General features: G+C 71.5%; 80 protein-coding genes and 3 pseudogenes (1 of these 83 running past the window's edge). 44 read left to right on the top strand and 39 right to left on the bottom strand.

Going from position 1 to position 92,664, the window contains the following annotated elements; translation table 11 throughout:
• Positions 1–99: 99 nt before the first annotated feature.
• Together AB0H64_RS26270 and AB0H64_RS26265 are read right to left on the bottom strand one after the other, a co-directional pair.
• The gene (locus AB0H64_RS26270) at positions 100–1,230 is read right to left on the bottom strand and encodes a glycosyltransferase (RefSeq protein WP_357629371.1); all 1,131 of its coding nucleotides are present in this window, start codon (positions 1,228–1,230) and stop codon (positions 100–102) included.
• Positions 1,227–2,201 carry a glucosyl-3-phosphoglycerate synthase gene (locus tag AB0H64_RS26265; protein ID WP_357629369.1) on the bottom strand — a complete coding sequence of 325 codons (975 nt, stop codon included), beginning with the start codon at positions 2,199–2,201 and terminating at the stop codon, positions 1,227–1,229. Before AB0H64_RS26265 ends, AB0H64_RS26270 begins: the two co-directional genes overlap by 4 nt.
• A gap of 42 nt (positions 2,202–2,243) precedes the next feature.
• Between AB0H64_RS26265 and AB0H64_RS26260 the strand changes: the two genes are divergently transcribed.
• Both AB0H64_RS26260 and AB0H64_RS26255 read left to right on the top strand, forming a co-directional pair.
• On the top strand, positions 2,244–3,296 hold the full coding sequence (locus AB0H64_RS26260) for a Gfo/Idh/MocA family oxidoreductase (protein WP_357629366.1): 1,053 nt from the start codon (positions 2,244–2,246) through the stop codon (positions 3,294–3,296).
• The gene (locus tag AB0H64_RS26255) at positions 3,289–4,449 is read left to right on the top strand and encodes a zinc-binding dehydrogenase (protein ID WP_357629364.1); all 1,161 of its coding nucleotides are present in this window, start codon (positions 3,289–3,291) and stop codon (positions 4,447–4,449) included. The genes AB0H64_RS26260 and AB0H64_RS26255 overlap by 8 nt, the downstream gene beginning before the upstream one ends.
• A 1,184-nt stretch (positions 4,450–5,633) precedes the next feature.
• Here the strand turns inward: AB0H64_RS26255 and AB0H64_RS26250 are convergent.
• Positions 5,634–6,419, bottom strand: coding sequence for a sugar phosphate isomerase/epimerase family protein (locus AB0H64_RS26250; protein WP_357629361.1), 786 nt, complete (start codon positions 6,417–6,419; stop codon positions 5,634–5,636).
• Between the two features lie 5 nt (positions 6,420–6,424).
• Entirely contained in the window at positions 6,425–7,453 is a 1,029-nt protein-coding gene (locus AB0H64_RS26245) for a zinc-binding dehydrogenase (RefSeq protein WP_357629358.1), read from the bottom strand.
• Between the two features lie 112 nt (positions 7,454–7,565).
• Between AB0H64_RS26245 and AB0H64_RS26240 the strand changes: the two genes are divergently transcribed.
• From AB0H64_RS26240 to AB0H64_RS26220, 5 genes are read left to right on the top strand one after another with little or no spacing between them, the layout of a single operon-like run.
• Positions 7,566–8,453 carry a sugar phosphate isomerase/epimerase gene (locus tag AB0H64_RS26240; protein ID WP_357629356.1) on the top strand — a complete coding sequence of 296 codons (888 nt, stop codon included), beginning with the start codon at positions 7,566–7,568 and terminating at the stop codon, positions 8,451–8,453.
• A gap of 33 nt (positions 8,454–8,486) precedes the next feature.
• On the top strand, positions 8,487–9,848 hold the full coding sequence (locus AB0H64_RS26235; RefSeq protein WP_357629354.1) for an extracellular solute-binding protein: 1,362 nt from the start codon (positions 8,487–8,489) through the stop codon (positions 9,846–9,848).
• Positions 9,845–10,756 carry a sugar ABC transporter permease gene (locus AB0H64_RS26230; RefSeq protein ID WP_357629352.1) on the top strand — a complete coding sequence of 304 codons (912 nt, stop codon included), beginning with the start codon at positions 9,845–9,847 and terminating at the stop codon, positions 10,754–10,756. Before AB0H64_RS26235 ends, AB0H64_RS26230 begins: the two co-directional genes overlap by 4 nt.
• A complete protein-coding gene (locus tag AB0H64_RS26225; RefSeq protein WP_357629349.1) occupies positions 10,740–11,636 on the top strand; it encodes a carbohydrate ABC transporter permease in 897 nt (298 codons plus the stop codon). Before AB0H64_RS26230 ends, AB0H64_RS26225 begins: the two co-directional genes overlap by 17 nt.
• 3 nt (positions 11,637–11,639) lie before the next feature.
• Positions 11,640–12,806 (top strand): ROK family transcriptional regulator, encoded by a 1,167-nt coding sequence (locus AB0H64_RS26220; RefSeq protein WP_357629346.1) that lies wholly within the window; start codon positions 11,640–11,642, stop codon positions 12,804–12,806.
• Between the two features lie 16 nt (positions 12,807–12,822).
• On the opposite strand, the gene AB0H64_RS26215 is transcribed toward AB0H64_RS26220, so the two are convergent.
• On the bottom strand, positions 12,823–13,584 hold the full coding sequence (locus tag AB0H64_RS26215) for a helical backbone metal receptor (protein ID WP_357629343.1): 762 nt from the start codon (positions 13,582–13,584) through the stop codon (positions 12,823–12,825).
• Between the two features lie 172 nt (positions 13,585–13,756).
• Between AB0H64_RS26215 and AB0H64_RS26210 the strand changes: the two genes are divergently transcribed.
• Positions 13,757–14,560 carry an SAM-dependent methyltransferase gene (locus tag AB0H64_RS26210; protein WP_357629340.1) on the top strand — a complete coding sequence of 268 codons (804 nt, stop codon included), beginning with the start codon at positions 13,757–13,759 and terminating at the stop codon, positions 14,558–14,560.
• Between the two features lie 55 nt (positions 14,561–14,615).
• Here the strand turns inward: AB0H64_RS26210 and tpx are convergent, their stop codons facing one another.
• Both tpx and icmF read right to left on the bottom strand, forming a co-directional pair.
• Positions 14,616–15,116, bottom strand: a complete 501-nt coding sequence (tpx, locus tag AB0H64_RS26205; RefSeq protein WP_357629337.1) for a thiol peroxidase — start codon at positions 15,114–15,116, stop codon at positions 14,616–14,618.
• Between the two features lie 99 nt (positions 15,117–15,215).
• Positions 15,216–18,440 (bottom strand): fused isobutyryl-CoA mutase/GTPase IcmF, encoded by a 3,225-nt coding sequence (gene icmF, locus AB0H64_RS26200; protein ID WP_357629335.1) that lies wholly within the window; start codon positions 18,438–18,440, stop codon positions 15,216–15,218.
• 86 nt (positions 18,441–18,526) lie between these two features.
• Here icmF and AB0H64_RS26195 point away from each other — a divergent pair, with 86 nt between their 5' ends.
• Positions 18,527–19,579, top strand: coding sequence for a glucose 1-dehydrogenase (locus AB0H64_RS26195; protein WP_357629332.1), 1,053 nt, complete (start codon positions 18,527–18,529; stop codon positions 19,577–19,579).
• A 27-nt stretch (positions 19,580–19,606) separates the two neighbouring features.
• Here the strand turns inward: AB0H64_RS26195 and AB0H64_RS26190 are convergent, their stop codons facing one another.
• Positions 19,607–20,380 (bottom strand): CHAP domain-containing protein, encoded by a 774-nt coding sequence (locus tag AB0H64_RS26190; protein ID WP_357629382.1) that lies wholly within the window; start codon positions 20,378–20,380, stop codon positions 19,607–19,609.
• A gap of 201 nt (positions 20,381–20,581) precedes the next feature.
• Positions 20,582–21,352 carry a PP2C family serine/threonine-protein phosphatase gene (locus AB0H64_RS26185; protein WP_357629329.1) on the bottom strand — a complete coding sequence of 257 codons (771 nt, stop codon included), beginning with the start codon at positions 21,350–21,352 and terminating at the stop codon, positions 20,582–20,584.
• A gap of 75 nt (positions 21,353–21,427) precedes the next feature.
• Between AB0H64_RS26185 and AB0H64_RS26180 the strand changes: the two genes are divergently transcribed.
• Both AB0H64_RS26180 and AB0H64_RS26175 read left to right on the top strand, forming a co-directional pair.
• Positions 21,428–23,425 carry an N-6 DNA methylase gene (locus AB0H64_RS26180; protein WP_357629327.1) on the top strand — a complete coding sequence of 666 codons (1,998 nt, stop codon included), beginning with the start codon at positions 21,428–21,430 and terminating at the stop codon, positions 23,423–23,425.
• Positions 23,426–23,571: 146 nt separating this feature from the next.
• On the top strand, positions 23,572–24,462 hold the full coding sequence (locus AB0H64_RS26175) for a serine/threonine-protein kinase (protein ID WP_357629324.1): 891 nt from the start codon (positions 23,572–23,574) through the stop codon (positions 24,460–24,462).
• Between the two features lie 19 nt (positions 24,463–24,481).
• On the opposite strand, the gene AB0H64_RS26170 is transcribed toward AB0H64_RS26175, so the two are convergent.
• Positions 24,482–25,189 carry a GntR family transcriptional regulator gene (locus AB0H64_RS26170; RefSeq protein ID WP_357629322.1) on the bottom strand — a complete coding sequence of 236 codons (708 nt, stop codon included), beginning with the start codon at positions 25,187–25,189 and terminating at the stop codon, positions 24,482–24,484.
• Between the two features lie 111 nt (positions 25,190–25,300).
• Here AB0H64_RS26170 and AB0H64_RS26165 point away from each other — a divergent pair, with 111 nt between their 5' ends.
• Complete coding sequence (locus AB0H64_RS26165; RefSeq protein WP_357629319.1) at positions 25,301–26,407, top strand: RNA-guided endonuclease TnpB family protein; 1,107 nt, start codon at positions 25,301–25,303, stop codon at positions 26,405–26,407.
• Positions 26,408–26,528: 121 nt separating this feature from the next.
• On the opposite strand, the gene AB0H64_RS26160 is transcribed toward AB0H64_RS26165, so the two are convergent.
• A complete protein-coding gene (locus AB0H64_RS26160) occupies positions 26,529–27,716 on the bottom strand; it encodes a CoA transferase (protein ID WP_357629317.1) in 1,188 nt (395 codons plus the stop codon).
• Positions 27,713–29,158, bottom strand: coding sequence for an aldehyde dehydrogenase family protein (locus tag AB0H64_RS26155; RefSeq protein WP_357629314.1), 1,446 nt, complete (start codon positions 29,156–29,158; stop codon positions 27,713–27,715). Before AB0H64_RS26155 ends, AB0H64_RS26160 begins: the two co-directional genes overlap by 4 nt.
• A gap of 65 nt (positions 29,159–29,223) precedes the next feature.
• Here AB0H64_RS26155 and AB0H64_RS26150 point away from each other — a divergent pair, with 65 nt between their 5' ends.
• Positions 29,224–30,384, top strand: a complete 1,161-nt coding sequence (locus AB0H64_RS26150) for an acyl-CoA dehydrogenase family protein (RefSeq protein WP_357629311.1) — start codon at positions 29,224–29,226, stop codon at positions 30,382–30,384.
• Positions 30,385–30,393: 9 nt separating this feature from the next.
• Here AB0H64_RS26150 and AB0H64_RS26145 read toward each other — a convergent pair whose 3' ends face one another.
• Genes AB0H64_RS26145 through AB0H64_RS26105 form a run of 9 tightly spaced genes read right to left on the bottom strand, consistent with a single transcriptional unit; the run spans position 30,394 to position 40,076 of the window.
• On the bottom strand, positions 30,394–31,455 hold the full coding sequence (locus tag AB0H64_RS26145) for a C45 family peptidase (protein WP_357629309.1): 1,062 nt from the start codon (positions 31,453–31,455) through the stop codon (positions 30,394–30,396).
• Positions 31,452–32,060, bottom strand: a complete 609-nt coding sequence (locus AB0H64_RS26140; RefSeq protein WP_357629306.1) for an FMN-binding negative transcriptional regulator — start codon at positions 32,058–32,060, stop codon at positions 31,452–31,454. Before AB0H64_RS26140 ends, AB0H64_RS26145 begins: the two co-directional genes overlap by 4 nt.
• A gap of 5 nt (positions 32,061–32,065) precedes the next feature.
• Positions 32,066–33,034 (bottom strand): P1 family peptidase, encoded by a 969-nt coding sequence (locus AB0H64_RS26135; protein ID WP_357629303.1) that lies wholly within the window; start codon positions 33,032–33,034, stop codon positions 32,066–32,068.
• On the bottom strand, positions 33,031–33,768 hold the full coding sequence (locus AB0H64_RS26130) for an ATP-binding cassette domain-containing protein (protein WP_357629301.1): 738 nt from the start codon (positions 33,766–33,768) through the stop codon (positions 33,031–33,033). The genes AB0H64_RS26135 and AB0H64_RS26130 overlap by 4 nt, the downstream gene beginning before the upstream one ends.
• The gene (locus AB0H64_RS26125; protein WP_357629299.1) at positions 33,765–34,718 is read right to left on the bottom strand and encodes an ABC transporter ATP-binding protein; all 954 of its coding nucleotides are present in this window, start codon (positions 34,716–34,718) and stop codon (positions 33,765–33,767) included. Before AB0H64_RS26125 ends, AB0H64_RS26130 begins: the two co-directional genes overlap by 4 nt.
• Positions 34,715–35,569, bottom strand: coding sequence for an ABC transporter permease (locus AB0H64_RS26120; RefSeq protein ID WP_357629296.1), 855 nt, complete (start codon positions 35,567–35,569; stop codon positions 34,715–34,717). The genes AB0H64_RS26125 and AB0H64_RS26120 overlap by 4 nt, the downstream gene beginning before the upstream one ends.
• Complete coding sequence (locus AB0H64_RS26115; protein WP_357629293.1) at positions 35,566–36,474, bottom strand: ABC transporter permease; 909 nt, start codon at positions 36,472–36,474, stop codon at positions 35,566–35,568. Before AB0H64_RS26115 ends, AB0H64_RS26120 begins: the two co-directional genes overlap by 4 nt.
• Positions 36,475–36,479: 5 nt before the next feature.
• Entirely contained in the window at positions 36,480–38,102 is a 1,623-nt protein-coding gene (locus AB0H64_RS26110; RefSeq protein ID WP_357629290.1) for an ABC transporter substrate-binding protein, read from the bottom strand.
• A 12-nt stretch (positions 38,103–38,114) separates the two neighbouring features.
• Entirely contained in the window at positions 38,115–40,076 is a 1,962-nt protein-coding gene (locus AB0H64_RS26105; protein WP_357629288.1) for a primary-amine oxidase, read from the bottom strand.
• Positions 40,077–40,280: 204 nt separating this feature from the next.
• Here AB0H64_RS26105 and AB0H64_RS26100 point away from each other — a divergent pair, with 204 nt between their 5' ends.
• The 6 genes from AB0H64_RS26100 (at position 40,281) to AB0H64_RS26075 (ending at position 46,879) form a co-directional block, all read left to right on the top strand.
• Positions 40,281–41,264 carry a LacI family DNA-binding transcriptional regulator gene (locus AB0H64_RS26100; RefSeq protein ID WP_357629286.1) on the top strand — a complete coding sequence of 328 codons (984 nt, stop codon included), beginning with the start codon at positions 40,281–40,283 and terminating at the stop codon, positions 41,262–41,264.
• A 174-nt stretch (positions 41,265–41,438) separates the two neighbouring features.
• Positions 41,439–42,728 carry an extracellular solute-binding protein gene (locus tag AB0H64_RS26095; RefSeq protein WP_357629284.1) on the top strand — a complete coding sequence of 430 codons (1,290 nt, stop codon included), beginning with the start codon at positions 41,439–41,441 and terminating at the stop codon, positions 42,726–42,728.
• Positions 42,725–43,681 (top strand): sugar ABC transporter permease, encoded by a 957-nt coding sequence (locus AB0H64_RS26090; protein ID WP_357629281.1) that lies wholly within the window; start codon positions 42,725–42,727, stop codon positions 43,679–43,681. Before AB0H64_RS26095 ends, AB0H64_RS26090 begins: the two co-directional genes overlap by 4 nt.
• Positions 43,678–44,481, top strand: a complete 804-nt coding sequence (locus AB0H64_RS26085) for a carbohydrate ABC transporter permease (protein ID WP_357629279.1) — start codon at positions 43,678–43,680, stop codon at positions 44,479–44,481. The genes AB0H64_RS26090 and AB0H64_RS26085 overlap by 4 nt, the downstream gene beginning before the upstream one ends.
• The gene (locus AB0H64_RS26080) at positions 44,478–45,848 is read left to right on the top strand and encodes a GH1 family beta-glucosidase (RefSeq protein ID WP_357629276.1); all 1,371 of its coding nucleotides are present in this window, start codon (positions 44,478–44,480) and stop codon (positions 45,846–45,848) included. Before AB0H64_RS26085 ends, AB0H64_RS26080 begins: the two co-directional genes overlap by 4 nt.
• A 35-nt stretch (positions 45,849–45,883) precedes the next feature.
• A complete protein-coding gene (locus AB0H64_RS26075; protein WP_357629273.1) occupies positions 45,884–46,879 on the top strand; it encodes a LacI family DNA-binding transcriptional regulator in 996 nt (331 codons plus the stop codon).
• A 2-nt stretch (positions 46,880–46,881) separates the two neighbouring features.
• On the opposite strand, the gene AB0H64_RS26070 is transcribed toward AB0H64_RS26075, so the two are convergent.
• Positions 46,882–47,241: a DUF1622 domain-containing protein gene (locus AB0H64_RS26070; RefSeq protein WP_357629270.1), complete on the bottom strand. Its 360-nt coding sequence runs from the start codon at positions 47,239–47,241 to the stop codon at positions 46,882–46,884.
• A gap of 134 nt (positions 47,242–47,375) precedes the next feature.
• Between AB0H64_RS26070 and AB0H64_RS26065 the strand changes: the two genes are divergently transcribed.
• Positions 47,376–48,251, top strand: coding sequence for a hypothetical protein (locus AB0H64_RS26065; protein WP_357629268.1), 876 nt, complete (start codon positions 47,376–47,378; stop codon positions 48,249–48,251).
• A gap of 39 nt (positions 48,252–48,290) precedes the next feature.
• On the opposite strand, the gene AB0H64_RS26060 is transcribed toward AB0H64_RS26065, so the two are convergent.
• Positions 48,291–51,041: an AAA family ATPase gene (locus AB0H64_RS26060; RefSeq protein WP_357629265.1), complete on the bottom strand. Its 2,751-nt coding sequence runs from the start codon at positions 51,039–51,041 to the stop codon at positions 48,291–48,293.
• 96 nt (positions 51,042–51,137) lie between these two features.
• Here AB0H64_RS26060 and AB0H64_RS26055 point away from each other — a divergent pair, with 96 nt between their 5' ends.
• From AB0H64_RS26055 to AB0H64_RS26045, 3 genes are read left to right on the top strand one after another with little or no spacing between them, the layout of a single operon-like run.
• Positions 51,138–52,385 carry a M24 family metallopeptidase gene (locus AB0H64_RS26055; protein WP_357629262.1) on the top strand — a complete coding sequence of 416 codons (1,248 nt, stop codon included), beginning with the start codon at positions 51,138–51,140 and terminating at the stop codon, positions 52,383–52,385.
• Positions 52,382–52,978 (top strand): hypothetical protein, encoded by a 597-nt coding sequence (locus AB0H64_RS26050; RefSeq protein WP_357629260.1) that lies wholly within the window; start codon positions 52,382–52,384, stop codon positions 52,976–52,978. Before AB0H64_RS26055 ends, AB0H64_RS26050 begins: the two co-directional genes overlap by 4 nt.
• Positions 52,979–53,027: 49 nt before the next feature.
• Positions 53,028–54,023 carry an MBL fold metallo-hydrolase gene (locus AB0H64_RS26045; protein WP_357629257.1) on the top strand — a complete coding sequence of 332 codons (996 nt, stop codon included), beginning with the start codon at positions 53,028–53,030 and terminating at the stop codon, positions 54,021–54,023.
• A gap of 21 nt (positions 54,024–54,044) precedes the next feature.
• On the opposite strand, the gene AB0H64_RS26040 is transcribed toward AB0H64_RS26045, so the two are convergent.
• Complete coding sequence (locus AB0H64_RS26040) at positions 54,045–54,917, bottom strand: sugar kinase (protein WP_357629254.1); 873 nt, start codon at positions 54,915–54,917, stop codon at positions 54,045–54,047.
• 185 nt (positions 54,918–55,102) lie between these two features.
• Here AB0H64_RS26040 and AB0H64_RS26035 point away from each other — a divergent pair, with 185 nt between their 5' ends.
• The 3 genes from AB0H64_RS26035 (at position 55,103) to AB0H64_RS26025 (ending at position 56,922) form a co-directional block, all read left to right on the top strand.
• Positions 55,103–55,825: a hypothetical protein gene (locus AB0H64_RS26035; RefSeq protein ID WP_357629251.1), complete on the top strand. Its 723-nt coding sequence runs from the start codon at positions 55,103–55,105 to the stop codon at positions 55,823–55,825.
• Positions 55,826–55,960: 135 nt separating this feature from the next.
• Positions 55,961–56,665: a maleylpyruvate isomerase family mycothiol-dependent enzyme gene (locus tag AB0H64_RS26030; RefSeq protein ID WP_357629249.1), complete on the top strand. Its 705-nt coding sequence runs from the start codon at positions 55,961–55,963 to the stop codon at positions 56,663–56,665.
• 26 nt (positions 56,666–56,691) lie between these two features.
• Positions 56,692–56,922, top strand: a complete 231-nt coding sequence (locus AB0H64_RS26025; RefSeq protein ID WP_357629247.1) for a DUF6343 family protein — start codon at positions 56,692–56,694, stop codon at positions 56,920–56,922.
• Positions 56,923–57,048: 126 nt separating this feature from the next.
• Here the strand turns inward: AB0H64_RS26025 and AB0H64_RS26020 are convergent, their stop codons facing one another.
• From AB0H64_RS26020 to AB0H64_RS26010, 3 genes are all read right to left on the bottom strand, one after another.
• The gene (locus AB0H64_RS26020) at positions 57,049–57,288 is read right to left on the bottom strand and encodes a DUF3040 domain-containing protein (protein ID WP_357629244.1); all 240 of its coding nucleotides are present in this window, start codon (positions 57,286–57,288) and stop codon (positions 57,049–57,051) included.
• Positions 57,289–57,388: 100 nt separating this feature from the next.
• Positions 57,389–57,634 (bottom strand): type B 50S ribosomal protein L31, encoded by a 246-nt coding sequence (locus AB0H64_RS26015; RefSeq protein ID WP_357629241.1) that lies wholly within the window; start codon positions 57,632–57,634, stop codon positions 57,389–57,391.
• Between the two features lie 28 nt (positions 57,635–57,662).
• Positions 57,663–57,869, bottom strand: coding sequence for a hypothetical protein (locus tag AB0H64_RS26010; RefSeq protein WP_357629238.1), 207 nt, complete (start codon positions 57,867–57,869; stop codon positions 57,663–57,665).
• A gap of 116 nt (positions 57,870–57,985) precedes the next feature.
• On the opposite strand from AB0H64_RS26010, the gene recQ reads away from it, so the two are divergent.
• The 3 genes from recQ to AB0H64_RS25995 all read left to right on the top strand — a co-directional run bounded on the left by recQ (position 57,986) and on the right by AB0H64_RS25995 (position 61,352).
• The gene (recQ, locus tag AB0H64_RS26005) at positions 57,986–59,791 is read left to right on the top strand and encodes a DNA helicase RecQ (protein WP_357629235.1); all 1,806 of its coding nucleotides are present in this window, start codon (positions 57,986–57,988) and stop codon (positions 59,789–59,791) included.
• 244 nt (positions 59,792–60,035) lie between these two features.
• Positions 60,036–60,374 (top strand): hypothetical protein, encoded by a 339-nt coding sequence (locus AB0H64_RS26000; protein ID WP_357629232.1) that lies wholly within the window; start codon positions 60,036–60,038, stop codon positions 60,372–60,374.
• A gap of 636 nt (positions 60,375–61,010) precedes the next feature.
• The gene (locus tag AB0H64_RS25995; RefSeq protein WP_357629230.1) at positions 61,011–61,352 is read left to right on the top strand and encodes a hypothetical protein; all 342 of its coding nucleotides are present in this window, start codon (positions 61,011–61,013) and stop codon (positions 61,350–61,352) included.
• 262 nt (positions 61,353–61,614) lie between these two features.
• Here the strand turns inward: AB0H64_RS25995 and AB0H64_RS25990 are convergent, their stop codons facing one another.
• The 6 genes and pseudogenes from AB0H64_RS25990 to AB0H64_RS25965 all read right to left on the bottom strand — a co-directional run bounded on the left by AB0H64_RS25990 (position 61,615) and on the right by AB0H64_RS25965 (position 69,720).
• Positions 61,615–62,124: an SUKH-3 domain-containing protein gene (locus AB0H64_RS25990; protein WP_357629227.1), complete on the bottom strand. Its 510-nt coding sequence runs from the start codon at positions 62,122–62,124 to the stop codon at positions 61,615–61,617.
• A 7-nt stretch (positions 62,125–62,131) separates the two neighbouring features.
• Positions 62,132–63,460 (bottom strand): Hint domain-containing protein, encoded by a 1,329-nt coding sequence (locus AB0H64_RS25985; RefSeq protein WP_357629225.1) that lies wholly within the window; start codon positions 63,458–63,460, stop codon positions 62,132–62,134.
• Positions 63,420–65,492, bottom strand: a complete 2,073-nt coding sequence (locus tag AB0H64_RS25980) for an RHS repeat-associated core domain-containing protein (protein WP_357629222.1) — start codon at positions 65,490–65,492, stop codon at positions 63,420–63,422. The genes AB0H64_RS25985 and AB0H64_RS25980 overlap by 41 nt, the downstream gene beginning before the upstream one ends.
• A 267-nt stretch (positions 65,493–65,759) precedes the next feature.
• Positions 65,760–65,903: pseudogene (locus tag AB0H64_RS25975) on the bottom strand (hypothetical protein); the annotation flags it as partial.
• Between the two features lie 383 nt (positions 65,904–66,286).
• Positions 66,287–67,615: pseudogene (locus AB0H64_RS25970) on the bottom strand (hypothetical protein); the annotation flags it as partial.
• Positions 67,615–69,720, bottom strand: coding sequence for a DUF6531 domain-containing protein (locus AB0H64_RS25965; protein WP_357629219.1), 2,106 nt, complete (start codon positions 69,718–69,720; stop codon positions 67,615–67,617). The pseudogene AB0H64_RS25970 and the gene AB0H64_RS25965, both read right to left, overlap by 1 nt.
• A 351-nt stretch (positions 69,721–70,071) precedes the next feature.
• Between AB0H64_RS25965 and AB0H64_RS25960 the strand changes: the two genes are divergently transcribed.
• Both AB0H64_RS25960 and AB0H64_RS25955 read left to right on the top strand, forming a co-directional pair.
• Positions 70,072–70,530, top strand: coding sequence for a hypothetical protein (locus tag AB0H64_RS25960; RefSeq protein ID WP_357629217.1), 459 nt, complete (start codon positions 70,072–70,074; stop codon positions 70,528–70,530).
• A gap of 91 nt (positions 70,531–70,621) precedes the next feature.
• Positions 70,622–71,077, top strand: a complete 456-nt coding sequence (locus tag AB0H64_RS25955; RefSeq protein WP_357629214.1) for an SRPBCC domain-containing protein — start codon at positions 70,622–70,624, stop codon at positions 71,075–71,077.
• Positions 71,078–71,152: 75 nt separating this feature from the next.
• Here AB0H64_RS25955 and AB0H64_RS25950 read toward each other — a convergent pair whose 3' ends face one another.
• The 3 genes from AB0H64_RS25950 to AB0H64_RS25940 all read right to left on the bottom strand — a co-directional run bounded on the left by AB0H64_RS25950 (position 71,153) and on the right by AB0H64_RS25940 (position 75,340).
• Positions 71,153–74,359, bottom strand: coding sequence for a BTAD domain-containing putative transcriptional regulator (locus tag AB0H64_RS25950; RefSeq protein ID WP_357629211.1), 3,207 nt, complete (start codon positions 74,357–74,359; stop codon positions 71,153–71,155).
• A 112-nt stretch (positions 74,360–74,471) separates the two neighbouring features.
• Positions 74,472–74,828 carry a nucleotide pyrophosphohydrolase gene (locus tag AB0H64_RS25945; protein WP_357629210.1) on the bottom strand — a complete coding sequence of 119 codons (357 nt, stop codon included), beginning with the start codon at positions 74,826–74,828 and terminating at the stop codon, positions 74,472–74,474.
• Positions 74,829–74,875: 47 nt separating this feature from the next.
• Positions 74,876–75,340, bottom strand: coding sequence for a DUF6789 family protein (locus AB0H64_RS25940; protein ID WP_357629207.1), 465 nt, complete (start codon positions 75,338–75,340; stop codon positions 74,876–74,878).
• Positions 75,341–75,410: 70 nt separating this feature from the next.
• Here AB0H64_RS25940 and AB0H64_RS25935 point away from each other — a divergent pair, with 70 nt between their 5' ends.
• Together AB0H64_RS25935 and AB0H64_RS25930 are read left to right on the top strand one after the other, a co-directional pair.
• Complete coding sequence (locus tag AB0H64_RS25935) at positions 75,411–76,067, top strand: serine/threonine-protein kinase (protein WP_357629204.1); 657 nt, start codon at positions 75,411–75,413, stop codon at positions 76,065–76,067.
• A 774-nt stretch (positions 76,068–76,841) separates the two neighbouring features.
• Positions 76,842–77,135 (top strand): hypothetical protein, encoded by a 294-nt coding sequence (locus AB0H64_RS25930; RefSeq protein WP_357629202.1) that lies wholly within the window; start codon positions 76,842–76,844, stop codon positions 77,133–77,135.
• A 31-nt stretch (positions 77,136–77,166) separates the two neighbouring features.
• Here the strand turns inward: AB0H64_RS25930 and AB0H64_RS25925 are convergent, their stop codons facing one another.
• The gene (locus AB0H64_RS25925) at positions 77,167–78,180 is read right to left on the bottom strand and encodes a LacI family DNA-binding transcriptional regulator (protein WP_357629199.1); all 1,014 of its coding nucleotides are present in this window, start codon (positions 78,178–78,180) and stop codon (positions 77,167–77,169) included.
• Between the two features lie 140 nt (positions 78,181–78,320).
• Between AB0H64_RS25925 and AB0H64_RS25920 the strand changes: the two genes are divergently transcribed.
• From AB0H64_RS25920 to AB0H64_RS25905, 4 genes are all read left to right on the top strand, one after another.
• Positions 78,321–79,604, top strand: a complete 1,284-nt coding sequence (locus AB0H64_RS25920) for an extracellular solute-binding protein (RefSeq protein ID WP_357629197.1) — start codon at positions 78,321–78,323, stop codon at positions 79,602–79,604.
• A gap of 83 nt (positions 79,605–79,687) precedes the next feature.
• Positions 79,688–80,563, top strand: coding sequence for a sugar ABC transporter permease (locus AB0H64_RS25915; protein ID WP_357629195.1), 876 nt, complete (start codon positions 79,688–79,690; stop codon positions 80,561–80,563).
• A complete protein-coding gene (locus tag AB0H64_RS25910) occupies positions 80,560–81,378 on the top strand; it encodes a carbohydrate ABC transporter permease (protein ID WP_357629192.1) in 819 nt (272 codons plus the stop codon). The genes AB0H64_RS25915 and AB0H64_RS25910 overlap by 4 nt, the downstream gene beginning before the upstream one ends.
• A gap of 2 nt (positions 81,379–81,380) precedes the next feature.
• A complete protein-coding gene (locus AB0H64_RS25905) occupies positions 81,381–82,745 on the top strand; it encodes a cellulase family glycosylhydrolase (RefSeq protein WP_357629189.1) in 1,365 nt (454 codons plus the stop codon).
• Here AB0H64_RS25905 and AB0H64_RS25900 read toward each other — a convergent pair.
• Positions 82,742–83,377 (bottom strand): helix-turn-helix domain-containing protein, encoded by a 636-nt coding sequence (locus AB0H64_RS25900; protein ID WP_357629186.1) that lies wholly within the window; start codon positions 83,375–83,377, stop codon positions 82,742–82,744. The two genes, AB0H64_RS25905 and AB0H64_RS25900, sit on opposite strands and share 4 nt — an antisense overlap.
• Positions 83,378–83,441: 64 nt before the next feature.
• On the opposite strand from AB0H64_RS25900, the gene AB0H64_RS25895 reads away from it, so the two are divergent.
• Positions 83,442–84,881, top strand: a complete 1,440-nt coding sequence (locus AB0H64_RS25895) for an MFS transporter (protein WP_357629184.1) — start codon at positions 83,442–83,444, stop codon at positions 84,879–84,881.
• 20 nt (positions 84,882–84,901) lie between these two features.
• Positions 84,902–85,504: a rhomboid family intramembrane serine protease gene (locus AB0H64_RS25890; protein WP_357629181.1), complete on the top strand. Its 603-nt coding sequence runs from the start codon at positions 84,902–84,904 to the stop codon at positions 85,502–85,504.
• Here AB0H64_RS25890 and AB0H64_RS25885 read toward each other — a convergent pair.
• Positions 85,473–87,902, bottom strand: a complete 2,430-nt coding sequence (locus tag AB0H64_RS25885; RefSeq protein WP_357629178.1) for a lantibiotic dehydratase — start codon at positions 87,900–87,902, stop codon at positions 85,473–85,475. The two genes, AB0H64_RS25890 and AB0H64_RS25885, sit on opposite strands and share 32 nt — an antisense overlap.
• Positions 87,903–88,140: 238 nt before the next feature.
• Between AB0H64_RS25885 and efeU the strand changes: the two genes are divergently transcribed.
• The 5 genes and pseudogenes from efeU to AB0H64_RS25860 all read left to right on the top strand — a co-directional run.
• On the top strand, positions 88,141–88,992 hold the full coding sequence (efeU, locus tag AB0H64_RS25880; RefSeq protein ID WP_357629175.1) for an iron uptake transporter permease EfeU: 852 nt from the start codon (positions 88,141–88,143) through the stop codon (positions 88,990–88,992).
• Positions 88,993–89,007: 15 nt separating this feature from the next.
• The gene (gene efeO, locus AB0H64_RS25875) at positions 89,008–90,165 is read left to right on the top strand and encodes an iron uptake system protein EfeO (protein WP_357629173.1); all 1,158 of its coding nucleotides are present in this window, start codon (positions 89,008–89,010) and stop codon (positions 90,163–90,165) included.
• 23 nt (positions 90,166–90,188) lie between these two features.
• Positions 90,189–91,460: an iron uptake transporter deferrochelatase/peroxidase subunit gene (gene efeB / locus AB0H64_RS25870; RefSeq protein ID WP_357629170.1), complete on the top strand. Its 1,272-nt coding sequence runs from the start codon at positions 90,189–90,191 to the stop codon at positions 91,458–91,460.
• Positions 91,461–91,894: 434 nt separating this feature from the next.
• Positions 91,895–92,011 (top strand): annotated as a pseudogene (locus AB0H64_RS25865) (twin-arginine translocation signal domain-containing protein); the annotation flags it as partial.
• A gap of 27 nt (positions 92,012–92,038) precedes the next feature.
• Positions 92,039–92,664, top strand: partial view of an aspartyl protease family protein gene (locus tag AB0H64_RS25860; RefSeq protein WP_357629379.1) — the 5' portion only. The gene runs 565 nt beyond the window's last position; the window shows 626 of its 1,191 coding nt (coding positions 1–626); it begins with the start codon at positions 92,039–92,041; its stop codon lies beyond the right edge, outside the window.

The following is a 92,664-nucleotide window of genomic DNA, read 5'->3' as shown; positions in this document are numbered from 1 at the left end:
GCTCGCCGCCACCGCCCTGCCGGCCCGGCTGGCGCTCGGGCGGCGCCCCGCGGTCCGCTGAAGGACGCCGCCCGTGCCCGGCGGGCGTTGCGCAGGGGATCAGGAGCCGGCTCGCCGCCTCCTGATCGTGGCCTCGTACAGCTCCAGGTAGCGGTCCGCCATGACGCCCGGCGAGAAGCGGCGGACGGCCTCCGCCCGGCAGTCCTCGGGGTCGATCTCGTCCACCCGCAGGACGTACTCGGCCAGCTCCTCCTCGGTGTCGGCGAGCCATCCGGTGCGGCCGTGGTCGATCAGCTCCGGCAGGCAGCCCCGGCGCAGCCCCACGGCCGGCACGCCGAGGGCGAGCGCCTCGACCACGGCGGTGCCTCCCGGCTCGTCCCACTGGACGGGGAACAGGGCGGCCCGCGCCGAGCCGTACAGCTCGTCGCGCCGCCGCCCCGTGACGGCCCCCTCCCAGCGGACCAGGTCGCCGTCGAGGTAGGGGCCGACCGCCTCCAGGTGGTAGCGGACGTCCGGGTGGCCGTGCAAGGGGTGGTACGGGTCCTGGACGACGGCGTCCAGCTCGGCCGGCGTGTCGAGGCCGCTGACCGGTCCGGCGAGCGCCAGCGGCAGCCCCAGCTTCTGGCAGATGCGGGCCGCGACGTGCTGGCCCTTGAGCCGGCAGATCCGTCCCATGACCACCAGGTGCTCGCCGCGTTCCACCCTGGGCGCGGCGCCGGCGAGCGGGGTGGCCAGGTGGACCGCGCCGAGCGCGGCCTCGCGCAGGGCGGGCGGCGCGGTGCGGAGCTGCGACTCCGACACGCCGTTGGCGGCGACCGATTCGGGGAAGGCGCCGTAGAACGCGGCGTGCTTGCGCAGGTCCCAGTGCAGGGTGTGCAGCACGGGCGGCCCGTCGAGGACGGAGAGCACGGCCGGGCCGACGACCTCCAGATGGTCGTGGACGAGGTCCACGTCGTCGCGGCGGCGCAGCTCGCGCGCCACCATCGCCTGGTGGGCGTGCGCCAGCCCCATGACCTGGTTGTACGGTTTCTGCAGCTCCGCGAACTGGCCGGAGTCGTAGACGCTGAGCAGCTCGTCCACCTCCAGCGTGCTCGACCCCACGGAGGCGAGGACGACCCGCACCCCGCGCTCCCGCAGCGGGGGCACGAGCGTGGCCACGACGTTCTCGATGCCGCCGTAGCCGGAGGGCGGGACCTGGAGCCAGGGTCCCGTGTTGATCAGCACGTTCATGCGACGTCCTCCTCGGCGAGCAGTGCGGCGAGCGGAGGACGCTCGGCCACGACGACGTTCATGAGCGAGGCCTGCCCGTCGAGCCCGAACTGCAGGAGCGTGCGGGCGGGCGGCTGGGCGGCCATGACCCGTCCCTGGCGTTCGAGACGGGTCCAGGCGGTGTGCAGGATCTGCCCGGCCATCCGGCCGAGTGCCGCGGTGGACTGGTGGGAGTGGACACGGACGCCCAGGTCGACCTGGGCCATGGCGTCGAGGCCGACCAGCTCCAGCAGGTCGACCAGGAGCCCGAGCTCGACGCCGTACTCGGTGACGAACGGCACCTGCTCCAGGGTCTCGCGCCGGCCGGCGTACTCGCCGCCGAGCGGCTGCTGGAACCCGGCCAGCTCGGGCCAGAACATGTTGATGAGCGGGCGTGCCACCAGCTCGGTGACCCGCCCGCCGCCTCCTCGCCGCCGCACCCCGTCGGCGCCGGTGAACGGCCGCTCGCAGGCGCCCTTGACGAACTGGATGCCGGGGTCGGTCAGCAACGGCCCGAGGAGGCCGATGACGAAGTGCGCGCCGAAGTCGCGCAGGTCGGCGTCGACGAAGACGACGATGTCCCCGCTGGAGGCCGCCAAGCCCTTCCACAGGGCCTCACCCTTGCCGGTGAGGGGCGGCAGGTGGGAGAGCACCGCGTTCTGTGCCACGACGCGTGCTCCCGCGGCGGCGGCCCTCTCGGCCGTCGCGTCGGTCGAGTTGGAGTCGACGACGAGGATCTCGTCCACGAGCGGAACCCGCTCGACGAGCTCGCGGCGGATCACGGTGACGATGTCGCCGACCGTCGACTCCTCGTTGCGAGCCGGCAGGACGACGCTCACCGTGGTCGTTCCCTTGGCGAGGAGCAGGGCCTCGGGGGCCCACTCGGTCGCGGTGCTCGAGTGGGGACCGTACCATTCCCGAGCCCTGGCCAAGGCCCGCAGTTCTGTCTCCATGCACTCAGCCCCGTTCTGTTTTAGGGGTTCACGGTCGCGCATATGTTCCCTATGGCCGCACGTTTGAACGTGTTGTTTGATTTTGCGCAAAAGTGGGATATGCGAGATGTGTCCTCAACCACCCGTGTAGGCATCATCGGTGCCGGAAATGTCGCCGCGCGTCACGCGGACGTGCTGTCAGGTTTTCCCGATGTGGTGATCGCCGGAATCGCCGACGTCGATCCCCTCAAGGCCGAGGCGCTCGCCGCGCGTCACGGAGTTCCGGCTTATGACGGCCATGCCGGGCTCCTGGAGGCGGGCAGACTCGACGCAGTATACGTCTGTGTGCCCCCATTCGCGCACGGTAAGCCAGAGCAAGATGTTCTGTCATGTAATCTCCCGATTTTTGTGGAAAAGCCGCTCGCACTCGACCTGACGACCGCGGAAAACATCGCGTCCGAAATCCAGCGGCGTGGACTGCCCTCGGCGGTCGGGCATCACTGGCGCTACCTGGACGTTCTCGACCGGGCCCGCGACCTGCTGGCCGACCGGCCGGTACGGCTGGCGCTCGGCCACTGGCTCGACAAGGTTCCCCCGGTCGGCTGGTGGCTGGACCCGGCCCGGTCCGGCGGCCAGGTCGTCGAGCAGGCGGTCCACGTCCTCGACCTGGCCCGGGTCCTGGTCGGCGAGGTGACCATGGTCCACGCTGTGCCCGCCGCGCCCGCCGCGCCCGCCGCGCCCGGCGGCGACGGTGCCGCCGGTGCCGCCGGTGAGGTGGACCGGGCCGTGGCCGCCGTGCTGAGCTTCGCGGGCGGCGCCACCGGCACCCTGGCCACCACGAGCCTGCTGCGGCACAAGCACCGGGCGGGACTGGAGGTCTACGCCGACGGCGTCGCCCTGGAGCTGACCGAGACCTCGCTGACCGTCAACGGCGGCGAGGTCGTCGAGGACGCCGGACGGGCGAAGACGCTGGTGGACCGGGCGTTCGTCGACGCCGTGCGGGGCGCGGACGGCGACGTGCGGGTGCCGTACGCGGAGGCGCTGCGCACCCACCGCGTGGCGCTCGCGCTGGCCAGGTCGGCGGCCGAGGGAAGGCCGGTGACCCTGGATGACTGACCACGGCGCCGGAGTGACCGGCGGCGCGAGGGTGCGGAGCCGCGTGCTGTGCGTCGAGGCCCCCGGCAAGGTGACGCTGGCCGAGGAGGAGCTGCCCGAGGTGCCCGAGGGCGGGTTCCGGGTGGCGACCGCCTACAGCGGGATCTCCGCGGGCACCGAGCTGACCTACGTCAAGGGCACCAACCCCTACCTCGCCGCCTCCTGGGACCGGGCGCTCGGCCTGTTCCGGCCGGGCGCGCCGGCGGTCTCCTATCCCGTGCGCGGCATCGGGTACATGCAGGTCGGCCGGGTGGTGGAGGCCCGTACCTCGGCCGTGCGCGAGGGCGCGCTGGTCGCGATGGCGTACGGCCACCGCACCGGGTACGTGGCCGACCCGCTCACGGACCGGTTCGTGGAGCTGCCGGCCGGCCTCGACCCCGTGCTCGGCGTCTACGTCGCGCACATGGGGCCGATCTGCGCCAACGGGCTGCTGCACGCCGCCGCCGACCTGCACGGACCCGCGGTGCGGGACCTGGGCGACGGCGTGCGCGGGCGACGCGTGGCCGTCGTCGGGGCGGGCGTGGTGGGGCTGCTCACGGCCTCGTTCGCGCTGGCGCACGGGGCGGCGGAGGTCGTGGTGGCGGACGAGACGCCCGCCCGGCTGCGGATCGCCGGGGCCCTGGGAGCCGGGGCCCTGGGAGCCGGGAGCCTCGCCACGGAGGAGGACCCGGCGGTGGAGCTCAAGCGCCGCTGGAGGCACGGCCCGGACGACCGGGGCGCCGACGTGGTGTTCCAGTGCCGTGGGCAGGCCAGGGCGCTCGCGCTGGCCCTGCGGATGCTCCGGCCCCAGGGCACGGTCGTGGACCTGGCCTTCTACACCGGCGGCGCGGACGAGGTGCGGCTCGGCGAGGAGTTCCACCACAACGGGCTGTCGCTGCGGTGCGCGCAGATCGGCCGGGTGCCGCGCGGGCTCGCGCACGCCTGGGACAGGGAGCGGCTCTCGTACGAGACCATCGCCCTGCTCGGGCAGCGCGGCGCGGTGCTACGCGAGCACCTCGTCACCGAGGTCGCCGATTTCGCCGAGGCGCCGGGCCTCCTCGCGGATCTGGCCGCCCACCGGCGTCACGCCGTCCAGGCCGTCCTCCGCTGCGACGTCGAGGACGAGGGCGGCTGACCAGCTGAAGTCGTGGCAGCCGTGCCCCTCCAGCGTGAACGGGTCGAAGTACTCGCGGAACCCGGACTCGGCGACGGCGCGGACCATGCCCTCGGCGAGCGGCGCCGCCAGGTCGGGCCGGCGCCGCCGCAGGCCCCGCCAGATCAGCCAGGTGAGGTTGATCCAGGCGGGGCCGCGCCAGTAGCGGACCGGGTCGAACTCGGGCGCGGCCGGCGCGAAGCTCGGCAGGATCCCGTCCTTGAGCCCGAACCGGTCGAGCCCGGTGCCGATCAGCTCGTTGACCAGCTCGCGCGGCAGGCCGGGCAGCATGAGCGGGGTCAGCCCGGCGGCGCTGTTGGAGCGCACCAGGCAGCCGGTGAGCATGTCGCGGGCGTGGAACAGGCCGTCGTCGTAGAGGTGCTCGGCCATCGCGGAGGTGTGCGCGGCGGCCTCACGCAGGTGCGGCTCGGGGTCGTGCCCGACAGCCCGCGCGATCCGGGCCAGCGCCACCTCGGCCACGCCGTACGCGGTGTTGAACAACGGGTCCTCGACCCGGAAGGCGTCGGAGCGGCGGTAGCCGGTGTCGCGGTAGGCGCGGGCGAGCGTCGTGTAACGCGCGTAGTCGCGGTCGGTGGGCCGCTCGTCGACGCTGACGTGGGTGGTGTCGCGGCGCACGAACGCGGACGGCTCGGGCTCGACGGCGGCCAGCGGCGCGTCCCAGGCCGGGCTGTTGTCCATGCCCGACTCCCACGGGTGGACGATCGAGATGAGCCCCTCGGGCGAGCGTCTGGCGGTGCGCAGGTACTCCTGCTGGGCGACCAGGCGGGGGTAGATCCGCCGCAGGAACGCGGTGTCGGGGTCGGCCAGGTGGACGCGCCAGGCGGCCAGCGCGTGGACGGGAGGCTGCACGATGCCGGAGGTCCGCGCCCCGGAAGGCGCGCTGACCTGCCAGAAGTCCGGCCCGGGGAAGTAGGCGCCCTCCGGCACCGCCGGGTTGAACACGATGTGCGGCACCCGGCCGTCGTGCCACTGCGCCCCGAACAGCGTCAGCAGCTCCGACCTGGCCCGGCGCGGCGACCACTGGGCGTTGCCGATGGCGATGAAGGCGGAGTCCCAGCTCCACTGGTGGGGGTAGAGGGTGCGGGAGGGAACCGTGTAGCTGCCGTCCCAGTTGGCGACGAGCACGCGGACGGCATCGCGGAGGATCATAGGAATTTCCTGATGAAGGAGGCGGTCTGGGGAAGGACGATCTCCGGCTCGCCACGCAGGCGGCACTCCAGCGCCAGGTAGCCGTCGTAGCCGGCGGCGTCGAGGGCGGCGAGCTGGGCGCCCCAGTCGAGGTGGCCGGTGCCGGGCTGGTTGCGGTTGGACTCGCTGACCTGCATATGAGCAAGGTAGGGGGCGGCCTGCAGGATCGAGCGGCAGGGGTCGTCCTCCTCGATGTTCATGTGGTAGGTGTCGCCGGCCACCCGGATCGCCTCCATCGAGCAGTACGACACGGCCTCGGCCAGCGTGTTCACCATGTGGTTCTCGTACCTGTTGAGCGGCTCCAGCATGATCAGCACGCCGTTGCGCTGGGCGTGCTCGCCGAGCGTGGCCAGCGCCCCGGCCAGCACCTCGCGGTCCTCGTCCGGTCCGCGGGGCGGCTCGAACGGGGGCAGCCGGCGCGAGAACTGGCCCCAGGAGGCCGGCGTCATCACCCCGATGCCGCCCAGCTCGGCGATCACGGTGAGCTGCGACCTGAGCTGCTGGATGGCGTCCTTGCGCCGGGCCGGGTCGAAGTCGCCGATGAAGTGCGGCATGTCCACGCACACGGTCGGCATGACGACGCCGTCGGCGAGGGCGCGCTTGAGCTCGGTCAGGCGGCTGGCGAAGTGGAAGTCGCCCTTGCCGCGCAGCTCGATGGCGTCGAAGCCGGTGTCGACCGCGAAGGCGAACTTCTCCTGCAGCGTGCGGCCGGGCAGAAGCTGCTCCTGGACGGAAAGCTTCACTTGTCTCACTCCTCGAATCGGAAGACGAGCTGGAGGACGTCCGACGGCCGGTGGTCGAGCAGCTCGTAGGCCGTGGCCGCCTCCCCTGCGGGGACCACGTGGCTGACCAGGCCGAGAACGCTCACCTCGGCCCGGTGGACGAGCTCCATGAAGGTGCGCTGGAGCCGCTCGACGTCCCAGCGGTGGGACAGCCACGAGGCGACGCCGCCGATCTGGGAGGAGACGAGCTGCACCTGGTTGTGGTGGAACTCCTCGCCCAGCCGCAGGCCGGTCGCGTCGCCCTGGTAGAAGCCGGCGGCCACGACGCGGCCGCCCCGGCGCACGGTCCTGATGGCCTCGTGCAGGCCCTGGTGGCTGCCGCTCAGCTCGATGGCGCTGTCGGCGCCCTCGACGCGCTTGCGCACGATCTCGGCGACCGAGCCGGAGCGCACGTCGAACGTCTCGGCGGCGCCGAAGGCCCGGGCCAGCTCCAGCCGGGCCGGGATGGCGTCGGCCGCGAGGACCCGGGCGCCGCTGAGCACGGCCATCCGGGTGGCGAGCAGGCCGATGACGCCCTGGCCGAAGACGGCGACCTGGTCGCCGAGCCGCAGGTCGGCCGCGTGGACGGCGTTGAGCGCGATGGCCCCGACGCGGGCGAACACACCGGTCAGCGGGTCGGCGCCGGGCGGCAGCAGGTGGCCGGCCAGCCGCTCGGCGGGCACCACGGCCTCCGCCCGGTGGCCCCAGATGCCCCACACGAGGCTGCCGACGGGCGGGTCGGCGACGTCGGGCGCGGCCTCGACGACCTCGCCGACCTCCTGGTAGCCCCAGCCGGTGAGCGGATAGGCGTGGGTGCTGCCGTCGACGAAGAGCCGGCGCTCGGTGTCCCACCTGCGGGTGAGGTACGGGTTGGTGCCGCGGTAGGCGGTGAGTTCGGTGCCCGCCGAAACCCCGGAATACAGGGTGCGGACCCGGACGGAGCCCGGACCCAGGGCGGCGGGCGGCTCGACGCCGACACGGACGCGGCCTGGTCCTTCAAAGGTGATGACGCGCATTCCCCCACGCTTACGATTATTGATCAAACGAAAGTCAAGGAATTAGTACGTGCCCGCAGACCTTAGTTGAGCAGATAACACTCTTAAGTCTAGGACTTCGACGGAGGTAACAATGAAATTGGGTTTCCTGACCGCCTGTCTCCCCGAGCTCGATCTCGTGGATGTCGCCCGCTGGGCCGCCGCGCATGGTTTCGAGGCGCTCGAAGTCGCCGGATGGCCGTCGACGGATACCCGAAATCACATCAGAGTGGACCGTTTCGACGAAGCCGAAAGAGAGCGGGTCGGGAGAATCTTCGCAGAGACCGGACTCACCCTTTCCTCGATCGCCTATTACGAGAACAATCTTCACCCTCGCGCTGGGGCGGAGGTGAACGCGCACGTGCGCCGGTGCGTGGACGCCGCGGCGGCGCTCGGCTGCCCCACCGTCGGCACGTTCGTCGGCCGTGACCCCGGCCTGTCGGTCCGCGACAACCTCGAACGCGCCGAGGGCGTCTTCCGCCCCCTCGTCGCCTACGCCCGCGACCACGGCGTCGACCTCGTCATCGAGAACTGCCTGATGAAGAGCTGGCACCCCGACGGCTACCCGGGCAACCTGGCCTACTCCCCCGAGCTGTGGGAGTGGATGTTCACGCTCGGGCTGCGGCTCAACTACGACCCCTCGCACCTCGTCGCGCTCGGCATCGACCCGGTCGCGGCCGCCATGCCGTACGTGTCGCAGATCTCGCACGTGCAGGCCAAGGACACCGAGCTGCTGCCGGGCACCATCAACCGCTTCGGCTTCTACGGCCCGATCAGCGGCGAGAAGGGGTGGTACCGGTTCCGGGTGCCCGGGCTGGGCCAGGTGGACTGGAGCCAGGTGATCGGCGCGCTGCGCCGGGGGGGCTACGACGGGGTCGTCTCCGTCGAGCACGAGGACCCCGAGTGGACCGGCAGCACGGACAGGGTACAGACCGGTCTCGGTATCGCGTACCGGACGTTGCGCCATCTCGTGCGGGGGTAAGTGCGGCATATCCCCGCAACGGAGGAGCGCGCCATGCCGAAAAGGACAACCGCCCTGCTCTGTGTCGCCCTGATGGCCACGGCCACGCTGGCCGCCTGCGGCGACGAGGAGAAGGCGAGCAACCAGATCACCGTCTGGACCGAGGAGAACCTGCCCGACCGGATGGCCGTGCAGCAGCGGATCGCCGCCGACTTCACCAAGAAGACCGGGATCAAGGTGAACCTGGTCGGAGTGGCCGAGGACCAGTTCAGCCAGATCGTCACCTCGGCGGCCGCCGCCGGCAAGCTGCCCGACGTCATCGGGGCCCTCCCCCTGTCGTCGGTGCGCGAGCTGGAGGCCAGCGACCTGCTCGACACCGAGACGCCGGCCAAGGTCGTCGACCAGCTGGGCCGTGGCACGTTCTCCCAGCGCGCCCTCGACCTCGACAGCTCCGGCGGCAAGCTGCTGGCGGTGCCCAGCGACGCCTGGGCCCAGCTCGTCCTGTACCGCAAGGACCTGTTCGACAAGGCCGGGCTGGCGCCGCCCGACACGTATGAGGCGCTGGAGGCGGCGGCGCGCAAGCTCAACACCGGCGGCGTCGCCGGCATCACGCTGGCCATCGCGCCCAAGGACTCCTTCACCGCGCAGAGCTTCGAGCACGTGGCCCTGGCCAACGGCTGCCGGCTCGTGGACGGCTCCGGCAACGTCACGCTCGACTCGCCGCAGTGCGTGAAGGCGTTCGGCTTCTACGCCGGCCTCGTCAGGAACTACTCGGTCAAGGGCAAGCAGGACGTCGACTCCACCCGCGCCACCTACTTCTCCGGCAAGGCCGCCATGGTCATCTGGTCGTCGTTCATCCTCGACGAGCTGGCGGGGCTGCGCAAGGACGCGTTGCCGAGCTGTGAGCAGTGCAAGAAGGACCCGGGCTGGCTGGCCGGGAACACCGGCGTGGTCACCGCGCTCAAGGGGCCCGACGGGAGCGCGCCCGCCCAGTACGGTGAGGTCGTCTCGTGGGTCGTCACCCGCGACGCGGCCAAGGACCCCGCCGCCAAGTTCGTCGCGTACGCGATGAACGAGGGCTACGAGCGGTGGATCGGGATGGCGCCGGAGGGCAAGTTCCCCACCCGCAAGACCTACGCCGCCGCCTGGAACAAGCTGCCCGCCGGCGTCGACACCAAGAAGCCGCTCGCCGACGTCTACCCGGCCTCCGTGCTCGACGCGCTGCGCGCCGGCCCCGACCACTTCGACCGCTGGGGCATCGCGCAGGGCCAGGGCAAGCTGGTGGGCGCCACGATGGGCGAGCTGCCGGTGCCGAAGGCGCTCAGCCAGGTCGCGGACGGCTCGCTGACGCCGCAGGCCGCCGCCGCCCAGGCCAAGAAGGACGTCGAGACCATCAAGCGCGGGATCCGCCAGTGAGCCCCACACTTCGGCAGCAGGAGGGCAGGGCGGGGCTGGCGCTGATCTCGCCCACCCTGGTCGTCACGGTCGTCGTGGTCGTGCTGCCGCTCCTGTGGGCGATCATGCTGGCCTTCCAGGACGTGCGGCTCATCAACATCCGGAGCAAGGGCCTGTTCGGCGGCTACACGCTGGAGAACTTCCGGTACGTGATCTCCGAGCCGGGCTTCTGGTCCGCGCTGGTCAACACGCTCGTCTACACCGTGGCCGGCACGGCCCTGTCCATCGCCGTCGGGCTGGTCGCCGCGCTGGCGCTGCGTGACCGGTTCAAGGGCCGCACGCTGGTGCGGGCCTCCATCCTCGTGCCGTACGTGGCTCCGGTCGTTGCCGTCGCGTTCCTGTGGGAGACGATGCTCAACCCCCAGTACGGCATCGTGAACACCTGGCTCAGCCAGCCGATCGCCTTCCTCAGCCAGGCCAAGGGCACCTTGCTGGGGGTGGAGGTGCCGGTGGCGCTGCTGACGGTCATCGCGTTCGAGGCGTGGCGGTACTTCCCGTTCGCGTTCCTGTTCATCCTGGCCCGGCTCCAGGCGCTGCCCGCCGACCTGGAGGAGGCGGCCGTGGTGGACGGGGCGACGCCTGCGCAGAGCTTCCGGCACGTGGTCCTGCCGCAGCTCGCGCGGGTCATCGCGCTGCTGGCCGTGCTGCGTTTCGTGTTCACCTTCACCAAGTTCGACGACGTGTACCTGCTCACCGGCGGCGGAGCCGGGACCGAGGTGGTCAGCGTGCGCGTCTACAACTTCCTGACCGCGCGCGACGACATCGGCGCCTCGGCCGCCCAGGCCATCGTGCTCGCCGTCGTGCTGGTCGTCTTCCTGGTCCTCTACCTCAAGTTCTTCGCGGGAGGCGAACGTGAGCGCGACGGCTGAGCGAACGAGCACGGGGCGGACGAGCGCCAGGCCGATCAGCAGGGACCGGGTGGAGCGGGCGGCGCTCCGCGTGCTCAAGCCGCTGGTGATCGCCGCGCTGGTCGCCGTCACCGCGTTCCCGTTCCTCTACATGGTCACGCTGTCGGTCCGCGACATCCAGGAGCTCATCCTCGACCCGGGCTCCCTCTGGCCCCGGAACCTCACGCTGGACACCTACGCGGACGTGCTGGGCCGGCAGGGGTTCCTGACCTTCATGCGCAACAGCGCGATCGTCGCCGTGGCCTCCGTGGTGGTCACGCTGCTGATCTCCATCCCCGGCGCGTACGCGGTGGCCCGGCTGCGCTTCTTCGGGCACCGGCAGGTCCATTTCCTGTTCCTGTCGGTCTACCTCTTCCCGGCGATCGTGCTGGCCATCCCGCTCTTCGTGCTGTTCACGATGATGGGGCTGCGCGGGTCGCTGCTCGGCCTCATCCTCGTCTACATCGCGCAGACCGTGCCGGTCACGGTATACATGCTCCGCAACTACTTCGAGACCGTGCCGCGTAGCGTGGAGGAGGCCGCGGCGATCGACGGCTGCTCGCGCCTGTCGACCATCTGGCGGGTGGTGCTGCCGCTGTCCAAGCCCGCGCTCATGGCGACCGGTCTGTACGTGTTCATGATCGCCTGGAACGAGTTCCTGTTCGCCCTGCTCTTCCTCGTCGAGAGGCGGGAGAGCTGGACGGTTTCCCTGGGACTGTCCCAGCTCGCGGGTAGCATCGAGATCCCGACCACGGTGCTCATGGCCGGATCCGTGATCCTCACGCTGCCCATCGTGATCGTGTTCTTCGCCGGCGAGCGCCTGCTGACCGAGGGCCTCACGGCAGGAGCGGAGAAGGGGTAGACCATGCTGACGGCGGGGCACATCCTCCAGCTCATCCGCGATGGCTCCTGCCGTACCCGCAAGGAACTCATCGAGTACACCGGTCTGTCCCGCTCCACGATCACCGACCGGGTGGACCGGCTGATCGAGGCCGGCTACATCCACGAGTCCGGCGTCGCGAGCTCCGGGGGCGGCCGGCCGCCCTCGGTGCTCGACCTGGACGCCGGCAAGCGCCTGGTGCTCGTGGCCGACCTCGGCGCCGGCCACGCCCATGTCGCGCTCACCGACCTCGCCGCCCGGCCGCTGGCCGAGGAGCACACCGAGATGCGCATCGACCGGGGGCCCGACGCCGTGCTGACGTGGGTGCGGCAGGCGTTCCAGGGGCTGCTCGACCGGACCGGCATGCCGCGCGAGCGGGTGTGCGGCATCGGCGTCGACCTGCCCGGCTCGGTGGACCACGGCACCGGCAGGCTGATCAGGTCGTTCCTCATGCCCGGCTGGGACGACCACCCCATCGGGGAGAGCCTCAGCGCGGCGTTCGGCGTGCCGGTGCTCGTGGAGAACGACGCCAACGCGATGGCGCTCGGCGAGTGGTGGTGCTCCTGGCGGAGCACCCGGGCGCTGCTCCTCGTCAAGGTCTCCACCGGCATCGGCACCGGCGTGGTGCTCGACGGCACCGTCTATCGGGGCGTCGAGGACGCCGCCGGCAACCTCGGTCACGTACGGCTGCGCGAGAGCGACGACCGGGTCTGCACGTGCGGCTCGCGCGGCTGCGTCGCCTCGCTGGCCAGCGGCCACGCCCTGGCCACCGATCTCGGCGTGGAGACCAGCCGCGACGTGGTGCGGCTGGTCCAGGCCGGCGACCCGGCCGCCATCGCCCGCGCCCAGGAGGCGGGCAGGACGCTCGGGATCCTGCTGGCGACCGCGGTCAGCCTGCTCAACCCGGGCGTCCTGGTGCTGGCCGGCGACATGGCCGAGACCGGGGAGCACTACCTGACCGGCATCCGGGAGAGCGTCTACCGGCGCAGCCTGCCGTACACCACGCGCAACCTGAAGATCGTGACCGGCTCGCTGGGGCGGCGGGCCGGGATCCTCGGCACGGCGGTGATCGTCATGGAGCACGTGCTGAGCCCGGAGGCCGTGGACGCCGCCCTCGCCGCCCCGTCCGGGCGCTCCAGGACCGGCGCCTGACGCCCTCCTCGGGGTGTCACGCCAGCGCGCCGGCGAGGCGGTCGCGGGCCGTCACGAGGGAGGGGCCGTACCAGGTGAGGTCGCGCCCGCTGACCAGCGCGCACCGCAGGCCGGGGAAGCAGTCGGGGCCGTCGCCGGCGCTGAAGGCGTACGGCTCGTCGGGCAGCACCACGAGGTCGGGCACCTGCGCGGCCAGCTCGGGCAGCGGCACCTTGGGATAGCGCTCGGGGTGATCCGCGTACAGGTTGTCCACGCCGAGCCGGCGCAGCACGTCGCCGGTGAACGTGTCGCGCCCCACCACCATCCACGGCCGTCGCCAGATCGGGATGACCGCCGTGCGCCGCGGCCCCCGCGCCGGCTCGCGCCACACCTCGCGGGCCTCCTCCAGCCAGGCGGGCGGCTCGGCGCGGCAGGCGTGCCGGAACATCCGCTCCAGCGAGACGAACGCCTGGTCCAGGGTCTCGATCCGGGTCACCCAGACGGCCACTCCCGTCTCGCGCAGGGCGTCGAGGTCCGGCTCCCGGTTCTCCTCGGCGTTGGCCAGGACGACGTCGGGGCGCAGGTCCCTGATCGCGTCGAGGTCGGGGTTCTTGGTGCCGCGCACGCGCGTGACGTCCAGGTCCGCGGGGTGCGAGCACCAGTCGGTGGCTCCGACGAGCGCGCCGGGAACGGTCGCCGCCACCGACTCGGTCAGGGACGGCACGAGCGACACGATCCTCGTCACGACCTCGGGCACCCGCACGGTCGTCCCGGTGTCGTCGTCCGCGTCCCGTTCCATGGTAAATGTCCCCTTACCTGGTCTCATACGATCTCTTCCCGGAGAGCCTGACCGAAAAAGAGTGAAATCAAGTGAATTTTGAGCCGAATGTGCGCAGCTTCTCCACAAGGGACATAACGAATCCGTAGAATCCCCCATAAAGATCGTTACGTCTTGATCGGGGGATCTCCGGTTGGAGCGAGAATCGCTGGGCTTCGATCCGAACACGCCCAACGTCGCCCGGCTCTACGACTACTACCTCGGGGGCAAGGACCACTTCCCGGCCGACCGTGAGGCCGCCGAGAAGATCCTGGCCGTCGCGCCCGAGGTACGCCTCGCCGCGCGGGCCAACCGGGCGTTCCTGGGGCGGGCCGTGCGGCATCTGGCCGCGACCGGGGTCACCCAGTTCCTCGACATCGGCACCGGGCTGCCGACGCAGGGGAACGTGCACGAGGTCGCCAGGGAGGTCGCGCCGGGGGCGCGCGTCGTCTACGTGGACCGTGATCCCGTCGTGCTCGTCCACGCCCGCGCGTTGCTGGCCGACGACGAGAACACCACCGTCGTCGAGGGCGACGCCCGCGATCCGGGCAGCATCCTGAAAAATCCGGATGTGTTGAAGTTGATTGACTTCAGCCGGCCGGTCGCGGTGCTGCTCGTCGCGGTCATGCATTTCGTGAGCGAGGATGACGGCCCCGAGCAGATCATCGGGACGCTGCGCGAGGCGATGGCCCCCGGCAGCTACCTGGTCATGTCGCACGGCACCAGCGACGCCCGGGCCGATGCCGTGGACAAGGGAGTCGAGGTCTACCGGAGCGCGACCTCTCCCCTGGTCCTGCGCAGCCGTGACCGCGTCAGGGAGCTGTTCGCCGGGTTCGACCTGGTCGAGCCGGGCATGGTGTGGCTCCCGCAGTGGCGGCCCGACGAGACCGACATGATCGACTTCGCCGACGACCCCCAGTCGTCCCTCATCGTGTGCGGGGTCGGCCGCAAGAGCTGAGGCCCGTACGGCCGGGGCGGCGACCGTCGCGCGACGCCCCGGCACGGACAGGCGCTTACTTCAGGGCGGCGAGAGCGGCGTCGTAGTCCGGCTCCTGGGTGATCTCCGGCACCAGCTCGGAGTGGACCACCCGGTTGTCGCCGTCGAGCACGACCACCGCGCGGGCGGCGAGCCCCGCCAGCGGACCGGACTCCTGCGCGACACCGTACTCGCCCAGGAACTCCCGCCCCCGCATGAGCGACAGCATGGTCACGCCGTCGAGCCCCTCGGCGCCGCAGAAGCGCTGCTGCGCGAACGGCAGGTCGGCCGACACGCACAGCACCACGGCCTCCGGGTGCTCGGCGGCGACCTGGTTGAAGCGGCGCACCGAGGCCGCGCAGACGCCGGTGTCGACGCTCGGGAAGATGTTGAGCACCTTCACCGAGGAGCCGAACGACGCGAGCGTGACGTCGCTGAGGTCCTTGCCCACCAGCGTGAACTCCGGCGCCGTGTCACCCGGCTTCGGGAACGTGCCCCCGACCGTGACCGGGTTGCCCTTGAACGTGATCTCGGACATGAGAAAACCTCCTGTTAGCTGTGGTCCCCGGTGGCGATCCTATCCGCGCGCGGATCGATCACCGTGCCGACGCCCGGGCGGACATTCAGGAGCGTGATCTCACACGTTGCGCCGGTACTGGCCGCCCGCCTCGAACAGGGCGTCGGTGATCTGGCCGAGCGAGCAGACCCGCGCGGCGTCCATCAGCACCTCGAACGCGTTGGCCTCCGACATGGCGGCCTCCCGCAGCCGGGCCAGCGCCGCGGGCGCCTCGGCCCGGTGCCGCTCGTGGAACGAGCTCAGCCGGTCGAGCTGCGACCGCTTCTCCTCCTCGGTGCCGCGGGCCAGCTCCAGCTTCCGCTCGTGCGGCTCGTCACCGCGCGGGTTGCGGAACGTGTTGACGCCGATGATCGGCAGCGAGCCGTCGTGCTTGCGCGTCTCGTACAGCATCGACTCGTCCTGGATGCGCCCGCGCTGGTAGCCCGTCTCCATCGCGCCCAGCACGCCGCCCCGGTCCGACAGCCGCTCGAACTCGCTCAGCACGGCCTCCTCCACCAGGTCCGTCAGCTCCTCGATGACGAACGAGCCCTGGAGCGGGTTCTCGTTGCGGGCCAGGCCCCACTCGCGGTTGATGATGAGCTGGATGGCCATGGCGCGGCGCACCGAGTCGGCCGACGGGGTGGTGACCGCCTCGTCGAAGGCGTTGGTGTGCAGGCTGTTGCAGTTGTCGTAGACGGCGATCAGCGCCTGGAGGGTGGTGCGGATGTCGTTGAAGTCCATCTCCTGGGCGTGCAGGGACCGGCCCGAGGTCTGGATGTGGTACTTCAGCTTCTGCGAGCGCTCCCCGGCGCCGTACCTCTCGCGCATCGCGACGGCCCAGACGCGCCGGGCCACCCGTCCGAGCACGCTGTACTCGGGGTCCATGCCGTTGGAGAAGAAGAACGACAGGTTCGGCGCGAAGTCGTCGACGTTCATGCCGCGCGCCAGGTACGCCTCGACGTAGGTGAAGCCGTTGGCCAGCGTGAACGCGAGCTGGCTGATCGGGTTGGCCCCGGCCTCCGCGATGTGGTAGCCGGAGATCGACACCGAGTAGAAGTTGCGCACGCCGTTGGCGATGAACCACTCCTGGATGTCGGCCATCATCCGCAGCGAGAACTCCGTGGAGAAGATGCAGGTGTTCTGCCCCTGGTCCTCCTTGAGGATGTCGGCCTGGACCGTGCCCCTGACGGTGGCGAGGGTGCGGGCGCGCAGGTCGCGCGCCTCCTCCTCCGACGGCTCCCGCCCCTGCTCGGCCCGGAACCGGTCGAGGGCCTGGTCGACGGCGGCGTTGAGGTAGAAGGCCAGGATGGTGGGCGCGGGGCCGTTGATGGTCATCGACACGGACGTGTTGGGCGCCGACAGGTCGAAGCCGTCGTAGAGCGCCTTCATGTCGTCGAGTGTCGCGATCGACACCCCCGAAGTACCGACTTTTCCGTAGATGTCGGGCCGAGGGGCGGGGTCGTTGCCGTACAGCGTCACCGAGTCGAACGCGGTAGACAGCCGCGTCGCGGGCTGGCCCTCCGAGAGCAGCTTGAAGCGCCGGTTGGTGCGGAACGGGTCGCCCTCGCCCGCGAACATCCGGGTGGGGTCCTCGTCGTCGCGCTTGAACGGGAACACCCCGGCGGTGAACGGGAAACGGCCCGGCAGGTTCTCCGAGCGCAGGAACCGGAGCAGGTCGCCGTGGTCGGTGTAGCGGGGCAGGGCCACCCGGGGGATGCGGCTGCCGGAGAGCGTCTCGCGCCACAGCGGGGTGTGGATCTCCCGGTCGCGGACGCGGACGACCAGCTCGTCGGCGGTGTACTGCTCGCGGGTGGCGGGCCAGGAGTCGAGCAGCGCCCGGCTCTCGTCGGTCAGCTCCCGCCCGGCCCGCGCCTCCAGCTCGGCCAGCCGCTCGTCCTCGCCCTCCAGCAGGGACCGCACGGCGGTGAGCTGCTGGCGTCGCCGGGCCACCTCCGCCTGGGCGAGCGTCTCGGCGTGGTACGCGCGGACGGTCTCGGCGATCTCGGCCAGGTAGCGGACGCGGGCGGGCGGGACGATCGCGGCGGAGGTCTCGGAGGTACGGCCGCGCACGGGCGCGAGCAGCCCCGGCCCGGCCGGCAGGCCCCGCTCCACGAGCAGGCCCTTGAGGTGGTGGTAGAGGGCCGTCACCCCGGCGTCGTTGTACCGGGCGGCGATCGTGCCGAACACCGGCATGTCGTCGGGCGAGACGCCGAACGCCTCCCGGTTGCGCACGAGCTGGCGGCGCACGTCGCGCAGGGCGTCCTCGGCCCCGCGCCGCTCGTACTTGTTGATCACCACGGCCTCGGCGAAGTCGAGCATGTCGATCTTCTCCAGCTGGGAGGCCGCGCCGAACTCGGGGGTCATGACGTAGATCGGCACGTCCACGTGCGGCACGATGCCGGCGTCGCCCTGGCCGATCCCGGGCGTCTCCACGATCACCAGGTCGTACCCGGCGGCGCGGCAGGCGGCGACCACGTCGTCCAGACAGGCGGGCACCTCGTTGGCGGCGCCCCGGGTGGCCAGCGAGCGGAAGTAGGTCTGCGGGCCGAGACTGTTCATGCGGATGCGGTCGCCGAGCAGCGCGCCGCCGCCGCGCCTGCGGGTGGGGTCGATGGCGACGATCGCGATGCGCAGCTTGTCGTCGTTGTCCACCCGCAGCCGCCGTACCAGCTCGTCGGTGAGCGAGGACTTGCCCGAGCCGCCGGTGCCGGTGATGCCGAGCACGGGCGCGCGCCGCCCCGCCGGCCCGTCGGCGCTCCCGGCCGTGCGCAGCCCGTCGAGCAGCTCGGCCGGCGCGCGGCCGGACTCGACCAGGGTGATCGCGCGGGCCAGCGCGGCCTGGTCGCCCGAGACCACGGCCTCCACCGAGGGCGGGTCGCCCAGCTCGACGTCGCACTCCTCGACCAGCTTGTTGATCATCCCGGGCAGGCCGTAACGCTGGCCGTCCTCGGGCGAGAAGATCCGGCTGACGCCCCGGGAGTGCAGCAGCTCGATCTCCTCCGGCACGATGACGCCGCCGCCTCCGCCGTACACCCTGACGTGTCCCGCGCCGCGCTCGCGCAGCAGCTCGACGAGGTAGGTGAAGAACTCGACGTGGCCGCCCTGGTAGGAGCTGATCGCGACGCCCTGGACGTCCTCCTGGATCGCGGCGGTGACGATGTCGTCCACCGACCGGTTGTGACCGAGGTGGACGACCTCGGCGCCCTGCGACTGGAGGATGCGCCGCATGATATTGATCGCGGCATCGTGGCCGTCGAACAGGGCGGCTGCCGTCACGAAGCGGACGGGATGGACCGGAACGTGCACGCCTGATCACTCCTCTTTGAGCGGCCTACTCCCAAGATACTAGGACGTCCTACTATTTCCTGTCGCCTACCGGGTACAGAAAGGACATGCGTGCGATCACCTTCCAGCCGGGGGCCCCGGGGACGCTCCGCGTCGAGGAGGTGCCCGACCCGGAGCCCGGTCCGGGCGAGCTGCTCGTCCAGGGGCTGGCACTGGGCATCTGCGGCACGGACCGGGAGCTGGCCTCCGGTGAGTACGGCTTCGAGCAGGACGACAAGAAGTCCATGATCCTCGGGCACGAGTCGCTCGGCCGGGTGATCGAGGCTCCCGAGGGGTCGGCCTTCTCCCCCGGCGACCTCGTCGTGGGCGTCGTGCGCCGGCCCGACCCGGTGCCGTGCCAGGCCTGCGCCAGGGGCGAGTTCGACATGTGCCGCAACGGCCGCTACACCGAGCGCGGCATCAAGGCGCTCGACGGCTACGGCAGCGAGCTCTGGACCGTGGAGGAGCACTACGCGGTCCGGCTGCGCCCTGGGCTGGAGAGCGTCGGGGTGCTCATGGAGCCCGCCTCGGTCCTGGCCAAGGCGTGGGAGCAGATCGAGGCCGTGGGCTCGCGGGCGTGGTTCGGGCCGCGTACGGCGCTCGTGGTCGGGGCGGGGCCGATCGGCCTGCTGGCCGCGCTGCTCGGCACCCAGCGGGGGCTGGAGGTCCACGTCATCGACCGCGTCACCGAGGGGATCAAGCCGGACCTGGTGCGCTCGCTCGGCGCCGTCTTCCACTCCGGGAGCACGCTGGAGCCGGTGCGCGAGCTGCGCCCGGACATCATCATCGAGGCCACGGGGGCGGGTCCGATGGTGCTCGACGCGATGGTGGCCAGCGGAGCCGCCGGTGTCGTCTGCCTGACCGGCGTGTCGGCGGCGGGCAAGGTGCTGGACGCGGACGTGGGGCGCATCAACCGGGAGATCGTGCTGGAGAACGACGTGGTGTTCGGCTCCGTCAACGCCAATCTGCGCCACTTCCGGGCCGCGGCGGACGCGCTGGCGGCGGCGGATCACGCCTGGCTGGAGCGGATGATCACCAGGCGGCTGCCGCTGGAGGAGGCGCCGGCGGCCGTCGAGAGCCACGGCGACGACGTGAAGCTGGTCATCGACCTCGCCGCCTGACCCCGGCCCCGCGGCCTCGCGTGGGCGTCAGGGTTTCGGCTCGTACGGGCGGCGACGCGACGGGGCGGCGCTTGCGCGCGCGGGACCTTCGGAGCCGTGGCCCGCGGCGACGGGGACCCGCTCACCGTCGTGGTCGTCCACGTCCAGCCAGGACGGGTCCGCCTCGGTCCAGTGCACGGTGGGGCGGGAGCCGGACGGCGCCTTCCAGGGCCAGGTGAAGCGGCGATGGGTGCCGCGGCGGCGTCCGGCGAAGCGTAAGGAGAGCACGATCGTGGTCAGCACCATGACGGCGAGCAGCGCGTGCGGCGTGCCCAGCACGTCGAACACCGACCCCTGCGGCTCCCGCGCCCCGGGCACCGGCGCGAGCGGATGCTCGGTGGCCCGGATCTCGCTCAGCGTGGCGTTGGCCTTGACCATGCGCGGCAGGCCGTAGCCGACGACCTTGTCGGTCTCGCGGACCTTGCGCTTGAGCCAGACGCGGTCGACGTTCGCCTCGATGGTGTGGATCTTGCCGCCGGAGACGCTCTCGACGATGCCGACGTGGTCGATGCCCTGGTAGCTCTTGCCGCCCTTCCAGTCGAAGAAGACCAGCGCTCCCGGCTCGGGCCGGGACGACCAGGCGCCCTGCTTGATGAACCAGGCCGCGTGGGACGGCGTCCAGGCGAACCGGCCGACGTAGTCCGCGATGCCGGCCCGGTCCGCCGCCCAGGCGATGAACATGTCACACCAGGGCGCGTCCCGGTACTGGGGGTCCTGGACGCGCTCGGCGTACCAGTGGCCGAACTTGGTGCTCTGGCCGATCTTCTCCCGGTAGCCGACTTCCGGACGGACTTGCCGCAGCAGAGCTTCCGCGATGGGGTCCAGTGCGACTCCTCCCAGAAAATCCGGCAGATCACGATGTACGGTAATCGCCGCGCGGCGAGCGCGGGCCGCCCACCGCGAAAGTGGCTAGCTCTGAGGAGAAAAAGCACTTCTGTGACTCAAGGGACGGATGTGGCCGGCCTAGGCGCCCGCGCCGACGCGGTAGACCTGCTCGTCGCCCGTGCCCGGCGCCACCACGTCGGCCACGATCACGGTCACGTTGTCGGGCGAGCCGCCCTCGTTGGCCAGGTCGATGAGGCGCTGCACGGCCATCGCCGGGTCGGGGTGCGTGGTCAGCACCTCGTGCAGCGTCTCCGGGCCCAGCACGGCCGTGAGCCCGTCGGAGCACAGCAGGTAGCGGTCGTCGGGCTCGGCCTCGCGCAGCGCCATGTCGGGCTCGGCCCGGCCCTCGCTGCCGAGGACCCGCAGCACCATGGAGCGACGGGGATGAACGGCGGCCTGATCCTCCGTTATCCGCCCTTCGTCCACCATCGACTGCACAAGTGTGTGATCCTTGGTCATCTGGTAAAGAGCACCATCGCGAAGCAGGTATCCGCGGGAGTCACCGAGATGAGCCAGGGCGAACCGGTAACCGTCCCAGAGCATGGCGGTCACCGTGGTTCCCATTCCCCTGCGCGCGGGGTCGATCTCCGCCAGCTCGACCAGCCGGCGCGCCGCCTCGTGCACGGCGCCCTCCAGGGCCGCCTCCAGGTCGGCGCCCGTCTCCGGAAGCGTGGCATCCAGCTCGCGCATGACGGCGATCGCCGCCGAGCTCGCGAGCTCACCGGCCGCGTGGCCGCCCATCCCGTCAGCCACCACGAGCAACCGGCCGCTCGCGTAGCCGGAATCCTCGTTCTGCTCCCTGCGGCGCCCCACATCTGATCCGGCGGCATAGCGGATGTTGTGCTTCATACCTAGCAGTAAATCATTGGTTGAAAGACTTCACAAGCAGATGCGCTGAAGACTCTTGTGAACTACTGTGGTCGCATGAGCCACGACCCGACCGTGAACGCCGGGGACATCGCCCGGCTCGCGGGGGTCGGGCGAGCCGCGGTGAGCAACTGGCGACGCCGCCACGACGACTTCCCCCGTCCCGTCGGAGGAACCGCGAATCAGCCATTGTTCTCGCTGCGGCAGGTGGAGGCGTGGCTGCGCCGCTATGGGAAGTCCTACCAGGTATCCCTCGGAGATCGTGTGTGGCAGCGCCTGAAAGCCGCCGGAGATCTACGCCTGGGTGAACTTGTCGCCGCCGCGGGCACGTTTCTTTCCACCGGCCTTTCCACGGGCCTGTCCGCCGACGGCGGCGGTGGCGAGCTGGAGCCCGAGCTGGCGGGCCTGCTGACCGAGCTGGCCGAGCGCGACGGCCCCCTCCGGGCGTACGAGTTCCTGTGCGAGCGCTACCTGGAGGCCCACTCACGGCAGCTCTCGGTGACCCGGGAGGACGTCGCCGCGCTGATGGTCCGCCTGGTGAGCACCGTCCCGGCGGACGCCCCCTCCGCGGCGGACGGCCGGCCCACGGCCTCCGTGACCTCCCCGATGGACGGCCGCCCGGCGACCTCCCTGATGGACGGCCGCCCTGCGACCTCCGTGACCTCTCTGATGGACGGCCGCTCCGTGACGGACGGCCGCTCCGTGACGGACGGCCGCTCCGTGACGGACGGCCGGCCCATGACGGACCCTACGCCGGGCACGATCCTGGACCCCGCGTGCGGCGTCGGCACGCTGCTGCTCGCGCCCGAGGCGGCCCGCGTGCTCGGGCAGGACCTCAGCGACACCTCCGCCCGCATCGCCGCCGCCCGGCTGCGGCTGCGCGGCGCCGAGGCCCGGGTCGTCGCGGGCGACGCCATCCGCCACGACGCCTTCGCCGGGGAGAAGGCCGACGCCGTCCTGTGCGACCCGCCGTTCAACGAGCGCGCCTGGGGCTACGAGGAGCTGACCGGCGACCCGCGCTGGGAGTACGGCCTGCCGCCGCGTGGGGAGCCGGAGCTGGCCTGGGTGCAGCACTGCCTGACCCACGTCAAGCCCGGCGGCCTGGTCGCGATCCTCATGCCGCCCGCCGCCGCGAGCCGCAAGGCGGGCCGCCGCATCCGGGCCAACCTGCTGCGGGCCGGCGCCCTGCGCGCCGTCGTCGCGCTGCCCGGCTCCGACCTGTGGCTGCTGCGCCGGCCGCGCGCGGGCGAGCGCCCGCCGTCCGACGTGCTCATTCTCGACGCGACGGCCGACCTGTCCGCCGTCGAGCCGGCCTGGCGCGACTACCTCGACGACCGCTCCGACCGTACGGTGCGCATCATCGACCTGCTGGCCGACGAGGTGGACATGACGCCGGCCCGTCACCAGCGCCGCGACGACGTCGGGCGGGCCTTCACCGAGGCGCGCGACCGCTTCCTGGCCGCCTCCACGACCCCGCCCGACCTGAAGGTGCTGGACCAGCCGCTCGACCAGCCCACCACCACCGTCGGCGACCTCATCAAGGAGGGCCTCGTGACGGTGCTCCAGGCGCCGCCCAAGATGGCCGCCGACGGCGGCGACCTGGCGGTGCTCACGGCCGACGACGTGGCCGGCGGCACGCCGCCCTCCGGCCGCGCGGCCGCGCAGCAGGGCCTGGTGCAGGTGCGCCCCGGCGACGTGGTGGCGTCCTACTCCAGCGTCCGGGTCATGACCGAGGGCGGGTGCGTGCTCGGGCCGCACCTCACGCTCTACCGGGTGGACCAGCGCCGCCTCGACCCCGACTTCCTGGCCGGCTTCCTGCGGGCCGCCGGGGGCCGCGCGACGACCGGCTCCAGCCGCTTCGACGTGCGCCGCACCCGGCTGCCGCGCCTGTCGCTGGAGGAGCAGAGCGCGTACGGCGCGGCGTTCCGGCAGCTCGCGGTGCTGGAGGACGCGCTGCGCGAGACCTCGGCGCTGGGCCAGACGCTCATCCGGCTGGGCCTCGACGGGCTGGCCGACGGTCACCTGCACCCGCCTGCTCACGGCCTCACTCCGTGAAACCCTCCTCACGGCCGCACTCCGTGCGGGGGCTCGGTCGCTCATCCTCGCGGGTCCAGGCAACGGCGCTCCCTCGCGGGTCCGGGCGACGGCGCGCCGTCGCTTGACGGTGTAGTTTCTTGCGGAAAGGCGGTATGGGGGGGCGAATGGTCATCGGCGACCGCTATGTGCTCGGTGATTTCCCCCTCGGGCAGGGCGGCATGGGGGCCGTCTACGCGGGCCACGACCGCCATCTCGACCGCCGGGTCGCGGTGAAGCTGCTGCGGCTGCCGAGCGGGCCGGACGGCGAGCTGGAGCGCCGTTTCATCCGGGAGGCCCGCATCCTGGCCCGGCTGGAGCACCCGGGCGCGCCGGTGCTCTACGACTTCGGCACCCACGAGCAGCGGCTGTTCCAGGTGATGCAGTTCATCGAGGGCGTCACGGTGGCCGACGTGGTCAGCGAGCACGGGCCGCTGCCGGTGCCGTGGGCCGCCGCGATCGCCGCGCAGGCGTGTGCGGTGCTGTCGGCCGCGCACGCCCTGTCGATCTGCCATCGCGACCTCAAGCCGACCAACCTCATGCTGTGCCCCGACGGCAGCGTGAAGGTGCTCGACTTCGGCCTGGCCATGCTGCGCGACGCCGACGTCACGACGTTCACCCGGATCGGGCAGATCCTCGGCACACCCGCCTACATGGCGCCCGAGCAGATCCAGCGGGGCGTGGCCGAGCCGCGCAGCGACCTGTACGCGCTGGGCTGCGTCATGCACGAGATGCTGACCGGCCGGCAGCTCTTCACGGGGCCGACGGACTACGTGGTGTTCGAGAAGCAGGTCAAGGAGCGGCCCCCGGCCATCCCGGGCCTGCCCGCGGGGCTCGGCGGGCTGCTGGCCGAGCTGCTGGAGAAGCGGCCCGACGACCGGCCGGCGGGGGCGGACGAGCTGTACGAGCGGCTGGAGCCGTACGCGGTGGGGCTGCCCATGCTGCCCGGCTTCCTGGCCAAGTCGCCGAGCCCGGGCCGCATGTACGCGCGGATGGTCGGCCGCGTGCTCACCGCCTGAGGCTCCTCACCCAGCAGTTTCAGGAGGCGGGGGCGGCCGGGAGGACGGTCTCGATGGCGGCCACGGCGTGGGCGCGGTGCTCGGCCAGGGCTCGCACCGCCCCTTCGGCGTCGCGCCGGCGCAGCAGGGCGAGCGCGGCCCGGTGCTCCTCCACGACCCTCTCCCTGTTGGCCGGATCGCCGTAGTAGACCGAGCGGTAGGCGTCGGTGGAGTCCCACAGCGTCCTGATCAGCCGGACCATGCGCGGCAGCCCGGCCGCCTCGAAGATCGTCATGTGGAAGCGGCGGTTGGCCTCGGCCATCGCCAGCACGTCGCCCGCCGCGGCGGCCTCCTCAACCTCGGCCTGCGCCCGCTCGGCGGACCCGAGGGCGTCGTCGGTGAGCCGCCCGACCGCGCGGCGCACCGCCTCGGCCTCCAGGATCTCCCGGATCAGGTAGACCTCGCGCAGGTCGTCCAGCGACAGCCGCTCCACGAAGTAGCCCCGGTGGGCCTGGTAGCTGACCAGGCCCTCGCCCTGGAGCGTCTTGAGCGCCTCACGCAGCGGGACGCGGCTCACGTCGAGCTCCTCGGCCAGCGCCTCCTGGCGGATCGGGTCGCCCGGGCGCAGGCGGCCGGTGGTGATGGCGCGCCGCAGCTCGGCGAGGACGAACTGCTGCGCCGTCGGCGGCCTGCGCCGCCCCCCGACCTCGGCCGCGACGCCCCTTGCCGGCCCTTCTGGCGTGGTCATCACTTCTCCTTGAGCGTGCACGCTCCCCGCTTCCGAGCTTGGGGGGAAGCGCACACATCGGGATCGAACGAACGAGCGAACACCGACCTTGGTTACGCTAAGGTGTGCAGCGTGGCACACAGCGTGAAGCGGGCCTACAAGTACCGCCTCTACCCCACACCCCAGCAGGCCGAGAAGCTCACCCGCACCTTCGGATGCGTGCGCCTGGTGTACAACAAGGCCTTGGAGGAGCGTACCCGCGCCTACCGGTCCGAGGGCCGCCGTGTCTCCTGCGCCGAGTCCTCGGCGATGTTGACCGCGTGGAAGCGCACCGACGACCTCGGCTTCTTGAACAAGGTGTCCTGTGTGCCGTTACAGCAGGCATTGAGGCACCTTCAGGCGGCATTCGCGAATTTCTTCGCCAAGCGCGCACGATATCCCACCTTCAAGTCGCGTAAACGATCGCGGGCGGCAGCCGAGTACACCAGAAGCGCTTTCCGCTGGAAGGAGGGCACGCTCACGCTGGCCAAGATGACCGAACCGCTTCCGATCGTCTGGTCGCGTCCCCTGCCCGAAGGGGCGCAGCCGTCCACGGTGACGGTATCGCGAGACGCGGCCGGCCGTTGGTTCGTGTCGCTTCTGGTCGAGGAGCGAATCCCTCCGCTCGAACCCTTGCGGACCCGGGTCGGGGTCGACCTGGGGATCATCACTTTGGCGACGTTGTCCACCGGGGAGAAGATCGCGAATCCCCGACACGAACAGGCCGACCGGCGCAGGCTTACGCGGGCAGGGCGGGCGCTGGCGCGCAAGGTCCCCGGGAGCGCCAACCGGGCCAAGGCCAGGCTGAACGTGGCGCGAGCATACGCCCGCATCGCAGATCGACGTCGCGATTTCCTGCACAAGCTGTCCACCCGGCTGGTTCGCGAGAATCAAGTGATCGCCGTGGAGGACCTGGCCTTGCGCAACATGGTGAGGAACCACCCACTGGCTCGGGCGATCTCCGATGCCGCTTGGCGACAGCTGCGGGAGATGCTGGAGTACAAGTCGCGTTGGTACGGCCGGCGGCTGGTGACAGCAGCGCGGTGGTTCGCCTCCTCCCGGCTGTGCGGCCGTTGCGGTGTCCGGAACGGGGCGCTGACACTGTCGACGCGGGAGTGGACCTGTGTCTGCGGCGCGGTGCATGACCGTGACGTGAACGCCGCCCGTAACATCCTGGCCGCCGGGCTGGCGGACAGGTGAAACGCCTGTGGAGCCGGCGTAAGACCTCAAAGGGGAAATCCTTCTCCGGGGGCGGTCGGCCGTGAAGCAGGAAACCCGACTCGTGAGGGTCGGACTCCTCCCAGCACAGGGACGGAGGAAGTCAATCGCCCAATATCTCACGAACCCACTGATCGTCCTGTCCGAGCGACGGGGGTGCGAGGCGGTACTCCGGGGGTGTGCGGCCGAGCCCGATGGGGTTGGCCACCTGGGCGGCCGGGCCCTCGCCGACGATCGGGCGCAGGCCCAGGCCGGTGGCGAGCTCGAAGGCGCCGGCCACGGTGTTGATCGGCCCGCACGGCACACCGGCGGCGGTCAGGTCGGCGAACCACGCGCCGGCCGTGCGCGCGGCGAGAGCCCGGGTGAGCTCCGCGCACAGCTCCTCCCGGTGGGCGACCCGGCCGGAGTTCGCCGCGAACCGCGCGTCCGCCGCGAGGTCGGCGCGCCCCAGGACCTCGCACAGCGCGCGGAACTGGCGGTCGTTTCCGGCCGCGATGACGATCGGCCGGTCGGCGGCCTGGAACACCTCGTACGGGACGATGCTGGGATGCCGGTTGCCCATGGCGGTGGGCACCACGCCGGCGGCGGCGTAGCCGGAGGCCAGGTTGGTCATGGCCGACAGCAGCGACGACAGCAGCGAGACCGTGACCCGCTGCCCCTCGCCGGTGGCGTCGCGGTGGCGCAGGGCGGCCAGCACGCCGACCGTCGCGTGCAGCCCGGTGATCACGTCCACGAGGGCCACTCCGGCCTTGGTGCCCGGCCCGCCGGGCTCGCCGGTGACGCTCATCAGCCCGCCGACGGCCTGCGCGATCAGGTCGTAGCCGGGCAGCTTCGCGCCCTCGCCCTCCCCGAACCCGGTGATGGAGCAGTAGACCAGCCCGGGGTTGAGCTCGCGCAGCGCGTCGTGGCCGAGGCCGAGACGGTCCATGGTGCCCGGTCGGAAGTTCTCCACGAGCACGTCGGCGCGGGCGGCCAGGGCGCGGGCCACCTCGGCGTCGGCCGGGTCGCGCAGGTCGAGGGCGATGGAGCGCTTGTTGCGGTTGACGGCCAGGAAGTACGTGGCCTCCCCTCCGGTGGCCTCCCCTCCGGTGGCCTCTCCCCCGGTGGCCTCTCCCCCGGTGGGCTCTTCCCCGGCGTAGGGCGGCCCCCACGAGCGGGTGTCGTCGCCGACGCCGGGCCGTTCCACCTTGACGACGTCGGCCCCGAGGTCGGCCAGCAGCATGGTCGCGTACGGACCGGCGAGCACCCGGCTGAAGTCGGCCACCAGCAGGCCGGACAGCGCGCCGCTCACGCCGGCGCCCCGAGGTAGACGGTCACGGTCTGGGTGAAGAACTCGCGGGCGGCCCGCCCCTGCTCCCTCGGCCCGAACCCGCTGAGCTTGCTCCCCCCGAACGGCACCCACGGGAAGGTGCCCGCGGACTCGGAGTTGACGTGCAGGACGCCGACGTCGAGGTCGTCCACGGCCCGCAGCGCGGCGCCGAGGTCCCGGGTGAAGATCGCCGCCGACAGGCCGTGCTCGCTCCGGTTGGCCAGCCGCAGCGCCTCCTCGGGGCCGGACGCGCGCACCGCGCCGACGACGGGCCCGAACAACTCGGTGCTCCACACGTCCAGGTGGGTGCCGGGCAGGGCCAGCACGGTGGGCGGGGTGAACCAGCCCTCCGCAAGCTCGCCCTCCGTGTACGGCCGCCCGCCCGCCAGTGGCTCGGCCCCCTCCTTGACGGCCCGGAGCACGCCCGCCGCCACCCGCTCCCGCGCCGGGGCGCTGACCAGCGGCCCCATGTCCACGCCCGTCGCGAGGGGGTCGCCGACGACCAGCTCCCCCGCCCGGGCGGCCACCTTGCGCAGCAGCTCGCCGGCGACCGCCTCCTCGACCACGAGCCGGGAGGTGGCGGTGCACTTCTGCCCGGTGGACCGGAACGCCCCGAGGCACACCTGCTCGGCGGCGTGGTCGAGGTCGGCGTCGGCGAGCACGACCGCGGCGTTCTTGCCGCCCATCTCGGTCTGCACGGGCTTGGCCAGCTCGCCGCAGCGGGCGATGACGGCGCGGCCGACCTCGGTGCTGCCGGTGAAGGAGACCACGGTGACGCCGGGGTGGTCGATGATCGCCGCGCCGGCGTCGGCCTCGCCGTACACGAGGTTGAGGACGCCGTCGGGCAGGCCGGCCTCCACGAGCGCGCCGGCCAGGCGCATGGCGAGCAGCGGCACCAGCGAGGACGGTTTCCACACGACCGTGTTGCCGTAGGTGAGGGCGGGCCCGAGCTTCCACGCGGGGATGGCGATCGGGAAGTTGAAGGGGGTGATCAGGCCGGCGACGCCCACGGGCCTGCGCATGACGAGGAGGTTCTCGCCGGGGCGCGGGGAGGCGTAGATCTCGCCGCTCTCGCGGTCGGCCTCGGCGGCGTAGTAGCGCAGGATGCGCGCCGCGCCGCGTACCTCGGCGACGCCCTCGGGGAGGGTCTTGCCCTCCTCGCGGCTCAGCTCGCGGCCCCACTCCTCGGCGGACGCGTCGACGAGGGCGGCGGCTCGGGTGAGGACGGCCGCGCGCTCGTGGTGGGGGGTGGCCCGCCAGGCGGGCGCGGCGGCGCGGGCGGCGTGGACGGCCCGCTCGACCTCCTCGGAGGAGGCGGCGCGCCCGCGGGCGACGATCTCGCCGGGGCGGGCGGGGTTGGCGTCGGCGAACTCGGCGCCGGATCCCTCGATCCAGCGGCCGTTCACGAGGTTCAGCAGCTCCATGGTCAAATCACCCTATCCGTGCCATATTGGATATTCAATATTGGATCCAAAATACGGGAGCGCTCATGCACCCCTCGGCTCTCTTCGCCCTGGACGGCCTCCTCACCGACGAGGAGCGCGACATCCGCCGGACGGTCCGGCAGGTCTGCGACAAGGAGATCCGGCCGCACGTCGCCGGCTGGTTCGAGTCGGGCGAGCTGCCCGCGCGCGAGCTGGCCCGCACGCTCGGCTCGGTCGGCGTCCTCGGAATGCACCTCGACGGGTACGGCTGCGCCGGCCTCGGCGCCGTCGCCTACGGCCTGGCCTGCCTGGAGCTGGAGGCCGCCGACTCCGGCCTGCGCAGCCTGGTCTCGGTGCAGGGCTCGCTGGCCATGTACGCGATCTGGAAGTACGGCAGCGAGGAGCAGAAGCAGGAGTGGCTGCCCGCCATGGCGGCCGGGGAGCGCATCGGCTGCTTCGGCCTGACCGAGCCCGACTTCGGCTCCGACCCGGGGGGCATGCGGACGACCGCCCGGCGCGACGGCTCCGACTGGGTGCTGAACGGCACGAAGATGTGGATCACCAACGGCTCGGTCGCCGACGTCGCGGTCGTCTGGGCACGCACGGACGACGGCATCCGCGGCTTCCTCGTCCCCGCGGGCACGCCGGGCTTCGCCGCGCACGACCTCAAGCACAAGATCTCGCTGCGGGCCAGCGTGACGAGCGAGCTGGTGCTCGACGGCGTGCGGCTGCCCGCCGGGGCGATGCTGCCCGGCGCCCGCGGCCTGTCCGGGCCGCTGGGCTGCCTGAACGAGGCCCGGTTCGGCATCGTCTTCGGCGCGATGGGCGCCGCGCTCGACTGTCTGGAGACGGCTCTCGCCTACGCCGCCGAGCGCGAGATCTTCGCCAGGCCCCTCGCCTCCTTCCAGCTCACCCAGGCCAAGCTCGCCGACATGGCGCTGGAGCTGGGCAAGGGCCTGCTGCTGGCGACGCACCTGGGGCGGCTGAAGGAGCGGGGCGAGCTCACCCCCGAGCAGGTGAGCGCCGGCAAGCTCAACAACGTGCGCGAGGCCATCGACATCGCCAGGACGTGCCGCACGCTGCTCGGCGCGAGCGGCGTCACGCTGGAGTACCCGGTGATCAGGCACGCGGTGAACCTGGAGTCCGTGCTGACCTACGAGGGCACCTCGGAGATCCACACGCTGGTCGTCGGCCGGGCGCTCACCGGCCTGCCCGCCTTCCACTAGCTTCCCGGGTCAGAACGTCTGCCAGGTCGTCCCGGCGACCTGGCAGAGCCGCCCGCGGTGCACGCGCATCGCGCCCGCGGGCAGGTCGAGGCTGATCACCGCGAGCGTCTCCCAGCGCTGGTCGAAGGGCAGGTCCGGGTCCGGGTGGGCGCACACGGGAGCCACCGGCGCGTGGCAGGTCATCGCCGCCGCCCGCGCGGTGGGGTCGGGGTCGCCCAGCTCGCCGGCCCGCGCCTCCAGGTGGCGCAGCCGGGCGTACGTGCCGGGCCGCTCGGTGCCGAGGCCCTCGCCGCGCGCCAGCTCCGGGTCCAGGAAGTGATTGGTGTGCAGCAGGACGCCGCCGGCGCCGGGCCCGACCACCCCCACGCCGTCCGGGCAGATCTCCAGCGCCCGGACCCCGTCCAGGGTGACGACGGTGATGACGGTGGACGCCGACGTCCGCGCCGACCGGGCGATCCGCGTCGCGTCGTCGAGCGAGGCGGCCTCGTCCAGGATCCGACGGGCGACCAGGTGGACGGGCACGCCCACGTCCGCGTGCTCGGAGGTGTGGCGCAGGATGTTGAAGTGGACGCCGAGTCCCGCGCTGTTGACACCGATCTTGCCCAGGACCCCGGCCTCGGTGAACGTGCGCACCCGGTGCCCGGGGCGCGGCTCGAAGGCCCACAGCAGCGGCGCGTCGCGCAGGTGGTCGTGCCAGTCCCAGGTCTGCACGGTGCGCGGCGGCCGGCCGCCGCCCAGCACGACGGCGGTCGAGCACTCCCCCTCGCCGCCGGCGCGCAGGGCCGCCAGGATCTCGGTGCGGGCATTGACGGCCGCCACCTGCCACGGCTCCAGGCCGGAGCCCGCCGCGATGCCGCCGATCTCCTCGGCCAGGGCCGGCGCCCAGGCGGCCGTGCTCGCCAGCGCCCGCTCGCCGAGCTCCCGGACCCGCCCGGGACCGGCGCCGCTCGCCTCGAACAGGCTCAGGTAGCCGTCGTGGTTGGCGCGCACGGCGGCGCCCCACCGGGCGCCGAACTCCCGGCCGCGCCCGGCCGGGTCGAGGATCGAGGACGTGAACGCGGGGAACCTCATCGCGGGTCCACCCGGTCCATGAGCGCGGCGAGGGCCGGGTCCGCGTCGCGGTGGACCCTCCCGCGCCGCTCGTCGTCGATGTCCTGGCCCAGCTTGAACATGCTCCGCTCCTCCCTCACCCGTACCCGGAAGGCGACCACGCCCGACACGATCCGGGCGAACACCTCGCGGGAGGCCGGGCTGGGCCGCCACGACGGCGTCCGCGCCGACTCCAGCACCTCCACGGTCCGCTCCACGACCTCCAGCGGGTCGGGATGGACCTCGATCCGGCCGGTGAGGTGGACGGCCGCGTAGTTCCACGTCGGCACCGACGGGTCCACCGCGTAGCTGGTCGGCGACACGTACCCGTGCGGCCCCGAGAAGACCACCAGCACCTCCGGGGAGGAGTCCCACGCGCGCCACTGCGGGTTGGCCCGCGCCAGGTGGCCGATCAGCGTGGCGCCCTCGAACGCCGGGTCACCGCCGCTCTCCACGAGGACGGGCGCGTGCGTGGCGACGGGCGCGCCGCCGGCGCCGGCGCTGATCACGAGCGCGAACGGGTTCGCACGGACGAGCCGGGCGGCGTGCGCGGGATCGTCCGGCGCGTAACGGGGGAAGACGTGCATCCGGTCTACTCCACCCCGCTCAGGATGGCGTCCCAGGCGACCTCGGAGGCCAGCGCGCCGAGCCCCGTCGGCTTGAGCCCCTCCAGCTCCACCTCGTCGGTGGTGAGGGCGAACAGCACGTCGCCGTCCGTCGAGGTGTGGAAGGGCTGGATGCCGCGGTGCATCGAGCTGTGCACCTGGCGGGCGAGCTGCGCGAGGTCGCGGTCGTGCAGGTTGACGTTGGTGACCAGCACGGTGAGGGTGGTGTTGCCCATCACGGCGGGCCCGCCGGTCAGGGCCGCGTAGTCCACGCTCGGGTGCCGCCTGACCCCCTCCTCGGCGTGGTAGTTGCCGCGCAGGATCTCGCCGTCGCGGCCCACGACCACGCCGACAGAGTTGATCACGGTCGCGACCAGCACCTTGGCGCTGCCGAAGACGCCGAAGGCGGCGCCCTGGCCGGCGAACTCCGCCCGGCGGAAGTCGATCTTCCCGGCGGTGGCGCCGATGCCCGCCCCGCACCTGCCCACGGGGAACTCGCCCTCGCGGGCGGCGCACAGCGCGGCGCGGCCCAGCGCGGCGTCGGGGTGGACGGCGTTGTCCCGTGCGGAGAAGTCGTAGATCACGGCGCCGGAGACGAGCTGGAGCTCGTCCCACTTGACCTGGTTGCCGCGCCGGGCGAGGAGCTCGTCGCTCACGCCCGCCGCGGCGGCCAGGCCGTACACCGATCCGCCTGCCAGGCAGATCGCGTGGTTGAAGTCGTAGCCGCCGCTCATGCCGACGGCTCCGCCGCGGGCGTCCACCGCGGTGCGCGCGCCCGCCGGGACGTGCACGACCGTGCAGCCGGTGGGGCCCTCGCCGTACTCGGCGGTGCCGACGAGCACGCCGGGCAGGTCGAACGGCACGCTGCCGCGCCCCGGGCTGGGCTGCGGGGTGAGCGGGAGGTCGGGGTTGCCGGGGACCCCGGTGTTGAACGACGAGACGGGGGCGAGGGTCACAGGGACTCCAGGAGCTGGCGCGAGTACGGGTGTTCGGGGGCTGAGTAGAAGGCGGCGGCGTCGGCGGTCTCGACGATCTCGCCGCCGCGCATGACGGCGATCCGGTCGGCCACGTACCGGACCGCGCCGAGGTCGTGCGAGATGAACAGGGCGCTGAAGCCGAACTCCGCCTGCAGGTCCTTCAGCAGGTTGAGGATCTGGGCCTGCACGGAGATGTCGAGGGCGCTGACCGCCTCGTCGAACACGACGAAGCTCGGCCGGATGATCAGCGCGCGGGCGATCGACACCCGCTGCCGCTGACCGCCGGACAGCTCGTGAGGGTAGCGCTCGGCGAAGTTCGCCCCCAGGCCGACCTGCTCCAGCGCGTCGCCCACCAGCGAGCCGACCGGCCGGCCGAGCACGGCCAGCGGCTCGGCGACGCTCTGCCCGACGCGCATCCTGGGGTTCAGCGACCAGTGGGGGTGCTGGAGCACCGCCTGGATGCGCCCCGCCAGGTCGCGGCGGTTGCGCGGGAACGGACGCCCGTCGAACAGCACCGTGCCGGAGGTGGGGCGTTGCAGCCCGAGCGCCACCCGGCTGGTGGTGGTCTTGCCCGAGCCGGACTCCCCCACCACGCCGAGCGTCTCGCCCTCGGCCACGGCGAGCGAGACCCCGCGCACGGCGTCGACGCGGCGGCGCCGCAGCGGCGGGCCGGTGGTGAAGGAGACCGTGACATCGGCCAGTTCGAGGATCACGCGATCACCTCCAGCTGTCCGGCCAGGTCAGCGGCCCGATGGCAGAGCGCCTCCTGCTCCCCCACCGTGACCGGCTCGGGGCGTTCGACGGCGCAGCGCTCCTGGGCGAACGGGCAGCGCGGCTCGAACGCGCACCCCGGCGACGGCCCGGTCAGCACCGGCGGCCGGCCCGGCACCGGCCGCAGCCGGACTCCCGGGGCCGCCGCCGCGGGCGCCGACCCGGCCAGGGCCGCGGTGTAGGGGTGGGCCGGGGCGCCGAGTACCGCCGCGGCGGGTCCCGACTCCACGACCCGGCCGCCGTACATGACGGCCACCCGGTCGCAGCGGCGGGCCACGGCCGGAAGGTCGTGGCTGAGCCAGACGATGCTCGTCCCGGCCCCGGCCGCCAGCGCGAACACCACGTCCAGCACCTTCTCCCGCACCTGGGCGTCCAGCGAGGCCGTCGGCTCGTCGGCGACCAGCAGTTCCGGCGAGGCGGCCATGGCCAGGGCGATCGCCACCCGCTGCGCCATGCCGCCGGAGAGCTGGTGCGGGTACGCCGCGGCGACCCACGGGTCCTCCAGGCCGACCCGCCCCAGGTGGGCGGCCACGTCCCCGCGGTCCTGCCGGCCCAGCACGAGGCGGAGCTGCCGGCCGACCCGCATGGTCGGGTCGAGCGAGGCGATGGGGTCCTGGAAGACGAAGCCGAGCCGGCGCCGCCGCAACCGCCGCAGCTCGGCGGGCCGCAGCTCCAGCACCGGCTCCCCGGCCACGCGGACGCCGCCCGCCTCGATCCGCGCCTGGCGGGGCAGCAGCCGGCCGATCGCCGCGCCCAGCGTGGACTTGCCCGACCCGCTCTCGCCCACCACGCCGACCGTCTGCCCGGCCGCCACCCGCAGGTCGGCCCCGTCGAGGGCGCGGGCCCGGCCGTAGTCCACGACCAGGCCGTCCACGTCAAGCAGGACGTTCATACGAGTGACCTCGTCTCCCTCGGTTCGAAGCGGTCACGCAGGCCGTCGCCGAACACGTTGATGGACAGGATGGCCAGCACCAGCACGGCCCCCGGCGCGATGATCAGCCAGGGGGCGGCCAGCATGTACGTCCCGCCCTGCCGGATGAGGACGCCGAGCGAGGCCTGCGGCGGCTGCACGCCGAAGCCGAGGAAGCTCAGCCCGCCCTCCACGGAGATGCCGACCGACAGCGCGTACGTGCCCTGCACCGCGATCGTCCCCGCCACGTTCGGCAGGATGTGCCGGCCGAGCACGCGCGGCAGCCGGGCGCCGCTGATGACGGCGGCCGTCACGTAGTCGCGCCCGGCCACGGCCACGGCGGCGGCCCGCACGAGCCGCGTCATCAGCGGGATGGTCACCAGCACGATGGCGGCCAGCGCGGCGAGCTGCCCCGGCCCCGCGACGGCGGCCACGAGCACGGCCAGCACGATCGCCGGGAACGAGTAGAGCACCTCCACCACCCGCATGACCAGCTCGTTCAGGTAGCCGCCCCGGTAGCCCGCGAGCACGCCGAAGCCGGCGCTCAGCGCGGCCGTCAGCAGCACGGCCACCGACGACAGCAGCAGCGTGGTGCCCACGCCCTCCATGACGCGCGGCAGCAGGGAGCGGCCCAGGTTGTCGGTGCCGAGCCACCAGCCGGGCCCGGGCGGTCGCAGCCTCGGCCCCACGATGGCGTCGGGGTCGCCGGCCGCGTCCACCAGCGAGCCCAGGGCCAGCAGCACGAGCAGCAGCAGGCAGGCCAGGCCGGTCAGCGACAGCGGGTCGAGCCGCCGCGCCCGCCGCGCCTCCCCTCTCCGGAGCGTCTTCCTCACGCGCGCCTCCCGAGCCTCGGGTCCAGCAGGCCGACGAGCAGGTCGACCAGGACGTTCATGACGATGAACACGGTGGCCGCCAGCAGCACCCCGCCCTGCACGACCGCGTAGTCCCTGCGGCCCACCGCCTGCACGAGGTACGAGCCGATGCCGGGCAGGTTGAACAGGTACTCCACGATGAGCGCGCCGCCCAGCAGGTACGCGGTGATCGTGGCGGTGAGGGTGAGCACCGGGCCGGCGGCGTTGCGCAGGATGTGGTGCCTGACGATGAACCACGGCGTCTCGCCCCGGGCCACGGCGGCGGTGATGTGCGGCTCCACCAGCACGCCCAGCACGGCGTCGCGGGTCGTCCTGGCCGTGGCGGAGATGGCGAAGACCGACAGGATCGCGGCGGGCAGCACGTACCCGGTGGTCTGCAGGCCGTACCGGGAGACCACGAAGACCACGAGGCTGCCCAGCGCGAACTCCGGGACGCTCACGCCCAGGCCGCTCAGCAGCCGCCCGGCGCCGCCGCCCCCGCCGGGCCGGGCGCGCACGGCGGTGACCACGCCCAGCGGGACCCCGGCGAGGACGGCGGCGGCCACGGCCAGCAGCGTGAGCCGCGCGGTCACGGGCAGCCGCGCCGCCAGCTCCGCCGCGACCGGCTGCCGGCTGATCATCGAGGTGCCGAAGTCACCGGTGCCGACCGCCGCCAGCCAGTGCCCGTACTGGGCGAGCACCGACTGGTCGAGCCCGTAGCGGGCGGCCAGCTCGGCCTTCTGCTCCGGCGTGGCGAACGGGCCGAGGATGGTCTCGGCGAAACCGCCGGGCATGAGGCGCAGGGCCGCGAAGATGAGGACGGAGATGCCGAGGAGGGTGACGGCCGAGCTGAGCGCCCGGCCGGCCCACCACAGCAGGAGCCGCATCGCGCTCAGCCCCGCTTGACGCGGGCGTCGGCGACCAGCCGCAGCAGGTTGCCGTAGCCCTCGGTGGCGTACAGGCTGGGGCTTACCTCGTCGGCCCGGTAGGCGATCGTGGCCGGGCGGGTCACCAGCGGCACCATCTGGGAGTCGGTGTCGACCTTGGCGCACACGGCGGCCAGCGCCTTGTCGCGCTCCGCGCCCGCCGGGGTCTCGCCGGCCTTGGCGATGAGCGTGTTGAGGTCCTTGTCGGCCTGCATGAAGCCCTGGTTGAAGCCCGCCACGTCGGGGTTCCACCAGGTGGTGACCATGCCGGCGTCGGCGTACCCGGCGAACCACGACAGGGCGGCCTCGAACGGGGCCGGCGCCTTGCCGTACACCTTGCCCGCCCAGCTCGCCTCGTCCATCTGCTCGATCTTGACGGTGACGCCGGCCTGCTGGAGGTTCTGCTGGATCACCTGCGCGACGGCCGGGGCCGGCTCGGTGGCGTAGATGCTGAGCGTGAAGGACAGGCCGGAGGCGCCGGCCTGGGCCAGCAGCTCCTTGGCCTTGGCGGCGCCGCCCGCGGTGGCCGACGGGAGCGTGGCGGGGTCGCAGGCGCCGGGCAGGCCCGCGGGCGTGACGCCCGTCGGCTTGCCCTGGCCGCCGAGCGCCACGTCGGCGATCTGCTTGCGGTCGAGCGCCATGTTGACCGCCTGCCGGACCCGGGGGTCGGCGAAGGCCGGGTTCTTCGAGTTGAGCATCAGGTAGTAGAAGTCGGTGGTGGCCTGGGTGGCGACCTTGACGTCGGCGGCGCCGGCCAGCATCGCGGCGGAGTCGACGTTGCCGAGCGAGGCCAGGGCGGCGCTGCCGTTCTGCACCGCGGCCACGCGGGCCGCCTCCTCGGGGGCGATGGTGACGGACAGGCTGTCGGCGGCCGGCCTGCCCTTGTCCCAGTAGTGCTCGTTGCGGACGAAGGTCCACGAGACGTCCTGCCGGTGGTCCTTGACCTTGAACGGGCCCGTACCGAGCAGCTCCTTGGCCGGGTCGAAAGCGCCCGCCTCGATCTCCTTCATCGGCAGGACGGCGGCGGGGACGTTGGCCAGCGCGGCGAGGAACGGCGTGTACGGCCTGGCCAGGGTGACCTTGACGGTGCCGTCGTCCACCTTGGCGACCTTCTCGACGGGCCCGAGCTGGCCGCGCCACACCGACTTGGCGGCGAGCAGCCGCTTCAGGCTGCCTACCACGTCGTCGGCGGTCATGGCCCGGCCGTTGGAGAAGGTCACGCCCTTGCGCAGGTGGAAGACGTAGGTGGTGGGGTCGGGGGTCTCCCAGCTCTCGGCGAGCGCGGGCTTCGGGGCGAAGTCGGGGCCGACGGTGACGAGCGTCTCGTAGACCAGCGACATGAGCTGCCAGGAGGTGGCGACGTCGGCGAGCTGCGGGTCGAGGCCGGTGGCCGCCCCGCTGTCGATGTGCACGGCGAAGGTGAGCGCGCCGCCGGTGGGCAGCTTGCCGTCGGCGAGCGCGAGGTACCCGGGCGGGGCACTCGCGTCGGGCGCGCTCCCGGGCGCGCCGGGCGCGGCGGCGGTCCCGCCGCCGCAGGCGGAGGTGGCGGTCAGCACGGCGGCGACCCCGCAGGCGAGTCTGTAACGCATGACGCCTCGTTTCTAGTGGCAGCAGTCCTCAGCGGGGACGCCCGGGGTGGGGGTGTGGCAGGAGCTCGGGGACGTGGTGCTCGGCGGGACGTCGAGCGTGGGGTTGCGGTCGAAGAACCCGACCGGTCTCAGGGTGAAGCCGCACGTGTCGACCGGCATGATCGGCCAGTCCTCGGTGCGGGGGAAGTGGGTCAGCCCGAACGTGTGCCACAGCACGATGTCCTGGCCGTCGATGTCGCGGTCGGCCGCCGTGTACGCGGGCAGGCCGGCTCCGCCGGGATGCTGGTTCACCAGGTCACCCGCCGGATACCGCTCCGCCGGATGGTAGCGCGTCACCCACAGGTGGCTGGTGGCGAACTCCGCGCGGGCGCGGATCGAGGAGTCCTCGTGGGCGAGGAGGGTGGGCAGGCCCTCGGCGTGCAGGGCGTAGCCGACGGGGTCGCCCAGGCGGTTGGTGACCTCCGGGTTGACCACGTGCCAGGTGCGGCCGGTGGCGAGGTCGGCGTCGCGCCGGCCCTGCGACTCGGTGCGCAGCCGGGTGACACGCCGGCCGAAGGCGTTGCCGTACGGGTTGCCGTCGCCCATGGGCAGGCGGGCCACCTCGACCTCGTCGACGGCGTTGGCCGTGCCGTCCACCATCATGTCCAGCCGGGCCGAGAACAGGTGCTGGTGGTAGGGCGCGGCCAGGCCCGGCGCCACCTGCGAGCAGTACGGCGCGGCGCGCTCGTCGTAGGCGCCGGTGAACACGATGCCGGTGGCCTTGACCTCCAGCTCGATGGTGCCGTCGAGGTAGAGGTACCAGTAGAAGCCGTAGTCGTAGTTGCCGACCGTGACGAAGAAGGAGATCACCAGCCTGCGCTGCCGTCTGGTCTCGCGGGAGCCGTTGGCCGGGTCGGTGTGCTTCCACAGCACGCCGAAGTCCTCCTCGTGCATGCAGATCGCGTTCGGCAGCGCCTTGGGCGAGCCGTCGCCGCCGGTGACGGTGACGTCGAAGTAGGTGATCTCGCCCAGGCAGTCGCAGCCGAGCTCCAGGGAGTTGGCCAGCTTGCCGAGCTGGTACTCGCCGGTGTCGAAGTAGTTCTGCCAGAACCGCACCCGGCTCGGGTCGCCGTACGGCACCAGCATCTCGGCCACCGACGCCCGGTAGACGATCGGCCGGCCGTCGAAGGCGAGCTGGTGCAGCACCAGCCCCTCCCGCATGTCGTAGCCGAGGCGGACGCTCCACTTCTCCCAGGTGACGAGGTTGCCGTCGACCTCGAAGCTCGGGCCGTCGGGCTGGGTGATGTGGATGGGTCGCTGGGTGGTGCGCGGCTCGCCGAAGGCGCCGGGCAGGTGGTAGTCGCCGTGCTCGGCCGGGATCGGGAGGGCGCCCGTGTCGACGATCTCGATCACCGTGCCCTTGAGCAGGTCGACGTAGGCGACGAGGCCGTCGATCGGGTGCGCCCACGGCAGGCTGTCGGGGGTGGGCCGCAGGTGGGCGAGGACGCGGGCGACCCGCCTGCCCTCCTCGCCGGGCAGCCCGTAGTGACCGGCCGAGAGGGCGGCGAGCCAGATCTCGGCGGTGCCGTCCAGGCCGCGACGGGCGAGGGCGGCGGCCCAGCCCTCGTCGGCCCGCAGCACGCGCCTGACCAGCTCGTGCTCCTCGTCCAGCATCGGCACCTGCCCGGCGGTCACCGGGTCGATCGGCCGCCGGGACTCCACCCGCCCGTCGGTGAGCGAGACCACGACGTCGTGGGCGTGCTCGGTGGCCAGGTCGATGAGCAGGGCCCGGGCCCGCCGGGGCGCCGGACCGGAGCCGAGCACCGCCTCCTTGGGCGGCTCCTCGATCCCGAGGTAGGACACCCGGCCGGAGCCGGCGGCGAGCACGCCGTCCTCGGCCATGATCCGCGTGGCCCGCTCGATCTCCCGCGCGCTGAGCGGGTCGAGCGGGTGCGGCCGCTCGCCGACGCCGAGAACCCGCCGTCCAGATGCCATCCGGCTGTCGCCCTTCTCTGCCGTTTCCGGTGATGCCGTTCCTGTGGTGCCGTTCCTGTGGTGCCGTTCCGGTGATGCCGTTTCCCGTGATGCCGGAACGTTCCGGCATGCCGGTCAACATACTTCCGCGGCCAGAGGAGGACAAGGCCCAAAGGGGATCGGAAACCAGGCCGAAACACGTTCGGGGAGCGCTAGCATCGCCGTGTGGGCCCAGACGAGCCGGCCACCCTGCTCACCGTCGCCAAGACGGCCGGGGTGTCCAAGACGACCGCATCCGACGCGCTCAGAGGCTCGGGGAGGGTGTCCGCGCAGACCAAGGCCCGGGTGCTGGAGGTGGCCGCCGCCCTCGGCTACGTGCCCAACGGCTCGGCCCGGCACCTGCGCCGCGCCAGCACCGGCACCATCGGCCTGCACGTGCCGGAGGTGCTCACCCGGTCGGTCTACTACATGGCGTTCGTGTTCGGCGTCGTGCAGGGGGCGGCCGACAACGACTACGACGTCACCCTGATCACCTCGGGCCGCCGCACGCCCCGCGTCGACGGCCTGGTGCTCGGCGACCCGCTGGCCGACGACCCGATCGTGACCAGGCTCATGGCCGCCGGGCTGCCCACGGTCACCTGTGAGCGCTTCACCGGAGCGGGGCGGGCCGACGGCGTCGTGCTGTCGCAGCACGCCGAGACGGTGGGCGCGCTCATGGACCACCTCAGCGCGTCGGGCGCGGCCCGGCCGGCGCTCATCGTGGCCGGCGACGCGAGCGACTGGGCCGCCGCCGTCCACGGGGGGTTCCGCGCGTGGTGCGAGCACCACGGCCGGGAGCCGCTGGTCCGCACGGTGCCCTTCGACGCGCCGCCGGAGGACGTCCGCCGCGCGGCCCTGGAGCTGCTGGCGCTGCGGCCGGAGATCGACGCGCTGGTCTGCGGCCCCGCCGGAGCGGCCGCCCACCTCGTGCCGCTGCTGCGCGAGCAGGGCCGCGTCCCCGGCCGTGACCTGCTGCTCGCCTCGTGCGTGGACAGCCAGGCGATGCAGCTCGCCGACCCGCCCATCACCGCCATCGACCTGCGGCCCAGGGAGGCGGGGGTGCGGTGCGCGGAGCTGCTGTTCGAGCTGCTCGCGGGGCACACCCGGCCGGGCGCGGAGCGCGTCCAGCCCATAGAGCTCGTGGTCCGCGCGTCCACCCGGCGCGCCTGAGTCCCGCACGCAAGCGCTTTCCCAGATCAGCGGCCCGAAGCCGCTCGTGAACGCGCTCTCTCGACCCCTCCGATCGTTATCTCACAGCGATTGACAGCCTTGGGTGAGCGCCGCGACTCTGTCGAGAGAGCGCTCTCTCGACCGACACCCCCCGCTCCGACTCAGGAGGGTCCCATGCCCCCGCGTCTCCAGCGCCTCGCCGTCCCCCTGCTCACCGCGTCCCTCCTGGCCCTGGCCACGGCGTGCGGCGGCGGAGGTGACACCGGCGGGACCGCCGCCAGGCCCGGCGAGAAGATCAAGCTCAGCATCGGCCTGTTCGGCGACTTCGGCTTCAAGCCGCTCTACGAGGAGTACCGGAAGACCCACCCGGACATCGAGATCACCGAGAACGTCACCCAGTTCAACGACCACCACAACAACCTGGTCAAGCGCCTGGCCACCAACGCCGGCGCCGACGACATCGAGGCCGTCGAGGTCGGCTACATCAGCACGTTCACCGCCCAGCCCGCCAAGTTCCAGGACCTGAGGCAGTACGGCCTGGACAAGCGGCAGGGCGAGTACCTCGACTGGAAGTGGCAGCAGGGGCTGAGCAAGCAGGGCGGCCAGCTCCTCGGTCTCGGCACCGACGTGGGCGGCCTGGCCATGTGCTACCGCAAGGACCTGTTCGCCAAGGCCGGCCTGCCCACGGACCGGGCGGAGGTGGCGGCGCTCTGGCCGACCTGGGAGAAGTACATCGAGACCGGCCGGAAGTTCGCCGCCGCGAACGTGGCCGGCGCCAAGTTCGTCGACAGCCCCGGCGAGATCTTCCGCGCGATGGTCAACCAGGCGCCGACCGGCCTGTACGACGACCAGGACACGATCATCGTGGGCTCCAACCCGGCCGTGAAGCAGGCGTGGGACCTGTCCAACCAGCTCACCTCCGACAAGCTGACCGCCAAGCTGGCCGCCTTCTCGCCGCCGTGGAACACCGGCTTCGCCAAGGGCTCGTTCGCCACGATCATCTGCCCCGCCTGGATGACCGGCTTCATCCAGGAGCAGGCCAAGGACGCGACGGGCAAGTGGGACATCGCGACCGTGCCGGGCGGCTCCGGCAACAGCGGCGGCTCCCACCTGATGATCCCCAAGCAGAGCAAGCACCCGAAGGAGGCCGCCGAGCTGATCGACTTCCTCACCTCCAAGGAGAACCAGGCCAAGGTCTTCAAGGAGGAGGGCACCTTCCCGTCGATCCCGGCCCTGTACGACGACCCGTCGATCCAGAGCTTCACCAAGCCGTTCTTCGGCGACGCCCCCATCGGCAAGATCTACTCCGAGGCCGCCAAGGCGCTCAAGCCGCAGCACCTCGGGCCGAAGGAGGCCGAGGTCCGCGTCGTCATCGGTGACGGGCTCGGCCGGGTCGAGCAGGGCAAGCAGACCCCCGACCAGGCGTGGGCGCAGGTCCTCGAGGACGTCAAGAAGATCAAGTGAGCTCACTCCCCCTCCCCGTGGCCCGGCGGCACCGGCGCGGCGTGCGGCACACCCTCGACGTGAGGGTGTCGCCGTACGCCTACGTCGCGCCGTTCCTGCTGCTCTTCTGCGCCTTCGGACTGTTCCCGCTGGCCTACACCGCCTGGGTGAGCCTGCACGACTGGACGCTGCTGTCGGACGAGCACGCGTTCGTGGGCGCCGCCAACTACGGCACGCTGCTCGCCGACGGCTACTTCTGGAACGCCGTGGCCAACACGCTGTCCATCGGCGTCCTGTCGACCGTGCCGCAGCTCGTCCTGGCGATCTGGCTCGCGCACCTGCTCAACCGGCCGCTGCGCTTCCAGACGCTGTTCCGGGTGTCGCTGCTGCTGCCGAACGTCACCAGCGTGGTGGCCGTCGTGGTCATCTTCAGCCAGCTCTTCGGCCGGGACTTCGGGCTGATCAACTGGGTGCTGTCCTGGTTCGGCGCCGGCGCGGTCGACTGGGCGGCGGGCACGGCCACCTCGCACGTCGCCCTGTCCACGATGATCATGTGGCGCTGGACGGGCTACAACGCGCTGATCTTCCTGGCCGCCATGCAGGCCGTCCCCCGCGAGCTGTACGAGGCGGCGACCCTCGACGGCGCGAGCGGGTTCACCCAGCTGCGCAGGATCACGATCCCGATGATCCGGCCGACGATCGTCTTCGTGGTCGTGGTGTCCACGATCGGCGCCATGCAGATCATCGCCGAGCCGCTGCTGTTCAGCGCCAGCAGCGGCGCCGGGGGCGTCGGCGCGAGCGGCGGCCCCGACCGGCAGTACCAGACGCTGGCGCTGTTCGTCTACGAGCAGGGCTTCACCAAGTTCGACTTCGGCTACGCGGCGGCGGCGTCGTGGCTCATGTTCCTCGCCGTGGTGCTGGTCGCCGGGGTCAACTACCTGCTCACGCGCCGGCTGAAGGGCGGTGTGGCATGAGGCTGCGCTACCTCACCCTGATCGCGGTCGTCTTCTTCTCCGCCTTCCCGCTCTACTACAGCGTGGTGGTGGCCTCCCGGCACAACTCGGCGCTGGCCCAGGTGCCGCCGCCACTCTGGCCGGGCGGCAACTTCTTCGCCAACGTCGCCCGCGTCTTCGACACCGTGCCGTTCGGCCTGGCCCTGGTCAACTCGGTGCTGGTCGCGGGCTCGATCTCGGTCGCGGTCATGTTCCTGTCCACGCTGGCCGGGTTCGCGTTCGCCAAGCTCCGCTTCCGGGGCCGCAACGCCCTGCTGCTCGTCACGGTCGCCACCATGACCGTCCCGGCGCAGCTCGGCATCATCCCGCTCTACCTGCTCATGGTGAAGCTGGAGTGGACCGGCACCATGTACGCGCTGGTGGTGCCCGCGCTGGTCAACGCCTTCGGGGTGTTCTTCATGACCCAGTTCCTGTCGCGCGCCCTGCCGGGCGAGCTGCTGGAGGCAGGGCGGGTGGACGGGTGCACGACGTGGGGACTGTTCTGGCACGTCGTGCTGCCGGTCGCGCGGCCCGCCGCGGCGGTGCTCGGCATGCTGACGTTCATGTCGGCCTGGAACGACTACTTCTGGCCGCTGGTCGTGCTCACCCCGGACAACCCGACCGTCCAGGTGGCGCTGTCCACGCTGGCCAGCGGCTACGTCAACGACTACGTGCTCGGCCTGGCCGGAACCGCGGTCGGCACCCTCCCCCTCGTCCTGGTCTTCGCCCTGTTCGGCAGGCAGATCATCGGCGGAATCATGCAAGGAGCCGTAAAAGGATGATTTTTCCGGAAAACTTCGTCTGGGGTGCCGCCACGGCCTCGTACCAGATCGAGGGGGCGGTCAAGGAGGACGGGCGCGGCCAGTCGATCTGGGACGCCTTCTCCCACGCCCCCGGGAACGTGGCCGGCGGCGACACCGGCGACGTCGCCTGTGACCACTACCACCGCTACGCCGACGACGTCGCGCTCATGCGGGAGCTGCGGCTGGCCGCCTACCGGTTCTCCGTGGCCTGGCCCCGCGTCCAGCCGGACGGCACGGGCCCCGCCAACCCCCGAGGCCTCGCCTTCTACGACCGGCTGGTGGACGAGCTGCTGGCCGCCGGCGTCACGCCGTACGCCACGCTCTACCACTGGGACCTGCCCCAGGCGCTGGAGGACCGCGGCGGCTGGACGGCCCGGGACACCGCGTACCGCTTCGCCGAGCACGCCGAGGCCGTGCACGCCCGGCTGGGCGACCGGGTCCGCCACTGGACCACGCTCAACGAGCCGTGGGTCGCGGCGTACCTCGGCTACGGCAACGGCGTGCACGCGCCCGGCCGCCGCGACCCGGCGGCGGCGATGCGCGCCGCGCACCATCTGATGCTCGGCCACGGCCTGGCCGCGGCCCGGCTGCGGGCGCTGGGCGCGGAGAGCCTGATGCTCGTCGTCAACTCGGCGCCCGTGCTCACTCCCGCCCAGGTCGGCGACCCGTCCGCGGTGCCCGGGGAGGCGGACGCGGCGGCGGTGGAGCGCGTCCACGCCCTGCTGACCGGGCAGTTCCTCGACCCCGCCGTCCACGGCCGCTACCCGGAGGCGGTGCTGGAGGCGGCGCGGCGCAACGGCGGCACCGGCCACATCCTGGACGGCGACCTGGAGCTGATCCGCGCGCCGATCGACCGGATCGGAGTGAACTACTACAACCCCTGCGTGGTGGAGGCCCGCCCCGGCGAGCCGGCCGACGCCGCCTGGCCCGGCTCGGAGGACGTCGCCTTCCGCGCCGCCGACGCCCCGGTCACGGCCATGGGCTGGCCGATCGTGCCGGACGGCCTGTCGCGGCTGCTCCTGCGGCTGTCGCGCGACTACCCGGGCACGCCGCTCATGGTGACCGAGAACGGCGCGGCCTTCGAGGACGTCGTCGTGGACGGCCGGGTCCACGACGCCGACCGGGTCTCCTACCTGGAAGGGCACCTGCGCGAGGCGCACCGCGCCATCGAGGCGGGCGCCGACCTGCGCGGCTACCTCGTGTGGTCGCTGCTGGACAACTTCGAGTGGGCCGAGGGCTACCGCCGCCGGTTCGGCATCGTCCACGTCGACTACGCCACCCAGGCCCGTACACCGAAGGACAGCGCGCTGTGGTTCAGGGACGTGATCGTCAGGAACGGGCTGTAGATTTTTTCCGTGCTCACCCTCTCGACGGCGCAGACATGAGGCGTCCGACCCTGGAAGCGGTCGCCGCCCGCGCCGGGGTCTCCCGCGCCACCGCCTCCCGCGTCGTCAACGGGCAGACGACCGTGGCGGCGCACATCCGCGACGCCGTGCTGCGCGCGATCGACGAGCTGGGCTACGTGCCCAACCCGGCCGCGCGCAGCCTCGTCACCCAGCGCACCGACTCGGTGGCGCTCGTCGTGTCGGAGCCGCCGACCCGGGTGTTCTCCGAGGACCCGCTGTTCGCGACGGTGATCCGCTCGGCGAGCGTCGAGCTGGAGACGGTCAACAAGCAGGTCGTGCTCATGCTGGCCTCCTCGGCCAGCAGCCACGCGCGGGTCGAGCGGTACATCTCGGGCGGCCACGTGGACGGGGTCATGCTCATCTCCATGCACGGCGCCGACCCGCTCCCGGCCGCGCTGTCCCGGCTGCGCGTCCCGGTCGTCTCGTACGGCCGGCCCGCGGTGCCCGTCGACATCCCGTACGTGGACAACGACAACGTGGGCGGGGCCGAGCTGGCGGTCCGCCACCTGGTCGGTCTCGGGCGGCGGCGGATCGCCACGATCGCCGGCCCGCAGGACATGATCGGCGGCCAGGACCGGCTGAGCGGGTACCGCACCGTGCTGCGCGACTCCGACCGCCGCTCGATCGTCGCGGTGGGCGACTTCACGCGCGAGTCGGGCGCGGTGGCGATGCGCCAGCTCCTCCGCGACGACCCGGGTCTCGACGCGGTGTTCGTGGCCAACGACCTGATGGCGGTGGGCGCGCTCCAGTCGCTGCGGCAGGCGGGCCGCAGGGTGCCGGACGACGTGGCGGTGGTGGGCTTCGACGACATCGAGGCCGCCCAGTACACCGAGCCGCCGCTGACGACGGTCCGCCACCCGGTGGTGGAGCAGGCGACGGCGATGGTGCGGCTGCTGCTCGGGCTGTTCGAGGGGGGCCCGGCCGACCCGGTCATCCTGCCCACGGAGCTGGTGGTGCGCGAGTCCGCCTGAGCTCAGCGGGACGGCTCGCACGGCGGCGCGGCCCGCTGCCAGGGCAGCCGGCCCTCCAGCTCCACCTGGAGCGAGAAGCTGAGGAACGTCCGCACCGCCACGATGACGGCCAGCACGCCCACGCTCTGGAACGTGGGCGAGACGGCCACGGTCCTGATGATGTCGGCCGCCACCAGCAGCTCCAGGCCGAGCAGGATCGCCCGGCCCACCCCCTGCCGGAACACCGGGTAGAGGCCGGTCGCCTCACGCGTCCGGACGTACCTCAGGCCGAAGGCCACGCTCGCGACGAGCGTGCCCACGGCGATGACGAGCACGCCGGCGAAGTCCATGAGCTCGCCGATGAACTCGATGACGTGCCTCACGCGACCGCCTCCTCGGTCTGTTCATGCCCATCCGTCCCCCTCGCGCATCTCAATCTGCCCGTGATCAACGAGTGGAATGCTGGGGTCCCAGTCGAACCGCGGCCGTTGGGAGCGTCATGCCGGTGCTTGGGTCCATGGCTCGGATCCGTCTCGCCGCATCGGCGGTGGCGCTGGCGGCCGCCTTCCTGCCGCTCGGCTCGCCGCCGGCGGCGGGAGCGAGCGCGGAGGTGGTCGAGTACTCCTGCTCCGGTGAGTCCGTACCGGCCCAGACGGTGCGCGTCCGGGTGACGCTGACCATGCCGGCCTCCGCCGTGGTGGGGCAGCCGTTCTCCATCGGCTGGCGCGCCGAGTACGAGGCGGGCGCGGAGCTGAAGGCGCCGAGCGCCGGGCTGTCCGCGGGGGTCAACCTCTACCCGCACGCCGGGATCTCGGGCCTGCCGCAGCTCACCTCCGCCACCGGAACGGCCCCGCTGGGCACCATCACCCCCGGTCAGGCCATCCCCCTGCCGGCCTCCGTCCAGATGACGGCCACGGCACGGAACGCGGGCACCGGCGCCGTCCGGCCCGGCGCCCTCAACATCGGGACGAGGGAGAACGATCCCCTGATCGAGTGCGAGGTGCTCACCCAGGGGGCGCTGTCGGCGTACACCCTGACGGTCGCCGCGGGCACCGGCACGGACCCGGACACCGACACCTCCCCCTCCTCCGACGTCTCCTCCTCGGAGAGCTCATCTGCGGACGCTTCCGCCTCCTCCGAGGCCGACGAGACCTCCGAAGCCTCCGAGCCGGAGAGCACACGCAAGAGATCGTCCACCGTCCCCAAGGCGGGCGCGGACACGGGCGGCGGCGGCGAAGCGGGCCCGGACGGCCGGGCCCTCGTACTGGGCGGGACGGTGCTGATCATGGCGGCCGGTCTCGGCGGCCTCCTGGCCCGCCGCCCCCGCCCGGCCGGAGCCTCGGCCCGCGACCCGCTGACCCGGTTCGCCCGGGGCCCCGTGGACCGCCCCTGACGCCGCGGCCCGGCCGGGCCGCCCACACACTTCGAGCGATCAGCTGTGCTGGTCGCCGAGGTCGAACCGGCCCAGCTCGGTTCTGGAGGCGACGCCGAGCTTGGGGAATGCCTTGTGCAGGTGGTAGCCCACAGTGCGCGGGCTCAGGAAGAGCTGCGCGCCGATGTCGCGATTCGTGGCGCCCCTGGCGGCCAGCCGTACGATCTGCAGCTCCTGCGGTGTCAGCAGGCCGGCCGGGCCCGTCGTCCGCGCGTCGTCGACCGCCTCCCCCGTGGCACGCAGTTCGGCGCGGGCGCGGGTCGCCCAGGGGTCGGCGCCTGCGCGTTCGAATGTTTCCAGCGCCTGCCTGAGATGGATCCTGGCTTCGGCCTTGCGCCGGCTTCTGCGAAGCCATTCGCCGAACAGGAGTCTCGTGCGGGCTTCCTCGAACGGCCGTCCTCCGTTCAGGTGCAGGCCGATGGCCTCCGCGTAGCGGCTTTCCGTCTCCTCGTCGCCTACGGCGATCAGCGCTCTGCAGCGCAGGGCGACCGCGCGTGCCCAGGGCTGCCTGGTGGCGGTGGCCCATTCGTCGAACCTGGCGAGCGGCGCCCTGGCCCGTTCGGCCTGCTCGCACCTGACCGCCGCCTCCACCAGGTCCGGCACGAACAGGGTGGTCGTGAGCTGGTGGCGGACGGTGCCGGTGATGCCGGCCTCCAACTGGTCCAGGGCCGCCTGCGTCCTGCCCTGTCCGAGGGCGAGCAGGCTCCGCGCCCAGACCGCCCACGCGAGGCTCGACACGTTGCCGTGGTCCGTTGCGTGCGCACGGACCTGGCTCGTGAGCCGTTCGCAGGCGAGATCGTCGCCGGAGACCGCGGCGAGCCAGGCGAGCACACCTTGCAGGTGATCGACCCGATGCTGCTGCCCGGTGTCGTCGGCGATGCGCACGGCTTCGGTGGCCGACGCCTTCGCGTCCTGGAATCGGCCGAGGTACAGCTGGCTGCTGGCGAGGTTCTGCAGGGCGTGCGGCAGCCAGCCGATCATCGCCTGGGCCCGGCAGTCGTCGACCAGGCGGGCGGCCAGATCCCTGGACGTCTCGTCGTCGCCCACCATGAAGGCCATCGACGCGATGATGAGCCGTTCCCCGGGTCCGGCAGGCGGGGATCGCCTGGCGTCGGCGAGCGCCGCGTGGATGGGCACCAGCCCGCGGGCGGCGTCGCCCGCCAGCAGGGCGGCCAGTCCGGTCATCCCGGAGATGACCGGTTGGAGGGGGTGACCGGACGGCAGGGCCAGGCTGATGACGCGATCGATGGCCTGCTCGGCCAGGTCGGGCGCGCCGGCGAACCAGGCATCGCGTACGGCTTCGAGCAGCATGGACGCGGCCATTGTCGGGTCCGCGGCCGAGATGGGCGCGGCGGCGGTCGTGAGGATGCCGTGCGCGACGCGCGGTGAGCCCTGTTCGAATTCGACGGCCGCGCGTACCCCTGCGAGCCTGGCGTGCTCGCGCGGATCGTCGGTGAGTTTGGCGGCGCGGTCGGCCAGCGCGCGGGACCGCAGGAGCTGACCGGCGTCCATCGCCGCCTCGGCCGCGCTGATCAGCCGGCGCACCTGGTGCGGTGGGTCCGGGGTGAGCTGGGCCGCGCGCTGGTAGGCCGCGGCCGTGGCGGCGTGGCCGCTTCTGCTCCTGGCCCGCTCTGCCGCGTGCTCCAGCTCGACGGCGACGGCTTCGTCGGGTTCGGTGCAGGCGGCGGCGAGATGCCAGGCTCGCGCGTCGGCGTCAGCGTCGGCGGCGGCCAGGGCCCGGTGCGCGGCCAGGCGCCTGGTGAAGGGTGCTCCTTGGTAGGCGGCCGCCCTGATCAACGGGTGCCGGAAGGCGAGCCCCTCGCCGACGCGGATGAGCCCGGCCCGCTCCCCCGGCTCGACGGCGTCGGGGCCGGCCCCCAGCCGCTGCGCGGCCCTGAGGATGACGGCGAGATCGCCGGTGCTCTCAGCGGCGGCCACGAGCAGTAAGGTCTGGGCAGGCTCCGGAAGGGCGTGGATCTGCGCCTGGAAGGCTTCCTGCATCCGGCCGGTGAGCGGGAGGGGGCCCAGGTGGTAGGCCAGCGGGGCGACATGCCCCGCCCGCTGTTCGTGCGTGAGCGCCGCGGGCAGCTCGATGAGCGCGAGCGGGTTTCCCTCGCTCTCGGCGAGGATGCGGTCCCTGACGTGCGGCGCCAGCGTATCGGCGGTGTCGCCCAGCAGGGCGGCCGCGGCCTCCGGGCCGAGGCCGCCGAGCCGCATCTCGGGCAGCCCGGACGGCCGGAATTCGTGAGCGCCGTCCCGCACCGACAGGATCAGCGCCACCCCTTCCGCCTCCAGCCGCCTGGCGGCGAAGACCAAGGCGTCGGCCGAGGACCGATCCAGCCACTGGGCATCGTCGACCAGGCACAACAGAGGCCCGTCGCCGGCGAGCTCGGACAGCAGGGTCAGGGCGCCTAGACCGACCAGGAAGCGGTCGGCCGCGCTGGAAGGGGCCAGCCCGAACGCTCCCCTGAGCGCGTCCGCCTGCGGAGCGGGGAGGCGGTCGAGGCGGTCCAGCCCGGAACGCAGCAGCAGGTGGAGTGCGGCGAACACCAGCTCCGTCTCGCTCTCGATGCCCACGCCGCGCAACGTCCGCATCCCCATGGAGGAGGCCGTCCGCGCCGCGTGACCGAGGAGCGCGGACTTACCGATCCCCGCCACGCCGCGGACCACCAGAACGCCGCTTCGGCCGTCGTGGGCCTCTGCCAGCAAACGGTCTATCCGCCCGATCTCAGCGTCACGCCCGTACAGCACGGGACGATCCTATTGATGCCCTTACCTATATCCCCTTCGGGATGACCGGTCAGATGGCAGATTCCGGCCACGTGGCGCAGTCCTAGCGTCATCGGCATGGACCTTCCCACCTACTCCACGGCGGAACGGGACCGGCGCTGGGACCTCGGCCGGGAGCTCATGGACGCCGAGGGCGTCGACGCGCTCGTCGTCCACGGCGGGCGCGAGAGCGACGGGCCGGCGGAGTGGGCGCCCGATGCGTTCTTCACCAACGACCGTCCCGGCGCCATCGTCGTCTTCCCGCGCACCGGCGAGCCCATCGCACTGGTCCGCTCGCCCGCGCACGTCGGCGACCACCTCGATGCGAGCGCGCGCGGCGACGCGCTGTGGATCGGGCCGGAGAACGTGCTCGTCGCCAAGCACGCGCAGGGTGTGGCCGACGTGCTCCGCGCTCATGGGCTCACCAGGTCGGCGATCGGCGTGCTCGGTCTGGAGTCCTTCCCGCCTTTCCACACCGATCCGCTCATGCCGTACACGTTGTGGTCCTCGGTGCTCCAGCAGCTCCCCCAGCTCACCTTCAAGCCGGTGGAGGCGGGGTTCGTGAAACGCGCGCTGGTTCAGTCGGCTGAGGAGCTCGCGGCGATCGATCACGCGGCCGCCATGGGCGAGGCGATGGCAGGGGCCATGCTGCGGGCGGTACGACCTGGTGTGACCGAGGCGTCGGTGTACGCGGCGGGCATGGCCGAATCCCTGCGGCGGGGCGCCGCGGCGCCGGGCATGTCGATCGTCTCGGGCAAGGAGTTCGTCTCCTGCGGCCGGCCCGCGTGGTCGTACCGGCCGCAGGCGCCGCGCGTGCTGGAGGAAGGCGACCTGGTGCTGGCCGAGATCTTCTGCTCGTACGGCATGCGCGAGGCCCGGCAACGGGTGGCCATCGCGGTCGGTGACCTCCACCCCGAGCTTGAGTCGGCGGCGAGGACGGCCCGCGCCTCCTATGAGGCGGGGCTGGCGGTCCTGCGTGCCGGACACACGTTCGGCCAGGTCGTGACCGCGATGAAGCAGCCGCTCCAGGAAACGGGCGGCTGGTACGCGCATCCACTCGTGCACGCCGTCAATCCCCGCGGACCGGCGTGCGGGTCCGGGGCCGGGCCCGGCCTGCTGCCGGAGACCGCGCGCTACGGGCTGCTCACCGAGCAGCCCACCATCGGCTCCGACCTGCCCCTCCTCCCCGGCATGACCTTCGTCCTGGCGCCCACCTGCACCTACGGCCGCCGCCTCGCCGGCCTCGGCGGCACCGTCGTGGTCGGCGAGGACGAGCCGATCGAGCTCAACACCATCACCACCCACCTCATGAGGAGTCCTCGATGACCCGTCACCGATCCACTGTTGCCGCCGGCGTCATGGCCGCCGCCCTGATCGTGCTGTTCGCCTACCTGTCGCCCGGACCAGCGCTGTGGCTGACCTTCATCCCGGCGATGGTGATCGCCTACGGCTGCCACCTCGCCACCACCGACCGCCGGCTCCCCGACGCCTCCCGGGTGCTGCCGATCTACCTGATCGGCCTGGCCTGGCAGTTCCTGCACTTCGGAGAGGAGTTCATGAACGGGTTCAACGAGCGCTGGCCGACCGAGGTCTTCGGCGCGCAGGCCATGTCGCTCCCCTTGTTCGTCTGGATCAACATGATCTCGTACGCGGCCTTCGCCATGGGCGCGCTCGCCATCTACCGCGGCTGGCGGGTGCCGCTGCTCATCGCCTGGTTCTTCGCGATCATGGGGGCGATGGGCAATGCGATCGGTCACCCGATCTACGACCTGGTCTCGGGTGATCTCGGCTTCCCCGGCATCGTCACCTCGCTCGGCTACTGGATCATCGGCCCGATCCTCGTGCACCGGCTCTGGACGGCCTCTCGTCCTCAGCCGGCCGCCGCTCCGGACGCCCGGCCGGTCGCCGTCTCCATGTGATCGGCCGCCGACGCGCACACCACAGTCATCTGAAACGAAGGGAATCGAGATGTCCATGTCACACATCCCGGAGCGCGAGATCGCCGAGCGGCCCCAGGGCTACGGCGGGCCGAACCTGTCGCCGGTGGGTCTGGAGCTGCTGCCGCACGAGCTCACGCAGGGAGTATGGGCGCTCATGGCCAACCTGCCGCCGAAGGACAACAACGGGGTGGTCGTGGGGCGGGACGCCGCGCTGGTGATCGACGCCGGGATCACCGCCGACGTGTCAGCCAGGATCCAGGCCGCCACCGCCGGCCTCAGTGACCGGCCGCTCCGCTACCTGGTCAACACGACGTACCACGGCGACCACACCTTCGGCAACGCCGCGTTCCCCGACGAGGTCGTGATCGTCTCCTCCAGAGCCAACAGGGCGAACATGACCGACCTGGCGTACGAGAAGCAGACCCGGTCGGCCAACATGTACGGCGACGCCGCCCTGCTGGACGAGATCACCTTCTGGCGCAGGCCGGATCTGACGTTCGACTCCTTTGCCGAGATCGACCTCGGCGGACGGGTCGTCCAACTCCATCACTTCGGCCCGGGCAACGGGCCGGGCGACACCATCGCGTACGTGCCCGACGCCCGCACCGCCTGGACCGGCAACTTCCTCTGCCATGCCGGCACGGCGCACATGCTGCTCCAGGGTGGCCCCGAGCCGTACCTGGGCTCGCTGCGCAGGATGCGGGAGGCCCTGCCCGAACTGGAGACCGTCGTCCCCGGTCATGGCCCGATGGGAGACGGGCCGGCGGCGGTGGACGCCCTCATCGGCTACCTGGAGCGGCTGCACGAGGAGGTCCTGGAGAGTGTGAAGGCGGGTCGCAGCCTGGAGGAGACCCTCGCGGCGTGCACCGATCCGTGGGCCGAAGCCCTCGACCCCGGCCTGGCGGCCGCCCTCGCCCGTTACCCGGTGCCTCCGGGGCCCGCGCAGCAGGGCATGCTCGCCCTCTGCCGTGACCTGCACCGGCTCAACATCCTGGCCACGTACCGCCTCTACGAGCGCCGGTAGAGGCACCGTAGACCGCGGCCGTCAGAGGTCAGCGCGTGTCGGGAGGCCCTGCCAGTCGCTGGCGCTGCTCACGGCCGCGGCGCTCAGCACCGTGCCGCGGTGCAGCCGCTCCTGCGGCGTCAGCCCCTCCAGCGCCGCGCTGATGTACCCGGCCACGAACGCGTCGCCCGAGCCCGCCGGGTCCACGATCGGCACCTGGAGCCCCGCCGCGTCGTAGCGCATCCGGTGGGCCCGCACGCTCGCGCCCTTCATGCCCCGGTCCACCACGACCTCGCGCTCGGGCGTGAGCGCGGGTTTGACCAGGTCCAGCTCGTCCTGCGCGAGGAACAGCAGATGCGACTCGCAGGCCAGCTCGCTCAGCACCTCCTCCGCCTCCCGTACCGAGGGCCACAGCTCCGGGACGTAGTGGACGGCGAACGAGATCACCACCTCGGCGGTGCGCGCGGCGCTCACGGCGGCGCGGACCGCTTCGAGCGCGTCCCGGCCGAGCCCCGCCGTCAGACCGGTGACGTGCAGCATCTTGGCGGCGGCGATGCGGTCGATCGGCACGTTCCCCGGGGTGAGGGCCGAGCCGGCGGAGCCCACCCGGTAGTGCGTCACCAGTGGCTCCCGGCCCACGCGCGACTCCCTGAGGAGCATCCCGGTGCGGGCGCCCTCGCTGACCCGTACGTCGGCCACGTCGACGCCCTCACCCCTGAGCACCGTGAGGACTCTCGCCCCCAGCTCGTCCGCCCCGACCTTGCCGAGGAAGCACGCCCGGTGGCCGAGCCTGGCCAGGGCGACGGCCAGCGTGAACTCGGGTCCGCAGACGTCGAGCCGGGCCTCTGTCTCGTGGCGGACCCGGCCGCTGGAGACGACTCCCAGCGCCTCGCCAAGGGTGTAGACGTCCGTCATGGCCGAGACTGTAGTCGGTCTGCCTATCCCAAAAGGATTTTCGGGTGATTGCCCTGGTAGCGGCTGTGATCAAATTTTTGCCGTAACTTTAGCCAACCTTTTCCCCATACAGTGGCTCTAAGTAGTAAAGCGAGTCGGCTTCCCGGGCCGACTCCAGCGATACGGGGAGAGGAATCAGCACCCTCATGAGAAAGATCGCTGTAGGTATCGTCTCCACCCTCGTGGGTGGGGCCATGCTCGTGTCGGGTGGCAGCGCCGCCATGGCGAAGACCAAGGCCTCCACCGTCGACATCAGGGACATCACGCCGAACCCGGTCGTCGTCAAGGACGGCGGCGAGACGGAGGCGTTCTTCAAGGTCGACGCCAGCAGCGACGTGGACAACGTCAAGCTGAGCGTCTCGCCCCTCGGCGTGCGCACGCTGCGCGCCCAGGAGGCCAAGCAGGTCGAGTCCTGGCGCTTCAGCGTCCCGTTCAATTCCGACGACGCCGAGGGCAAGTGGCGCGCCACCGCCCAGGCGTTCAAGAACGGCCAGGTCGTCGCGACCGACGAGGCCGTCTTCAGCGTCGAGATCGAAGAGGGCAAGGCCGAGACGCGGGTCTCCCGCTTCAGCGCCGACCCCTACAAGGTCCGCAAGGGCAAGTCGATCTGGTTCTCCGGCCGTCTCCAGGTGGACGACGACGGCTGGGAGGGCGTCCGCGGCGAGAAGGTGAACGTCTACTACCGCGCCAACGGCTCCAGCGGCTGGAAGTGGGTCGCCTCCGGCACCACCAAGTGGGGCGGCAAGTTCGTCGCCAAGACGCGCGCCTGGAAGAGCGGAACGTTCAAGGCCGTCTACGACGGCAACGACGAGCTCGACGGCAGCACCAGCCGCACGGACTACGTCCGCGTGTACACCTGGCGCCGCTAGCACGACCGGTCTTCACGACCGCTGAGCACGTCTGAGCGAGAGCCCGGCCCCTTTCACGGGGGCCGGGCTCCCGCGTTTCGGGGGTCCGACGAGGGGCGACCGTGAGAGGCGGCGTCCTGCGGGTAGCGTCGGAATATGGCTGAGGACCTGCTGAAAGAGTTCGATCCGTTCGCCATCTTCAACGCCGAGGCGGCCAGGCTCGACCGGTTCTTCTCGGGGCTGGACGACGAGGCGTGGGAGCGGCCGTCACAGTGCGAGGGGTGGTCGGTCAGGGACGTCCTGGGGCATCTGGCGGGCGAGGAGCTGTACAACCACGCCTGCCTCGACGGCAACGTCCAGAACCTGCTGGCCCGCCTCGCCCGCGAGGGGGTGAACGGTTTCCACGACTTCAACGAGTGGTCCGTACGGCAGCGCCGGTCGACGCCCGTACGGGACGTCCTGGCGGAGTGGCGCGAGCAGAACGGCGACACCCGGCGGCGCATGCGCGAGCTGGGAGCCGAGCACCTGATCGACACCATGGCCGGGCCGTACCCGGTGGGGCTGCAGACGTTCCACTACGACTCGGAGTACGCCACGCACGCCGACGACGTCGGCGCACCCGTCTCCGAGGAGGAGGCCGACGGCCGGACGCTGTGGCGGGTGGCGGTGGGCCGGTTCGCGCTGGCGGAGCAGGACGCCGACGTCCAGGTGGAGCAGACGGCGGAGCAGATCTGGGCGCACGCCGACGGGGTGAGCGCGACACTGTCGTACCCCGAGTTCGTGCAGGCGACGGTGGGACGCCTGCCGGCCGGGCACGGGCTCGACCCGCGGCTCGCCGCGAAGCTGCGCTGCCTGGCCTGACCAGGCGATCTCCCGGGGGAGGAACGATGTGGTTGCGTGACCGCTCGGGGTACGAGCCGGCGAACGCGCGCAGCCCGCTGGGCGCGCGGCGGGGACTGTCGATGGTGGCGCTGGTGATCGGCATCGCGGCGGCCGTGTTCTTCGCCGTCCGCGCGATGAACACGGGCGACGAGGTGTGGGTCTGGGAGGCGGCGATCGCAGCCGCGGTGGCGGTCATCGCGGCGATCGACCTCGTGGTCCTGAAGCGGCGCCGCTGACTTTCGCGTCGCCTGCCTACTGGGCCGTTGCCTACTGGGCCGTTCGGAGAGCCGTTTCGTGGGGCCCTTTCGAGGGCCGTTGCCGCCTCCTGGGCCGCACGAGGCCCAGGAGTGCCGGACGGGCGGTCAGGCGAGGAGTACGGCCAGGGTGAGCAGCGCCACCACGAGCACCACGGCCGACACGATGAGCCATACATGCCGTGTCACCCAGACCCGCGCCCGATCCCCGTACGGCCGCATGTACCCTTCGTCGCCTGATTCGATGCTGTTGATCGCCGCGACGCGCCTGGCCAGGTCCGGGTCCTCCAAGGCCAGGGCGTACTCGATTTCCGCGAGGATGCGGCGTTCCTTTCCTGAGAGACTCATCGCGATCACCCTGCTCCCACGCCGGTGAAGGCTTTGTACCCACTGGTAATGGGGGCATGCGACCAGGTCCGTTCGAAGCGGATTCGTCAGTCTGTTCGAGTCAGCGCTTGCCGTACCGCTGCTGGAAGCGCTCGACGCGTCCGGCGGTGTCGACGATCCGCCCGCGCCCGGTGTAGAACGGGTGGCTCGCGGAGGAGACGTCCACGTCGACGACCGGGTACGTGCGGCCGTCCTCCCACTCGACGGTCTTCGCGCTGGTCACGGTGGACCGGGTGAGGAAGGCGACCCCCGCGCTCGGGTCACGGAAGACGACGGGGCGGTACGACGGGTGCAGGTTCTTCTTCATGCCCCCTCCAACTTGATGACAACGGTTTTCATTCCCGCCGTTCGAGCCGGTCTCGGTCCTGCCCTTCGGGGTCGAGACCGAGCACCGACCGGCCGCCGTCCACGGGCAGCGTCACGCCGCTGACGAACCCCGAGTCGTCCCCCAGCACGTACGCCACGGCGCCGGCGACCTCGGCCGGCGACGCCACCCTGCCGATGCCACGCCCTCCACCGGTCACCACGTACGAAACGCTCATGATCTGCACGCTTGCCCGTCCCGGCCGGGTCATCACCGGTGAGCCCGAGGGATTCGCCTAGGATCGCCGTTGGCGAACACGGCGCCGGAGGTCCGGCGAACACGTAAGGTAGCCGCATGGATACCCCCATCGAGGTCCTGAACCGGGTGTTCGGCTACGACTCCTTCCGCGAAGGCCAGCAGGAGATCATCGAGCACGTCGTGAAGGGCGGCGACGCGCTCGTCCTCATGCCGACCGGCGGCGGCAAGTCGCTGTGCTACCAGATCCCGGCACTCGTGCGGCCCGGGGTCGGCGTGGTGATCTCGCCGCTGATCGCGCTCATGCAGGACCAGGTGGACGCGCTGAGAGCGCTCGGCGTGCGCGCGGGGTTCCTCAACTCGACGCAGGGCTTCGACGAACGGCAGGCGGTCGAGGCCGCGTTCCTGGCCGGCGAGCTCGATCTGCTCTATCTCGCGCCCGAGCGGCTGCGGACCGACTCGACCCTGCGGCTGCTGGGCAAGGGCGACATCTCGCTGTTCGCCATCGACGAGGCGCACTGCGTGTCCCAGTGGGGCCACGACTTCCGGCCCGACTACCTCGCGCTGTCCGGGCTGCACGAGCGCTGGCCCGAGGTGCCGCGCATCGCGCTGACCGCGACCGCCACCCCGGCCACGCACGCCGAGATCTCCTCCCGGCTGGGCCTCGACCAGGCCAGGCACTTCGTGGCCGGGTTCGACCGCCCCAACATCCAGTACCGCATCACGGGCAAGAGCGAGCCGAAGCGGCAGCTGCTGGAGTTCCTGCGCACCGAGCACCCGGGCGACGCGGGCATCGTCTACTGCATGTCGCGCTCCTCGGTGGAGAAGACCGCCGAGTTCCTGGCCGACAACGGCATTCCGGCCGTGCCGTACCACGCGGGCCTCGACGCCCCCACCCGCGCCGCCCACCAGGCCCGCTTCCTGCGGGAGGACGGGCTGATCGTGGTGGCCACGATCGCGTTCGGCATGGGCATCGACAAGCCTGACGTGCGCTTCGTCGCCCACCTCGACCTGCCCAAGTCCGTCGAGGGCTACTACCAGGAGACCGGCCGCGCCGGGCGCGACGGCCTGCCCGCCACCGCCTGGATGGCCTACGGCCTGCAGGACGTCGTCCAGCACCGGCGACTGGCGCTGGAGGGCGACGAGGCACACCGGCGGCGCCAGGTCCTCCACCTCGACGCGATGCTCGCCCTGTGCGAGACCGCCGGCTGCCGCCGCGCCATGCTCCTCGACTACTTCGGCCAGCGCCTCGACGAGCCCTGCGGCAACTGCGACACCTGCCTGGCCCCGCCGGAGTCCTGGGACGCCACGGTCCCCGCGCAGAAGGTGCTGTCCACGGTCCTCCGGCTCGCGCGCGAGCGGCGGCAGAAGTTCGGCGTGGGCCAGATCGTCGACATCCTGCTCGGCAAGAAGACGGCCAAGGTGCTGCAGCACGGCCACGACTCGCTGACGGTGTTCGGCGTCGGGGAGGAGCTCGGCAACACCGAGTGGCACGGAGTGGTGCGCCAACTCCTGGCACAAGGGCTGCTGGCCGTGGAGCCGGCCCACGGCGCGCTCGTCCTCACCGACGCCAGCGCCGACGTGCTGCGCGGCCAGCGGGAGGTCCACCTGCGCCGCGACGCCCAACGCCCCGCCCGCACCAGGACCTCCGGCGGCGGCTCCTCGCGTCCGGTGGTGGAGCTTCCGGCCGAGGCGGCCCCGGTCTTCGAACGCCTCCGCGCCTGGCGCGCCGCCACGGCCAAGGAGCAGGGCGTCCCGGCCTACGTCATCTTCCACGACGCCACGCTGCGCGAGATCGCCACCCTGGGGCCGTCCTCGCTGGCGGAGCTCGGGAAGGTCAGCGGGGTCGGCGAGAACAAACTCGCCAAGTACGGCGAACAGGTCCTGGAGACCTTGGCCTCCTGACGGGAGACCGGGCCATCTGCAAGGACCTGGGCACGGACGGTGACGGTCCGAAGCAGAACCAGTCGCACGAGGCGGTGGCGACGGCCCCACGAAGAACGGTCGTCGCCACCGCGCTGCCCCCCGAAATCGGGCGGTCAGCTTCACTGCCACATTAGCCGGACAATCGGCGTGGCGCTCTCGGCAACCCTTTCGGCCGCTACATACAGTGATCAAGCATCATCACTTCGTGGTAACAGGGGGAACCATGAGAAGCCTCATCGCCGCCGGCGGGCCTATGATCGCCGCCTTCGCGCTGGCCGGGGCGGTGGCGGGTCCGGCCGCCGCCGCCACGCACGGGGACGACGGCATCGGGATCGAGTGCAGCGCGTCCTCACGCACCACCTCCACCTGGGTGTACTCCGTCAACGACGAAGTGGTGTCCGGGTCCTACTCCTCGGAAAGGTGCAAGGACCCCGCGATCGGCTGGCGCCCGTACTGGTGGGAGAACATCCAGACCGAGACCGACAACGCCGCGGCACTGGACGAGACGGACGACGCCGCCGCGCTGTACGCGACGGACGATGCCGAGGAACTGCAGGACTAATCGCGCGGTGCCGGTCCGAGCACCCTCGGACCGGCACCGGACCGAACCCCTCAAGGGCATTCATCCCTGAAGCCGTTCGGCACCGCGACGCAATTACGGCCGACGGTCACCGGCATTGGCACCACGACGCCAAAAGCCACCGGCGTAGCCTCATGCCATGGACCCGGACCACGGTCGCCAGGAATGGGGCGACCGAGGAAGAAAACGCACCGTGGTGGCCGGATGCCTGGTCATAGGGGCAATAGGAGCAATTTTCTGGCTCGTCGCCCTGGGCGTGATCCTTTACTTCCTCTTACGATCATAAATCGTGTCGGGAACCTCCTGCCGCCTCCCGGTGTATGGGACGTGAGCGATCGAGGAGGCCTCATGAGATGGACGACGATGGGAGCGGCGCTCCTGCTGCTGGCGGCAGGATGCACGGCCGGCGGAGTCGACAGGGCGGGCGGTGCAGGGCGAGACCCGGCGACGCCGGCGACCGCCCCCACGACGACCCCCGGTTCGAGCGAGAAAGCGACCCCCCGAGGCAGCGACGGCGCCGCGGCGACCCCAAGGGCAAGTGACGAGGCGGCTACGACGCCCGGAGCGAGCGACGGAGCCAGCCCGGCCGTCGCAGGGGCGGCAAAGGGGTGTCATGGGATGCCGGTCCAGACGTCCGGCGATGGGCTTCCGGAGGTGCGGGGCGAGGGGCGGGACGCCGAGGTGTGGGGGTTGCTGTTCGCGCCGGTGCCGTTCCGGAAGGGACGTGAGGTGAAGATCGTGTGGCGCATGACCGGCGAAGGGCCGCTGACGGTTGCCGCCACGCTGCCGGACGGCACGCGGGCTCGCCGAACGTTCGGACCTGAGGAGCATGGCGGGTCCAACTGGAAACGACCGGGCGAGGAGTGGGGAACGGGGTTCGTGTTCCCGAAACCGGGGTGCTGGAGGGTGGAGCTGACCAGGACCCGCGGCTCCGGCCAGGTGTGGCTGCCCGTGCGCTAGCAGGACAGCCGCATGCCGACACGCGTCTTCCATCCGGCTTCAGGCGCGGTGCCGGTCAGGACTGGGAGGGCCACGGCCTCTTGAGGTACTGCCAATGTGGGTGACCGCATATGAGATCCAATGATGCGCGATCGGTGCGTCCGCCCACCATGTCAGCACGTCCGGCGGTTCCTCGTACGCGAGCAGCTCCGTGGATCGCCCCCTACGCCCACCTTGCCGCCAATATGGCCCGCGAATTTTTACGCGATCGGCGACTGCGAAATTAGTCGAGAATCGGAGGCGGCCACGGGTCAAGGCCCGGATCGGAGTACAAGCATATCAAGGGTCGATGCGCCCTGATGGCCAACTCCAGACCGGCCTCAAAAGTGCCGCCCAACTCCCAGATCCAACCCAACCCAGAAGCTACCATCCTGCCGCTCGATTCGATAAATACACTCGAATGACTAAGCCACTCTCCGATAGGAAAGTAGCTACCTCCAAGAATATTCTCTATCTCTTCAGCAACTTCCCGTTGGCCCGAGCCCGCTGATAGCGGATCGAAGTTGAACGGCTCATCGTTGCTGAAGTTGGGACCATAAATATTGATTTGCTCAACCGTCAGCCCCCCAAAAGAGGAGAGAACTTCCTCGGCGAGCGCAGTGACGCGGTAACCCTCGCCCACCAGAGGAACAACCCATGGAGCGGCGTCCACTTTTCTCCCGCGCTCCCATCCTGACGCCCTGATCGCCGCCAGCACATCGTGATGCATCCCATCGAATCGAATTTCAGGCATTTATTCCTCAGTAGTCGATGTGCAGGCGTTCCAGAAGGGATTGACAACGACCACACGGCTGACCTGGAGTGCCATGCAGTTCCGCTCTTTGCGACAGTTCATTTCGCGACCGCAGAGTACGCATGGTACCACCCGTGATCGCATCAGGTCCCTCTTCTTTCTGCGCCTTGATCAGGCATTGGATCTCGGCGCAGCCTCCATGATGATTCGTCTCCTTGATCGCGTCCGACAGCGGCCCATCCGCCTGCTGTCCATGGCGGTTGCTGCCATAATACTTGACTCCCGAACGAGAAGTATATTCAGATGCAAACTTCGCTCTCGGGTTGTTTCGCATCTTGTCCGCGTAGTCGCGGAGCGGGTCACCACACCCGGGCGTGGTGTTATGAACGAGAACTGCCTGGTCGCCCGCGAGGACATGGTAAGTGTGCAGGCCGTCAATAGTCAGGTTGTGAACACGCTGAGCAGCGGTCCATTTCTTGATCGCAGAAATCTGCACGTATGTGCCGGCCGAGGTTTTCAGCCACATACCAGGCCGCAACTGATCGGCACGAACCCACAGATGGAGCGCCGGCACCCAGAACGGGTGATTATCCGTAGCGGTGATCATTCCCGTCTTGTCGCCATGGTTGGAGTCAATGGCAATCGTCAGCTTAACGAGTTGCTTTGATCCTTGCCCCACGATAAGCGCCGTGACGGGCCTCGATTCGACTTGGCCTGTAGAAGGGTCGGCGGCAACGACCTGCTCACCAATTTTGACATCTTCAATTGGCTTGCTGCCGCCATCGGCCATGAGGACCTTGGTGCCGGGGGCGAAACTATTGGGCGAGCAATCGAATGTGGGAGGCGGCGGAGGCTCTGCGTCTGTTGTATCAGAGATAACAGCATCGACAACGGTACCTACAGTCGTTGCGACACTGGTTACGGCAACAGCCGACTCAACCGCTATTCCATATAGAGGAGCGATCGATTCTATGCCAATGACAATAATTGGGACAACTACGTCCTCAAGTGCAGAGTTACCGTCGATCATGCATTTTTTGCCGCAGTTGTGATTGGGTGCTTTCGGCCCCCACTTGAAGTCGGGCTGCTTGGTAGTGGGCTGCTTGGTAGTGGGCTGCTTAGTAGGCTGCTTGGCGGTGGGCTGCTTCCCCTTCGGCTGCTTGCCGGTGGGTTCCTTGCCCGTCGGCTGCTTTCCTGTCGGCTGCTTGCCGGTGGGCTCCTTGCCCGTCGGCTGCTTGGCACTGGGATGCTTGGCGGGGCACCTATTACTGAACTCAGCACAGGGATCGACTTTTTTATTGGAACACCTGTTGCTGAATTTCTGCGCACCGGTCACCCTGGGGCGGTCCGGCGCAACTCATAGGTCGCCCGGCGCCGTCTCTGCATACATCGTCTCGGGTGACCGGCTTGGCGTCGACTACGACATCACAGCCAACTGCAATAAACGCACCCAAAACGTTTTTTGCGAATTTATAACAACCGCGTACCGGTGAATGTCCTGATGGATCACTATGAGCAAGGGGGTTGGCGTTTCCATAGGTGTAGCGATTTCCCCGTACTGATGGATCCGGAATGAGGCTGACAGTGTCGCGTGACGCGAACGTACCGGTACCCGGCTGGTACCACCGGGCATGCATGTTGACCTTGCCGGTGTCCGGGTCCGTGTACTCGCCCTGGTACCCGAGAGCCGACTTGCTTCCGGTCTGGGCCACGACCTCGCCGTCCGGGTTGTACGCGGTCGAGCCGGACAGCGCCGTACCCGAGAAGGTGCCGACCAGGTCGTCGTGGATGTCCGTGAAGGCGCCCAGAGCAGGGTCGGCGCCCTCCATGATGCTGACCAGGCCGCCGAAGGGGTCTCGGCCGTACTTCGCCTGGACGGCGCCCGCCTGGTCGGTGGTGGCGACGATGTCGTTGTCCAGGCCGGCGTAGACGAAGCGTTGCTCCGCGCTCCGGGTCTGGCGGGTGGCCATGCGGTCGAAGGCGTCGTAGGTGTACGTGGCGTCGCCGTCGTTGATGAGCCGGTCGAAGGCGTCGAAGGTCAGGTGCCTCGTGTTGCCGTTCTTGGTCTCCGTGGCGAGCGTGCCGCGCGGCGTGTAGGTGTAGTCGGTGCCGTCGCCGGAGGTGAGGCGGTTGCGTTCGTCGTAGGTGTAGGTCTTGTCCCCGGCCTTGATGCGGTTTCCGGAGGCGTCCCATCCGTAGCTGGTGGTGGTGCCGTCCGGGCCCTTCCAGGACGTGAGGCGTCCGGCGTGGTCGTAGCCGTAGGTGTTGCTGCCGGCTCCCGCCGTACCTTCCGTGATCTTGGAGGTGAGGTTGTCGTCCTTGTCCCAGCCATACGTGATCTTGGCTAACTGGCCGCCGGTGCTGTTCTTCAGCGTGTGGGTGGCCACGCGGTCCACGGCGTCGTACGTGTAGACCTGGGTGTTGACCGGGTTGGTGGACGTGATGGTGCTGAGGCGGTCGGCCTTGTCGTAGTCATAGGTGTTGGTGCGGCCGCTGACCGGATCGGTGACCGTCCTGAGGCGGTTGTCGTCGTCCCAGGTGTACGTCGTGGTGCCGCTGGCGTCGATCCGCTGGGTGGGGTTGCCCAGCGGGTCGCAGGCGAACGCGCTCGTCTGGCCGGAGGGTCCGGAGAGCTTGGTCAGGAGGCTCCGGTCGTTGTACTCCAGCGTCTGGTCGTTCATCTTGGTGACGCGGTCGGCCAGGTCGTAGTCGTATGTCTTGTCCTCTGCGACGACGCCTGCGCCCGAGCCGCTGACCTTGGTGACACGGTCCAGCAGGTCGAATTCCCTGTCCAGGCGCACGCCGCCCGGCTGGACCAGGGCGGTCTCGTTGCCCGCGACGTCGTAGATGTGGGTCCAGGTGCGGTCCGCCAGGTCGGGGTGAGCCGTGGTGGAAGGCTCGGTGAGGGTCTCGATGAGCCCGAGCGAGTTGTAGGTGGTCCAGGTGGCGTTGCCCCGGCCGTCGGTCAGACGGGTCCGAGCCCCCGACGCGTCGTAGCCGAAGCTGGTCGTGATGGACTCGCTGTCCGAGACAGGCTCGACGAGCTGGGTGAGCTGGTTCGTGGCGTCGAAGGTTCGCTTGGTGATGTGACCCTCACCCGAAGTGATCTGGGTGAGGTTGTCCGCCGAGTCATAGCCGTAACCGCGAGTCTTGACCGTCGCGCCGTTCTTGTCCTGATTCTTCAGGCCGATCAGGCGGCCAGCCAAGTCGTAGTCGGCGGTCAGTGAGTTGCCCAAGGCGTTCGTGGTCTTGGCAGGACGGCCGGTCAGGTCGTAGTCGAAGGTAGAGGTGTTGGTCACCGGGTCTGTTTCGGTGACGACCTCGGACGCGGCGTTGACCGTGTAGATGGTGGACTTGTTGTTGGGCAAGGTCACCTTGGTCAGAGCGCTCGCGTCGTTGTACTCGTACTTGGTGACGTACGTCGCATTGGTCGGCTTGCGCTCGACGGCCGTACTGGTGATCCGCCGCCCGAGGTCGTCGTACGTGGCCTCGCTACGGGCTCCAGTCGGGTCGATGGAGGCCAGTTCCTCGCCCAGCAGGTCGTAGTGCGAGACCCACTGGCCAGCGGGCTGGCCGGCGGCCGGCGGCGGGTCCGTGACCCGGACGGGGTTGTCCAGCGCGTCGTACTCGATCGTGGTGACCTGGCCGCGGGGGTTCGTCGTCTTGGTAAGGCGGCCGGCCTTGTCATGTCGTAGAGGGCCTTGGGAGTGACCGCAGTGCCGCCGGGCGGCGTGTACGGCATGCCCGTCACCGAGGTGAGCTGTCCGGCACGGTCGAATGCCGAGGTGGTGAGGCGGCCTTCGGCATCGACGACGTGCGTCCCCCGGCCGAGGGTGTCGTAACCGAAGCGCGTGGTCACCGGTTGCTGCCGCGCCTCCCCGGCCTTCTCCACCTTCACCGGCGGTGACTTCGCCTCGATCAGCTGACCGGCAACGTCGTAGCGGAGCGTCGAGATGAACGCGGCCGCGTCGGCTCCGGACGCGTTGCCTCGCGGATCGACCGCCTCCACGACCAGCCCGCGGTCGTCGACCTTCCAGGTGGTGGTCAGGTCCTGGCCGTCGTTCTTGACGGTCTGGCGGACCAGACGGTCTTCCTTGTCGTAGGCGTACTCGCTGGTCTCCACACGGGCGGTACCGGCCGCCGACTGCTTGACCGCGACGACATTGCCGTTCGCGTCGTACGTGTAGCCGGTCTTGCGCCCGAGCTTGTCCGGGTCCAGCGTCTGCGACGTGAGTCGTCCAGCGGCGTCGTAGACATAGTCGACGCGGACCTTGCCGCCGCCGGCGACCTGCCGGGTGAGGTTGCCGGCGGCGTCGTAGGTGTTGGTCTCCCTCACCACGTTCCTGGCGGTGGTGGAGCCGTTGAGCTTTGCGTTGGTGGCCGTGGTCTCCGACAGCAGGTCGTCGCGGTAATAGGTGTAGGAGGTCGTGCGCCCCATGGCGTCCACCTGCGTGGCGAGCCTGCCGCCATCGTCGTAGGAGAACGATTCGAGGGTGATCTCCTTGGCGGCGATCGGGGTTACCGGGCTGCCGGTCCAGTTCTTCAGGGTCCGGGAGGCCAGTTCTCCGCGCTTGGTGTAGGTGTAGCCGAAGATGGAGCCGACCTCGTCGGTCACCGTGACCTTGGCGCCCACCTCGTCCCAGGCGGTGCGGGTGACGCCGCCCTCGGGATCGGTGGCGCTCTCCTCGCGGCCGTAGGTGTCGTAGGTGTAGGCGAAGACCTGCTCCTGGTCGCCGCCGGTCAGGTCCTTGACGGTCTCCGAGAGGGTGTTGCTGTCCGGGTCGTACGCGTACGTGGTCTGCGCCGTGTGGGTGACGCCGGTGACCTCGTTCTTGACCCCTGGGCTGGTTTGGGTGGCCACCCGTCCCAGCAGGTCGTAGGTGTAGGTGGTCTTGGCGCCGTCCGGCTGGGCCTTCGAGATCTCGGTCTCGCTCGTCACACGTCCCAGGACGTCGGACTCGGAGGCGACGACCAGGCCCTCGGGCATGGTCTGTTCGGCGAGGTCACCCGCGGACGTGTAGCGGTAGCTCGCCGTGTTGCCCCGGGCGTCGGTGCGCGACTTCACCAGGCCCGCCGGTGTCGTGCCACCACGTACGGCCGGCTCGGTGCCGTCGGTGTAGGCGATCGTGGCCGAGCGGCCGTTGGGGAAGTCGGGCGTCGCCGGGGTGGTCTGCTTGGTCTGCTCGCCGTACTGGTTGTACTCGTAGGTGGTGGCGTAGGTGTTGTCGGTGGAGCTGCTGGAGCGGGCGTCACGTACCTTCAGGACGCGGTCGTTGCGCAGGTCGAACTTGTCATCCTTGTTGAGGTAGTACTCCGTGTACGTGGTCTGGCAGATGTCGTAGCTTCGGCAGGTCTCGGTGGAGAGCGTGTTGCCGCGCTCGTCGTTCTGCCACTCGGTCCCGTTGTTGTTGGGGTCGACCTGTTCGTACAGGTAGCCGCCGGTGTCGTAGTAGTACTTGGTCGTCTTGCCCAACTGGTCGGTCTTGGACATCAGCCGGTAGCCGCGCCAGGCATCGTGGACGGCGGTGATCTTCTCGTTCTTCGGGTCGGTGACCACGACCGTGGAGGTGCCGACGGCACGATCGATGGTGCGCTCGCCGAGCTGCCAGGTGCCGCCGTGCTGGTCGGTGTGGGTCTTGATCCGCTCGGTGGCGGGGTCGTAGGTGTTAACCGCCCAGATCCGGGGGTGGTCGTCTGGTGAAACGACGCGGAAAGCTTGCCGGCGGACGTCACCTGCAACATCGGGCCTGTTGCGTTGTCGTACAGGCTGTGCGCCCGCATGATCGTGCCGGTGGCGGTGGTCTTGAACCACAACTCCGCCGACGCCCACTTGCCCACCCTGGACATGAAGCCGTCCGGCAGGCTGATGTTGGCGCTGGTCGAGGGGGCGATGTCCACAGCCGTGTCAGCGGTGCCGGCCAGCGCTCCGGGCTTGCCCAAGGTGACCTTGTCGTCGTAGTGGGCGTCCTCCGCGCCCCAGCCCAGGTCCTTGCTGTGGTAGCCCTCGCTCTCGCCGAGCCGCCAGTAGCCGAGGGGGTCGGAGTCCAGGACCGTGCTGCGGTAGAGCGAGCCCGGACTGTGCTCGTACAGGGTGCAGCCGTCAGCGGGGTCGCACACCTTCTCCAGCACGTCGCCGTTGTAGGCATAGGTCCAGGTCAGCGGCTTGCCGTCCACCGGATCTGTGGAGACCGCGGTGACGTGCGCGCCGGTCCAGGTGAAGGTGAGCGAGCGCCCGCCCGGCGCGGTCACCTTGGCCAGCTTGCCGTCCGTCCCGTACGCCAGCTCCTGGACACGGCCACGGTTGTCGGTGACCTTCAGCAGCCTGCCACCGCTGTCGAACTGGTAGGAGGTGGAGGACTTGTCCATCAACCGCCAGCTGCCGTCCGCGTTCTTGGCCAGCGTGGCGTACATGCCGGGCGGCGGCTGGTAGCCGCCGTCACTCTTCTTGGCGAACCGCACCTGCCGGCCGTCCGGGTAGGTGGCCAGGGCAGCCTCACGGCCCGCCACGTTCTCCTGGACGATCCGCATGTCCCACCGGGTGGCCCAGCCCGCGCCGAAGGCGCCGTCACGCCGCGGGTCCATGCTGTTGAAGGACCGCACCACCGACAGCGGCGGCCCCGCGACCCCCACCTGCAGATCGGTGAAGGTGGTGGTGTAATTGCCGGACTGCTGGTTGAACTCCTGACCGTTGACGCCTCGTATCGACAGTTGGGAGGTGATGGTCGGCTGCCGAACTCCCACCACCAGCGTGTAGATGTCGGAGTAGGCGCTCTGACCGCCGATCGTCGAAGCGTCGCTGACCTGGACCCGCCACCAGTACTGACGACCCCACGCCAGTGTGCCCTCGGGGACCGTCCACGTGCTGGAGGGGTTGCAGCAGTCCGAGTGCGTGGTGCAACGGGACATCGACGGCGTTTCGCAGATCTCGAAATCCTGGCCGATCGAGCCGCCGTACCAGGTGGTCGCGGTGACCGACAGCGTCGGCTCGGTCGTCATCACCTGGATGCCGTTGTCAGGCGACATCGACGTCACAGTGGGAGGCGGCGGTTTGGGGCAGTCGCCGATCAGCATCCAGCCGGTCGGCTCCTCGTGCGGGGGAAATGTGTTCAGGCTCGCCGGGATGTTCTGGATGGCCTTCCAGATCCGCAGACCCGCCGCGACATACGTGCCATACGCCACGTACACGCCCCTCTGCCAGGGCGAATACGAACCGCACGGCGGATCGCAATGGTCGTACGGGCTGCAGTACTGGGCTGCGGCTACGCCGGCCTTCGTCGTCCCACTAGGACTGGGGGTTGCCTGGGGAGACGACGCCGTGCGCCGCACCCGCACCACCCCGGAACGTTCCTCCTGCGACAACGCCTTCTTCAGCGGCTTGGCCTTGCCCTTCGGCGTCCCCGGATCCGCAAGCGTGCGCGTCGCACTGGCCGGCGCCAGCGACGGCAATCCCGCGGCGGTCCCCCAGGACTGCTTCGGTGTCTCGGCCGAGCCCCCCGCGACCTGCGGCACTTCCACGGAGGCAGCCGCCACCACCGGTTGCGGATCGAGCCCCAGCAACCCTGGAAGCATCACGGCTAAAATCGTGATCACCAGCACTCGGGCACGACGATCCCAAGGCAGCAAGCGGCGCATACGCCGTCACACTCCGAACCACGTGGGGCGCCCCAGGGACGCCGGACGAAGCTCCACCCCGTCTGGGCCAGATGACAAGGTCCCTGACTCGCGTGGCTCGGAGCATGTTGCCAAACGGACGAAGCGTAACTTCCACCCGAAACAGCAACAAGATCGAATTGGGTCATACAAAGATCACGGATGGTGACTTACCGCTCTTGATGCCCCAACGGACTCATCCCAAAGTCCGACCGATCGCAGCGTCCATGAAACGGTTCGGATGCGACTGCCGAACGGGCTTCTGGTCCCCGCCCGTCCGGGACTACCTTCTGATCCATGACCCCACTGGAGCCACCAAGAGCCCCCTACCGCCCGCGCCGGACCCGGTCCCTGGGCGTGACGATGGTGGACGGCTGGAGTGTGAAGGTCGTCGGGATCACCGCCGGAGGCGGGCTGCCGGACGACTTCGAGGTGGAGGCCGCGCTGCGGGCCGTCGAGCAGGAGCTGCCCGAGGGGGGCGGGGTGGCGTTCGTGATCGTGGACCGGGGCACCGACGCGCTGTGGGCGAACGTGTGCTGGTGGCAGTCCGACATCCTGTTCCAGCGGCTGTGGCGGGCCGAGCCGGGCACGACCGACCTGCGCAGGCTGCCGCTCGACGCGCCCGTCGGCTGCGTCTGGCACCTGGTGGCCATCGAGCATGAACGGCGGGCCTGGGTGGAGCACGTGCTGGCCCGGCCGCAGGCCCCCGACGTCACCGGATACCTGGCGGCCGATCCCATGGTGGAAGCCGGCTGAACGGGTCTTAAGAACACCGGAAGAAGACCGTAAGGCCGCTCCGGCATCGTGGAACTCGTCAAGCGGACGACCACCGGAGAAAGGCACCACGATGACCACGCAGACCGCGCAGTACGAGATCACCCGAGTCCTCGACGCCCCCCGCGAGGCGGTGTTCGCCGCCTGGACCGAGCCGGAGCGCCTGTCCCGGTGGTTCGGGCCGCGCTCCTTCACCGCGCCGGTCGAGCGGATCGCCGTCGACCTCCGGCCCGGCGGCGTGTGGCAGGTGGTCCTGGTCGGCGAGGGCGGCTTCGAGGCCCCGCTCGGTGGCACCTACCGCGAGGTGGACGGCCCCGGCAGGCTGGTGTTCACCACCGGTGACCCGGACAACCCCGGCGACGGCCCCGCCTCCGTGGCCACGCTGGAGCTGACCGAGAAGGACGGCGGGACCGAGATGCGCTTCCACCAGTTCGGCGTCAACACCGACGAGGAGCACGCCCAGCAGGCCAAGGCCGGCTGGATGGAGTTCTTCGACCGTCTGGCCGAGCACGTGGCCACCCAGGCCTGACCGTCAGAGGCCGAGCACGTGGCCACCCAGGCGTGAGGGCCAGAGGCCGAGCACGTGGCCACCCAGGCGTGAGGGTCAGCGGGCGAGACCTGGTGCGTCGTCGAGCTTCAGGCGGCTGCCCTCCTCGTAGAGGGCCGCGAACTCCTCCGCCCCCAGCGCCTCCCGAACCCGCTCGGTGACCCGGTCGATCTCCTCCGTCTGTGACGGCGTCGCCGGTGTCCGGCCGGCCTCGTGGGCGGCGGCGGCCAGACCCAACAGGCGCGCGGCCCGGTCCGGCGAGCCGGACGCGGCCAGCGCGGCGGCGAGCGCCTCGACGGCGAGCGTGACACTGCTCGGGTCGCCGATCCTCTGGGCCGCGGCCAGCGCCTCCAGGTGCAGCTTCCGGGCCTCCTCGGCGTCGCCCTGCCGCTCGCGCAGGTATCCGAGCTCGACGAGCGTGGTGGGCAGGTGCAGCGCGGGCTCGGCGCCGGGGTGGCGGGGCACCCCTTCCAGCAGGTGGAGCAGGTGCCGCTCGGCCAGGTCGAACCGCCCGGCCCGGCGCGCGGCGAAGGCGAGGCCCATCTCGGCCATCACCTTGCCCTCCCGGAACCCCTGCTCGACCGACAGCCGCAGCGCCCGGCCGCACAGCTCCATCGCCCGCTCGTAGGCTCCGGCCTGCAGCGCCCCCCAGCCCAGCCAGGCCGTACGGCGGGCGGCCTCGTTCCACAGCCCGAGCTCCTCGGCCACCCGCAGCCCGTCCTCGAACAGCAGCCTGGCACCTTCGCCGTCGCCCCGCATCTCGGCCAGGCCGCCCAGCCACTCCAGGGCCTGGAGGCGTCCCCACTGGTCGCCGAGCTTGTCGAACAGCCGGACGCTCTCCTCGCTGTCGCGTTCGAGGGCGACCACGTCGCGCTGTGTGAAGGCGTCGCGGGCCCGCTTGCTGAGCGCCGTCGCGATGCCCCATTCGTCGCCGATGGCGCGGAACGTCGTCAGAGCGCCGCCCATCAGCTCCTGCGCCGTCGGAACGTCGGCCACGGCCATGCCGAGGAACAGCTCGGCCCTGGCCCGGTCGCGGGGGTCCTCGATGGCGGCGGTGTCCCAGGTCGCCTGGTCCCCCAGGATGAGGGCGAATCCGGCCCGCCAGGCAGCCGCCCTGGCCCGGCCGGGGACGTCGCCGTGGAGGGCGAGCGCCGTCTCAAGGGAGCGCCGGGCCTCACCGGGCCTGCCGCGCAGGTACCAGTACCAGCTCAGCGCGTTGACCAGGCGCAACGCGGTGCCGGCGTCGTGGCCGCGGGCCGCCGTCTCCAGTGCCGCGCGCAGGTTGGCCGCCTCCGCGTCGAGCCGTTGCAGCCACTCCCGCTGGTCGTGGCCGTACAGGGCGGGCTCGGCCTGCTCGGCCAGCGCCAGGTAGTGGCGGGCGTGCGCCCGCCGTACGGACTCCAGCTCGCCGGCGTCGGCCAGCCGGTCCAGGCAGTACTCGGCGACGGACTCCAGCAGCCGGTACCGGACGCCGGCCGCCCCCTCCACGACCACCACCAGCGACCGGTCCACCAACCGGGCCAGCAGGTCGAGGACGTCGAACTCCGCGAGCTCGTCGGTCCGGTCCCCGCCTGTCCCGCCGCCGGCGCAGACCTCCTGGGCCGCCTCCAGCGTGCAGCCGTCGGCGTGTACGGCCAGGCGGCGCAGCGCCACCCGTTCGGGCGCGGTCAGCAGCTCCCAGCTCCAGTCGATGACCGCGGTCAGCGTCTGCTGGCGGGGCTGGGCGCCGCGGTGCCCGGAGGCGAGCAGCCGGAACCGGTCGTCCAGCCGCGCCACCACCCCCTGCAGGCCGAGCGCCCGTACGCGGGTGGCGGCCAGCTCCAGCGCCAGCGGGATGCCGTCGAGCCGGCGGCAGAGCCGTACGACGGCCTCGGCGTTGCCCGCGTCGAGCGCGAAGCCGCGCGTGGCGGCGGCGGCGCGGGCGACGAACAGGCGGACGGCGTCGGACCGCTCGGCGGCGGCGAGGGCGGCGGCGGGCGAGGCGCCGAGGACGGCGTCGAAGGCGGTGAGGTCGGGCACGTCGAGCGGCGGCACGCTCCACAGCACCTCGCCGGGCAGGGACAGCGGCTCGCGGCTGGTGGCCAGCACGCGCAGCCCGGGCACGGCCCGCAGCAGCGCCTCGGCCACGTCGGCGACCCGGTCGACGACGTGCTCGCAGTTGTCCAGCACCAGCAGCGTCTCGCGGGTGCGCAGCGCCTCGGTGAGCCGGGCGGCGGGCGTCGCGCCGTCGGTGCCCTCGCGGATGCCGAGCGCCTCCATGACGGCCTCGGCGGGCGAGCCCGTGTCGCGGTCGAGGGAGGCCAGCTCCACCAGCCAGGCGCCGTCGGCGTACGCGCCGGCCAGGCGGTGGGCCACCTCCAGCGCGAGCCGGGTCTTGCCGACTCCGCCGGTGCCGGTCAGCGTGACCAGCCTGTCGTCCGCCAGCAGCGCGGCCACCTCGGCGATCGCGTCGTCGCGGCCGACGATCCTGCTGACGGGGGCGGGCAGGTTGGTGGGCGGGCGCTCGGTCACGGCGCTGAGCGCGGGGTCCTGCCCGAGGATCGCCTGATGCAGCTCGGCCAGCTCGGGTCCGGGGTCGAGGCCGAGCTCCTCGGCCAGCCGCTGGCGCAGCTCGGCGTAACTGGCCAGCGCCTCGCTCTGCCGTCCCGCGCGGTACAGGGCGCGCATGTGGACGGCGCGCAGCCGCTCCCTCAGCGGGTGGAGGGCGACGTGCTCACCCAGCTCGCCCGCGAGCAGGCCGTGCTCGCCCAGCTCCAGCCGCGCCTCGGCGTGCCGCTCCAGTGCCGCGAGCCGCTGCTCCTCCAGCCGGACGATCGCCGACCTGGTGAACTCCTCGTCGGCGAAGTCGGCGAACGCCGGTCCGCGCCAGAGCCCGAGCGCCTCCGACAGCAGCGCGGCCGTGGCGCGCGGTCCGTCGGCCGCCTCCGCCTGCGCGACCAGGCCGGTGAAGAGGGCGGCGTCCACGGCTCCGGGCCCGGCGCTCAGGAGGTAGCCGGGAGCGCGGGAGACGACGAGGTTCTTGGCGCCGGGCTCGGCGTCCTCCAGCGCCCGCCGGAGCTGGGAGACCCGCACCTGGAGCGCCCCTGCCGGGTTGCCCGGCGGCTCGCCGCTCCACAGGTCGTCGACCAGCCGGTCGGCCGACACCACGTGCCCCTCGTTGACGAGGAGATCGGCGAGGAGCGCCCGCACCTTCAGGCCGGGGATCGTCACGCTCTCCCCGGCGTCGGTCCAGACGGCCAGCGGGCCGAGCACTCCGAATCGCATGCCCGTCACCTTATGCGTGGCCTCAAACCGGCGAGAAAAGCGTGTCAGCTTCCCGGACGTGAGCGACCGAGCTCGCGGTTCCTCACCGCCGCGCGGGCCGGAGGAAGCCGGCTCAGGAGGGCAGCGGGGGCGCCTTCCTGGCGGAGCCGCGGTAGAGGCCGGGGTCGTAGCGGCGCTCGTTCTCCTCCAGCTTGGCGCCCGCCGCCTCCACCAGGTCGACCCCGAGGACGTCGGCCAGGCGCACCAGGTAGGCGGTCACGTCGCCCAGCTCGGAGCGGACCCGGTCGAGGGTGTCCGGGTCGAGGCCCGCCGACTCCGCCGGGGTGAGCCACTGGAACTCGGCCACCAGCTCGCCCACCTCGCCGGCCAGCGCCATCGCGAGGTTCTTGGGGGTGTGGAACTGCTCCCAGTCCCGGTCCTCGGCGAACGCGCGCAGCCGTGCGGCCAGCCGCTCCAACTCGGTGCTCACGTGCGCCGACCCTACCCGCCCCCACCTGCCCCGGCCACCGGCGGCCGTCAGGCCGCGCCGGTGCCGTGATCGGCGCGGTGGTCGAGGCGGTTGAGGGTGTTGGCCAGGGCCACGCCGTACACGACGTGCCCGGCGGCCATCACCGCCTGGCGGCCCGGCCGGTCGCGGTGCAGCGGCGGCATCGTGCCCAGCTTGGGCACCCATCCGGCGTAGCTGGCCACCCAGATCGCCAGGCCGTACGCGATGCCGAGCGGCACCCGGGCGCGACGGCCGCGGGCGAGCGCGCCGAACAGCGCCCCGGACCCCACCCCGAACCCGAAGTGGGCCAGGGCGCCGAGCACGCCCTCCCCCGGCTTGCTCCTGTGCCGGTGGCCGGGCAGGATCGCGCGGACGATGCGCTTGGGCGGCTGGTCCCCCATCAGGCCGGCCCGCTCGCCCGCCACCATGACCGTGCTCATCGCCGCCGTGGCCAGGGCTCCTCCGACGGCTCCGTTCACCAGGTTTCGCAGCATGTCGTACCGGCTGCCCCGGTAGCCGACCAGAAAACTCGGACGCCTGGCCGCACGCGCTACGCTTCCGCGCGTGTCGGAATTATCCGTCCCCGGGTACGAGATCCGGGGCGTGCTGGGGCAGGGCGGCTTCGGCGTCGTCTACCAGGCCCTCCAGTCGGCCGTGGGCAGGGAGGTCGCCCTCAAGGTCGACAACCGGGTCCTGCTCTCCGACCGGGACCGGCGCCGCTTCATGCGTGAGGTCACCGCCGCCGGCGCGCTGTCCGGCCATCCGCACGTGGTGCCCGTCTACGACGCCGGTCTGCTGCCCGACGCCCGGCCGTACATGGTGCTGGAGCTGTGCCCCGGCGGGTCGCTCAAGGGGCGGCGGCTCACCCCGGCGGACGCCCGCGACACCGGCGTCCGCATCGCCGACGCGCTGGCCGCCGCGCACGCCCAGGGCGTGCTGCACCGCGACGTCAAGCCCGCCAACATCCTGCTCAACCGGTACGGCCAGGTCGCGCTGTCCGACTTCGGGCTGGCCACGATGCCGGCCTCCGGCCCCGCGTCGGGCCTTGACGCCTCGGTCACCCGCGAGTCGCTGACGCCCGCCTATGCCCCGCCTGAGGCGTTCGAGCTGGCCGGGCCCACCCCCGCCGTGACGTCTACTCGCTCGCGGCGACCGTCTACGCGCTCATGTCGGGCCGCCCGCCGCGCTTCCCGGAGAGCGGCGTGCCGCACCTGGCGGTGATCCTTGCCCTGCACCGTCTGCCGGTGCCGGACCTGCCGGGGGTGCCGCCGGAGCTCACGGCGGTCTTGAGACGGGCGCTGGCGTCGGACCCGCGCGAGCGCACCCCGGACGCGGCCACCTTCCGCGACGAGCTCGCCGCCGTCCCCCTCGCCGCCGCCCCCTTCGGCCCGGCTCCCGTCGGCTCCGCCCCTATCGGCTCCGCCCCCATCGGCTCCGTCCCCATCGGCACGGGGCCCCCGAGGTCCGCCCACGTCCCGGCCGCTCCTCACGGCCCGGCCCACAGGACGAACGAGCCCGCGTACGGGCCCCGCGATCCCGAGCCGTACGGACCCGGTCCCGGACCGGCGCACGCGGCGGACGACGGAACGGGCCCCCGGCGGCGGCGCGGCGGCCGGGAGGCCGACACCGAGGCGCGCACCCGGCTCGGCGTCTCCAGACTGCTCCTGGCCCTCGTGACCGTCCTCGCGGTCGTCTCCGCGACCGCCGTCGGCGTGGTGGTCCACGACCGCGTCACCGGCCGGCCGTCCGACCGGCAGGCCGGCGCCCCGTCCGGCCCACCAGGAACCGGCCCGTCCGGGACCGATCCGTCCGGGACCGGGCCCACCGGAACGGCTCCGGCGACCGGGCCCCCCGCCAAGGGCCCGCTCAGCGGCCTGGACACCTACACCGAGGGCTGCCCGGCGGCGGCAGCGGCGGCCGGCGCGGCGTGCGTGAAGGAGGCCGAGTGCTGGGGCGGCCTCGTCATCATCGCGGGCGACACCACGGCCCGGGCGGGTGGGCTGCGAGGAGACGCACTCCTGGGAGACGTACGCGGTGGCGCCGATCCCGGACGACTCCATGACGTACGACCAGCACGACCTGGCCAAGCACCCGACGGTGAAGCGGGTGTGCTCCTCTCGGGTGATGCTGGCCACGCGCAACGCCGCCGCCAGGCGCGCCGGGCGGAAGCTGGAGTCGGAGGTGATGCCGCCGTCGGCGGCCCAGTTCACGGCGGGGGCGCGCTTCTACCGGTGTGTGGGCGGCGTGACGGGCGCGGAGACGAGGCGAGCCCTGTTCCTCCAGCCCTGACCGGTTCCTCCAGCCCGACCGGTCCCTCCGGTCAGGGGCGAAGGGGGGCGGTGCTCTCGCGGACGACCAGCTCCGTGGCCAGCTCCACGCGCCGCGACTCCGGCACCTCGCCGCGCCCCATCCCGAGCACCGTGCGGGTGGCCAGGGCGGCCATCTCCTGCAACGGCTGCCGGACGGTGGTCAGCGGCGGCCAGGCCGAGCGGGCGAGCGGCAGGTCGTCGAAGCCGACCACGCTCAGGTCCTCCGGCACCCGCAGCCCGCGCTGCCGGGCGGCCTCGAAGACGCCGAACGCCTGCAGGTCGCTGCCCGCGAAGATGGCCGTGGGCGGGTCGTCGAGGGACAGCAGGGCGTGGCCGTTGTCGTGGCCCGAGTCGACGAGGAAGGTGCCGCGCCGGATCAGCTCAGGCGCGACCGGCACACCGGCGGTCTCCAGGGCGGCGCGGTAGCCGTCGATGCGGGCCTGGCTGCACAGCATGTCGGCGGGACCGCTGATCATGGCGATGCGGCGATGGCCCAGCTCGACCAGGTGGCGGGTGGCGGCGAGTCCTCCGTTCCAGTTGGTGGCGCCGACGGAGACGACGCCGGGCGCCGGCTCGCCCTCGGGGTCGACGACGACGAACGGCAGCGAGCGGGCGCGGAGCTGGTCCTGCACGCCGGCCGACAGGCGTGAGGCGACGATGACGACGCCGTCGGTGCGGCGCCCGGCCAGGCGCTCCATCCAGTCGCGCCCCGGTCCGGCGTGGGTGTGCAGGACGGAGATGACGACGCTGGACCCGGCCTCGTGGGCGGCGCTCTCGGCGCCACGGACGATCTCCATGGCCCAAGGTGACTCGATCTCGGCGAAGACGAGGTCCACGAGCCCGGCGTGGGTGTCGCCGGCGCTGGCGCGCCGCTGGTAGCCGTGCTGCTGGAGCAGCCGCTCGACGCGGGAGCGGGTCGCGGGAGCGACCTCGGGACGGCCGTTGATGACCTTGGAGACCGTGGGGATGGACACCCCGGCCTCCTCGGCTATCACGGCGATCGTCACCCGTCTCTTCGCTGACATGGTCGGAAGTGTACCGAAACTTTCGGCACCGCGATGCTTTCCTTGCTGCTATTGACGCGTAACAGGCCGTTTACCTATGCTCCGGGCAACGAAATTATCGGGGGGTTTCACGAAACTTTCGGCGTGAGGAGAGAACCCCTATGAGACGTGGTTTCCTGCTGATCGCGACGGCCGTTCTCGTCACCGGCTGCGGTGGCGGCGGTGGCGGCGCCGCCCAGCCGCAGAAGAGCCAGGCGGGCTCCCCCGCCAAGGTGACGCTGGAGCTGTGGCACCTGTCGACCACCGAACCGATGAAGACGATCATGGCTGAGCGGGCCAAGCAGTTCGAGGCCGCGCACCCCAACGTCACCATCAAGGCCACCGTCCTCGAGAACGAGGCGTACAAATCCAAGATCACCACGCTCACCCAGTCCGGAAAGGCGCCCGACGTGTTCGCCACGTGGGGCGGCGGGGTGCTCAAGCAGCAGATCGAGGCGGACCTGGTCAAGGACATCTCCGCCGACGTCGCCCCGATCCTCGGCGGCTTCACCAAGGCGTCGCTGGCGGCCTACCAGTTCGACGGCAAGACGTACGGCCTGCCGACCGACATCGGCATGGTCGGCTTCTGGTACAACAAGAAGCTCTTCGCCAAGGCCGGCATCCAGCAGCCGCCCGCCACCTGGGCCGAGCTCCTCGACGACGTCAGGAAGCTCAAGGCGGCCGGCACCACCCCGATCGCGCTGGCCGGCAAGGAGAAGTGGCCGGGCCACTACTACTGGGCCTATCTCGCCATGCGCATCGGCGGCGTGCCGGCCATGCAGCAGGCCGCGGTCGACAAGAACTTCAACACCCCCGACTTCGTGGCCGCCGGCCAGCAGCTCAAGGCGCTGGCCGACCTGCAGCCGTTCCAGAAGGGCTTCCTCGGGGCCGGCTACTCCACGCCCGACGGCCAGTCCGCGTCCGTCTCCAACGGCAAGGCCGCCATGGAGCTGATGGGCCAGTGGGCGCCGGCCGTGCAGAAGTCGTCCGGCAAGGGTCTCGGCGACGACCTCGGCTTCTTCCCCTTCCCGGCGGTCGACGGCGGCAAGGGCGCGGTGACCGACGCGTTCGGCGGTGGCGGCGGCCTGGCCGTGGGCGCGGACGCCCCGCCGGAGGCGCTGGAGTTCGTCAAGTTCTTCGACGAGAAGGCCAACCACAGCAATGCCGTCGAGAGGGGCGGCGTGCTGCCCGTGCTCCAGGGTGAGGAGAGCGCCGTCAAGGACCCGAACCTCAAGGTCGTCGCCGAGTCCCTGGCGAGCGCGACCGGCTTCCAGCTCTACCTCGACCAGGCGTACCCGCCCGCGGTGGGCGCGGAGGTGAACGACAGCGTGGCCCAGCTCATCGGCGGCACCAAGACGCCGCAGCAGGTCGCCGAGGCCGTCACGGAAGTGGCCAAGAGCGAATGACGACGCTGACGCGAGGAACGCAGGCGCCCGCGCTCCCGGCCCGCGCCCGGCCACCCGGGCGCCCACGCCGGCCCTGGGGGACGATGACGCTGTTCCTCCTGCCCGCCCTCGCGCTGTTCCTGCTGCTGGTGGTGGCGCCGATCGCGGTCGCGCTGTACGCCAGCGTGTTCAAGTGGAACGGCTTCGGCGGCCTGCCCACGAACTTCGTCGGCCTGGACAACTTCACCCGGCTGTTCGGCACGGAGGTCTTCCGGCAGGACGTGTGGCACCTGGTCCTGCTCGTCCTCCTGTCGTTGTGCGTACAGCTCCCGTTCTCGCTGGCCATCGCCATGCTGCTGCACCAGCGCGTCCGCGGCCGGGCCGTCTACCGGCTGGTGTTCTTCGCGCCGTACGTGCTGTCCGAGGTCATCACGGGCGTGCTGTTCTCGCTCCTGCTCTCGCCCGACGCGGGCCTGGCCAACCAGGTCCTCGGCGTGGTCGGGCTGGACTCGGAGTGGCTGGCCGACACGGGCACCGTCATACCGTCGCTGTTCCTCGTCATGGTGTGGAAGTACTTCGGCTTCCACATGATGATCTACCTGGCCGGGCGGCAGAACATCCCGGACGAGCTGATCGAGGCCGCGCAGATCGACGGCGCCACGCCGTGGAGGGTGTTCCGCCACGTCACGCTGCCGCTGCTCGGCCCGACGATCCGGATCAGCGTGTTCCTGTCGGTCATCTACACGATCCAGCTCTTCGACCTGGTGTGGATCCTCACCGAGGGCGGCCCCTCGCACGCCTCGGAGACCATGGCGGTCACGATGATGGAGTTCGGCTTCGGCCGCAACCAGGTGGGCTACGCCAGCGCGATCAGCGTGGTGATGTTCGGCCTGAGCCTCGTCTTCGCGCTGTTCTACCAGCGGTTCGTGATGCGCCGCGACCTGGAGGGCGCGACGACGTCGATGGGAGACCACCGGTGAGACGCAACACCCTTCCCCTGCACGCCGTCGCCTGGATCGTGGGCGCGTTCATCCTCGTGCCGGTCGTGTACGCGCTGCTCGGCGGCTTCAAGAGCACCGACCAGCTCTCCACGAACGCCTTCGGCCTGCCCGACCCGTGGGTGGTCGGCAACTACACCGACGTGCTCGGCTCGGGCTCGTTCTGGCGGCAGCTCTGGAACAGCACGTTCATCGCGGTGGCGACGACCGTGATCGTGGTGCTGCTGTCGGCGATGGCGGCCTACGTCTTCGCCCGCTTCGCCTTCCGGGGCCGGGAGCTGCTGTTCACGGTCTTCACGGTGGGGCTGATGTTCCCGTTCGCCGTGGCCATCCTGCCCATCTTCGTGCTGCTGCGCACGTTCGGGCTGATCGACAACCCGCTCGGGGTGATCCTGACGCAGGCCGCCTTCGGGCTGCCGCTGACGATCATCATCCTGCGCGGCTTCTTCCGCAGCATCCCCGGCGAGGTCGAGGAGGCCGCCACCATCGACGGCTGCACGCCGTTCGGGTTCTTCTGGCGCATCCTGGTGCCGATGGCGCGCCCCGCGCTCGCCACCGTCTCGGTGCTGGCCATCGTCGGGAGCTGGAACAGCTTCATGCTGCCGCTGGTGGTCTTCAGCGACGAGTCGGCGTGGACGCTGCCGCTGGGCGTGCAGCAGTTCCAGGGCCAGTACGCCTCGGACACCGCGCGGGTGCTCGCCTACCTGGTGCTGGCCATGCTGCCGGCGCTGGGCTTCTACGCCGTCGCCGAGCGGCACCTCATCGGCGGACTGACCGCGGGCGCGACGAAAGGGTGACCATGCTGCATGTGTCCGGAACACGGCTCCTGACCTCCGACGGCACGCCGGTGCGGCTGCGCGGCGTGGGCCTCGGGGGCTGGCTCAACATGGAGAACTTCATCACCGGCTACCCCGCCAACGAGTCGTCGATGCGGCTGGCCGTGCGCGAGGTGCTGGGCGAGGATCGGGCGGCGCTGTTCTTCGAGCGGCTGCTCGGCTCGTTCTTCACCGAGGACGACGCGGCGCTGCTGGCGGGCCTGGGCATGAACTGCGTGCGCATCCCGGTCAACTACCGGCACTTCGAGTCCGACGACCGGCCGTTCGAGATCATCGAGGACGGTTTCCGGCACCTGGACCGGGTGATCGACGCGCTGGGCGCGCACGGCCTCTACAGCGTGATCGACCTGCACGCCCTGCCCGGCTCGCAGAACCAGCACTGGCACTCCGACAACGCCACGCACGTCGCGGCGCTGTGGCAGCACCGGCACTTCCAGGACCGGGTCGTGCACCTGTGGGAGGCGATCGCCGACCACTACCGCGACCATCCCTGGGTGGCGGGCTACAACCCGGTCAACGAGCCGGGCGACCCGTCGGGCAAGGTCGTCGGGCCGTTCTACGACCGGCTGGTGAAGGCGCTGCGCGCCGCCGACCCGCGCCACGTGCTGTTCCTCGACGGCAACACCTACGCCACGGACTTCACGGTCTTCCGTGAGATGTACGAGAACACGGTGTTCGTCTGCCACGACTACGCCCTGGCCGGATTCGCCCACGGCGGGCCGTACCCGGGGTACACGCGCGGCGAGTGGTGTGACCGGGGCGAGTTGGAGCGGACCTTCGAGCGGCGCTCGCGGTTCCAGCGGGAGACGGGGACGCCGCTGTGGGTGGGCGAGTTCGGGCCCGTCTACACCGGCGACCCCGAAACGGACCGGCAGCGCTACCAGATCCTGCGGGACCAGCTGGAGATCTACGACGGGTACGACGCCGGCTGGTCGCTGTGGACGTACAAGGACGTGGGCCTGCAGGGTCTGGTCTGCGCCCGCGGGCCGTACCTGGAGCGGTTCGGCCCGTTCATCGACAAGAAGCGGCGGCTGGGCGCCGACCGGTGGGGCTCGACCATGGAGGAGACAGCCGCCGAGCTGGCGCCGCTGCACCGGCTCATCGAGGAGGAGGCCCCCGGCTGGAACCCCTACCCGTGGAGTGCCCGGTACCAGACCGACGACCTCATCAGGCACATCCTCATCGCGCAGGCCCTGCTGCCGGAGTACGCCGAGTTGTTCAGGGGCCTCGGCGACGACGAGCTGGTGGCGCTGGCCGACTCGTTCCTGCTGGAGCGGTGCGACCGGCGCGAGCCGCTGCTCGGCCTGCTGGCGGACAGCCTCCGCTAGGGGCCGCCGCAGTAGTCGCCGAGCCCCTTCTCCAGCAGGTCGAAGGCCCGCTCGGCGTCGGCCGACGCGTCGGGGTGGACCGCGTCGGCCGGCTCGCCGGCGAACAGGCGGCGCAGGTTCTCGGCGACGAGGGCGGCGCGCGTGTAGATGATCTGCGCCGCCGCCACGCGGGCCGTCACGTCGTCGCGCCCGGACTGGGCGGCCAGCTCACGCTCCAGCAGCTCCTGGGCACGCTGGTGGAAGGCGAACGCCCTGACCTGCAACGCCGGGGTGGTCTGGATGAGCCGCATGACGGCGAGGACGTGCGGCGCGTCGTTGAGCCCCACCGAGGCGTCCCGCTGGGCGAGGCGGTCGAGGTAGTCGCGGCGTAGCGCGGCCACGGCCGTCTCGCCGGGGGCGCGCTCGCGCACGACGCGGGCGGCGTCGTCCACGTGCGCCTCCATCGGCGAAAGGACGATGTCCTCCTTCGTCGCGAAGTAGTTGAAGACCGTCTTCCTCGACACCTGGACCGCCGCGGCGATCTCCGCCACCGACACGTCGTCGAAGTCGCGCTCCACGAACATCCGGATCGCCGCTTCCCAGATCTCGCGCTGGGTCTGCAGCTTCTTCGTCTCCCGCAACCCGAGTCCCATGGGAGCTAATACTACACCAAGATAAAATGTTGTCTCAGTGTAAATTTTCTCTTAGAGTACGAGCATGACCGACACCCAGCTCGGAGTGGCCAAGCTGCTCTGCCTGCTCACGATCGTCGTGGCCGTCCTCGACCAGAACATCGTCTCCTCCGCGATCGTCCCGATCGTCCGCGAGCTCGACCCCGCCGGCGGCCTCGACCACGTCGCCTGGCTCGTCACCGCGTTCGCCCTGGGCGCCACCGCCGTGCTCCCCCTGTACGGCCGGCTGTGCGACGCGCTCGGCGCCAAGCAGGTCTTCCTCGGAGCGGTGGCCACGTTCGCCACCGGCTCGCTGCTGTGCGGGCTCGCGCAGAGCATGGGCCAGCTCATCGCCTTCCGCGCGGTGCAGGGCATCGGCGCGGGCGGCCTCATGAGCGTGACCATGGTGGTGATGGCCCACCTGCGCAGGCCCGGTGACAAGGGCGGCCCCGGGGCCGCCGCCGGTCTGGTCGCGGGCATCGGCTTCGCGGTCGGCCCGCTGATCGGCGGCCTGTTCGCCGACCACGGGAACTGGCGGCTGGCCTTCCTCGTCAACCTCCCGATCACCGCGCTCATCATCGCGGGGGCCCTGTGGGCCGTCCGCATCCCCCGGCACGCCGTCAGGGGCACCATCGACGTCGCGGGCGCCGCGCTCGCCGCCGCCTTCGCCTGCTCCCTGCTGCTGTTCTGTGACTGGGGCGGCACCGAGTACGCCTGGAACTCGCCGATGATCCTCGGCCTGGGCGCCGCCGCGATCGTGTCGCTCGCGCTGTTCCTCCTGCGGCAGGCCACCGCCGAGCACCCCGTTCTGCCGCTGAGCCTCTTCCGCGTCAGTGCCCTGCGCGGCGCCTTCCTCGTGCAGGCGCTGTGCAGCGTCGCCATGGTCGGCACCATGATCTACCTGATGCTCTACCTCCAGGTGGCGCGGGGCGTGAGCGCCACCGGAGCCGCCGGCTACCTCGTCTTCATGGCGCTCGGGCTGACCGCCTCCGGCTTCCTCGGCCGCGACGCCTCCGTCCGCGCCTCCCTCGTCGCCGGCACGGGGGCCACGGCGATCGCCCTGGCCTGGCTCGCGTTCCTGCGCCCGGACACCTCGCTGTGGCTGGTGCGGGGCGCTCTCCTGCTGGTCGGGCTCGGCTTCGGGCAGCTCCTCGGCAAGCTCATCGTGTTCGTCCAGCAGCAGGCGCCGGCCGCCCAGCTCGGCGTGGCCACCACCGGCATCCGCTGGTTCCAGAACCTCGGCATGGCCGTCGGCTCCGCCGTCCTCGGCTCGCTGCTGGCCCGCGTGCTCGCCGCCAGGACCGGCGGGCTGGACGTCTCCGGCGTCGCCACCCACCCGGCGGCCGTGGGGCCGTTCGTCTCGTCGCTCGGCGTGGTGTTCGCGGTGGCCGCCGCCGTCATGACCGTCGCCCTCGTCTGCGCCGCTATGCTGCGCACGGCCGGTCGGCAGCCCGAGCCGCAGAACGAGCTCGCCCCCGTCGCCTGACCGTCCCGCATGGAGAACCAGTGGTGAACCGCTCCCTGCCCCGAACCCCCGGCGCCCGTCCCGTCCTCACCTGGGCCGTCTTCGTCGTCACCGCCCTCACCACCGCGGCCGGATACCTCGTCCCCGGCTTCGCCCAGGCCCTCGCCCGCTCCAACGCCTTCTTTCACGGCGAGTGGTGGCGCCTGATCACGCCGATCCTCGTCAACCCCGAGGGCTGGCACCAGGTCGTCTTCAACGGGGTGATGCTGCTCGTCGCCGGCATCGCCGCCGAGCGCACGTTCGGCCGGGCCCGTTGGGCGGCCCTGTACCTGGCCGGCGGCCTGGCCGGCAACGCCGTCGGCTACGTGACCAGCCATTACAGCGCGGGCAGCTCGGTCGCCGTCGCCGGGTTGGCCGGGGGCCTGGCCGCGTGGGCGCTGAGCGGCCGCGCCGGCCTCCCCGTCCCCCCGCGGATCGCGGCGGGCGCGTTGCTCACGGGCGGCGCCGCGCTCGCGCTCCTGGGCGACAACCACGGCGCTCCCCTGCTGGCCGACGCCCTGCTCGGGACGGTGTTCGTGCGCACGATGCGCGACGTGCCGTCCCTGGCGGACGTCAGCCGGAGACGGCCAGCGCGTACTCCGTGACCCGCCTGCCGTGCGCCCCGTAGGAAGGGGCGTCCGCCGGGTCCGGCAGGGCCTCCTCCAGCACCACGTTCCCGTCCTTGCCGGCCGCCGAGCGGGCCATCGCCAGCAGCAGGAAATGGTCGGTGACGTCCACGTAGAACGGCCTGCGGGCCGCGCGCCGCCCCGAGCCGAAGCGGACGAAGAACCGCCGCGGGATCCCGTGCCGCTCCAGCCAGCGTGCCGTCCTCAGCACGAACGCCGCGTCGCTCTCCCCCTCGTACGGCACGGGCAGCTCGGCGACCGGCATCCGCCAGCCGGCCCGCGCCAGCACCACCCGGCCGAGCTGGAGCCGCGGCCTGGCCTGCACCTCGTCGACGGCCGCGGCCGAGCGCCACGGCACCGGCGTCAGCCCTACCGGCTCGCCGAACACCCGAACCAGGAACGACCAGGCCGGCGGCAGCGCGCGCGGCGCCGACATGCCGAGATGGGCGGGCCGCACCGGCTCGCCGGCCGCGCCGGTCAGCACCAGGAGCAGCGTGCCGGGGTCGTACGAGACGCGCAGGTCCGTCAGCGACAGCTCCGCGCCGTCCGTGACGGTGAACGGGTAGTCGACGCCCATGGCCGAGGCGGGCCGCAGGTTCAGGTGGTTGCCGAAGCTGCCCAGGCACTCGGCCACCGGCTGCCGCGTCCCGTCGGGGACGCTCACGCCCGCGCGGGCGAGCAGGTGGCGGGTCCTGCCGGCGCCCCGGCCGTAGCCGGTGGTGACCGTGCTCAGTACGAACTCCGGGCCCTCCGTCAGGTGGCCGTAGCAGGTGATGGAGCCGGGCGGCCGGACGTAGGCGGGCCAGGACACCGCCATCTTCTCCACGATGTCCGGGTCGGCGACCAGCACGCCCCGCTCGTCGGGCGGCGAGGCGTACAGGGCGTCCCAGGTGTCGCGCCGCAGGCGGGCCACCCGGCGTCCCGGTGAGCCGCCGGGTGGGCCGGTCCGGTCCAGCAGCGCCCGCAGGTCCGCGCAGGCGGCGGGGGCGTCGCGGTAGAAGGCCAGGAACGGCACCGAGGCCTCCGCGCCGTGGCGCTCCACGAAGTGCTCGGCGGCGGTGAGCTTGACCGGAAGGTCGGGGTCGAACACGGCGGCCAAGCGGCGCACGGCGTCCAGGTCGCGCAGCACCGGCTGCCAGGCCGCCCGCCCGCACACGGCCGGCGGCGCCGTCGACACAGCCGTCTCCAGGCGGACGCCGCGCTCGCCGAGCCCCACCGTGTCGCCGAGCCGGGCGAGCAGCCAGCCGGCCACGGGCCTGATGCGCTCGCCGTACGTCGCCTCGACGGCCTCGCGCAGCGCGTTGGGCAGCCACGGCCGGTCCGGCGAGTCGCCGGGCAGGACCCCCTCCACCCAGGCGGCGAGGTCGGCGAACGGGTCCAGCGCCTGGTCCGCGAACGGCCGCTGCCGCTCCAGGAGCCCCAGGTCGAGGAGCCGCTTCACCACGCCCGGCTCGGCGACGGCGCGCTCCAGCGCCCCGACGGTCGGCTCGGGCGTGGCGCGCACCCAGGCCAGTGCCCCGGCCACGGCCGGCTCGGCCAGGATCGCGACAGGCGCCGGGGCCTCACCCCGCTCGTGGAACGGGCCACCGGCCGACCGGCCGCCCCCGCCCTCGTCCCCGGCTCCCGGCCCGGCTCCGAGGAACCACAGCCGGCCGTCCTCCTGCCACAGGCTGGGGTTGACCCGTACGCGCACGGCCTCGCGCAGCCCCGGCCGCTCGGCCAGCGCCGCCCAGACGCGGCGCACCGTCCCGAGGTCCACCTCGGGCACGGCGCTCCAGCGCAGCTCGTCGGCCGGGGCCAGGGCCGGTCCGGTGTCCGCCCACCGGCCCAGCCCGCTGATCGTGAACGCGGCGTGCGGGCTGGCCGTGGAAGCGGCGCGGGCCACGTTCCTGGCCAGGCGTGCCAGCCTGGGCCGTCTCGGCACCGCGCCGGGCCGGGCCAGCCAGCTCTCCATCGTGGCCGACAGGCCGGGGCTGGAGCAGGCCAGCCCGCGCAGGAACGCGTCGTCGCCGCCCAGGGAGCGCAGCGCGTCGGCCCGGTCGGCCAGCTCGGCCGCCAGCGCCTCGGCCAGCGCCCCCGGCGCCTCGTCGGCCCAGCCGTCGCCGTCGTCGCCCTCCTCGACCGGCGCGCCGTAGGGGTCGCGGCCGAACCTGTGTCCCCCCGCGCCGTACGGGCCGCCGTCCGGCTCGTCGTCCTGGTCCTCGTCGTCCGGCTCGACGCCGGGCTCGCCGTGGTGACCGCGTCCCGCCTCGGCGTGGTCCTCCGCGAGGATCTCGTCCACCAGCGCCCAGGTGCGTGTGAACCGCAACTCCTCCAGCCCGTCGGCCGGCAGTCCCGCCACCCGAACGCCGAAGGCGTCACCCATCTGATCGTCCATCGCGATCCCCCTGTACGGACTCCTGGGGCCACCTTCCTCGGCCCGGCGGGTCCGGCGGCAACGCGCGCACCGTGGCTTTACCGGTTGGACGCGGCGAAATGGGCCGCCGCAGACGTTCCCGTTCCGACCTGCGGTGGGGCACGAAAGGGAGGGGCGTGTCGGTCGACCCGCTTGCATTGGGTAGGCTCCACCTGCCCTAATTTAGGTAAGCCTTTCCTACGCCGCTGCGGGAGTGACCGTGTTCGCCAGTTACCTGATCGGACTGCGCGAGGGACTGGAAGCGACGCTCGTCGTCTCGGTCCTCATCGCGTTCCTCGTCAAGAGCGACCGTAGGGACCGGCTCCCGCACGTGTGGGCGGGCGTCGGCTGCGCCGTCGCGCTGTCCGTGGGCTTCGGGGCGCTGCTCACCTTCACCGCCGCCAACCTCGGCCACACCGGCCAGGAGCTCTTCGACGCGATCACGTCCCTGCTGGCCGTGGTGTTCGTCACCTGGATGATCTTCTGGATGCGCCGCACCGCCCGCGCGCTCTCCGGCGAGCTGCGGGGCAAGCTCACAGACGCCCTGCAGATGGGCTCCCTGGCCGTCGTCGTCATGGCGTTCCTCGCCGTCGCGCGTGAAGGGCTGGAGACGGCGCTGCTGTTCTTCGCCTCCGTCCAGGGCGCCACCGCCACCGCCGCTCCGCTGACCGGCATCAGCCTGGGCCTGCTCACCTCCGTGCTGATCGGCTGGGGCCTCTACCGCAGTGCCCTGCGGATCAACCTCACCAAGTTCTTCACCTGGACGGGGCTGCTGCTCATCCTCGTCGCCGCCGGCATCTTCAAGTACGGCGTGCACGACCTGCAGGAGGCGGCCATCCTGCCGGGGCTCAACACCTACGCCTTCGACGTCAGCGCGGTCGTCCCCGCCGACTCCTGGTACGGTGCGCTGCTCGCCGGGACGCTCAACCTCACGCCGCAGCCCAGCGTGCTCGAGGCCCTCGCCTGGGTGCTGTACCTCGTGCCCACGCTCTTCCTCTTCCTGCGCCCGCAGCGCACCAAGACGACACCGACCACGACATCCACGACCCCGGCCACCCGGCCGTCCGCCTGACCGTTGAGGAGCACCATGCGCATCCGCACCCCCCTCGCCCGGCGCGGCCTGGCCCCGGCCGCCGGCGCGCTGGCCCTGCTCTGCCTGGCCGCCTGCGGCTCCGGCGAGCAGGCGACCACCGGCCCGGCCGCCGCCGGCAAGCCCGGGAAGATCACCGTGGCCGCGTCCGACACCGAGTGCAAGGTGGCGGCCTCCGAGGTGACGGCCGGCACCAGCACGTTCGCGATCACCAACGGCGGGAGCAAGGTCACCGAGTTCTACGTGTACGCGCCGGGTGACCGCGTCATGGCCGAGGTGGAGAACATCGTGCCCGGCCTGACCCGCGAGGTGGTCGCCGAGCTGCCGGCCGGCACGTACGAGGCGACCTGCAAGCCCGGCATGGTCGGCAAGGGCATCCGCAACCCGCTGAAGGTGACGGGCGAGCACAAGCCACTCAACAAGGACGCCAAGCTGGCCGCCGCGACCGCCGAGTACAAGAGGTACGTCAAGTCGCAGAGCGACACGCTGCTGGTCAAGACGCAGGAGTTCGTGGACGCGGTCAAGGCCGGCGACGTCGCCAAGGCCAAGGAGCTCTACCCGGTGTCCCGTACGTACTGGGAGCGGATCGAGCCGGTGGCGGAGATCTTCGGCGACCTCGACCCCGCCATCGACGCCCGCGAGGCCGACCTCGCCGACGGCGAGGAGTGGACCGGCTTCCACCGCATCGAGAAGGACCTGTGGGTGACCAAGGACGTCAGCAAGGACGGCCCCGTCGCCGACAAGCTGATCGCCGACGTCAAGACCATCGTCGCCAAGGCCAACGCGACGGAGCTGACCCCGCTCAACCTCGCCAACGGCGCCAAGGAGCTGCTCGACGAGGTCGCCACCGGCAAGATCACCGGCGAGGAGGACATCTGGTCGCACACCGACCTGTGGGACTTCGACGCCAACGTCGAGGGCTCCAAGGCGGCCGTGCAGGCGCTCCGGCCGGTGCTGGAGGAGCGGGCGCCGGACCTGGTCAAGACGCTCGACGAGAGGTTCGCGGCGGCCGAGGCGGCGCTGGCCGTCCACCAGAAGGGCGACGGCTGGGAGCTGCACGACAAGCTGTCCAAGGCCGACCTGAAGAAGCTGTCGGACGCGATCAACGCCCTCGGGGAGCCGATCAGCCAGATCGCCCCCATCGTGGCGAAGTGACTACCGGGCGGGGAGGAGTGACGGTGGACGAGCACGGTGACCACAGGGGCGGCGGCGCGGGCGGACTGAGTCGCAGGAAGCTCTTCGGGCTCGGCGCGGCGGGGGTGGCGGTCGTGGGGGCGGGCGCCGTCACCACGCGCTCGCTGCTCGACGAGCCGGTGGCCCAGGCGGCCTCCACCTCCGACCCCGTCCCCTTCTACGGCGAGCACCAGGCCGGTATCGTCACCCAGGCCCAGGACCGGCTGCACTTCGTCGCCTTCGACGTGATCACCGACAAGCGGGCCGAGCTGGTCGAGCTGCTCCAGGAGTGGACCGCCGCGGCGGCCCGCCTGACGCAGGGCAAGGACGCGGGCACGTTCGGCGCCGTCGGCGGCTCCCCGGAGGCCGCGCCGGACGACACCGGCGAGGCGCTCGGCCTGCCCGCCTCCGGGCTGACGCTGACGATCGGGTTCGGGCCGTCGCTGTTCGACGACCGGTTCGGGCTGGCGGCCAAGCGGCCCGCGGCGCTGGCCGACCTGCCCAAGTTCCCCGGCGAGCACCTCGTCCCGGAGATCTCCGGCGGCGACATCTGCGTGCAGGCGTGTGCCCACGACCCGCAGGTGGCGGTCCACGCCATCCGCAACCTGGCCCGGATCGGGTTCGGCAAGGTGTCGGTGAAGTGGTCGCAGCTCGGCTTCGGCCGCACGTCGTCCACCTCGCGGGCCCAGGCCACGCCGCGCAACCTCATGGGCTTCAAGGACGGCACCAACAACATGAAGCTGGAGGACGCCCAGCTCCTGCGCGACCACCTGTGGGCGTCGGGCTCCGACTGGATGGCCGGCGGCACGTACATGGTGACCCGCAAGATCCGGATGACCATCGAGACGTGGGACCGCACCTCCCTGGCCGAGCAGGAGACCATCTTCGGCCGCGACAAGGGGGCGGGGGCGCCGCTGGGCGGGAAGGCCGAGTTCGACACGCTCGACTTCAACGCCAAGGGGCCCGACGGCCAGCCGTACATCAAGGCGGACGCCCACGTCCGGCTCGCCCACCCCAGCCACAACGCCAACGCCCACCTGCTGCGGCGCGGCTACAACTACGTGGACGGCTCCGACGGCCTGGGCCGGCTGGACGCCGGCCTGTTCTTCATCGCCTACCAGCGCGACCCGCGCACCCAGTTCGTGCCCGTCCAGATGAACCTGGCCAGGCACGACGCACTGAACGAGTACATCAAGCACGTGTCGAGCGGGCTGTTCGCCTGCCCGCCGGGGGTCCGGGACGCGGGCGACTACTGGGGCCGCACCCTGTTCGCCTGACCGTTCTGGGGGCCTGAAAGACCTCTTCACCGACCAGGGCCCCAGTCTTCCTTCGGAGGACCTGGGCCTACATGTGCCTACCGTGAGAAGCCCGGCCACCATGACCGGTAATAACCCATGAGCGGCGTACAGGACCCGCGTGACGCTGATCGCCCATCCCATCGGTGGTCAGCCGGGAGCCAGCGACGCGCGACGAGGGGGCGCCGCGGCGTCCGTACGGCCGGCCGCTGCTGGTGTGCGGGGTCGGCATGATGGCCGGCCCGGTGATCGGGATGCTCGACGCCCGCCGTGAGAGAGCGGGGGGCAGGGCGGGGCTCCGGGCGAGTCCCTGATCACCGGCTTCTCCAGAGCGCCCCGAGCGCCTGCACGGCCGATCCAAGGGGGCGGAGCCGGGTTTATACGGAGTGAACACATCGCTGGATGCAATACCTCCCATGATTCGACCCCGAACATCCTCGTCCACGCCGAGCACCCCTGAGAACATCGATCGACGTAAGTTCCTGCGGCGAGCGGGCCTGGCCGCGGGAGCTGCCGCGCTGGCTCCGCACCTGGGCCCCCCGGAAAGCGCGCCCCTCTCGATGACCCTGAGCTCCTCGTCATCGACCATCGACCCCGACCAGCTGTTCAAAGAAGGCAGCTTCAAGGAGGCCGATCGGGGCTACGCGCATCTCTTGCGGCAGGACCCCGGCAACGCCCACGGCGTCGCGCAGCGCGGACGCATCGCGCTGCTGTCCAACAAGTTCGAGAATGCCGAGAGGTTCCTGAGCAAGGCCGTCCGCCTGGCGCCCGACGATACCTTTTCGAGGCGGCAGCTCGCGCAATGCTACGTCCGGCAGGACAGGCTCGCCCGCGCGGTGCCGCTGCTGAGGAGCACCGGCGACCAGAGCGACGCGGCGTTCGCCACCCAGTACGCCGGCGTGACCGGCACGCCGTACGAGATGCGCGGCGCGCAGAGGACGCGGGTTCCCCTGGTGTGCGTCGATCCTCTGCCCTGCGTCGAGGCCGCCGTGAACGGGTCGAAGCCGAAGCGGTTCCTCATCGACACCGGGGCGACGCTCGCCTTCTCCACGGAGATGGCGGAGCAGGCCGGTCTGCGCGCGCTGTCCATGAGCGCGAGCCATCCCGCCGGGCAGACCCTCACGACCTACCACGGCGTCATGGAGTCGTTCCGTCTGGGTGACATCGTCCTGCGCAACGTTCCCGT

Origin of the sequence: Nonomuraea sp. NPDC050733 (genome assembly GCF_040654215.1) — a bacterium.
Lineage (GTDB): Bacteria > Actinomycetota > Actinomycetes > Streptosporangiales > Streptosporangiaceae > Nonomuraea.
This window is presented reverse-complemented; position numbering and strand designations above follow the sequence as displayed.

Coding starts and splice junctions, on each gene's coding strand:
- AB0H64_RS26270 (WP_357629371.1), bottom strand. CDS start 1,230: ATGAACGTGCTGATCAACACGGGACCCTGGCTCCAGGTCCCGCCCTCC.
- AB0H64_RS26265 (WP_357629369.1), bottom strand. CDS start 2,201: ATGGAGACAGAACTGCGGGCCTTGGCCAGGGCTCGGGAATGGTACGGT.
- AB0H64_RS26260 (WP_357629366.1), top strand. CDS start 2,244: ATGTTCCCTATGGCCGCACGTTTGAACGTGTTGTTTGATTTTGCGCAA.
- AB0H64_RS26255 (WP_357629364.1), top strand. CDS start 3,289: ATGACTGACCACGGCGCCGGAGTGACCGGCGGCGCGAGGGTGCGGAGC.
- AB0H64_RS26245 (WP_357629358.1), bottom strand. CDS start 7,453: ATGCGCGTCATCACCTTTGAAGGACCAGGCCGCGTCCGTGTCGGCGTC.
- AB0H64_RS26240 (WP_357629356.1), top strand. CDS start 7,566: ATGAAATTGGGTTTCCTGACCGCCTGTCTCCCCGAGCTCGATCTCGTG.
- AB0H64_RS26235 (WP_357629354.1), top strand. CDS start 8,487: ATGCCGAAAAGGACAACCGCCCTGCTCTGTGTCGCCCTGATGGCCACG.
- AB0H64_RS26220 (WP_357629346.1), top strand. CDS start 11,640: ATGCTGACGGCGGGGCACATCCTCCAGCTCATCCGCGATGGCTCCTGC.
- AB0H64_RS26215 (WP_357629343.1), bottom strand. CDS start 13,584: ATGGAACGGGACGCGGACGACGACACCGGGACGACCGTGCGGGTGCCC.
- tpx (WP_357629337.1), bottom strand. CDS start 15,116: ATGTCCGAGATCACGTTCAAGGGCAACCCGGTCACGGTCGGGGGCACG.
- AB0H64_RS26195 (WP_357629332.1), top strand. CDS start 18,527: ATGCGTGCGATCACCTTCCAGCCGGGGGCCCCGGGGACGCTCCGCGTC.
- AB0H64_RS26185 (WP_357629329.1), bottom strand. CDS start 21,352: ATGAAGCACAACATCCGCTATGCCGCCGGATCAGATGTGGGGCGCCGC.
- AB0H64_RS26180 (WP_357629327.1), top strand. CDS start 21,428: ATGAGCCACGACCCGACCGTGAACGCCGGGGACATCGCCCGGCTCGCG.
- AB0H64_RS26175 (WP_357629324.1), top strand. CDS start 23,572: ATGGTCATCGGCGACCGCTATGTGCTCGGTGATTTCCCCCTCGGGCAG.
- AB0H64_RS26170 (WP_357629322.1), bottom strand. CDS start 25,189: ATGACCACGCCAGAAGGGCCGGCAAGGGGCGTCGCGGCCGAGGTCGGG.
- AB0H64_RS26155 (WP_357629314.1), bottom strand. CDS start 29,158: ATGGAGCTGCTGAACCTCGTGAACGGCCGCTGGATCGAGGGATCCGGC.
- AB0H64_RS26150 (WP_357629311.1), top strand. CDS start 29,224: ATGCACCCCTCGGCTCTCTTCGCCCTGGACGGCCTCCTCACCGACGAG.
- AB0H64_RS26145 (WP_357629309.1), bottom strand. CDS start 31,455: ATGAGGTTCCCCGCGTTCACGTCCTCGATCCTCGACCCGGCCGGGCGC.
- AB0H64_RS26140 (WP_357629306.1), bottom strand. CDS start 32,060: ATGCACGTCTTCCCCCGTTACGCGCCGGACGATCCCGCGCACGCCGCC.
- AB0H64_RS26125 (WP_357629299.1), bottom strand. CDS start 34,718: ATGAACGTCCTGCTTGACGTGGACGGCCTGGTCGTGGACTACGGCCGG.
- AB0H64_RS26115 (WP_357629293.1), bottom strand. CDS start 36,474: ATGCGGCTCCTGCTGTGGTGGGCCGGCCGGGCGCTCAGCTCGGCCGTC.
- AB0H64_RS26110 (WP_357629290.1), bottom strand. CDS start 38,102: ATGCGTTACAGACTCGCCTGCGGGGTCGCCGCCGTGCTGACCGCCACC.
- AB0H64_RS26105 (WP_357629288.1), bottom strand. CDS start 40,076: ATGGCATCTGGACGGCGGGTTCTCGGCGTCGGCGAGCGGCCGCACCCG.
- AB0H64_RS26095 (WP_357629284.1), top strand. CDS start 41,439: ATGCCCCCGCGTCTCCAGCGCCTCGCCGTCCCCCTGCTCACCGCGTCC.
- AB0H64_RS26085 (WP_357629279.1), top strand. CDS start 43,678: ATGAGGCTGCGCTACCTCACCCTGATCGCGGTCGTCTTCTTCTCCGCC.
- AB0H64_RS26080 (WP_357629276.1), top strand. CDS start 44,478: ATGATTTTTCCGGAAAACTTCGTCTGGGGTGCCGCCACGGCCTCGTAC.
- AB0H64_RS26075 (WP_357629273.1), top strand. CDS start 45,884: ATGAGGCGTCCGACCCTGGAAGCGGTCGCCGCCCGCGCCGGGGTCTCC.
- AB0H64_RS26065 (WP_357629268.1), top strand. CDS start 47,376: ATGGCTCGGATCCGTCTCGCCGCATCGGCGGTGGCGCTGGCGGCCGCC.
- AB0H64_RS26055 (WP_357629262.1), top strand. CDS start 51,138: ATGGACCTTCCCACCTACTCCACGGCGGAACGGGACCGGCGCTGGGAC.
- AB0H64_RS26050 (WP_357629260.1), top strand. CDS start 52,382: ATGACCCGTCACCGATCCACTGTTGCCGCCGGCGTCATGGCCGCCGCC.
- AB0H64_RS26045 (WP_357629257.1), top strand. CDS start 53,028: ATGTCCATGTCACACATCCCGGAGCGCGAGATCGCCGAGCGGCCCCAG.
- AB0H64_RS26040 (WP_357629254.1), bottom strand. CDS start 54,917: ATGACGGACGTCTACACCCTTGGCGAGGCGCTGGGAGTCGTCTCCAGC.
- AB0H64_RS26035 (WP_357629251.1), top strand. CDS start 55,103: ATGAGAAAGATCGCTGTAGGTATCGTCTCCACCCTCGTGGGTGGGGCC.
- AB0H64_RS26030 (WP_357629249.1), top strand. CDS start 55,961: ATGGCTGAGGACCTGCTGAAAGAGTTCGATCCGTTCGCCATCTTCAAC.
- AB0H64_RS26025 (WP_357629247.1), top strand. CDS start 56,692: ATGTGGTTGCGTGACCGCTCGGGGTACGAGCCGGCGAACGCGCGCAGC.
- AB0H64_RS26020 (WP_357629244.1), bottom strand. CDS start 57,288: ATGAGTCTCTCAGGAAAGGAACGCCGCATCCTCGCGGAAATCGAGTAC.
- AB0H64_RS26015 (WP_357629241.1), bottom strand. CDS start 57,634: ATGAAGAAGAACCTGCACCCGTCGTACCGCCCCGTCGTCTTCCGTGAC.
- AB0H64_RS26010 (WP_357629238.1), bottom strand. CDS start 57,869: ATGAGCGTTTCGTACGTGGTGACCGGTGGAGGGCGTGGCATCGGCAGG.
- recQ (WP_357629235.1), top strand. CDS start 57,986: ATGGATACCCCCATCGAGGTCCTGAACCGGGTGTTCGGCTACGACTCC.
- AB0H64_RS26000 (WP_357629232.1), top strand. CDS start 60,036: ATGAGAAGCCTCATCGCCGCCGGCGGGCCTATGATCGCCGCCTTCGCG.
- AB0H64_RS25995 (WP_357629230.1), top strand. CDS start 61,011: ATGCCGGTCCAGACGTCCGGCGATGGGCTTCCGGAGGTGCGGGGCGAG.
- AB0H64_RS25990 (WP_357629227.1), bottom strand. CDS start 62,124: ATGCCTGAAATTCGATTCGATGGGATGCATCACGATGTGCTGGCGGCG.
- AB0H64_RS25960 (WP_357629217.1), top strand. CDS start 70,072: ATGACCCCACTGGAGCCACCAAGAGCCCCCTACCGCCCGCGCCGGACC.
- AB0H64_RS25955 (WP_357629214.1), top strand. CDS start 70,622: ATGACCACGCAGACCGCGCAGTACGAGATCACCCGAGTCCTCGACGCC.
- AB0H64_RS25950 (WP_357629211.1), bottom strand. CDS start 74,359: ATGCGATTCGGAGTGCTCGGCCCGCTGGCCGTCTGGACCGACGCCGGG.
- AB0H64_RS25940 (WP_357629207.1), bottom strand. CDS start 75,340: ATGCTGCGAAACCTGGTGAACGGAGCCGTCGGAGGAGCCCTGGCCACG.
- AB0H64_RS25925 (WP_357629199.1), bottom strand. CDS start 78,180: ATGTCAGCGAAGAGACGGGTGACGATCGCCGTGATAGCCGAGGAGGCC.
- AB0H64_RS25920 (WP_357629197.1), top strand. CDS start 78,321: ATGAGACGTGGTTTCCTGCTGATCGCGACGGCCGTTCTCGTCACCGGC.
- AB0H64_RS25915 (WP_357629195.1), top strand. CDS start 79,688: ATGACGCTGTTCCTCCTGCCCGCCCTCGCGCTGTTCCTGCTGCTGGTG.
- AB0H64_RS25905 (WP_357629189.1), top strand. CDS start 81,381: ATGCTGCATGTGTCCGGAACACGGCTCCTGACCTCCGACGGCACGCCG.
- AB0H64_RS25900 (WP_357629186.1), bottom strand. CDS start 83,377: ATGGGACTCGGGTTGCGGGAGACGAAGAAGCTGCAGACCCAGCGCGAG.
- AB0H64_RS25895 (WP_357629184.1), top strand. CDS start 83,442: ATGACCGACACCCAGCTCGGAGTGGCCAAGCTGCTCTGCCTGCTCACG.
- AB0H64_RS25885 (WP_357629178.1), bottom strand. CDS start 87,902: ATGGACGATCAGATGGGTGACGCCTTCGGCGTTCGGGTGGCGGGACTG.
- efeO (WP_357629173.1), top strand. CDS start 89,008: ATGCGCATCCGCACCCCCCTCGCCCGGCGCGGCCTGGCCCCGGCCGCC.